The sequence below is a fragment of the Pseudomonas sp. P1_C12 genome (assembly GCF_056406435.1).
In genome coordinates this window covers 57,180-171,762 of sequence record NZ_JBFUAE010000003.1, presented here as the reverse complement: position 1 = coordinate 171,762, position 114,583 = coordinate 57,180, and the positions used below count along the sequence as shown (strand labels likewise).

Sequence of the window (114,583 nt, the reverse complement as noted above, 5' to 3'; positions counted from 1 at the left end):
TGACGGATCTCGATCAACCCGGAAAACGCCAACACACGCATGGCTTCGCGCACGGTGTTGCGGCTGATGCCCAGCTCGGCGGACAACTCAGGCTCGGTGGGCAAGCGCTGGCCCACTACCCAAACGCCTTGGTTGATACGCAGGCGCAGTTGGTCGAGGGCCTGATCGACCAGGGATCGTTTTACCAATGGAGAGATTTCAGACATGGAATTCGCCCTCTCATCCAATCATAGGATGAATTTTCTGACATGTTAGTCAGGTTAAGCTACCCACACAACCCCCCGTAGGAGCTGCCGCAGGCTGCGATCTCTTGATCTTCGCGTTTTAAAAACAAAATCAAAAGATCGCAGCCTTCGGCAGCTCCTACCTGGATGGACACAAAACCGCAGACAAAAATAAACCCGGAACTCAGTCCGGGTTTATTTCAGTGCCTGGGTTCGATCAATGCAGGATCTGGCTCAGGAACAGCTTGGTGCGTTCATTCTGCGGCTTGTCGAAGAAGTCGTTCGGTGCAGCCTGTTCGACGATTTCGCCCTTGTCCATGAAAATCACGCGGTTGGCCACGGTGCGGGCGAAGCCCATTTCGTGGGTCACGCAGAGCATGGTCATGCCGTCTTCGGCCAGGCCGATCATGGTGTCCAGTACCTCTTTCACCATCTCCGGGTCGAGTGCCGAGGTCGGTTCGTCGAACAGCATGATTTTCGGCTTCATGCACAGCGCGCGGGCGATCGCCACACGCTGCTGCTGACCGCCGGACAGTTGCCCCGGGAATTTATGCGCCTGCTCCGGAATGCGTACGCGTTCCAGGTAGTGCATGGCAATTTCCTCGGCCTTGCGCTTGGGCATCTTGCGCACCCACATCGGCGCCAGGGTGCAGTTCTGCAAAATGGTCAGGTGCGGGAACAGGTTGAAGTGCTGGAACACCATGCCGACTTCACGGCGAATCGCCTCGATCTGCTTGAGGTCGTTGGTCAGTTCCACGCCATCGACCACGATGCGGCCCTGCTGGTGTTCTTCCAGACGGTTGAGACAGCGGATGGTGGTGGACTTGCCGGAACCCGACGGGCCGCACAGCACGATACGCTCGCCCTGCTTGACGTTGAGGTTGATGTCTTTCAACACGTGGAACTGACCGTACCACTTGTTCACGCCCTGCATCTGAATAATGCCTTCAGGGCTCACAGGCTGCTTGATTGCTTCGCTCATAAAAGAACTTCCTAAATTAGGTACGGCGCTTCAGCGCTTGTGGCCAGTGTCGAGCTTGCGTTCCAGATGCATGGAATAGCGCGACATACCAAAACAGAAAATCCAGAACACCAGGGCGGCGAACACATAGCCTTCAGTGGCCATGCCCAGCCATTTCGGATCGGCGGCGGCTTGCTTGACGCTGTTGAGCAGGTCGAACAGGCCGATGATGATCACCAGGCTAGTGTCCTTGAACAGCGCAATGAAGGTGTTGACGATGCCGGGGATCACCAGCTTCAGGGCTTGCGGCAGAATCACCAGGCCCATGCTGCGCCAGTAGCCCAGCCCCATCGCCGCAGCCGCTTCGTACTGCCCCTTGGGAATCGCTTGCAGACCACCGCGCACCACCTCGGCCACGTAGGCCGACTGGAACAGGATCACGCCGATCAGCGCCCGCAGCAGTTTGTCGAAGTTCATGCCTTCAGGCAGGAACAACGGCAGCATCACCGAGGACATGAACAGCACCGTGATCAACGGCACGCCGCGCCAGAACTCGATGAAGGTCACGCAGACCACGCGAATCGCCGGCATGTTCGAACGACGACCGAGGGCCAGGACAATCCCCAGCGGCAGCGCACCGGCGATGCCGACGGTGGCGATCACCAGGGTCAGCATCAGGCCGCCCCATTGGCTGGTCGCCACGCTGGTCAGGCCAAAAATGCCGCCATTCAGCAGGAAGTAGGCAAAGATCGGGTACAGCACCAGGAAGCCCAGCCCGTACACCGCTTTATGGTGAAAGCGCGAGATGAACAACGGCGCCACGCCGACGATTGCCAGCCACACCGTCAGGTCCACGCGCCAGCGCAGTTCCGGTGGGTAGTAGCCGTACATGAACTGGCCGAAACGCTGCTGGATGAACACCCAGCAGGCGCCTTCCTTGGTGCAGTCGGCGCGGGTGGTGCCCACCCAGTTGGCATCGAGGATGGCCCAGTGCAGGATCGGCGGCACCACCAGGTAGATCAGGTAGAACGCAAACAGGGTCAGCAGGGTGTTGAGCCAGCTGGAGAACATGTTCGCGCGCATCCACGCCACCACACCGATGCTGCGGCCCGGTGGAGGCATGTCAGGTTTGAAAGTATGAGTGCTCATGCGCTTTTCCTTACCGCTCGATCAGCGCAATGCGCTTGTTGTACCAGTTCATCAGCAGGGAAATGCTGATACTGATCGCCAGGTACACGCTCATGGTGATGGCAATCACCTCGATCGCCTGCCCGGTCTGGTTCAGCACGGTCCCGGCGAACAGCGAGACCATTTCCGGATAACCGATACCGGCCGCCAGCGAGGAGTTCTTCGCCAGGTTCAGGTACTGGCTGGTCAGCGGTGGAATGATCACGCGCAGGGCTTGCGGGATGATCACCTTGCGCAGGGTCGGACCGTTGCGCAGGCCGAGCGAGTGCGCCGCTTCGGTTTGGCCGTGGCTGACCGACTTGATGCCCGAGCGCACGATCTCGGCGATAAACGCCGCGGTGTACACGGTCAGGGCCAGGGTCAGCGCCAGCAGTTCCGGGATCAGCACCCAGCCACCGATGAAGTTGAAGCCTTGCAGTTTCGGCATTTCCCAGTGCAGTGGCGCGCCGAAGATCAGCGCGCACAGCGCAGGGATCACCAGAAACATCGCCAGGCCCACCCAGAACTTGTGGAACGGCACACCGGTGGCTTCGAAGCGCTTGGTCGCCCAGCGGCTCATCAGCACGATGGCGACGATGGCCACCACAATGCTCGCCACAAACGGCCAGAACCCGTCCGCCATCATGGCGGCCGGCATGTTCAGGCCGCGGCTACTGACGAAAAAGGTGTCGCCGAAGTTATGGCTGTTGCGCGGCCCCGGCATAGTCAGGAACACCGCGAAGTACCAGAACAGGATTTGCAGCAGTGGCGGAATATTGCGGAAGACTTCCACATACACCGTCGCTACCTTGCTGATGATCCAGTTCTTCGACAGCCGTGACACGCCGACGATGAACCCGAGGATCGTCGCCAGGATCACGCCGATGAAGGTCACCAGCAGCGTGTTGAGCAGGCCGATAACAAACACTCGGGCATAGGTGTCCGATTCGCTGTAGTCGATCAGGTGTTGAGCGATGCCGAAACCGGCACTGCGCTCCAGAAAGTCGAAACCGGAGGTGATGCCCCGGTGCTGAAGGTTGGTCTGGGTGTTATCGAACAGATACCAGCCCATCGAGACCACCGCGACAATGGTGATGATCTGAAATAGCCACGCACGCACTTTCGGATCGCTGAGGCTGAGCCTCTGCTTTGGTGCGCCGATTGAATTTTGCATGAAGTGCCCCGCAAATAATGGAACAGAACATCACCCGGTGGTTGGCCCACCGGGTGATAGAACCATCAGCGCACTGGTGGTGCGTATTGAATGCCGCCAGCGTTCCACAGAGCGTTCAGCCCGCGGTCGATTTCCAGCGGAGTGCTCTTGCCGAGGTTTTTCTCGAACACTTCGCCGTAGTTACCCACTTGCTTGATGATCTGCACGACCCAGTCTTTCTTCACTTTCAGGTCTTTGCCGTATTCACCGTCGGTACCCAGCAGACGGGCAACGTCCGGGTTCTTGGTGCCCTTGGCTTCGGCTTCGACGTTCTTCGAAGTGATGCCGGCCTCTTCAGCGTTGAGCATGGCGTAGCCAGTCCAGCGTACGATGGCCAACCACTCGTCGTCGCCATTACGCACGACCGGGCCCAGAGGTTCCTTGGAAATGGTTTCCGGCAGAACCACGTAGTCCTTCGGCGAAGCCAGCTTGCTGCGTTGGGCGAACAGCTGGGATTTGTCGGAGGTCAGTACGTCGCAACGACCGGATTCCAGCGACTTGGCGCTTTCGTCGGAGGTGTCGAACGTGATCGGGGTGTATTTCAGGCCGTTGCCGCGGAAGTAGTCGGAAACGTTCAGTTCGGTGGTAGTACCGGCCTGGATGCAGATGGTTGCACCGTCCAGTTCCTTGGCGCTCTTGACGCCCAACTTGTTGTTTACCAGGAAGCCGATGCCGTCGTAGTAGGTGATGAAGCCCGGGAATTTCAGGCCCATGCCCGCGTCACGGGAGCTGGTCATGGTGGTGTTGCGCGACAGGATGTCGATTTCGCCGGATTGCAGCGCGGTGAAGCGCTCCTTGGCGTTCAACTGGCTGAACTTGACCTTGGTCGCGTCGCCGAAGACAGCCGCCGCTACTGCGCGGCAGTAGTCAGCATCGATACCCACGATCTTGCCGGTGGAATCCGGAACCGAGAAGCCTGGCAAGCCATCGCTGACGCCACACTGCACGAAACCTTTCTTCATCACTGCATCCAGGGTTGCGCCCGCCTGGGCAAACCCGCTGACACCGAGTACCGCGGCTGCAGTCACGATAGCCAGGGTGGATTTCAACATCTTCATTCAAACCTCCAGTTTTGCTCTTGTTGTGTCGGAGCGTGAGTCCAGTCGCACCCTTTTGAGGCGTAGTCGACCCGTGTTGGCTTTTTTTGGGGTCAACCGACGTAAGACGTTAGCTATGAGTCTATTAGGAGAAAATCCACGTCATGGAAAACTCACTCTCACCAGTCGGCCGAACGGGCTGTAGCCCTTTCACGTTCGCGAAGCCCCGTACCGGCCCTTGGCGAACATCCATCACCGGATTCATTGCTATCCCACAGTCGGCAGTACACTGATAGTGTTACCGCCGGGCGCGAGATGTGTTGCACCGTTTCTCCATAGCAAAGCCCGTACCACACCGCCTGCCAAAGCGCTTCAACTGCAGGTCAATAGCAAAACTTGTACCCTTGCGACATCTTCTTAACGGATCAACCTGACGCGCACTTGGATCACGCACTTGATGAGCGCGCACGCACAACATTGGAGCAGCCATGACCAACCCCTTGATTCTTGAACCCGTCAAGACCGCAGACGCCTGCGTCATCTGGCTGCATGGCCTGGGCGCCGACCGCTATGACTTCCTGCCGGTGGCCGAAGCGCTACAGGAAAGCCTGCTGAGCACCCGCTTCGTTTTGCCCCAGGCACCGAGCCGCGCCGTGACCATCAATGGCGGTTACGAGATGCCGAGCTGGTACGACATATTGGCCATGAGCCCGGCGCGCGCGATCAATCGCGAACAACTTGAAGAGTCTGCCAACTGGATCATCGAATTGATTGAGGTGCAGCGAGCCTGCGGAATAGACGCCTCGCGGATTTTCCTGGCAGGTTTTTCCCAGGGCGGTGCCGTGGTATTCCACACCGCGTTTCTGAAGTGGCAGGGACCACTGGGTGGCGTAGTTGCCCTTTCTACTTATGCACCGACCTTCAGCGATGAACTGGAGTTGTCCGCCAGCCAGCAGCGCATTCCGGTGCTGACGATGCACGGCCAGTATGACGACGTGGTGCAAAACTCGATGGGACGCAGCGCCTATGAGCATTTGAAGCTGCGTGGTGTCACCGTGACATGGCAGGAATACCCAATGGGTCACGAAGTGTTACCCGAAGAAATTCGCGACATCGGCACCTGGTTCGCCGAGCGCTTGCGCTGAGCGTTCAGGATTAAAAGCGCCCTTTGATCCATCCCCCTACGCCGCGCCCGTTTCTTGCATTACACTGGCCGGCGTACATTCCTTAATCAATTGATGAGATGACCGTGCTCAAAGCACTCAAGAAAATGTTCGGTAAAAGCGAGACTGAGCAACTCGCGCCAGTTCCCAGCCCTGCGTCTCACGCTCCCGGCCACCGCACCGACGGTAATCAGTCTGAACGGGCCGCCACCACCGCGGCACCCAAGCATGAGCCGAAGACCGCAATATCTGCCCAGCCTGCGGCGATAACAGCCCCGGAGCAGCCGCTCAGCGAAACGCCGAAACCCGCCAAACCGCGCCGCGAACCCAAGCCCAAGGCGCCGGTCATCCCATGGAAACTCGAAGACTTCGTTGTCGAGCCCCAGGAAGGCAAAACCCGCTTCCACGATTTCAAACTCGCCCCCGAGCTGATGCACGCCATCCAGGACCTGGGCTTCCCGTATTGCACGCCGATCCAGGCCCAAGTGCTGGGCTTCACCCTCGCGGGCAAAGACGCCATCGGCCGCGCCCAGACCGGTACCGGCAAAACCGCTGCGTTCCTGATCTCGATCATCACCCAGCTGCTGCAAACCCCGCCGCCGAAAGAGCGCTACATGGGTGAGCCGCGGGCGCTGATCATCGCACCGACCCGCGAACTGGTGGTGCAGATCGCCAAGGACGCCGCCGACCTGACCAAGTACACCGGCCTCAACGTCATGACGTTCGTCGGTGGCATGGACTTCGACAAGCAACTCAAGCACCTCGAAGCCCGCCACTGCGACATCCTCGTGGCCACACCGGGCCGTCTGCTGGACTTCAACCAGCGCGGCGACGTGCATCTGGACATGGTCGAAGTGATGGTGCTGGACGAAGCCGACCGCATGCTCGACATGGGCTTCATCCCGCAAGTGCGCCAGATCATTCGCCAGACGCCACCGAAGTCCGAGCGTCAGACGCTGCTGTTCTCCGCGACCTTCACCGAAGACGTGATGAACCTGGCCAAGCAATGGACCACCGACCCGTCGATCGTCGAGATCGAAGCGCAGAACGTGGCCAGCGAAAACGTCGAGCAGCACATCTACGCGGTGGCCGGTGCCGACAAATACAAACTGCTCTACAACCTGGTCAACGACAATGGTTGGGAGCGGGTGATCGTGTTCGCCAACCGCAAGGATGAAGTGCGACGCATCGAAGAACGCCTGGTGCGCGATGGCATCAACGCCGCGCAACTGTCCGGCGACGTGCCGCAGCACAAGCGCATAAAAACCCTGGAAGGCTTCCGCGAAGGCAAGATCCGCGTACTGGTCGCCACCGACGTGGCCGGCCGCGGCATCCACATCGACGGCATCAGCCACGTGATCAACTTCACCCTTCCGGAAGTGCCGGACGACTACGTGCACCGCATCGGTCGTACCGGGCGTGCCGGTGCCGACGGTGTATCCATCAGCTTTGCCGGTGAAGACGACTCCTACCAGCTACCGTCCATCGAAGAACTGCTGGGGCGCAAGATCAGCTGTGAAACGCCACCGACCCACCTGTTGCGGGCGGTTGAGCGTAAACGTCCGCACTGAGTGACGTTGCAGAAACAAGCGCAGCCGGAAACGGACTGCGCTTTTTTTTCGCCCGGCTTTTTTCAACAGGAGCTTGCTCGCTACAACTAAAAGTCCATAATGGATAAATTAGTTTACTTCCAGTCCCGGAGCCGACCATGTCCAGCACGCCCCAAGTGATTACCCAAGCCCAGGCCCGCGAGTATCTGGCGCGAGTCGATGTGCCGCAGATCCTGCGCAAACTGTTCCGCGACCTGGCCGCCGGGCAAGCCGTGCAACCGGCGCAGCAACTGGTGGAATTTCCCCAGGGCGCCGGCGACTTCATCAATTACCTGGGCGTGTTGGCCGAAGACGGCGTGTACGGGATCAAGACATCGCCGTACATCGTCCGTGAACAGGGGCCGCTGGTGACAGCGTGGACGCTGTTGATGTCGATGCAGACCGGCCAGCCGCTGTTGCTGTGCGATGCCGGAGAACTGACCACCGCGCGCACTGCGGCCACCACCGCCGTGGCGGTCGACGCCCTCGCGCCACTCACAGCCAATCGCCTGGCCATCATCGGCAGCGGCAAAGTGGCCCAGGCGCACCTGCATTACGTGAAAGGCCTGCGCGACTGGCAGAGCATCTGCCTGTACTCGCCGAGCGTGAGCGAAGATGCCGAAACCGTGAGCCTGCTGAAAAACATCGAGCCACGCCTGAACATCGTCGACAGTCGCGAAGCTGCCGTTCAGGACGCCGACGTGATCATGCTCTGCACCTCGTCCGCCGGTCCGGTGATCGATCCGTCAAGCCTGCGCAAACCGGCGCTGATCACCTCCATCAGCACCAACGCGCCGCGTGCCCACGAAGTGCCGCCGCAAAGCCTCAACAACATGCAGGTGTTCTGCGACTATCGTCTGACCACCCCGGGCTCGGCCGGCGAAATGCTGATCGCCGCCGAACAGCACGGCTGGGAAAAGGGCGCGATTGTCGGCGACCTGCCCGACCTGCTCAGCGAAAAAGTCCTGCGACCCGATTACGATCGCCATGTGTTTTTCCGCTCCATCGGTCTGGGCCTGGAAGACATAGCGCTGGCCAATGCGATCTATCGCCTGTCCCGCTGACACCTCGGCCCCTACAGGGGATCACCATAGTTCCGGCATTGTGCTTCACAGGAGACGTTCATGAGCCAGGCAGATTTCATCATCATCGGCGGCGGGATTGCCGGTGCTTCCACGGGTTTCTGGCTGTCGCAGCACGGCCGCGTGATCGTGCTCGAACGCGAACCCCATCCGGCCTATCACTCCACCGGTCGTTCGGCGGCGCTGTACACCGCGGCCTACGGCACCCCGCAAGTGCGGGCGTTGACCTTGGCCAGCCGGGACTTTTTCGACAACCCGCCCAGCGGTTTCTGCGAACACCCGCTGCTGACCCCGCGTGGCGAAATGACCGTGGACTTGACCGGTGACCCGGACGAACTGAACAGGCAATACCAGAGCGCAAAAACCACGGTGCCAGAGATGCAATTGCTCGGCGTCGACGAGGCCTGCGCGCTGGTGCCGATCCTGCGCCGGGAAAAGGTCCACGGCGCCATCTACGACCCGACCGCCAGCGACATCGACACCGACGCCCTGCACCAGGGCTATTTGCGCGGTATCCGCCGCAACCAGGGCGAAGTGCACACCGACAGCGAAGTCGTCAGCCTGAGCCGCGACGACCAAGGTACGTGGCAGGTCCATACCGGCAACCAGACGTTCAGCGCACCGATCATCATCAACGCCGCCGGCGCCTGGGCCGACAAAATCGGTGAACTGGCTGGCGCCAAGCCGCTGGGCCTGCAACCCAAACGCCGTGCCGCGTTCATCTTCGCCGGCCCCGAAGGCGTGGACATCCACCATTGGCCGATGCTGGTCAGCCTCGACGAATCCTTCTACATGAAACCCGACGCCGGGATGTTCCTCGGCTCGCCGGCCAACGCCGACCCGGTCGAACCCCACGACGTACAGCCCGAAGAGCTGGACATCGCCATGGGCATCTACCAGATCGAGGAGGCCACGACCCTGACCATTCGCCGCCCGACTCGCACCTGGGCCGGCCTGCGCAGCTTCGTCAGCGACGGCGACTTGCTGTCCGGCTTCGATCCACAGGTACCGGGGCTGTTCTGGGTCGCGGCACAGGGCGGTTATGGCATCCAGACATCGCCAGCCATGGGCCAGGCCAGCGCGGCACTGGTGCGCGGTGCAGCGCTGCCCGAGTCACTTGGCCGTTTCGGCCTGAATGCCGAAATGCTCTCCCCTGCCCGTCTCGGCTGATCCTGATCCTGATCCTGATCCTCAGGTGACGCGCCCACACGATTACGGCACACTTTCAGAGCCCCTTTGATGGGGCGCTGACGCTGCCTGGAGTTCCACCGTATGAACGCCCCCGAAAAAGACTCGGCCCCGAACACTGCGTCGCTGGATAACTTCCGGGCGATCGCCGATGCCATCGCCACACTGTTCTTTCCCCATGCTGAAGTGGTGCTGCACGACCTGCGTACGCAAAAGGTCGACTACATCGCCAACAACCTGTCCAAGCGGGAAATCGGCGACGACTCGGCGCTGGAAGACATGCTCAGCGACGATGTCAGCGAGCGAAACATCGGGCCTTACGAAAAGCTCAACTGGGATGGTCAGAAGATTCGCAGCCTCAGCACGGTGCTACGGGACAGCGAAGGTCGTCCGCTGGCGGTGCTGTGCATCAACCTGAACATTTCGTTGTTCGAAAATGCCAAGGCCGCCCTGGACCTGTTCCTGTCGCCGACCAAGCTGATCCCGCAACCGGACTCACTGTTCCGTGATGACTGGCAGGAACGGATCAACACCTTCCTCCACGCCTGGCTGCGCGAACGCCAGCTGAGCCTGAATCTGCTGACCCGCGACCACAAGCGTGAACTGGTGCTGGCGTTGCACGCCGAAGGCGCGTTCAAGGGCAAAAGCGCATCGAACTACGTGGCCAATGTACTGAACATGGGCCGGGCGACGGTGTACAAGCATTTGAAGGAATTGAAGGGCTAGGCCCTGAAATTTGAGTTGTTTGATCCGACGCCATCGCGAGCAGGCTCGCTCCTACAATGGATCGGTGTACACCGTACCCTGTAGGAGCGAGCCTGCTCGCGAAAGCGGACTATCAGTCGCCGTAGATGTCGGACTTGAAGTACTTCTCGGAAATCTTCTGGTACTCACCATTGACACGAATGCCATCAATGGCCGTGTTCAGCTCGCTGACCAACTCGGTGTTGCCCTTGCGCACGGCAATCCCGGCCCCCTCGCCCACATACTTCGGATCTTTCAACTCCGGCCCGACAAAGGCATAACCCTTGCCACGCGGCATCGACAGGAAGTCATTGAGCGGAATGGTGTCGGCAAAAATCGCGTCGAGGCGACCGGCGGCCAGGTCCATGTAGATTTCTTCGTTGTTGCTGTAGCGCTTGACGTTGATGCCCTTGGGCTCGAACACCTCGGTGGCATAACGGTCGGTGGTGGTGGCGCGCTGCACACCGACGGTCTTGCCCTTGAGGCTGGCGTACTGGTCATCCACCACCGCGCCATCCTTCATCACCAGGCGCGACGAAGTGAAATAGTACTTGTGGGTGAAATCCACCGACTTCTTGCGGTCTTCGTTGATGGTCATGGACGACAGCGCCATGTCGATTTTCTTCACCTTCAGGGAAGGAATCAGACCGTCGAACTCACCTTCGACCCACACACACTTGGCCTTCATCTGTGCGCACAGGGCATTGCCGATGTCATAGTCGAAACCGACGATTTCGCCTTTGTCGGTTTTCGAGGCGAACGGTGGATACGCCGCTTCAATACCGATGCGCAGGGTTTTCTCGGCGGCGAACACGGAGCTGCACGCCAACAGGCTAAGGGCCAGACCGGTGATGAGGGGGAACTTCTTCATGTTCGTTTTCTCGCGGTTGTTGTTGGTTTGGCAAGACAGAAGAAAAAGCTGAAACGGGTGGAAACCTTTTTTTGTACTTATAATTCCATACTGGACTTTTATGTATAAATCGTCAATGAGGCAAATGCAGCCCGTGCCGGCCGATGGTCGGGTGGTGCCTCAGGAGGTTATGGGGTGAAGCAGATGGCCTCTTCGCGGGCAAGCCCGCTCCCACAGTGGATCTGGCTGAACACAAATTTTGTGTACGACGCAGAACCCTGTGGGAGCGGGCTTGCCCGCGAAGACTGACTAAAAGACGCCGCAGGATTCACTGCTTCCAGCGATCCGCCGCCGCATGATCACTGTCACGCCCCTCGACCCAACGCGGTCCGTCACTGGTGTTTTCTTTCTTCCAGAACGGCGCACGGGTTTTCAGGTAATCCATGACAAAGGCGCAGGCGTCGAATGCTGCCTGACGATGGGCGCTGGCCGCGCCGACGAAGACGATCGGCTCACCCGGTTCCAGGGCGCCGATGCGGTGCAGCACTTCCAGCTTGAGCAGCGGCCAGCGCTGTTCGGCCTCGGTGGCTATCTTGCCGAGGGCTTTTTCGGTCATGCCCGGGTAGTGCTCAAGGAACATCCCGGCAACGTCGAGGCCGTCATTGAAGTCGCGCACATAGCCGACAAAACTCACCACCGCACCCACGCCGACATTGGCATCGTGCATGGCGTTGACTTCGGCACCCGGGTCGAACGGCGTGGACTGCACGCGAATCGCCATGGTTCAGCCTCCGGTCACAGTCGGGAAGAACGCCACTTCATCGCCCTCGCTGACCGGCTCGTCGAGCTGGCACAGGTCCTCGTTGCGGGCGCACATCAGGTTTTGCTCGCTCAACACCTCGGCACCGTCACGTTGGGCCAACAGTGCGCGGACGTCGTCAACGGTGGCGAAATCGCCTTGAACCTTCACCGAGTCCAACCCCAGCGCTTCACGATAACGAGCGAAAAACTTCACGGTAACGTTCATGACTGCTCCGCCTGGAAATGTCCGCTCTTGCCGCCGACCTTCTCCAGCAGACGCACGCTTTCGATGGTCATGCCGCGGTCCACGGCCTTGCACATGTCGTAGATGGTCAGCGCGGCGACACTGGCAGCGGTCAGCGCCTCCATCTCGACGCCGGTCTGTCCGGACAGCTTGCAGCGCGCCACGATGCGCACCGAATCGTCGCCTTCGGCACTGAGCTCGACCTTGACGCCGGTCAGCATCAGCGGATGGCACAGGGGAATCAGATCGCTGGTTTTTTTCGCTGCCTGAATGCCGGCAATGCGCGCCACGGCAAACACATCACCCTTGGGGTGGCCGCCGCTGACGATCATCTGCAGGGTTTCGGGCAGCATGCGCACCAGCGCTTGGGCCGTCGCTTCACGGAACGTCACGGCTTTTTCAGTGACGTCGACCATGTTGGCGCGACCTTGGGAATCGAGATGAGTCAGCACGGGATTACTCCTGATCAGGAGCGTCGATTGTAAACCTGCGGGTCAATTTTTCGCACGCCTGATTATCCGATCACCACAATCCCACCGTAGGAGCTGCCGAAGGCTGCGATCTTTTGATCTTCGCCTTGAAAATCAAAAGATCGCAGCCTTCGGCAGCTCCTACAGGGGAATTGCGTCAGGCACAAAAAACCGGGCGGTTTTGAGGCCGCCCGGTTTTGGTGAGGGGTGAGACAGTTACAAATGCGATTCGGCGTATTCGGCCAGGATCGAGCGTGGTACCCCTTGCAGGGTGATGTGCACCCCGTTCGGGAAGTCCTTGAAGCGTTCAGTGAGGTAGGTCAGCCCGGAGCTGGTCGCGGACAGGTAAGGGGTATCGATCTGCGCCAGGTTGCCCAGGCACACCACTTTGGAACCGGCGCCGGCACGGGTGATGATGGTTTTCATCTGGTGCGGCGTGAGGTTCTGGCATTCGTCGATCAGGATCAGGCTCTGCTGGAAGCTGCGGCCCCGGATGTAGTTGAGGGATTTGAACTGCAACGGCACTTTGCTGAGGATGTAATCGACGCTGCCATGGGTGCTTTCATCATCCATGTGCAAGGCTTCGAGGTTGTCGGTGATGGCGCCCAGCCACGGCTCCATTTTTTCCGCTTCGGTGCCGGGCAGGAAGCCGATTTCCTGGTCCAGGCCCTGCACGCTGCGGGTGGCGATGATGCGGCGATAACGTTTGCTGACCATGGTCTGCTCGATCGCAGCGGCCAGCGCCAGGATGGTTTTACCTGAACCCGCGGCACCCGACAGGTTGACCAGGTGGATGTCCGGATCGAGCAAGGCGTACAACGCCAGGCTCTGATAGATATCACGCGGCTTGAGGCCCCAGGCCTCCTGGTGCAGCAGCGGTTCCTGGTGCAGGTCGAGGATCAGCAAGCGGTCCTCTTCGATCTCCTTGATCCAGCCGACAAAGCCCTGCTCATCAATGATGAATTCGTTGATGTGCACCGCCGGCAGGTTGTCGATCAACTGCACCTGATGCCAGGTGCGGCCGTGGTCCTGACGGGTTTCGACCTTGCTCACGCGGTCCCAGAAAGAGCCGGTCATGTTGTGGTAGCCGTTGGGCAGCAAGGACACGTCATCGACCAGTTGGTCGGTGCTGTAGTCCTCGGCCGCGATCCCGCAAGCGCGCGCCTTGAGGCGCATGTTGATGTCTTTGGTGACCAGTACCACGGGCTTCTTCGGGTCGCGCGCGTGAAGGTCGATAAGTTGATTGATGATTTTGTTGTCGTTCAGGTGCTCGGGCAGAATCAGGTTCGGCTCGGCATGCTTGCTCATCAGAATTGACAGCAAACCCTTGGGTCCGCTTTTGCCACGCTGGATCGGCACACCCTGCTCGACGTCCTCGGGAGAGGCATCGCCCAGGGTCTTGTCGATCAGGCGGATGGCCTGGCGGCATTCGGCGGCTACGCTGTGATGCCCGCTCTTGAGCTTGTCGAGCTCTTCAAGCACGGTCATCGGGATCGCGACGTGGTGTTCTTCGAAGTTAAGCAGCGCGTTTGGATCGTGAATCAATACGTTGGTATCGAGTACATAAAGGATTGGCTGGTTGGAAGAAGAGCTACGTCCGTGATCATCCATACTCGGTCACCTTTGTGGGAGCCAGTCGACGCAATACCTTGACAGTGCTGCGCCTCGAAGTGACTGCCGAGTACACCTGCGGGGACTCAAGTGTTCTGCATACATGCGGGGTCTTGGAAGACGCCACCTGTGTTGCAGGTTTCGGCGGTCTGTCTTCGTAATACTCCAAAACGTGTGACAGAAAAAAGTACTTTGACGCTTTTTTGAAGTTTATTTTGCAGATTGACCAATAACACTTGGCGGACTGCCATCACCCGTTTACAGTCGGAAGTCAACCTGCAGCGAATCCCCTTCCAAAATCGCCATAAACCCAATGTTTACGGGGTTTTGTCGTTTTCAGCGAAACGCATCCTGGCAATCTTCCCAGCCGATTCCGACAGGCGCCGTTTGCGTGACCAGCCACGGCAACGCCGTTTTCACCCCATCCTGCTTCACATTGAAATTGATCACCCCGTGCCGCCAGAGCAGCATCAGGGTCAGCACCCGTTGCGCACTCGGGTTGCCCTTGAGTTTGCCGGCGCCGTCCAGGGCGTCGATGTCCCACAGCGCTACCTGCAGCCCCTGAGCCTTGAAGAAGCCTTCGGCATCGGAACGGCGCTGGCCATCGGGCGGGCGGAACAGTGGCACGTAGTTCTCCGGCAGCTTGCTTTTGACCAGTTCGGCACTGCGGCGCACCGAGTCCTGCCAGTCCTGCCAGTGGCTGTGGGAGCGGAACTCCCAGCCTTGAACGCCAATGCACTGGGTCGAGTAGGTTGACTGCAGGTTGCTCACCGAATGCTCGGCCAAACGGGCCTGGATGTCCTTGCCGAGGACGAAGAATGTCCCGCTCAGGTTCGACTTGCGCAGGTACTCGGTGACCCAGGCGGTGTTATCCGGCGCGGCATTGGCAGCGCTGTCGAAAGTCAGCAGAAACAGCCGGTCATGCATCTCGTCGCCGCTGCGCTCATAGTCGCCGAAACGATCGACTTCGCTGCTGGTTTGCGGGAACAGCGCGGCCTTGCGCAACTGCTCGTCCAGGTACTGGGTGTGGAACACACGGCTCGGCTCGGCCCACTTGATGTAGTAGCTGTCTGCGCCGACCTGGAATTTGGCAGCCTGCTCGCGCAAGGTCGGCATGTCTTCGACCAGGAAACAGAAGGAGGCATCCTGGTCGCAACTCTGTTGAGCGAAGTTGTAGTTGGCCAGCAGCCGTTGCCACAGACGCTGGCGAACCCGGTTGACCGACTCCAGATTGATCGTGCGCAAGCCCAGGCGCTGGGCCAGGGCGGGTTCATCCAGCGACTCGCTGGCCAACAGCACACTGGAAAACATGAGGATCTCGGCCCTCGACGCCACGTCGAACAGCGTCGGGTTACCCAGTTTTTCCGGCCAGGTGCTGCGATCGAGCGTTGCCACATCGCCCGGTGCCGCGAGGGCGCCGAAGCTCAGTAGCCAGATCGAGATGAGAAAAGCGATACGCAATGGGATGTCTCCATAACAAAACCCGCGCGGCACTATATCCCGGGAAGATCAAAAGATCGCAGCCTACGGCAGCTCCTACGCGATCCGATTCCATTTTTGAGCCAACCTGGTCCCGTAGGAGTTGTCGAGTGAAGCGAGGCTGCGATCTTGCCCCATGACACCTCCGATCACCTATCACGCTCATAGCTGGAGTCAACACGAACAACCCCCTAGAATCGCCGCCACGATTAAAGGAGACGACTTCATGCTGATGGTGATTTCACCCGCCAAGACCCTCGACTATGAAACACCGCCGGCGACCCAGCGCTTCACCCAGCCGCAGTACCTCGACCACTCCCAGGAGTTGATCCTGCAATTGCGTGAGCTGTCCCCGGCGCAGATCAGCGAGTTGATGCACGTCTCCGACAAGATCGGCGGGCTCAACGCCGCGCGCTTCGGCAGCTGGACCCCCGCGTTCACCCCGGAAAACGCCAAGCAAGCTCTATTGGCGTTCAAGGGCGACGTTTACACCGGCATGAATGCGCAAACCCTCAGCGAAGCCGATTTCGACTACGCCCAAAAACACTTGCGCATGCTCTCGGGTCTCTATGGCCTGCTGCGTCCGCTGGACCTGATGCAACCCTACCGCCTGGAAATGGGCACCAGGCTGGCCAACGCCCGGGGCAAGGATCTGTATGCCTTCTGGGGCACGCGCATCAGCGAATGGCTGAACGAAGCCCTGGTCGATCAAGGCGATGACGTGCTGCTCAACCTGGCGTCCAACGAGTACTTCTCGGCGGTCAAGCGCAACGCCTTGAACGCGCGCATCATCAATACCGAATTCAAGGACCTGAAGAACGGCCAGTACAAGATCATCAGCTTCTACGCGAAAAAGGCTCGCGGCTTGATGAGCCGCTTCGTCATCGAAGAACGCATCAACGACCCGGCCACCCTCAAGCAGTTCGACGTTCAAGGCTATCGCTACAGCACCGAACAATCCAAACCGGACAATCTGGTGTTTCTGCGCGATCACGCACCAGAGTGATGCACCCAGTCGGCGCATGACCTCCACAACTCTCGTGCGCCGACCCTTGACTCACTTCAACCTTCCCCGCCTTTTCGCCATATTTATGGCGCCAAAAATACATCGCCCAATTTTCTAACTTTAGTTTCACTCGACTTCGATCTTTTTTTTGCGTAGTGGCACTGACTTTTTTTAACAGTAGTGGCAAAAAAATATCCCGCCCAATGATCCGCCTATATATAAAGGGCGAAACGGCAAGTGCTATCAGTTTGAGAGCAGTGCCACCTTTCTCAATATTTCAAGAAATTTCAGATTTCACGATGAGCGGACTGGAACTATGTCCAAACGCGCCGCTCATACCACCGGTAACGATTCTCGCCGAGCGTGTACGAGATAACTTACGCAGATAAGCGATTCACGTAGCGAAGTTGAAACACTAACTTGCGCTGACTAATCACTGATTTGGACAACAGCAATCGGACAGGAGATAACGCGGTATGACTATCCCCTACAAGGCCACGGCAGCGCCCCTATAAACGTGCTCACCCGAGCACCCAACCGCTTGATCCACGGGCTTTCGGCCTGACATCAAGCGTGCAAGGCCGTTGCACCTGCATCCTTCCGACAGGAGGATCGGCTGCATAACAGGGCAAATCATAACAACAAGGCCTAGTTGCGCACACCTTGAGTGCATTTATTTAGACACTCGTAACTTATATGCCAGCACACGGCATTGCTGTGCCTGTAAGGCACACTTGCGAGTGCACTAAAACACGCTGAACACCATTAACTCCGGCCATCTAATGGCTTGATGTATACAGGCTTGATAACAGAGAGGTAATTGCGATGCGCATCAGCATTTTTGGTTTGGGTTACGTCGGCGCAGTATGTGCCGGTTGCCTGTCTGCACGGGGCCATGACGTCGTTGGCGTCGATGTGGCCAAAGACAAGATCGATATGATTAATGCCGGCAAATCGCCGATTGTTGAACCGGGCCTTGGTGAACTTCTGGCCCAGGGCATCCAGACCGGTCGCCTGCGTGGTACCACCAACTTCGCCGAGGCGATTCGCGACACCGACCTGTCGATGATCTGCGTGGGCACGCCGAGCAAAAAGAACGGTGATCTGGAACTGAACTACATCGAGGCAGTGTGCCGCGAAATCGGTTTTGTCCTGCGTGACAAGACCACCCGCCACACCATCGTCGTGCGCAGCACCGTGCTGCCGGGTACCGTGGCCAACGTGGTCATCCCGATTCTCGAAGACTGCTCCGGCAAGAAAGCCGGCGTTGATTTCGGCGTGGCCGTGAACCCTGAGTTCCTGCGCGAAAGCACCGCCATCGCCGACTACGACCAGCCGCCAATGACCGTCATCGGCGAATTCGACAAGGCTTCCGGCGACGTTCTGCAATCGCTGTACGAAGAGCTCGACGCACCGATCATCCGCAAGGACATCGCCGTCGCCGAGATGATCAAGTACACCTGCAACGTGTGGCACGCCACCAAGGTCACCTTCGCCAACGAAATCGGCAACATCGCCAAGGCGGTCGGCGTCGACGGTCGCGAAGTGATGGACGTGGTCTGCCAGGACAAGACCCTCAACCTGTCCCAGTACTACATGCGCCCAGGCTTCGCCTTCGGCGGCTCGTGCCTGCCAAAAGACGTGCGTGCCCTGACCTACCGCGCCGGCTCCCTGGACGTGGAAGCCCCGTTGCTCAACTCGCTGATGCGCAGCAACGAATCCCAGGTGCAGAACGCTTTCGACATCGTTTCCAGCCACGACAAACGCAAAGTCGCCCTGCTGGGCTTGAGCTTCAAGGCCGGTACCGACGACCTGCGCGAAAGCCCGCTGGTCGACCTGGCGGAAATGCTGATCGGCAAGGGCTATGACCTGAGTATCTACGACAGCAACGTCGAATACGCCCGTGTTCACGGTGCGAACAAGGACTACATCGAGTCGAAGATCCCTCACGTCTCGTCCTTGCTCAACTCCGATTTCGACGCGGTGATCAACAACTCCGACGTGATCATCCTCGGCAACCGCGACGAGAAGTTCCGCGCTCTGGTGCAGGACGTTCCACACGGCAAGCAAGTGATCGACCTGGTCGGTTTCATGTCCAAGGCCACCAGCGTGACTGGCCGGACTGAAGGTATCTGCTGGTAACGCGGTATCTGTAGGAGCTGCCGCAGGCTGCGATCTTTTGGCGCCGGCGTGATAGCTGAAGATCAAAAGATCGCAGGCTTCGCCAGCTCCTACAGGGATTCTGGCGTCATCCAGAGCGGGTGCCGCCAGTTTTCACAGGCCTGCCTTAACCCCATCGGGCCACCCCAAAGGCTCGCCCGAGATCGAGACGGATGCAGATTATGCACAGGCTAAAACACGGCCTACTCCAGGCCGCCGGTTGGCTGTTCTACCTGAGTTTACTGATGGGCCTCGCCATGGCGTTGCCCGTGTCCACGTTCGACTCCGAGTCGAAGGACTTCATTTTCCTGATTGGCGCCGTGGGTATCTGGCGCTACTCGATGGGTGCCACGCACTTTGTGCGCGGCATGATTTTTCTGTACATCGTCTACCCGTACCTGCGACGCAAAGTGCGCAAGCTGGGCAAAGCGGCTGACCCGTCCCATGTATTCCTGATGGTCACCAGTTTCCGTATCGATGCCCTGACCACTGCGCAGGTCTACAGCTCGGTGATCCGCGAAGCCATCGACTGCGGCCTGCCGACCACCGTGGTCTGCTCCATCGTGGAAATGTCCGATGAGCTACTGGTCAAAAGCCTGTGGAACCGGATGAACCCGCCGTCCCGGGTCAAGCTCGACTTCGTGCGCATTCCCGGCACCGGCAAGCGCGACGGCCTGGCCTATGGCTTCCGCGCCATCTCCCGGCACCTGCCGGATGATCGCGCCGTGGTCGCGGTGATCGATGGCGACACCGTGCTGGCTGAAGGCGTGGTGCTCAAGACCGTGCCGTGGTTCCAGCTGTTTGGCAACGTCGGCGGCCTGACCACCAACGAGTTCTGCGAAGTGCGCGGCGGCTACATCATGAGCGAATGGCACAAACTGCGTTTCGCCCAGCGCCACATCAACATGTGCTCGATGGCCTTGTCCAAGCGCGTGCTGACCATGACCGGCCGCATGTCGGTGTTCCGCGCCACCGTGGTCACCAACCCGGACTTCATCGCCGACGTGGAAAGCGACTCGCTGCAACACTGGCGCCTGGGTCGCTTCAAGTTCCTTACCGGCGATGACAAGTCGAGCTGGTTCAGCCTGATGCGCCTGGGCTACGACACGTTCTACGTGCCCGACGCGGCGATCAACACCGTTGAACACCCGCCGGAAAAGAGCTTCATCAAGGCCAGCCGCAAACTGATGTTCCGCTGGTACGGCAACAACCTGCGGCAGAACTCCCGTGCCCTGGGCCTGGGGATCAAACGCCTCGGCGTGTTCACTTCGGTGGTGCTGTTCGACCAGCGCGTGTCGATGTGGACCTCGCTGCTGGGCCTGACCGTGGCGTTGATCGCCAGCTTCAAGTACGGCACCGCGTTCATCCTGGTGTACCTGCTGTGGATCGGCATCACCCGGTTCATCCTGACCTTGTTGCTGTCGTGCTCCGGACACCGGATCGGCCCGGCCTACCCGGCGATTCTCTATTACAACCAGATCGTCGGCGCGCTGGTGAAGATCTACGTGTTCTTCCGCCTCGATCAACAGTCCTGGACTCGCCAGCCCACTTCTCTGACCCGTGATCTCGCCAGCTTTCAACGTTGGTTCAACACCTGGTCGTCTCGGACCATGACCTTCTCTGCCGGCAGCATTTTTGTCGCCGTGCTGCTGTTGATGGTCTGACCGAACTCGCCTGAATTAACTAGGAAAACGCCCCCTATGAATACCGCCGTCAACGCCAACGTAGTGCACGAATCCGAAGCCCAGCGCCAACACGCCCGAGTGAAAATCCCGGCCAAGTTGCGTTTCTTCGGCCCTGACCGGACGCCGGTCGAAGCCCGGGTGATCGACCTGTCCGCCGGTGGCCTGGCATTCAACGCCGGTCAATTGCCGCTGAAGATCGGTGACGTGTACAAGGCCCGCCTGCAATTCCTCATCGACAACCTCGGCCTGGCCATGGACGTCGAGTTGCAGGTCCGCTCCTTCGATCGCGAGACCGGACGCGCCGGCTGCCAGTTCCAGAACCTGGAACCACGGGACATCTCGACCCTGCGCCACCTGATCACTTCGCACCTGGCTGGCGACATCGTCAGCGTGGGTGAAATGCTGGCGACCCTGCAGCGCGACAATTTCACCAAGGCGCGTAAGGTCAAGGACGGCGGCCACGGCATGTCCGCGCTCGGCCGCATGAAAGCCGTGACCTTCAGCCTGGGGATCTTCGTTGTCGGCCTGGCTGCATTCGGCTTTGTTTTCAAATCGGTGTACGGCATGTACTTCGTCAGCCACGCCCAGGCCGGTCTGGTCAGCGTGCCGGGCGTGAACATCACCATGCCCCGCGACGGCACCGTGCAGAGCCTGGTGAAAGCCGACGGCGTGGCCGCCAAGGGCGCACCACTGGCGACCTTTAGCACCAGCATGCTCGACGTGCTCAAGGGCCATCTGGACGAAGACCAACTGCAACCGGCCAAGGTTGCAGAACTGTTCGGCAAGCAGATGACCGGCACCCTGACCTCGCCTTGCGACTGCACCGTGGCCCAGCAAATGGTCGCCAACGGTCAGTACGCCAGCAAGGGCGACGTGATCTTCCAACTGGTGCCGCGCAACAGCGAAGCCAATGTTGAAGCGCGCTTCTCCTATCGCCAGTTCGGCGACGTGCGCCCGGGTACTTCGGTGCGCTTCCAGATCGCCGGCGAGGACAAGAGCCGCACCGGCAAGATCGTCAGCAGCACCAGCCTGAAAAGCGCCGATCTGTCTTCGGACATCCGCGTGCTGATCCAGCCGGACGAAACCCTGGACAGCTCCCTCGCCGGCCGCCCGGTGGAAGTCAACAGCGACCGTGGCCCGAACCTGAACTGGCTGATCGACAAAGCCATGGCTGTCGGTCTTTAAGTCGAGGACATGCCTGTGACCATCACAAAAATCTCGAACACACCGCAATCCCTGTGGGAGCGAGCCTGCTCGCGATGGGATCCGCGCGGTCTGTCTGATGTACCGAGTTGCCTGCATCGCGAGCAGGCTCGCTCCTACATGGGGTCTCTGTGTGCAGTGGCATTGGCGGTGAGCCTGGCCGGTTGCGCCGGCCTGCCCGACCAGCGCCTGGCCAACGAAGCACTCAAACGTGGCGATACCGCCACCGCCGCGCAGAACTACCGGCAACTGGCAGACCTGGGCTACAGCGAAGCGCAGGTCGGCCTGGCCGATATCCAGGTCGACAGTCGCGACCCGGCGCAGATGAAACAGGCCGAGGCGACTTACCGCGCCGCGGCCAGCGTTTCGCCGCGCGCCCAGGCACGCCTCGGTCGTCTGCTGGTGGCCAAGCCAGGTTCCACCGAAGCGGAACAACACGAAGCCGAAACCCTGTTGAAAAAAGCCGCCGCCGCGGGCGAAGGCAACACGTTGATCCCGTTGGCGATGCTGTACCTGCAATACCCGCACAGCTTTCCCAACGTGAACGCCCAACAGCAGATCAGCCAATGGCGTGCCGAGAACAAACCGGAAGCCGGTCTGGCGCAGGTGCTGCTCTATCGCACCCAGGGCACCTACGACCAGCATCTGGATGACGTGGAAAAAATCTGCAAGGCCGCACTCAACACCAGCGACATCTGCTACGTCGAGCTGGCAACGGTCTATCAGAAACAGGCCAAGCCCGAGCAACAGGCCGAGCTGATCAAGCAGATGCAAGCGGCGCATGCCCGCGGCAGCGTTTCGGCGCAGCGCGTCGACAGCGTTGCCCGTGTGCTCGCCGATGCGTCCCTGGGCAAGACCGACGAGAAAACCGCACAGTCGCTGCTCGAACCGATCGCACCGGCCTACCCGGCGTCGTGGGTCAGCCTCGCGCAACTGCTCTACGACTTCCCCGAACTGGGCGACGTCGACCAGATGATGAAGTACCTGGACAACGGCCGCGCCGCCGACCAGCCCCGCGCCGAACTGTTGCTGGGCAAGCTCTACTTCGAAGGCAAACTGGTGCCGGCTGACGCCAAGGTCGCCGAAGAGCATTTCCAGAAAGCCGTCGGCCGCGAAGTCGCTGCCGATTACTACCTCGGTCAGATCTATCGCCGTGGCTACCTGGGCAAGGTCTATCCGCAGAAAGCCCTCGACCACCTGTTGACCGCTGCGCGCAACGGCCAGAACAGCGCCGACTTTGCCATCGCCCAACTGTTTTCCCAGGGCAAGGGCACCAAGCCTGATCCGCTGAACGCCTACGTCTTCAGCCAACTGGCCCTGGCCCAGAACACTCCGCAAGCCACCGAGCTTGCGCAAACAATCCAAACGCAATTGCCGCCCGACCGGTTGGCCGAAGCCCAACGCCTGTTGAAACAAGAACAGGCCGTGCGCGGTGCCCTGAGCCCGAACACGCCGGAACTGCACACCCTGCAAGAAGAAGTCAGCGAGGAATCCCAATGAAGTTGAATCCATTCATGAAGGCCGGCATCGGCCTGACATTCGCGCTGATCTGGTCTTGCCCGACGCTCGCTGCGATGACTGAGACCAAGAACTTTGGCCTCGAGGTGAAGGTTACCGGCCAATCCGAAGACGACAGTGACCTCGGTACCAAGAGCGGTGGCGACGTCAACGGCGTCGGCCTCGACTTGCGTCCATGGATCTATGGCGAAAGCGGCGCGTGGAGCGCCTATGCCATGGGGCAAGCCGTGACGGCCACCGACATCATCGAGACGGACACCTTGCAAGGGACCGCCAGCGATGGCACCACGCCCACCGACAACGGTGATCGCAAGACCAAGAAAAACTACCTGGCCATGCGCGAATTCTGGGTCGGCTACAGCGGACTCACTCCGTATCCGGGCGAGCAGTTGAAGCTCGGTCGCCAACGCCTGCACAACGCCGACGGCCAATGGCGCGACACCAACATCGAAGCCCTGAACTGGACGTTCGACACAACCCTGTTGCGCGCCAACGTCGGGATCGCCGAACGTTTCAGCGAGTACCGCACCGACCTCACGGAACTCGCCCCGAAAGACAAGGATCGCCTGCACGCCTACGCCGATGCGTCGTATCAGTGGACACCGGGCAACTGGGTCGGCATTCGCGGTCATCACACCCACGACAACGGCAAGCTCGACTTCCCGGAGCCAGGTGTGCCGGCGGATTCGCTGGACAAGAAACAGAACGGCGACATCAGCTGGCTCGGCCTCACCGCCGACAGCGACGCCTACAACTGGCGCAACACCAACACAGTCAATTACTGGGGCAGCATCACCGGCATGAGCGGCGACCGCGACATCGTCAACCCGCTGAACGCTGATGGCACCGCTCCGGCACAAGCCAAATCCAGCGGCAACGTTAATGGCTGGGCCACGGACCTGGGTGTCCGTCTGCGCCTCGATCCGCAATGGCAAGTCGGTGCCGCCTATGCCCGCGCCAGCGCCGAGTACGAACAGAACGGCTTGGAAAGCAACCGCTCGAACTACACCGGTACGCGCTCGCGGGTTCACCGTTTCGGCGAAGCCTTCCGTGGCGAAATGCAAAACATGCAGACCGCGACTTTGTTCGGTTCGTGGATGCTCAACGACGAATACGACGCCAGCCTGATCTACCACAAATTCTGGCGCGTCGACGGCAACAAACCGGTCGGCAGCAATGGCATCAACGCCGTCGAAAACAACACCGACGATGCCACCGGCGCAATTCTTTCCACCACGTCCCTGCCGCTGAACGATGGCGAGAAAGACCTCGGTCAGGAGATGGACCTGGTGGTCACCAAGTACTTCAAGCAAGGCCTGTTGCCGGCGGCGTTGAGCCAGTCGATCGACGAGCCTTCGGCCCTGGTGCGCTTCCGTGGTGGCGTGTTCAAGCCAGGCGATGCGTACGGCAAGGAAGTCGATTCGTACATGCACCGCGCGTTCATCGACGTGATCTGGCGCTTCTGATGCACATTGCGAAGGGAGTCTCCCAGATGAATCATCCAGCCCGAAAAGGCTCGATCAGCCTGTTGGCCGGCGCGATGCTGCTGGCCAGCGCGACTGCCTTCGCCAATGTGGAACCGGCGAAGCCGGTAACCACGGCCAAGGAACTGCAACAGGCCAAGACCTACACCGTCAGCAGCGCACCGACCGCGCCGCTGGAACTGGCCACGCCGAAACTGCCGGACGTTTCCGGCTACACAGCCGAAGCCATCGCCGCGAAGATCGTGCGCAGCAAACCGGGCAAGATCAGCCTGCGCCGGATGATGCAGGAAGACGCCCTGAAGGACTTCATCGGCGGCGACAACAAGATGGCCGAGTGGGTGGTGCGTCAGCACGGCATCCCACAGGCGATCTTCGTCGACGACGGCTACATGAACCTCAAGGACCTGGCGAAAAAAATCCCCAAGCAGTACTTCAGCGAAACCTCGCCGGGTGTGTTCCTCTCGCGGTTGCCGATCGTGGTCGGTCGTCACGGCATTCTGGAAATCGACAAGCAGACCCAGGAACTGCGCCTGTCCCAGGAGGCCGGTGCGTTCCTGGTCAACGACGGCCAGTTGTTTGTGCGTGACACAAAAATTACCGGTTGGCGCGAGAAGGACAACGGCCCGGCGACGTTCACTTCGCCGAAGGAATTCCGTCCGTTCCTGCTGTCCTGGGGCGGCACCGAGACCTACATCGCCAACAGCAAGATCGCCAGTTTCGGCTACGCCAACAGTAAGTCCTACGGCGTGAGTATTTCCCAATACACGCCGAACATGGCCAAGGTGCTCAAGCGTCCTGAGCCAACCGGCTGGATCGTCGGCTCCGAATTCTCGGACATGTGGTACGGCTTCTACTGCTATGAAACCCGCGACTTCGTGGTCAAGGGCAACACCTACAAAGACAACATCGTCTACGGCATTGACCCGCACGACCGTTCCCACGGCCTGATCATTGCCGACAACACGGTGTTTGGTACGAAGAAGAAGCACGGGATCATTATTTCCCGTGAGGTCAACGACAGCTTCATCTTCAACAACCGCAGCTACGACAACCACCTCTCGGGGCTGGTGATCGACCGTAACAGCGTGAACAACCTGATTGCCCACAACGAGATCTACCAGAACCACACCGACGGCATCACCCTCTACGAGAGTGCCGATAACCTGTTGTGGGGCAACCGCGTGCTGAGCAACAAGCGCCACGGCATCCGCATTCGTAACAGCGTGAACATTCGCCTGTACGAAAACGTCGCCATGGCCAACGGTCTGACCGGCGTCTACGGGCACATCAAGGACCTGAGCAACACCGACCGTGACATCAAGCTCGACCCGTTCGACGCCCAGGTATCGCTGATCGTGGTCGGCGGTGAACTGGCGGCCAACGGCAGCGGGCCGCTGTCCATCGACTCGCCGCTGAGTGTCGAGTTGTATCGCGTGTCCATGCTCGCCCCGACCAAATCCAGCGGCATCAGCTTTTCGGGGATTCTCGGCGAGCGCCAGGATGAAATTCTCGACCTGCTGGTGCGCCAGCAGAAAGCCGTGCTGATCGACCCTGTCGAACGCCAGACCGAAATGCGGGACTGAGGATAATTTTATGCACCCACACTTGATCAAATTACTCAGCCTGTCGGCCCTGACCGCCGGCATTCTCGCGGCCAGCGGTGGTGTTCGCGCCGATGAGGTCAAAGCACCCAGCTTCACTGCGGAACCGTGCTGCAGCCTGTGCCCGGCCGCCCACGATCCGAAGAACTACACCACCCGTTACCAGCAGAACTTCACCACGCTGGTGCAGGCCCAGGGTGACTGGTTGTTCCGTACGCAAGAAGACTTGCGCACCGAATTCGACACCACGCCCGCCGGCTACAAACGCATGAAACAACTGCACGATGCGTTCAAGAGCAAAGGCGTGGAACTGGTTGTCGTGTACCAGCCGACCCGTGGCCTGGTGAACCGCAACAAGCTCAACCCGGCGGAGAAGGCCAGCTTCGACTTCGACAAGGCGCTGCAGAACTACAAGTCCATGCTCGGTCGTTTCGCGCAGATGGGCTACGTGGTCCCGGACCTGTCGCCACTGACCAACGAGTCGTTGCCCGACACCCTGCCCGCCCACGATTTCTACTTCCGTGGCGACCAGCACTGGACCCCGTACGGCGCCCAGCGCACGGCGAAAATCGTCGCCGAGAAGGTCAAGCAGCTGCCTGAATTCGCCGACATTCCCAAGCGCGAATTCGAGACCAAAAAGTCGGGTCGCATGGGCAAGACCGGAACCTTGCACAACATGGCCGGTCAACTCTGTGGCACCAGCTACGCGATCCAGTACATGGATCAGTTCACCACCGAGCCGAAGGGCGAAGCGGGCGATGGCGATTTGTTCGGCGATTCCGGCAACCCGCAGATCACCCTCGTGGGTACCTCCCACAGCGGCAAGAACTACAACTTCTCCGGTTTCCTCGAAGAGGCCATCGGTGCCGACATCCTCAACGTAGCGTTCCCCGGCGGCGGCCTGGAAGGTTCGATGCTGCAGTACCTGGGCAGCGACGAGTTCCAGAAAAACCCGCCGAAGATTCTCATCTGGGAATTCTCGCCGCTGTACCGCCTCGACCAGGAAACCATCTACCGCCAGATGATGGCGCTGCTGGACAACGGTTGCGAAGGCAAGGATGCACAGATGTCCGGCAGCGCCACGCTCAAGCCGGGCAAAAACGAGTTGATGGTCAACAGCAAGAACATGGACCTGCGCAACGGTAGTCATCAGGTCGACATCCGTTTCGCCGACACCTCGGTGAAAACCCTGCAAGCCACCCTCTGGTACATGAACGGTCGCCACGAGGACATCAAGATCGACAAACCGGAAACCTCCGAGACTGACGGGCGTTTCGCTTTCGAGTTGCGCACGGACGAAGACTGGGCCTCGCAAAACCTGCTGGCCGTTGAAGTCCAGGGCCCGGAACAAGCGGGTGCCGCGCCACAGAAAGTCGAAGCGAAAATCTGCAAACGCAACGTATTCCCGGGCGCCGAACAGCGTACTGCTTCGGTCGGGCAATGAGGTCTGCTATGCGCTATCCGAAATTTTCAACTCTGTTGGCACCGACGCTCTTGAGCCTGGCGATGTTCGCCGGGGCCACGCAAGCGGCTGCGCCACTGCGTCCACCCCAGGGCTATTTTGCGCCTGTGGATAAATTCAAGACGGGCGACAAGAGCGAAGGCTGCGATGCAATGCCGACGCCGTACACCGGCTCGTTGCAATTTCGCAGCAAGTACGAAGGCTCGGACAAGTCCCGCGCGACCCTGAACGTGCAGTCGGAAAAAGCCTTCCGCGAAAGCACCGCCGACATCACCAAGATCGAGCGCGGCACCAGCAAGCGCGTGATGCAGTTCATGCGTGACGGCCGCCCGGAACAACTGGAATGCACGTTGAGCTGGCTGACGGCCTGGGCCCAGGCCGATGCATTGATGTCCAAGGACTTCAACCACACCGGCAAGTCGATGCGCAAATGGGCGCTGGGCAGCATGGCTTCGGCGTACATCCGCCTGAAGTTTTCCGACTCCCACCCGCTGGCCACCCATCAACAGCAAGCGCAGTTGATCGAAGCCTGGTTCAGCAAGATGGCCGACCAGGTGGTCAGCGACTGGGACAACCTGCCGCTCGACCAGACCAACAACCACTCGTACTGGGCCGCCTGGTCGGTGATGGCCACTTCCGTCGCCACCAACCGCCGCGACCTGTTCGACTGGGCGGTTAAGGAATACAAGGTCGGCGCCAGCCAGGTCGACGCCGACGGCTACCTGCCCAACGAACTCAAGCGCCAGCAACGGGCGCTGGCCTACCACAACTACGCCCTGCCGCCGCTGGCGATGATCGCCAGTTTCGCCCAGGTCAACGGTGTGGATCTGCGCCAGGAAAACAACGGCGCGCTCAAACGCCTGGGTGACCGGGTGTTGTCCGGGGTGAAAGACCCGGACCAGTTCGAGAAAAAGAACGGCAAGGAACAGGACATGACCGACCTGAAGGAGGACATGAAATTCGCCTGGCTCGAACCGTTCTGCTCGCTCTACACCTGCTCGCCGGAGGTGCTGGCGAAGAAGCACAAGATGCAACCGTTCAAGACCTTCCGCCTCGGCGGTGACCTGACCAAGGTCTACGACCCGGCCAATGAAAAGGGCAGCAAAGGTTCCTAGACCAGACACAACCCCCTGTAGGAGCTGCCGAAGGCTGCGATCTTTTGATCCTGCTTTTAAAGATCAAGATCAAAAGATCGCAGCCTTCGGCAGCTCCTACAGGGTCGGTGTCGAAAGTGAGTTTTGTGAGTTACCCCCCGGATTTCTGTGGGGGGTTTGGGGGGGCCGTTGGCCCTTGACTGTTGGTTCAAACAAGGAGAGATCGGGATGGTTTTTTCGTCCAACGTGTTCCTGTTTTTGTTCTTGCCGATCTTTCTCGGCTTGTACTACCTGAGCGGGCAACGCTATCGCAATTTGCTGCTGCTGATTGCCAGCTACGTGTTCTACGCCTGGTGGCGTGTGGACTTCCTCGCACTGTTCGCGGCGGTTACGCTGTGGAACTACTGGATCGGCCTGAAAGTCGGTGCCGCCGGGGTCAGGACCAAACCGGCGCAGCGCTGGCTGCTGCTCGGCGTGGCCGTCGACCTGTGCATCCTCGGCTACTTCAAGTACGCCAACTTCGGCGTCGACAGCATCAACGCGATGATGACGTCGGTGGGTCTTTCGCCATTCATCCTGACCCACGTGCTGTTGCCGATCGGGATCTCGTTCTACATCTTCGAGTCCATCAGCTACATCATCGACGTCTACCGTGGCGACACCCCGGCGACCCGCAACCTGATCGACTTCGCGGCGTTCGTGGCGATCTTCCCGCACCTGATCGCCGGCCCCGTGTTGCGTTTCCGCGACCTGGCCGACCAGTTCAACAACCGCACCCACACCCTCGACAAGTTCTCCGAGGGCTGCACGCGGTTCATGCAGGGTTTCATCAAGAAAGTCTTCATCGCCGATACCCTGGCGGTGGTGGCCGACCACTGCTTCGCCCTGCAAAATCCGACCACGGGCGATGCCTGGCTCGGCGCGCTGGCGTACACCGCGCAGCTGTATTTCGACTTCTCCGGTTACAGCGACATGGCCATCGGCCTGGGCTTGATGATGGGTTTTCGCTTCATGGAAAACTTCAAGCAGCCTTACGTCAGCCAGTCGATCACCGAGTTCTGGCGGCGCTGGCACATCAGCCTGTCGACCTGGCTGCGTGACTACCTGTACATCACCCTCGGCGGCAACCGCAAAGGTACGCTGATGACCTATCGCAACCTGTTCCTGACCATGCTGCTCGGTGGTCTGTGGCACGGCGCGAACATCACCTACATCGTCTGGGGTGCGTGGCACGGCATGTGGCTGGCGATTGAAAAAGCCATCGGCCTGAATACTTCTCCACGCAGCTTCAACCCGATCCGCTGGGTGACGACCTTCCTGCTGGTGGTGATGGGCTGGGTGATCTTCCGCGCGGAAAACCTGCACGTCGCCGGGCGCATGTACGGCGCGATGTTCAGCTTCGGTGACTGGTCGCTGTCGGAACTCAACCAGGCCAGCCTCACCGGCCTGCAAGTGGCAACGCTGATCGTGGCTTACGTGACCCTGGCGTTCTTCGGCCTGCGGGATTTCTACACCAATCAGCCTCCGGTGAAGACCAAGCCTGCAGTGAACATCGACGCCGACGGCCCGGCCGCTGCGACACCGGGAACGATCAAGGCCGTGCCTGGGGATAACCCGGCAAACATTCACCAGCCAGGCTACACCGTCGGCGTCGAAGCCCAGGTGCAACCGGCCTACTGGACCGCTGACTGGTCGCGCTACGTGATGCGTGCGCTGGTGCTGCTGCTGTTCATCGCCTCGATTCTCAAACTCTCGGCGCAAAGCTTCTCGCCGTTCCTTTACTTCCAGTTCTGAGGGATCTGACCATGACCCGCTCATTACGCATCTTCTACATCGCGCTGTTCCTGGTGACCCTGCTGGTGCTCGGTCTGTGGTCGGTGCGCAGCTTCTTCGGCTTCAGCACCAACGCCGATGCGACAGTGCTCAACGGTCGCTGGACCAAGGCCGTGGAAACGCATTACGACGACGAGTTCCCGATCAAGCGCCTGGGCACCAACCTCTGGGCCGCGCTGGATTTCAAACTGTTCAACGAAGGTCGTCCGGGCGTGGTGCTCGGTCGCGACCAGTGGTTGTACAGCGATGAAGAATTCCACCCGGTGGTCAACGAAGAGCTGAACCTGCAAGGCAACTACGCGCTGGTCGAAGGCGTGCGCCAGACCTTGAAGGAAAAAGGCGTGCAACTGGTGATGGCGGTGGTGCCGGCCAAGGTGCGCCTGTACCCGGAACACCTCGGTGAAGTGAAACCGGCGAGCATCCACGCCAACCTCTACAAGGACTTCCACCAGCGCCTGGCCGCCGACCGGATTCCGGCCCCTGACCTGCTCGGCCCGCTGCAACAGGCCAAGCAGGATGGCCAGCAAGTGTTCCTGCGCACCGACACCCACTGGACGCCGCAAGGCGCCGAGATCGCTGCCAACCGTCTGGCCAAAACCATCGCCGACAAGTATCCGCTGAGCGGCGAGCCGCAGCGCTTCGTCACCGAACCTGCGGAAACCGTCACCCACAAGGGCGACCTGCGTCTGTTCCTGCCACTGGACCCGCTGTTCGAAAACCTGATGCCCAAGCAAGAAACCTTGCAGAAGCGCAATACGGTCGCGGCAGAAGATCAGCCCGCCGGCGACGACGCGCTGTTCGCCAACACCGAAGTGCCGGTGGCCCTGATCGGCACCAGCTACAGCGCCAACCCCAACTGGAACTTCGTCGGCGCGCTCAAGCAGGCGCTGCACAGCGACGTGGTCAATTACGCCGAAGACGGCCACGGCCCGATTCTGCCGATGCTCAGCTACCTGAAAAGCGATGCCTTCAAGAACAGCCCGCCACAGGTGCTGATCTGGGAGTTCCCTGAACGATATCTGCCCGTGAACAACGAAATCGGCGACGCCGACCCGCAGTGGGTCGCAGAGCTTAAACAAGCCGGCGCCCGCCAACAAAACGTAGCCAACATCAACAAATCCGAGACGCCCGACCGGGCGCAAAACTGAAAGAGAGGTACACCATGACTTTCACTACAACTCCTCGTCGTCTCGCTAAAAGCTTTGCCCTGGTTGCCGGCCTCAGCGTGCTGTCGGTACAGGCTTTCGCCGGTGGCGACGCCGCCCTGTACGGCCCGACCGCACCGAAAGGCTCGACCTTCGTGCGCATCTACAACGCCAGCAACGCCGAAGTCAGCGCCACCGTCGGCAGCACCAACCTGAGCGACGTCGCGCCACTGTCCAGCAGTGACTTCAGCTTCATGCCGGGCGGCGACTACAGCGCCAAGGTCGGTAGCCAGAGCCTGCCGGTGAAATTGGCCGGCGACCACTATTACACCCTGGTCAACAACGCCAGCAGCGCACCGCAACTGATCGAAGAGCCGCCGTTCAAGAACAAGCAGAAGTCCCTGGTACGCATGCAAAACCTCAGCGACAAGGCGCTGACCCTGAAGACCGCCGATGGCAAGACCGACGTGGTCCCGAACGTGGCAGCCAAAGGCCGTGGCGAACGTGAAATCAACCCGGTGAAGGTCAGCCTGGCGCTGTATGACGGCGCAACCAAAGTCGGCGACGTAAAACCGGTCGCCCTGGAACGCGGTGAAGCCGCGGTGCTGTACGTCACCGGCAGCGGCAGCAGCCTGTCGCCGGTCTGGGTGAAACGCCCGGTGTCGACGCGCTAATGATTTTTCCGCAGAGGTAACGTCGATCTCTGTAGGAGCTGCCGCAGGCTGCGATCTTTTGATTCTCGGCGTCATTGAATACGCCAAAAGATCGCAGCCTTCGGCAGCTCCTGCACAGGCAGCGCAACCCCTGCGACACGGAACAAAAACAAGAGTGAAACGACAGAACGCAGTAGCTCTAACCAATCGATATTCAAGGAGTAACAACATGATTCCGGTGATCTTGTCAGGTGGTAGTGGCTCACGTCTTTGGCCGCTTTCCCGCAAACAATTCCCTAAACAGTTCCTGGCCCTGACCGGCGAACACACCCTGTTCCAGCAAACCCTGGAACGCCTGGTGTTCGAAGGGATGGACTCGCCAATCGTGGTCTGCAACAAGGACCACCGCTTCATCGTCAACGAGCAATTAGCGGCGCGCAAACTGGAAACCCAACGCATCCTGATGGAACCGTTCGGTCGCAACACCGCGCCGGCCGTGGCCCTGACTGCGATGATGCTGGTCAGTGAAGGTCGCGACGAGCTGATGCTGGTACTGCCGGCCGACCACGTGCTGGAAGACCAGAAGGCCCTGCAACGCGCCCTGGCCCTGGCCACCGTCGCCGCCGAAAACGGTGAAATGGTGCTGTTCGGCGTGCCGGCCACCAAGCCGGAAACCGGTTATGGCTACATCAAGTCGACCAACGACTCGCTGCTGCCTGAAGGTGTCAGCCGCGTCTCGCACTTCGTCGAAAAACCCGACGTGAAGCGCGCCACCGAGTTCGTCCAGTCCGGCGGTTACTTCTGGAACAGCGGCATGTTCCTGTTCCGCGCCAGCCGCTTCCTGGAAGAGCTGAAGAAGCACGATCCGGACATCTACGACACCTGCCTGCTGACCCTGGAACGCAGCCATCAGGATGCCGACACCATCACCTTCGACGAAGCCACCTTCGCCTGCTGCCCGGACAATTCCATCGACTACTCGGTGATGGAAAAAACCCAACGCGCCTGCGTCGTGCCGCTGACCGCTGGCTGGAGCGATGTCGGCTGCTGGTCGTCGTTGTGGGAAGTCAATAAAAAAGACGCCAACGGCAACGTCACCAAAGGCGACGTGGTGATCCAGGACAGCAAAAACTGCATGATCCACGGCAACGGCAAACTGGTGTCGGTGATCGGCCTGGAAAACATCGTCGTGGTCGAAACCAAGGACGCCATGATGATCGCCCACAAGGACAAGGTCCAAGGCGTGAAACAGATGGTCAACACCCTCAACGAACAAGGCCGCAGCGAAACCCAGAACCACTGCGAGGTCTACCGTCCGTGGGGCTCCTACGACTCGGTGGACATGGGCGGGCGCTTCCAGGTCAAGCACATCTCGGTCAAACCGGGCGCTTGCCTGTCGCTGCAGATGCACCACCACCGCGCCGAACACTGGATCGTGGTCAGCGGCACCGCCGAGGTGACCTGTGACGAGAACGTGTTCCTGCTGACCGAGAACCAGTCGACCTATATTCCGATTGCTTCGGTGCACCGTTTGCGCAATCCGGGGAAGATTCCGTTGGAGATCATCGAAGTTCAATCGGGTAGTTATCTGGGCGAGGACGATATCGAGCGGTTTGAGGATATCTATGGAAGGTCGACACCGGTTGAGCGTGGGGTTTCGGTGAAGACTATCGCGCAGTAACGTTCAGTAAGACAAGAAGCCCCCGTCCAGCCTGCTGCGTTCCCTATCCGCAGCAGGCTGGGCGGGGGCTTTTTTTGCACTGAGTTTTTTAGTGCCTTGGCTGGCCCCTTCGCGAGCAGGCTCGCTCCTACTGTTGACCGAGTTCTTCCTGGAGAAACGCAATCGAATGTGGGAGCGAGCCTGCTCGCGATGAGGCCATCACAGGCTCCACAAAAATCTCCCCCATCGCCAACCCCACCCGCGCTTAGGTAGGATGGTCTCTCCATTCCCGAGGTTGGCGCGTCATGTTCATCGGCATCCTGCTGGTCATCACCTGGCTGATCCTGTTGCTGCGCTACCCGGCCAAGGCCTTGCCCGTATCCGTAGCCGCCGCCCTGGGGTTGGGCATCGTCGCCACCTGGGTCATCTGGATGGATCACCGCGAACTCAAGCAGCTGCAACGCCTGGAGTTGCGCATCAGCTACGCGCCTCAGCAATGTCCCGCCGATCGGCCACTGCAATTGACCCTGAACAACGGCAATGACGTGCCGCTAACCGAGCTGCGCTGGCGAGTGGCGGCTTATGCACCGGGCGATACGGTGAACCTGGCCGACAACCAATACACCGCCCCACGCTATCGCGGCCCCGGCGAATTGCAGGCCGGTGGCAACTGGGAAGATTGCTTGCCGCTGCCGCCATTGCGTCCTGGCTACCGTCCGGAAACCCTGGAGTTTCGCGCCGAGCGGTTGCAGGGTAGTTTTTCCGACTGATCCCTCCCCCATTTTTTTGCACAAGGAATGCGCCATGCCCGTTGCGTTGATTACCGGTTGTTCCAGTGGCATCGGCCGTGCCCTTGCCGATGCGTTCAAGGGCGCTGGTTATGAAGTCTGGGCCAGTGCGCGCAAGGTCGAAGATGTCGCCATGCTGAGCGCTGCCGGATTTACCGCCGTGCAACTTGACGTAAACGACGGTGTTGCCCTTGAGCAGTTGAGCGACCGCATCAACCAGGAGCGCGGTGGTCTCGACGTGCTGATCAACAACGCGGGTTATGGCGCCATGGGACCACTGCTCGATGGCGGCGTACCGGCCATGCAACGCCAGTTCGAAACTAATGTGTTCGCTGTCGTTGGCGTCACTCGCGCGATGTTTCCTGTGCTGCGCCGGACCAAAGGATTGGTCGTGAATATCGGCAGCGTTTCGGGTGTGTTGGTCACGCCATTCGCCGGCGCCTACTGCGCCTCGAAAGCCGCCGTGCATGCCTTGAGCGATGCCTTGCGCATGGAACTGGCGCCGTTCGGCGTGCGAGTGATGGAAGTCCAGCCGGGGGCCATCGCTTCCAGCTTCGCCAGGAATGCCGGGCACGAAGCCGAGCAACTGATCAGTGAGCAATCGCCATGGTTTCCGCTGCGCGAAGGCATTCGCGCCCGGGCCAGGGCTTCCCAGGACAAACCGACCCCGGCCAGTGAATTCGCCGCCGGATTGCTCAAGGCTGTGCAGCAGAACAAACCTGCGCGACTGGTGCGCCTGGGCAATGGCAGTCGTGCATTGCCGCTGATGGCCAGTTTGTTACCCAAGGGTTTGCTCGAATCCGGGCTGATGAAGCGGTTCGGGTTGCGCGGGCAGCTCTGAAACCGAGTCGCCGCTATCGCGAGCAGGCTCACTCCTACATTGAAATGCGTTTCCCTGTAGGAGTGAGCCTGCTCGCGATGGCGTCAGAACAGACACTGCAAAATTTCAGGAATGACTTCCATGACCGACTACACCGAATACTTCGACGAAGTGATCCAGGCCCACGTAGCCATCGAACAATGGCTGGCCGAAGAGCGGGACGCGTCCGAACTCGAACAACTGTTGACCCGTTTTTCGCCGCAGTTCTCCATGGTCTCGCCGCTCGGTCGGGTGCTGGATTTTGACGCGCTGAAAGAATTGTTCACGCTGGCGGGCGGCAAGAAACTCGGGTTCCGCATCGAGCTCAGTGAGTTGCGTGGCATTGCGTTGTACGACGGCGGCGCGACCGTGAGTTACCGCGAACAACAGACCGATGCGACCGGACTGCACTCGGATCGTCGCTCCACGGTGGTGTTTGAAAAACACGCCGATGGCCGGGTGATCTGGCGGCATCTGCATGAGACGTTTTGCAAGGAGTGAACCTCTGTCTTATGCCTGCGAGACCGAACCGGTCTACCTGTCATGCACCATTGTCCTGCTTCACCACCACCGTGCACGTGATCCCCGCCGCCAACAGCACCCCTTCCGGCACTTCATCGATGTGGATGCGCACCGGCACCCGTTGCGCCAGGCGAACCCAGTTGAAGGTCGGGTTTACATCGGCGATCAACTCGCGGCTCTCCGGGTTGTCGCGGTCGTAGATGCCACGCGAGATGCTTTCCACGTGGCCCTTGAGTACTTCGCCGCTCATCAGTTGCATGTCGGCCTTATCACCCACGCGCACATGGGGCAGCTTGGTTTCTTCGAAGAAGCCGTAGACCCAGAACGAGTTCATGTCGACCACGGCCATTTTCGCCTCGCCGATGCGCGCGTAGTCGCCGCGATGCACGTTGAGGTTGGTGACATAGCCGTCTACCGCCGCACGCACTTCAGTGCGTTTGAGATTGAGTTCGGCGGCTTCCAGTTGCGCCTTGGCCTGTTGGTAATCGGCCAGGGCCGAGTCAGCAAGATTGCTGGCGTCGTCACGGTTTTCCCGGGAGATCACCAGGTTGTCCATATCGGCTCGACGATAGGCGTTGACCTTGCGCATCTCCCAGGTCGCCTTGCGCGATGCCACCAGACTTTGAGCCTGCTTGACTGCAAGACGGTAGTGCTCGGGGTCGATCTGCATCAGCAAATCGCCCTTCTTCACCAGTTGGTTGTCGCGCACCGGCACGTCCACCACTTCGCCGGTAACGTCGGCGGCGACGTTGATGATGTCGGCGCGCACGCGGCCGTCACGGGTCCACGGCGTGTTCATGTAGTGCTCCCACAAGGAGCGGCCGATCCACAGCGCGAGGGCCAGCACCAGCAAGGTCGCGAGCAGGCTGAAAAACTTTTTCATCGGGGCATTCTTCAGAGATAGAGAGTCAGTGATAGAGAGTCAACGGTAGACAGTCAGCGCCATGGCGCCGAACAGACAGGTAAACAGGCTCAGGCGCAGCAACGCCGGGTGCCAGAAAAAACGGTACAGGTCGAACCCGGACAGGAACCGGTCCAGCGCCCAGGCAAGCGCCGCCGCGATGAAAAACATCAGGGTCATGGTCGGCATGTACACGCCGTGGAAGGCGAATTCACGAGGCATGTGCAAGTCCTTGTGGCTGGTTGCTGGCGAAGGTGGCAAGCGGTGATTGCGGGTCGAGCAGCGAGGTGCGGATGAAGTGCAGGTAGCTCTTCACCCGGCGCAACGCCGAGGTATCGAAGTGTGGGGCGAAGGGTTCGTCGGTGGACTGCACACGGCTGATGGCGTGATCGACTGCGACCAGAGCGCGTTCGAGGTTGCTGCTGTTCGGTTGCAGGAACAGCCGCACCAGTGCACGCCCCATCACCCGGATCGACTGGCGCCATGGCTGGGATTCGGCATAGGCCGGATGCACCGGCAGAATCGCCTGTTCCTTGCGCAATTCGATGATCGCGTGACCGACTTCCAGCACCACGAACATCCAGCGCAGCAATTCGCGCTGCACTTGCGGTTGCCCCGCCGCGAAGCCGTAGGCCTGATGCACCAGATCGCGGGTGCGGCTTTCGAAGCTCGACGCCAGCCCCTTGAGCTTGCCGCTGATGGCGTACACCACCTGACCGCGCAGGTCCTGCTCCAGCCGACGCCACAACCAGCGGCTGTTGGGCGGCAGAATGATCGCCCCGGCCGCTGCGCACACCAGCATGCCCAGCACCATGGCGATGTAGTCGTTGATGAAGGTGTAGGGGTTGTAGACCGTGAGGTTGTCCGGCACCGAACCGGTGCTGAAGAAGATCAGCAAGCCCAGGCCGACGCCGACATATTGCGGCCGCGAGGTCAGGAACGAGCCGAATACGATCACCGGTGCGAGCATCACGCACAACAATGGAAATCCGTCGATCCACGGGAAAATGAAAAACATCTCGACGAAGCCGATCAGCGCCCCGAGCAATGTCCCGCACGCCATCTGAAAGGCCATGCGTTTCGGGTTCGGGGTGGCGGCGGACAAGCCCACGGTTGCAGCAGCGATCAGGGTCATGGTCGCGCCGCTCGGCCAGGCGGTTGCCACCCAGTAGCTGCCCAAAACCACCAGGATGAACGCTGCGCGAATCCCCGATGCCGCCGCGGCCATCCAGTTGGTTTGCGGGGTGAACGGCTCGTCCCAGCGCTCCCGCTCGTGACTGTGATCGGCCAGGGAGGCGTGGGTCTGCGCATAACCGTGCAGGTCGTCGACGAAGCGATAGAGCAGCTCGTACGCGGTGTGGAAATCCAGTTGTTCAGCATCGCTCGGATTGTGCTGCTGGAACGTCGCCCGCAGACAGCGTACCCGCGCCGGCAAACCTTCTTTGTATGCGGTCAGCACCGCGACCAGACGCGCCGCATCGGCGCTGGTCAGGGCACGACCGCTGAAGCCGTCGAGCAATTCGGCGAGGTCCTGCAAACCCGGTTTGATCGCCGCCGCCACCTGGTCCGCCGCGCTGTTGCGCAAGCGTTCGAGCAACTGGTGCAAGGCGTTGAAGCGCGTGGTGATGCCCATGAACTCGCTGTTCAGGCGACTGAGCCGGCCATTGCGTCGACGCATGTGCGGGTCTTCAAACACAGTGACGCTGCGCAAGCCTTCCAGGCCCACCGCTTCGGCGATGAAACGCACGTTGCCGGCCTCGAACGCATCGCGCTGACTGCGACCGCGCAAGCCGTCGGTGACGAACAGGGCGAACACGCCAAAGCGCTGATACAAGGCATTGCGCATCGCCGCGCTCGCCGATTGCGGCAGGATGGCGGCACTGATCAGGGTCGAACAGAGAATGCCCAACGAGATTTCCAGCACCCGCCAGACCGCCGCCATGAACGCACCCTCCGGATGGGCCAATGCGGGCAAGCCGACCATCGCGGCGGTGTATCCTGCGAGTACGAAACCGTAGGCGCGGAAGTTGCGGCAGCGGGCGGCGCCGGCCGTGCAGATGCCGACCCAGATCGCCAGCGAACCGAGGAACAATTCTGTGTTCTGCGCAAACAGGGCGATCAGCGCGACCATCACCGCCGACCCGGCCAAGGTGCCGAGGAAACGATAGAAACTCTTGGCGAACACCTGGCCGCTTTGCGGCTGCATGACGATGAACACGGTGATCATCGCCGTGCGCGGTTGCGGCAGCTCCAGGCGCATGGCCAGCCACAGCGTCAGGAACGCGGCGAACAGCACCTTGAAGATGTAGACCCAGGTCACGCCGTCGCTGCGTGCCCAGTCGAAGAAACCCCGGCGCCATTCCAGGGAGTACAGCCAGCGCAAGGGTGCGGGCAAGGGAGTCATGAAATCCTCTGTAGGAGCGAGCCTGCTCGTGATAGCGGAGTATCAGTCGACATCAATGTTGGATGTGCCGCCCTCATCGCGAGCAGGCTCGCTCCCACAGGTTTGGTGTTCAATTCGAGAAGCTCTTAAGTAGAGCCGGAGTTTTCGGCACATCGGTCTGGCTGTCTTTCGGCACATCGTTGCCCGCCCCCAGACCGCCGCCCAACGCCGTCACCAGCTCTGCATGAGCACTCAACCGCGCCGCCTGAACCTGCTGCTGCACTTGCTGCTGCTTGAACAGCAGGGTCTGGGCGTTGAGCACGTTGAGGTAGTCGGTCAGGCCACGCTGATAGGCGATCATCGCGATGTCGTAGGTCTTCTGCGCGGTGGCCACCGACTCGGCGGCGAAAGCCTGTTGCTTGTCCATGGACTCGCGGCGGATCAACTGGTCGGAGATGTTTTTCAGCGCGTTGACCAGGGTCTGGTTGTACTTGGCCACGGCGATGTCATACCCGGCCGAGGCTTCGCCCAGTTCCGAGCGCAAACGCCCGCCGTCGAAGATCGGCAGCGAAATCGCCGGCCCCACGCTGTAGTTGAGTTTCTTGCCGGTCAGGAACTCCAGCGCCCCGCCGCCGGTGGCCATGTAGCCGAGGCTGCCGACCAGGTCGACGTTCGGGTAGAAACCGGCATGGGCGACATCGATGCCCCGCGCCTGCGCCGCCACTTGCCAGCGGCTGGCGACCACGTCCGGGCGCTGCCCGAGCAATTGCGCCGGCAGCGAAGACGGCAGTTTCAGTGGCGCACCCAGCGACAGCGTTGGCCGCTGCAACTGCGCGCCTTCCCCGGGTCCCTTACCGGCCAGGGCCGCGAGTTGGTTGCGGCTCAAGGCGATTTCTTCGTCGAGGGCATCGAGCTGGCGATGGGTTTCCGGCAGCGGCGTCTCGGCCTGGCTGACTTCGAAATGAGTGCCGATGCCACCGTTCAGGCGTTTTTGCGCCAGCTCGAGAATCTGCTGTTGCTGCTTCAAGGTCGCTTCAACGATGTCCCGTTGCGCGTAATGCAGCGAGAGCTCGATGTAGACCCGGACGATGTTGTCCTGCAATTCGAGCTGGGCCTGGCGCGCTTCGGCGACGCTCATGTGCGCCATGTCCACGGCGCGCTCGGTGGCATTGCTTTCACGGCCCCAGAGGTCGAGGGCATAACTGAAACCCAGCGCCGCGTTGTTATCCCAGGTAGTGCTGTTGGCCAGTTCGCCGGGGCCATAGAACTGGTCGGTCGGCCAGTTGTGACGCTTGAGGGTGGACTCGCCATTGATCTGCAGGGACTCGGCTGCTTCGGCCACGCCGGCCATGGACCTAGCCTGACGCACCCGGGCGGCGGCCATGGCCAGGCTCGGGCTGCCTTGCAGGGCGAGGTCGATCCAGCGATTCAGTTGCGGGTCGCCATAGGCTTGCCACCATTGCGCGGTGGGCCAATGCGCATCTTGTGCGGCGCTCTGGATCGCTTCGTCGGTAGCCAGTGAATTGGCCTCCAGCGCCTTGCCCTGCGGGGCAATACCTCCGGTTCCGATGCAGCCGCTGATTGCCAGGGTTAAAGCCAAAACACTGAGCGGCTGAAGCGCTCTGCTGATGCGACGCGGCACTGCTGCGATTTCCTGAGGTGGGGAGATGTTCTGTGCGTAGGAGCTGCCGAAGGCTGCAATCTTTTGACGTTGCTTTTAGAAGCGAAGATCAAAAGATCGCAGCCTTCGGCAGCTCCTACAGAGGTGAGCGCAATTCTATGGGGCGGCCTGAAGGGCGATAAGCTGGGATTCCTGTGAATCTTTGTTACCGTTAACGAGATAATCCGTAGGTAGATCCTTAGTCGCCTGTAAATAAACAGAAGCTTCGTGTCACAATTTGTCATTCGACGAGAGAGCACCCCATGGACACTTTGCAAAACATGCGCGCCTTCAGTTACGTGGCCGAGGCCGGCAGCTTCACCGCCGCCGCCGTACAACTGGACACCACCACGGCCAACGTCTCGCGCGCGGTCTCCAACCTGGAAGCCCACCTGCAAACCCGTCTGCTCAACCGAACGACCCGACGTATCGCCCTGACCGAAGCCGGCAAGCGCTACCTGTTGCGCTGCGAACAGATCCTGGCCTACGTCGAAGAAGCCGAAGCCGAGGCCAGCGACGCCCACGCCCGCCCGGCCGGGCAACTGAAAGTGCACACCATGACCGGCATCGGCCAGCACTTCGTGATCGACGCCATCGCCCGCTACCGCAAGACCCACCCGGACGTGACCTTCGACCTGACCATGGCCAACCGCGTGCCGGACCTGCTCGACGAAGGCTACGACGTGTCCATCGTCCTCGCCAGCGAACTACCGGATTCGGGTTTCGTCTCCCAACGCCTGGGCATCACCTACAGCATCGTTTGCGCCTCGCCGGCCTACGTCAAAGCCAACGGCTGCGCACAAAAACCCAGCGACCTGCTCAACCACGCCTGCCTGCGCCTGGTCAGCCCGGTGATTCCGCTGGAAAAATGGGCCTTCGACGGTCCTGATGGCCAGGAAATGGTCACCATCAACAGCTCACCCTTCCTGGTGAACTCCGCCGACGCGATGAAATCCGCGATCATCAGCGGCATGGGCGTTGGCGTCCTGCCGCTGTACGCCGCGATAGAAGGCCTGCGCAACGGCACGCTGGTCCGCATGATGCCCAAATACCGCTCGCAGGAACTGAACCTGTACGCCATCTACCCGTCGCGCCAGTACCTGGATGCGAAGATCAAGACCTGGGTCGAGTATTTGCGCGGATCGTTGCCGGAATTGCTGGCGGCGCATCAGGCGGAACTGGCGGCGTATGAACTGAGCGGGAGTTTGGGTGGGGTTCGGGTGGCGAATTGATTCATCGGTTCAGAGATTGATCCCTTGTGGGAGCGAGCCTGCTCGCGATAGCGTTCTCACATTCAAATCTCTGCGAGCAGATACACCGCTTTCGCGAGCAGGCTCGCTCCCACAGTTTGAGTTGTGTACATCCTTGACGGACTGGTCGGCTGTCTGGCCGCCATCGCGAGCAAGTCGGATCGCCGCACCGTCGCTCCCACAAAAGAGCAAAAACAGATCAGCGTACACCCACGCTTCTCACCACTCATCAGGCCGAGCGTTAGCTCGCCTGCAGCTCTTGATCCACACGCCCCCTCGAGAGGCCGAGTGGAGGTTCTGCGTAGTGGGCAACCCGGCATGGATGCCGGGTTAGCCGCCCCCGGCCATGGATGGCCGATGGCGGCGGGCCCACGGAGCAGGACCGGAGCGAGGGCATGCCGAGCCTAGGCGAGGCACCGAACGTCAGGGGCAAGAGCCCTTGGTTACTTGGGGCTTTTCCAAGTGACCCGCCGTAAGGGCGGAACCGATAGCCGCCATTACCGAAGAAACGGATATGTACACGGTCACCCACAACATGGTCGGCCCAAAGGCCGCCAAGACCTAACCAAACCGCAAACTGACAGCGCCGTCAGTTAGCAGTCACCCTCCTGACCAGCAAACAGGTTTATAAAGGAAAATACCTTACCCACCTACCGACCACCCAGCCCCGGCGCCCCACTCGCATGCGAATCCAGAAAAAATCCGCCCTGCTCGTCGCCCTTCTGATCGTCCTGGCAGCGCTGGGCCTGTGGTATGCCACCAAACCGGCCAAAGCCAAACTCGCCATCTCCACCGCCATCCCCGTGCGAGTGGTCGCCGTCGCCGAAAAAGACGTACCGCGCTACGTCAGCGGCATCGGTTCGGTGCTGTCCCTGCACAGCGTCGTGGTCCGCCCGCAAATCGACGGCATTCTCACCAAAATCATGGTCAAGGAAGGCCAACTGGTGAAAAAAGACGACCTGCTGGCCACCATCGACGACCGCTCGATCCGCGCCAGCCTCGATCAGGCCCGGGCACAACTGGGCGAAAGCCAGGCGCAACTGCAAGTGGCGCAAGTCAACCTCAAGCGCTACAAGCTGCTGAGTGTCGACGACGGCGTGTCCAAGCAGACTTACGACCAGCAACAAGCCTTGGTCAACCAACTCAAGGCCACCGCCCAAGGCAACCAGGCCTCGATTGATTCCGCCGAGGTACAGCTTTCCTACACACAAATTCGCTCACCGGTCAGCGGCCGTGTCGGTATTCGCACGGTGGACGAAGGCAACTTCCTGCGCATGACCGACACCAAGGGCCTGTTCACTGTGACCCAGATCGACCCGATCGCCGTGGAGTTCTCCCTGCCGCAGCAAATGCTGCCGACCCTGCAAGGCCTGATCAACGACCCGCAACACACTCAGGTAAAGGCCTACATCGGTGCCGACACCGATGGCGAAACCGGCAACCTGCTCGGCGAAGGTCACCTGACCCTGATTGACAACCAGATCAACGCCAACACCGGCACCATCCGCGCCAAGGCCGAATTCGACAATCCGGGGCAGAAGCTCTGGCCGGGCCTGCTGGTGACGGTAAAAATTCAGACAGCCCTGGATAAAGATGCGCTGGTGGTGCCGCCGACAGTCGTACAACGCGGCCTCGACCAGCACTTCGTGTACCGGGTCAATGGGGACAAGGTCGAAGCCGTACAGGTGCAGATGGTCTATCAAGGCAGCGGCCAGGACATCATCAAGGGTGTGAAGCCGGGTGATGTACTGGTCAGCGATGGTCAGTCGCGGCTCAAGCCCGGCGCTACCGTGCAAGTGCTGACCGAGCCGCCGCAAGTGGTGCGATCGGAGGCGGCGCAATGAAGGGCCATGGTTCGGTTTCAGCCTGGTGCATCGACCACCCGGTGGCCACGGTCCTGCTGACGTTCGCCCTGGTGCTGCTGGGTGTCATAGCGTTTCCGCGCCTGCCGGTAGCGCCGTTGCCGGAGGCAGAATTCCCGACCATCCAGGTGGCCGCGCAACTGCCCGGCGCCAGCCCGGAAACCATGGCTTCCTCGGTGGCCACGCCTCTTGAAGTGCAATTCAGTGCCATTCCCGGCGTAACCCAGATGACCTCGAGCAGTGCACTGGGCTCGACCAACCTGACCCTGCAATTCACCCTCGACAAGAGCATCGACACCGCTGCCCAGGAAGTCCAGGCAGCGATCAACACCGCCGCGGGCAAACTGCCCAAGGACATGCCGAACCTGCCGACCTGGCGCAAGGTCAACCCCGCGGACAGCCCGGTGCTGATCCTCAGCGTCAACTCCTCGCTGATGCCCGGCCCGGAGCTCAGTGACCTGACGGAAACCCTGTTGTCCCGTCAGCTCAGTCAGGTCGACGGTGTAGGCCAGGTCGTCATCACCGGTCAGCAGCGTCCGGCGATCCGCGTCCAGGTTTCGGCGGACAAGCTCGCGGCCATCGGCCTGACCCTCGCCGACATCCGCCTGGCGATCCAGCAGACCAGCCTCAATCTGGCCAAGGGTGCGCTGTACGGGGAGTCGAGCATCTCGACCCTGTCCACCAACGACCAGTTGTTTCACCCGGAGGACTACAGCCAGCTGATTGTTTCCTACAAGGACGGTGCACCGGTTCATCTGCGCGATGTCGCCAAAGTCGTCAACGGTTCGGAAGATGCCTACATCCAGGCTTGGGCGGGCTCGCAACCGGGGGTCAACCTGGTGATCTTCCGCCAGCCTGGCGCCAACATCGTCGAGACCGTGGACCGCATCCAGGCCGCCTTGCCGGCACTGGAGGCGATGCTCCCCGCCTCGGTGCAGGTCAAGACGCTGATCGACCGCACCCAGACCATCCGTGCCTCGCTGCATGAAGTGGAAATCACCCTGCTGATTGCAATCATGTTGGTGGTGGCGGTAATGGCACTGTTCCTGCGCCAACTGTCGGCCACACTGATCGTGTCGGCAGTGCTCGGCGTGTCACTGATCGCCAGTTTTGCGCTGATGTATGTGATGGGCTTCAGCCTGAACAACCTCACGCTGGTAGCGATTGTGGTCGCCGTGGGGTTCGTGGTCGATGATGCGATCGTGGTGGTGGAGAACATTCACCGCCATCTCGAGGCCGGCGAAGGCATGCGCGAGGCCGCGATCAAAGGCGCTGGCGAGATCGGATTTACCGTGATTTCGATCAGCTTCTCGCTGGTGGCAGCGTTCATTCCGCTGCTGTTCATGGGCGGCGTGGTTGGGCGACTGTTCAAGGAGTTCGCCCTGACCGCCACTTCCACCATCATGATTTCAGTGGTGGTTTCGCTGACGTTGGCACCGACCCTCGCTGCACTGTTCATGCGCGCGCCAGTGCATCATGCCCACGACAAACCGGGTTTCGGTGAGCGCCTGTTGGCGTGGTACGAAAAAGGCTTGCGTCGTGCCCTCGCCCACCAGAAATTGATGATCGGCGTGTTCGGCCTGTCGCTGGGGTTGGCGGTCGCCGGTTACATATTTATCCCTAAAGGTTTCTTCCCGATTCAAGACACCGGCTTCGTCCTCGGTACCACTGAAGCGGCCGCCGATATTTCCTACGGCGACATGGTGAAAAAACACTTGGCGATGGCCGAAATCGTCGCCGCCGACCCCGCTGTCGAAACGTTCTCGCACTCAGTCGGCGTCTCGGGCAGTAACCAGACCATCGCCAACGGCCGCTTCTGGATCACCCTGAAAAAACGCAGCGACCGCGATGTCTCCGCCAGCCAGTTCATCGACCGGATTCGTCCGCAACTGATGAAAGTGCCGGGTATCGTCCTGTACCTGCGCGCCGGCCAGGACATCAACCTCAGCTCCGGCCCGAGCCGCGCCCAGTATCAATATGTGCTCAAGAGCAACGATGGCCCGACCCTGAGCACCTGGACCCAGCGCCTGACGGAAAAACTGCGCGCCAACCCGGCCTTCCGCGACATTTCCAACGACCTGCAACTGGGCGGCAGCATCACCCACATCAGCATCGACCGCAGCGCCGCCGCACGTTTCGGCCTCACCGCCAGCGACGTCGACGAAGCCCTGTACGATGCCTTCGGCCAGCGCCAGATCAATGAATTCCAGACCCAGGTCAACCAGTACAACGTGATCCTGGAGCTGGACACCAAGCAACGCGGCAAGGCCGAGAGCCTCAATTACTTCTACCTGCGCTCGCCCCTGAGCGGGGAAATGGTGCCGCTGTCGGCCCTGGCCAGGTTCGATGCGCCGACCATCGGCCCGCTGTCCATCGCTCATGACGGGATGTTCCCGGCGGCCAACCTGTCGTTCAACCTGGCCCCCGGCGTGGCGTTGGGCGATGCGGTGATCTTGCTCAACCAGGCCAAGGCCGACATCGGCATGCCGACCGCCATCAGCGGCAATTTCCAGGGCGCGGCCCAGGCGTTCCAGAGCTCGCTGGCCAGCCAGCCGTGGCTGATTCTGGCGGCGCTGGTGGCGGTGTACATCATTCTCGGTGTGCTCTACGAGAGTTTCGTGCATCCACTGACGATCATTTCGACCTTGCCTTCGGCGGGCCTCGGCGCGGTGATCATGCTGTGGATTTGCGGCCAGGACTTTTCGATCATGGCCTTGATCGGCCTGGTGCTGCTGATCGGTATCGTCAAGAAAAACGGCATCCTGATGATCGACTTCGCCCTCGAAGCACAGCGCAATGGCGGACTGTCGCCTGAAGAAGCGATCTTCAAGGCCTGCATCACACGGTTCCGGCCGATCATCATGACCACCCTCGCCGCCCTGCTCGGCGCCCTGCCGCTGATGCTCGGTTACGGCACCGGCGCCGAATTGCGCCAGCCCCTGGGGATCGCGGTGGTCGGCGGTTTGCTGGTGAGCCAGGCGCTGACGCTGTTCACCACGCCGGTCATATACTTGTGGCTGGAGCGGCTATTCCATCGGCCTAAAGCAGCACCGGATCCGGCGCTGGCGACCACAGACTGAGGCGGGGTCATGCGCGTTCTGATTATCGAAGACGAAGAAAAAACCGCGGACTATCTGCATCGCGGCCTGACGGAACAGGGTTTCACCGTGGATCTGGCACGCGATGGTGTGGAAGGCCTGCACCTGGCGCTGGAGAGCGACTACGCGGTGATCGTCCTCGACGTGATGCTGCCGGGCCTCGACGGCTTCGGTGTGTTGCGCGCCCTGCGTGCGCGCAAGCAAACCCCGGTGATCATGCTCACCGCCCGCGAGCGTGTGGAAGATCGCATCAAGGGCCTGCGTGAAGGCGCCGATGACTATCTGGGCAAACCGTTTTCCTTCCTTGAACTGGTGGCACGCCTGCAAGCGCTGACCCGGCGCAGCGGTGGCCATGAACCAATGCAAGTGAGCATCGCCGACCTGTGGATAGATTTGATCAGCCGCAAGGCGACCCGAGGTGGCGCACGGCTGGACCTGACTGCCAAGGAGTTCTCGCTGCTCAGTGTGCTGGCCCGGCGCCAAGGTGAAATCCTGTCGAAAACCGCCATTGCCGAAATGGTCTGGGACATCAATTTCGACAGCGACGCCAACGTCGTCGAAGTCGCGATCAAACGCCTGCGGGCCAAGCTCGACGGGCCGTTCGAAGAGAAACTGCTGCACACCATTCGTGGCATGGGTTATGTGCTGGAGAGCCGTGGTGTCCGGTAACTCGATCGCGCTGCGTTTAAGCGGGATGTTTACGCTGGTGGCGCTTCTGGTCTTTCTGTTGATCGGCTGGGCTTTGTACCAACAGGTCGACAAAGGCCTGGGCCTGTTGCCGGAAGCCGAACTGGATGCGCGCTACAGCGTGCTCGAATCCACGGTCGGCCGTTACGGCACGCCCGAGCATTGGGTGAAGATCAACAACAAGCTCAATCTGCTGAGCGAAGAAGACAAGCGCATCAGTTTCTGGATCATCAGCGGCGATCCACACTACGAATACGGCAACCTGACACCGCAAATCCGCGCCTTTGCCCAAGGGCCGCTGGGCACCCGCGACATGCATCTGCCGGATCACCCCTATCCGTTGAAAGTGCTGGTCAGCGAATTCCCGGCCAAGGATCAGCGCCCAGCGCTGCGCTTCATGATCGCCATCGATACCGAGACGTTTTTCCACACTCAGCATCAATTGCTGATCGCGCTGATCAGCCTGGCGATTGTCGGCGTGCTGCTGGCCTCGGCACTGGGTTACTGGGTGGCTCGGATCGGGCTCAAGCCGCTGATCAAACTGTCCCAGGAAGCCCAGCGCCTGGCCCCGCCGTTGCGCTCGGGGCGCTTGCGATTGTCACCGTTGCCGCCGGAACTCGATCAATTCGTCAGCTCGTTCAACTCGACCCTGGAACGGGTCGAGCAAGCCTACTCGCGCCTTGAATCGTTCAACGCCGACGTCGCCCACGAACTGCGCTCGCCACTGACCAACCTGATCGGCCAGACCCAGGTCGCGTTGACCCGCGGACGCTCCGCCGAGCATTACTTCGAAGTGCTGCAATCGAACCTCGAAGAGCTTGAGCGACTGCGTTCGATCATCAACGACATGCTGTTCCTCGCCAGCGCCGATCAGGGCAGCAAGGCGACCAAACTCACCTCAACCTCGCTGGCTGATGAGGTGGCCACGACCCTGGAGTATCTGGATTTCATTCTCGAGGACGCTCAGGTCCGGGTTGAGGTCAGTGGTGACGCACAAGTGCGGATCGAGATCGCTCATCTGCGCCGGGCGTTGATCAATCTGCTGAACAACGCGGTGCAGCACACCGCGCCCGGGCAGGTGATTCTAGTGCGGATCGAAGCCCAGGAGCATCAAGTCAGCATCGGCGTCGCCAACCCCGGTTCGCCGATTGCCCGTGAACACCTGCCACGGCTGTTCGAGCGCTTCTACCGGGTCGATGCCTCGCGCAGCAACAGCGGCCACAATCACGGATTGGGGCTGGCCATCGTCAAGGCGATAGCGTTGATGCACGGCGGCGATGTGTTCGTGCGCAGTGACCATGGGATGAATACCTTCGGTATCCATCTCCCGGTCTGACACACCTGGAAAGTCAAAAGATCGCAGCCTGCGGCAGCTCCTACAGTTGGACTGTTTTTCTGTAGGAGCTGCCGCAGGCTGCGATCTTTGCTTTTAGCGTAATAGTCCTTTCATGAATCCACTCTTTTTCCCCTCGCCCCATATCCTTATCTTTGCCCGCACCAAACAGCACTTGCCAAGCAAGAAGGTTTTAAAGATGTCCAACAGTATGGGTATTGCCAGCGCTTTCGTTTTGTCCTCTTTGTTCCTGTCGCCCTTGGCGATGGCGGAAGAATCGCAGACTTTCGTCGCGCATAACGCTGCACGCGCTGCGACGTTCGGAGAGCATCAGATCGAAATGACCGCCAAGGCTGCGCAAGACGCCCAGGCCCCGCAAGCATCCAGCACTCAGGCGCAGCCACAGGCCGAGAAAGACAGCTGATCTGCACCGATCACTCCCGTTTCCCTCGACACTTTTCTTCGGCTCTTCCCTTTGAAAAGTTGTCTTCAAGGCCGCTGCTGTCAGCGGCTTTTTTTATAGTGGCGACTCAACCTTCATTGCAATTTTTGCAACGAAACTCACTGACGCCCACGCCATCGATCAATCGTTCGAGCAACAGGAACGATTCACTCGGCTGCTACGTTTATGCAACTACGCTTACAACGTCCCTCTAGCAGACGTCAGCCCTATGACCGCAAGCCGCACCCCGCATTTTCAAGGCCCGCCCGGGCGACCCGAGATCATGGTGATCCTCGGCAGCACCCTGACTGTCATCTCGATCCTGTGCATCGTCACTTACCTGCTGATCCGCGAACACGCCTACGCCCAGCAGACCGCCACACGCAGCGCGACTACCATTGCGCAACTGATCGATGCCGATGTCCTGCGTACGGTCGAGCTCTATGATTTGACCTTGCAGGGTCTGATCGCCGCCGCCCAACGGGACGACCTGAAACAGGTTTCGCCGCAGATCCGTCATCTGGTGCTGTTCGAGCGCTCCACCACCGCGCGCTACAAGGGCGACATCCTGCTGCTGGACAAGCACGGCGACGTGCTGGCCGACTCATCATTGATCGAGCCGAAACCGGGCAACTTCGCTGACCGCGATTATTTCCTGGCCCATGTCTTCAATCCCGGCACCGGCATGTTTATCAGCCGACCGTTCAAACCGCGCTGCGACTGCGATGACAACGACGAATGGCGCATCAGTTTCAGCCGGCGCATTTCCTCTCCCACGGGAGAGTTTCTGGGGGTCGCGGTGGCGTCGATGCGCATGAGCTATTTCGACCAGCTGTTCAGCAGCCTCGACATCGGCACCGGCAGTACGCTGGGCATCATCAACGATGACGGGATTCTCCTGGCGCAGAAACCGTACCGGGAAAAAAACGCCATCGGCAAAAGCTTCTCCAGCCGCCCCAACGTCGTACGCATGCTGCAGGAGCGCAGTGGTACCTTCGAAAGCGTGTCGAGTGTCGACCATCAACAGCGCCTGTACACCTTTTCCCGGGTCGGCAACCTGCCGCTGACCGTCATCGTGGCCCTTTCCATCGATGAAGTGTTCGCCACCTGGAACCGCACTGCCTATGTGATCAGCGGTGCTACCGGGGTTTTGTGCATCGGTTTGTTATGGCTGACCTGGCTGCTCTGCCGCGAGCTGCGCCTGCGCCAACATGTCGAGCAGGAATTGGCGCAGTTGGCAGCCACCGATGCCTTGACCGGCGTGGCCAACCGTCGATCCCTCGATCAAACCCTGCGCCATGAATGGTTTCGTGCGCAGCGCAGCGGCAAGCCGTTGTCGTTGCTGATGATTGATGCCGATCACTTCAAGGCCTTCAATGATCGGCACGGGCATCAGGCCGGCGACGATGCCTTACGGGCATTGGCCGAGGTTATCCGCGCCAATGTCCATCGCCCGGCAGACCTGGTGGCTCGCTATGGTGGCGAAGAGTTTTCAGTGGTCCTGGCCGAAACTGGCAGTGAAGGCGCGCAGCAGATCGCCGAACATATCCGCGAGGCGGTGCAAAAACTGCCACTGGTGGACGCCGGCGAGCGACCGATGAGCGTGAGTATCGGTATTGCCACCTGGACGGCGGGCAGCGATATCAACCTGGAGCAATTGCTGTTCAGTGCGGACAAGGCGTTGTATCAGGCTAAGGAAGGGGGGCGTAATCGGGTTGTTTGTGCGGATTAAAGCAAAGATCAAAAGATCGCCCGAGCTCGGGCGATCTTTTGCTTCATAAAAAAAGGCCACCCGAAGGCAGCCTTTAAAAACTAGAGAGGTTTTTACTTACACGGCCGCAACCGGACGCATGTAAGAGATCGGTGCAGTGCTGGCGTCTTCGAACGTCACGACTTCCCAGGCATCTGTCTGCTCAATCAACTTGCGCAGCAGCTGGTTGTTCAGTGCGTGGCCGGACTTGAAGCCCTTGAACTCACCAATCAGGCTATTGCCCAGCAGGTAGAGGTCACCAATTGCATCGAGAATCTTGTGCTTCACGAATTCGTCTTCATAGCGAAGGCCGTCTTCGTTCAGTACGCCATCGGCGTCGACCACAATAGCGTTTTCAACACTGCCGCCGAGTGCGAGGTTGTGCTTGCGCAGGTACTCGATGTCACTCATGAAACCAAAGGTACGGGCGCGGCTGACTTCTTTTACAAACGAAGTGCTGGAAAAATCCACGCTTGCACTTTGGGTGCGGTCACGGAAAACCGGGTGATCGAAATCGATCTCAAAGCTCACCTTGAACCCTTCGAAAGGGACGAAAGTGGCGCGCTTGTCGCCGTCTTCCACTGTCACTTCACGCAGGATGCGGATGAACTTCTTGGCAGCGTCCTGTTCTTCCAGGCCAGCCGATTGAATCAGGAATACGAAAGGTCCAGCGCTACCATCCATGATCGGGACTTCGGACGCGGAGAGCTCGACGTAGGCGTTATCGATGCCCAGGCCTGCCATGGCCGAGAGCAAGTGCTCTACCGTGTCCACTTTGACGTCACCGTTAACGAGCGTGGTCGACATAGTGGTTTCACCAACGTTTTCCGCGCGGGCAGGAATCTGCACCACGGGGTCGAGGTCGGCGCGACAAAACACAATGCCGGTGTCGACGGGCGCTGGCTTGAGGGTCAGGTAGACCTTCTCCCCGGAGTGCAGGCCGACACCTGTGGCACGGATAATATTCTTCAGGGTGCGTTGTTTAATCATGGCATGGGCCGCTTCAGCGCAAATTGCGAACTGGTATCAACAAAGGCTGGCGATGATAGCAGACCAGACCTTTGCTGAACACCAATCACCCTAATACCCCTGATACATTTCATCAATCGGCCTGACGACGCAGGAATGCCGGGATGTCCAGGTAGTCCAGGTCATCTTGCGGATTCATCTTCGCGGCAGTCGCAGCACCGGCCTGAGCCTGGTTGCGCATGACGGTCGGACGGTCCAGGTCACGGTAGTTCACCGCTGGAGCTTCCTGACGAACAGAGGTCTGTTGTTGCGGCTGGGAAGCCATCGACGTGTGCACGGTATTGTCGATGATCTTCACCGGCTTCTCGATTTTAGCGCCTAAACCTGTGGCAACGACAGTCACGTGCAGCTCGTCGCGCATGTCCGGATCGATAACGGTACCGACCTTGACCATGGCGTGCTCGGAAGCGAACGCCTCGATGATGCTGCCCACGTCGGAGTATTCACCCAGGGACAGATCCGGACCGGCAGTAATGTTCACCAGGATGCCGCGAGCGCCTTGCAGGTTCACGTCTTCGAGCAACGGGTTGCGAATGGCCGCTTCGGTGGCCTCACGTGCACGGTTCGGACCGCTGGCGCAGCCAGTGCCCATCATCGCCATGCCCATTTCGCTCATCACGGTACGCACGTCGGCGAAGTCGACGTTGATCATGCCCGGACGCTTGATGATGTCGGAGATACCGCGAACAGCACCGGCCAGTACATCGTCGGCCTTGGCGAAAGCCGACAAGAGGCTTGCGTCTTTACCGAGGATGGTCAGCAGCTTCTCGTTGGGAATGGTGATCAACGAGTCGACGCTTTCAGACAGCAGACGGATGCCTTCGTCGGCGATCTGCATGCGCTTGCGACCTTCGAACGGGAACGGACGAGTCACCACCGCAACGGTGAGAATGCCCATTTCCTTGGCCACTTCAGCAATGATTGGCGCAGCACCGGTACCGGTACCACCGCCCATGCCCGTGGTGATGAACACCATATTGGTGCCCTGCAGGACTTCGGCAATGCGCTCACGATCTTCCAGAGCGGCCTGACGACCTACTTCAGGGTTGGCGCCAGCGCCGAGACCTTTGGTCACGCCGGTGCCCAGTTGCAGGATGGTCCGCGCGCCGATGCTTTTCAGCGCTTGTGCATCAGTGTTGGCGCAGATGAATTCAACGCCTTCAATGTTGCTCTTGACCATGTGGTTGACAGCGTTGCCGCCGCCACCGCCGACACCGATAACTTTGATTACCGGGCTTGCGGGGATGTTGTCTACGAGTTCGAACATTTTCCCTCTCCTTTACATTCTCTAGTTTTTTCGCCTACTGCGTGCTTCGGTGTAGCGGTAAATCTTTAGAAATTGCCCTGGACCCACTTCTTCAGGCGGTCCAGCAGCGGAGCCTGTGGCTCTTCGTTGCTGTAGCTGTCGCGGCTGCCGATGCCCGAGAACGAGATGCCGTCGGACTGCTTCTGCAGGCCGTACATCAACAGGCCGACGCCGGTGGAATAGATCGGGTTGCGCACCACGTCATCCAGACCTTTCACGCCGTGAGGCACGCCCAGGCGCACCGGCATGTGGAAGATTTCCTCGGCCAGTTCAGTAGCGCCTTCCATCTTCGACGTACCGCCGGTCAGCACGATGCCGGCCGGGATCAGGTCTTCGTAGCCGCTGCGGCGCAGTTCGGCCTGGATCAGCGTGAACAGTTCGTCGTAGCGCGGCTCGACCACTTCGGCCAGGGCCTGGCGGGACAGCTCGCGTGGTGGACGGTCGCCAACGCTTGGCACCTTGATGGTTTCACCGGCACCGGCCAGTTTGGCCAGGGCGCAGGCGTAGCGAATCTTGATTTCTTCGGCGTACTGGGTCGGAGTGCGCAACGCCATGGCGATGTCGTTGGTCACCTGGTCACCGGCAATCGGGATCACTGCGGTGTGACGGATCGCGCCTTCGGTGAAGATCGCGATGTCGGTGGTGCCGCCGCCGATGTCCACCAGGCACACGCCCAGCTCTTTCTCGTCATCGGTCAGTACCGAGTACGCGGAAGCCAGTTGCTCGAGAATGATGTCGTCGATTTCCAGGCCACAACGACGCACGCATTTTTCAATGTTCTGTGCGGCATTGACGGCGCAGGTGACCACGTGGACCTTGGCTTCCAGACGCACGCCGGACATGCCCAGTGGCTCGCGGACGCCTTCCTGGTTATCGATCACGTAATCCTGCGGCAGGGTGTGCAGCACGCGCTGGTCAGCCGGGATCGCCACGGCCTGGGCCGCGTCGAGTACACGCTCAAGGTCCGCCGAGCTGACTTCGCGATCACGAATCGCCACGATGCCGTGGGAGTTCAGGCTGCGGATGTGATTGCCGGCCACACCGACGAACGCCGAGTGAATGCGGCAACCCGCCATCAGCTGCGCTTCTTCGATGGCGCGCTGGATCGATTGCACGGTGGATTCGATGTTCACCACCACGCCTTTTTTCAGGCCACGGGATGGATGGGTACCGATCCCGACGATTTCCAGCGTGCCGTCGTCCGCGACCTCGCCCACCAGCGCCACCACCTTGGAGGTGCCGATATCGAGACCGACGATCATTTTGCCGCTTTGCACGTTTGCCATGGGTCCTGCCTCTTCTTAATTCTTCGCGACAGCGGGTTGGGCTGCCGTGGGCGCTACAGGTTCCCGCCAGCCAACAGCGAGGCCGTTGGCGTAGCGCAGATCGATGCGCGCAATGTTCGTAATCTGTTCTTTGAGCGTCTTGTCATAGATGGCGATGAAACGGCGCATCTTTTCCACCTGGTTGCCGCGTCCCAGCAGCAGTTCGATCCCGGGACCCGCGCTGCCGGGGCCGGTGGTCAGGAACCAGCTGCCACGATCACGCAGTTCCAGGCGTGCAATCGAGAAGCCCAGCGGCCTGAGCATCTGGCTCAGCACCTGGTATTGCTGCATCACTTGCTGTTGAGCCCGCTGCGGGCCAAACAGCTGAGGCAAGTGTTCGTAGTTCGCCAGCTCGCGCGGGGTGAAGGCCTGGCCCTGGTTGTTCAACAGCGACTCGTCACCCCATCGGGCCACCGGCAGTTGTTCTTCCAGGCGGATCACCACTTGATCCGGCCACACCCGGCGCACTTCGGCGTGGGCAATCCATGGCATCGTTTCCAGCTCGGTGCGCATGCTCGCCAGGTCGATGGTGAAGAAGCTCGACGCCACGTACGGGGCGATCCGCTGCTGCACCGCTTGCTGGCTGATGTAACTCAAGTCGCCCTGCACGTTGATCCTGGTGATCGGCCGGTCGGCATACGGCAACAGCCGTGTCGCGCCTTCGTAAGTACCGAACCCCAAAGCCACCAGCACTACCGGCCAGAACAACGCTTTGAGAAAACCGAAGTTGGCTTTCGGCAGGCGCGCGGACATCGGCTCTTTGGCCACCATTCGGCTGGCACCCCGCGGCACCGGCTTGCGGCCGGGCGATGCGGGGGGCTGATGTCTGAGCTGAGCGCCTTGCATGGCCTTAACCTCTCGTCGACTCTTGGTTACCGGCAGTGTTGCCGGCAACGCTCTCGGCCAGAATGGCCAGAACCAGTTGCTGGAAATTCAGACCGGCAGCACGGGCCGCCATCGGCACCAGGCTGTGATCGGTCATGCCCGGTGCGGTGTTGACTTCCAGGAACCAGAACTGCCCGTCGGCGTCCTGCATCACGTCTGCCCTGCCCCAACCGGCGATACCCAGCGCTTCACAGGCTTTCGCCGTGAGGTCCATGAGTTCCTGTTCCTTGGCGCTGTCCAGACCGCACGGAATGCGGTACTGGGTATCGTTGGCGATGTACTTGGCGTCGTAGTCGTAGAAGCTGTGCGTCGTGCCCAGGGCAATCGGTGGCAACACCTGGTCACGCAGGGTGGCGATGGTGAACTCCGGACCGTGAATCCATTGCTCGACCAGCACTTGCGAATCGTAGGTACTGGCCGCTTTCCATGCGTCGATCAATTCGGACGCGGAACTCACTTTGGCCATACCGATACTTGAACCTTCATGGGCCGGTTTGACGATCAAAGGGAAGCCCAGTTCCGTCGCCGCCGAAATACAATCGGCCTCGCTGCTGAGTACCGCGTGACGTGGGGTCGGAATGCCCAGGCTGTGCCAGACCTGCTTGGTGCGCAGCTTGTCCATGGCCAGGGCCGAAGCCAGGATGCCGCTGCCGGTGTACGGAATGCCCAGGCATTCGAGCAGGCCCTGCATGCTGCCGTCTTCACCGCCACGGCCGTGGAGGATGATGAAGGCGCGGTCGATCTTTTCGTTGAGCAGTCGCTGCAGCAGGTCATCGCCCACGTCGAGGCCGAACGCGTCCACACCGGCGCTTTGCAGTGCGTCCAGAACGGCGTTACCCGACTTCAGGGACACTTCACGCTCGGCACTCTTGCCGCCGAACAGCACGGCGACGCGGCCGAAGTCTTTCGGCGCGATCGTGGAGACCAGGTTGGCGTAGGCAGCAGTCATTTCAACTTCCCCTTCTCCGGCGCGGCAACGGCACCGGCGAACAACTCACTTTTCAACAGTTTTGGTGCGAGACCGCCGATATCGCCGGCGCCCTGGCACAGCAGGATATCGCCGGCGCGCAGCAGCGGCTTGACCACTGGCGCAAGGTCGACACCACGCTCGATGTAGATCGGGTCGAGCTGGCCACGCTGACGGATGCTGTTGCACAGCTTGCGGCTGTCAGCGCCCGGGATCGGCTCTTCGCCGGCCGGATAGACTTCCATCAGCAGCAGTACGTTGGCGTCGGCCAGTACATTGACGAAATCGTCGTACAGGTCACGGGTGCGGCTGTAGCGGTGCGGCTGGTAGACCATCACCAGGCGGCGCTCCGGCCAGCCACCGCGTACGGCCTTGATCACTGCCGCGACTTCCGTCGGGTGGTGACCGTAGTCATCGACCAGCATTACATTGCCGCCGTCTACCGGCAGTTCGCCGTAGACCTGGAAGCGTCGGCCGACACCCTGGAACCCGGACAGGCCCTGGACGATGGCTTCATCGCTGACGCCTTCGTCGGTGGCGATGCAGATAGTCGCAAGGGCGTTCAATACGTTGTGGTTGCCCGGCATGTTCACCGAAACATCCAGTGGCTCGCGGTCGGGACGCAGTACGGTGAAGAAGGTCTGCATGCCTTGCTGGCGCACGTTGATCGCACGTACGTCGCAGTCTTCGCCGAAGCCATAGGTGACCGTCGGACGTTTGACCTGCGGGAGGATTTCACGCACTACCGGATCGTCCAGGCACACCACCGCCAGACCGTAGAACGGCAGGTTGTGCAGGAATTCGACGAAGGTTTTCTTCAGTTTGTTGAAGTCACCGTCGTAGGTCGCCATGTGGTCGGCGTCGATGTTGGTGACCACGGCCACCAGCGGCTGCAAGTGCAGGAAGCTGGCGTCGCTTTCGTCGGCTTCGGCAATCAGGTAACGGCTGGTGCCGAGCTGGGCATTGGTACCCGCGGCATTCAGACGGCCACCGATTACGAACGTCGGGTCCAGGCCACCGGCGGCGAACACCGACGCGATCAGACTGGTGGTCGTGGTTTTGCCGTGGGTACCGGCAACGGCGATGCCGTGGCGATAGCGCATCAGCTCAGCCAGCATCTCTGCACGCGGCACCACCGGAATACGGCGTTCCAGCGCGGTAGCGACTTCCGGGTTGGACGTGTTCACGGCACTCGACACCACCAGCACGTCGGCGGCAGCGGCGTTCTCGGCGCGGTGGCCGATGAAGATCTGCGCGCCGAAGGACTCCAGGCGCTCGGTGACCGGCGAAGCCTTCAGGTCGGAACCGGACACTTCATAGCCCAGGTTCAACAACACTTCAGCAATCCCGCACATGCCCACACCGCCGATACCAACGAAGTGGATGCGACGGATGCGGCGCATTTCCGGTTGTGGCATGGCTTTCTGATTCTCAACCATGGGCCACCTCCAGGCAGCTATCGACCACGTTACGGGTGGCATCGGGTTTGGCCAGGCGGCGTGCCGCAGTAGCCATTTCGTTGAGTCGTTGTGGTTGCATCAGGACCTCTGTCAGGCGAGCGGCAAGATCCGCTGCACCAGTCGTTCTTTGCGGCATCAGGAAGGCTGCGCCTTCACGGGCCAAATATTCGGCGTTGCGGGTCTGGTGATCGTCGATGGCATGAGGCAAAGGCACCAGCATCGAGGGCAGACCGGCGGCGGCCAGTTCACTGATGGTCAGCGCGCCTGCGCGACAAACCACCAGGTCGGCCCAGCTGTAGGCTTGGGCCATGTCTTTGATGAAGGGCTGCACCTGCGCCTCGACGCCAGCCGCGCGATAGCGCTCTGCAGTCACTTCATCGTGGTTTTTGCCGGCCTGATGGAACACTTCCGGACGCAAATCGGCAGCGACTTGCGACAGGGCTTCAGGCAGCAACTTGTTCAACGGTTCTGCGCCCAGGCTTCCGCCCAGGATCAGCAAACGCGCCTTGCGACCAGCCAGGGCAGGTCGCGATGTCTCGAGGAACAGCTCGGTGCGCACCGGATTACCGGTGGTCCGGCGGCTGTCCGACAGGGTAAAGGTGTCGGGGAACGCTTCACAGACTCGGGCGGCCAACGGCACCAGCAACCGATTGGCGGTACCGGCCACGGCGTTCTGTTCGTGAACGATCACCGGCACGCCGGCCAGTTTGGCAGCAACGCCACCAGGACCGGTCACATAACCACCAAAGCCAACCACGCAGACCGGCCGCAGCCGACGAATGATCGCCCGCGCCTGCCAGACCGACTTGAGCAACATGAACGGCGCCTTGAACAGGGACAGCTTGCCCTTGCCGCGCAGACCGCTGGCATTGATCCGGTGCAACTCGATACCGGCCGCCGGCACCAGATCGTTCTCGATGCCACGCGGAGTGCCGAGCCAGTGCACGGTATAGCCGCGTGCCTGGAATTCGCGGGCACAGGCCAGTGCCGGGAACACGTGGCCACCGGTGCCGCCAGCCATGATCATGACGTTAGCGCCCATGGTTCGGCTCCTCGGCGAAGTCGCTCTCATGGAACTCCATCTCTTCACTGCCCAGGTGGGTTCGACTTTCCCACTCGATGCGCAGCAACAAGCCGAGACAGGCACAGCAGATCACCAACGAACTACCGCCATAACTGAGGAACGGCAAGGTCAGACCCTTGGTCGGCAGCAGACCGACGTTTACACCAATGTTGATCAGGAACTGACCAATCCACAGGAACGACAGACCGTAGGCCACGTAAGCCGCGAAAAACTGCTTGGCCTTTTCAGCCCACAAACCGATGTACATGCCACGAATGCACACGAAGACGAACAGTGCCACGGTGCACAACGAACCCACCGCCCCCAGCTCTTCGGCCAGGACCGAGAACACGAAGTCAGTGTGGGCTTCCGGCAGGTAGAACTGTTTCTGCACGCTGTTGCCCAGGCCGACGCCCAGCCATTCACCGCGACCGAAGGCGATCAACGCCTGGGACAACTGATAGCCGGCGCCGAACTGGTCGGCCCATGGGTCGGCAAAGTTGGTCAGGCGCGCCATTCGATACGGCTGCATTTGAATCAACAGCACCACCGCGCCGACAGCCAGCACCACCATCAGGGAAAAGCGGAACAGCCCGACGCCGCCAAGGAACAGCATCGCCGCCGCCGCCCCCATCATCACGACGGTGGCACCGAAGTCCGGTTCCATCAGCAGCAGGCCCGCCATTGGCAGCAGCACGATGAACGGCTTGAAGAAGCCCATCCAGCTTTCGCGCACTTCTTTCTGGCGGCGCACCAGATAACCGGCGAGGTAGATCACCACGAACACCTTGGCGATCTCGGAAGGCTGAACGTTGAAGAAACTGAAGCCGATCCAGCGCATCGAGCCGTTAACCTCACGGCCGATCCCCGGAATGATCACCATCACCAGCAAGCCGAACGCACCGAGCAGCATCAGCCAGCCCAGCCGTTGCCAAGTAGCGATCGGGATCATCATGGTGACGATGCAGGCACCCAGGCCCAGCACCACGTAAATAAGGTGGCGAATCATGTAATACAGGGCGCTGCCCGACTGCACGGCCGCCACTTCGGTCGATGCCGAGGCAATCATGATCAGCCCCAGGCCGAGCAACGTCAGGCAACCGGCGAGCATCGGGAAGTCGAGGTCGATACCGCGCCCGGTGATGATCGGCGAAGGGTATGGCTTGATGATGTCTCTCAGGCTCATGCCAGATCCTCCACGGCTTGGACGAACTGGTGACCACGGTCTTCGTAGTTCTTGAACATGTCGAAACTGGCGCAGGCTGGCGACAGCAGCACCACGTCGCCCGGCTGGGCGGCGGCGCGGCATTGCTCGACGGCCTCGGCCAGGGAGCCGGCGCGGATCAGCGGTACGGCGTCGCCGATAGCCTCGCCGATCTTGTCGGAGTCGCGCCCCATCAGCACCACGGCGCGGCAGTTGGCCGCCACCGGATCGTGCAGGTCCTTGAACTCGGCACCTTTGCCATCGCCACCGGCGATCAGCACGACTTTGCCGTCGATGTCTGCGCCCAAACCTTCGATGGCCGCCAGTGCGGCGCCGACGTTGGTGGCTTTGGAATCGTTGTAATAGCCCACGCCGTCAAGATCGCGGACCCATTGGCAGCGATGCTCGAGACCGGCGAAGGTGCGCAGGCTCGACAGCATGGCATCGAACGGCAGGCCGACCGCATGGCCCAGGGCCAGGGCTGCCAGGGCGTTGGACTGATTGTGGGCGCCGCGAATCTTCAATTCGCGCACCGGCATCAGGTTCTGGAATTCGAAGGCCAGGTATTTCTCGCCGTCTTCTTCACGGATACCAAACGCCTTGAAATCGGGTTTGCTCAGGCCGAAGGTCCAGCATGGCTGCCCTTCGCCTATCAACGGACGACTCAGGGCATCCTGACGGTTGACCACGAACTGTCTGGCACCGCGGAAGATCCGGTGCTTGGCCAGGTGATAGGCTGGCAGACCGCTGTAACGGTCCATGTGGTCTTCGCTGATGTTGAGCACGGTCGCCACTTCGGCGTTGAGTTGGTCGGTGGTTTCCAGCTGGAAACTCGACAACTCCATCACGTACAACTCGATGTCGTCGCTGAGCAAGTCCAACGCCGGGGTACCGAGGTTGCCACCAACGGCAACACGCTTGCCCGCCGCCGCCGCCATTTCGCCGACCAGCGTGGTGACGGTACTTTTCGCGTTGGAACCGCTGATGGCCACGATCGGCGCCTTCGCGTTACGCGCGAACAGTTCGATGTCGCCGGACAATTTCACGCCACGGGCGGCGGCGGCCTGCAGGGCCGGGGTCGCCAGCGCCAGGCCGGGGCTCACGTAGAGCTCGTCGGCACGGCACAGGAATTCGACGTCCAGCTCGCCACAACGCACTTCCACGTGCGGATAGTCACGCTTGAGCGTGGCCAGTTCCGGTGGATTTTCCCGCGTATCGGCCACGGCAAACGCCACGCCCCGGTTCGCCAGGAAGCGAACCAGAGACATGCCGCTCTTGCCGAGGCCGACAACGATGCGGAAGTGGTCAGAAGCGATCAGAGACACGAGTTTCTACCTCAGCTTCAGGGTGGCAAGGCCGACCAGCACGAGAATCACGGTGATGATCCAGAAACGGACGATCACACGCGGCTCGGGCCAGCCCTTGAGTTCAAAGTGGTGGTGGATCGGCGCCATGCGGAATACGCGGCGACCGGTCAGTTTGAAAGAGGCAACCTGAATAACCACGGACAGGGTTTCCATCACGAACACGCCGCCCATGATGAACAGAACGATTTCCTGACGGACGATCACTGCGATGGTGCCCAGGGCCGCGCCCAGCGCCAGTGCGCCGACGTCGCCCATGAAGACTTGTGCCGGATAGGTGTTGAACCACAGAAAGCCCAGGCCTGCTCCGATCAACGCGCCACAGAACACGATCAGTTCACCGGCGCCCGGCACATAAGGAATCAGCAGGTATTCGGCGAATTTCACGTTACCCGACAGGTAGCAGAAAATGCCCAGGCCGCCGCCCACCATCACCGTCGGCATGATCGCCAGGCCGTCTAGGCCGTCGGTCAGGTTGACCGCGTTGCTCGAACCGACAATCACGAAGTAGGTCAGGACGATGAAGCCGGCGCCCAATGGAATGCTGTAGTCCTTGAGCATCGGCAGGATCAGTGTGGTTTCCACCGGCGTGGCGGCGGTCACATACAGGAAGATCGCTGCGCCCAGACCAAATACCGACTGCCAGAAATACTTCCAGCGGCTTGGCAGCCCGCGGGAGTTCTTCTCGATGACCTTACGGTAGTCGTCGACCCAGCCGATGGCGCCGAACAGCAGGGTCACCAACAGTACGACCCAGACGTAACGGTTGCTCAGGTCAGCCCAAAGCAGGGTGCTGACACCGATGGACGACAGAATCAGTGCGCCGCCCATGGTCGGTGTACCCGATTTGGACAGGTGCGACTGCGGGCCGTCATTGCGAACGGACTGACCGATCTGACGGTTCTGCAGGGTGCGGATCATCCACGGGCCATAGCACAGCGACAAAACCAGCGCGGTCAGTACACCGAGAATCCCGCGCAGGGTCAGGTACTGGAAGACCGCGAAGCCTTTGTAGAACTGTTGCAGATACTCCGCTAGCAGCAGCAGCATTAATGTTTCTCCAGACTGGACCCGCACAAGGCGGCGACGACGTTTTCCATCGCAGCGCTGCGCGACCCCTTGATCAAAATGGTGGTGTTTGTGTCTTGTTCGGCGTCCAGGGCCTTGATCAGCTCAGCCTGCGTGCTGAAGTGAAAAGCCTGTGGACCGAATGCGTTCACGGCGTGAGCCATCATTGGCCCGACGGCGTACAGCGCAGAAACCTTGCCACGGGCGTACTCGCCCACGTCGCGGTGCCCCTGCTCCGCCCATTCGCCCAACTCGCCGATCTCCCCGAGCACCAGGACGGTGCGACCGGAAAAGCCGGCCAGTATATCAACGGCAGCGCACATGGAGGTGGGATTGGCGTTGTAAGTGTCATCGATCACGCGCATGCCATTGCTGGCCAATTGCGCAACGGTGCGACCCTTGACCGGTTGCACCGCGCCAAGGCCGGCGGCGATACCGAACAGCGACACACCCAGGGCATGGGCGGCAGCGGCGGCAGCCATGGCATTGGCGACGTTGTGGGTGCCGAGCAGGTTCAGTTGAACGCGCTCCGAGCCTTCAGGGCTGTGCAGGTTGAACGCCGGGCAGCCGCGAGCATCGGTGGCCAGGTCACTGGCATGGAAATCGGCGCTGGTGTTGCTCAACGCAAACGTCAGCACGTTGCGGTCACCGGCGCGCGCCTTCCAGATACCGAATGCCTTGTCGTCGAGATTGAGAACGGCGACGCCATCGGCATCCAGCCCTTCAATGATCTCGCCCTTGGCTTCGACGATTTTGTCCGGACCGCCGAACTCACCGACGTGGGCGGTCCCGGCGTTATTGAGAACGGCCACATGGGGTTTGGTCATGCTCACGGTGTAGGCAATTTCGCCCAGGCGCGAGGCACCCAGCTCGATCACCGCAGCGGTATGTTCCGGCGCCAGTTCGAGCAGGGTCAGCGGAACGCCGAGGTCATTATTCAGGTTGCCACGGGTCGCCAGCACCGGGCCACGGGTGCGCAGGATGCTCGCAAGCATTTCCTTGACCGTGGTCTTGCCGCTGGAACCGGTGATGGCCGCGACCGGATGGGTGTAGGCGGCGCGATTCAGCGCGCCCAACTGGCCCAGGGCCTGGCGAGTGTCGCTGACCAGCAATTGTGGCAGCGTGCTGTCGGCGACTTCACGCTCGACCAGCGCGGCCACGGCACCCTTGGCGGCGACTTCATTCAGATAATCATGACCATCGAAGCGCGGACCGGCCAGCGCGATAAACAGTTGACCGGGCTTGATTGCGCGGCTGTCGATGCTGACACCGTCGAAACTGGCATCGGCGGACACCAGGCGAGCATTCAGCGCACCGGTCAGTTCGCTCAGTTTCAAGGCCTTAAGCATGGGCCACCTCCCACGCGGTCAAGGCATGATCGGCCTCGACCAGATCGGAAAAGGCATGACGCTCGCCGTTGATTTCCTGATAGTCCTCGTGACCTTTACCGGCCAGGACAATCACGTCATCCACCGAAGCGCTGGCAATCAGTTGGGCAATCGCCTGGCCACGACCGGCAACGAACTCCACTTTATCCACAGCCGTGAAACCGGCGCGGATGTCATCGAAAATCACTGCCGGGTCTTCAGTACGCGGGTTGTCATCGGTCACCAGCACGCCATCAGCCAAGCGCTCGACCACTTCGGCCATCAACGGGCGCTTGCCGCGATCGCGGTCGCCGCCACAGCCGAACAGGCACAGCAACCGGCCCTTGGCGTGTGGACGCAGGGCCAGCAATACTTTTTCCAGGGCATCCGGGGTGTGGGCGTAATCGACCACCACCAGCGGCTGCGAACCACCGCCCAGACGCTGCATGCGACCGGCAGGGCCTTCAAGCTGCGGCAGCACCTTGAGGATTTCGTCCAGGGCGTAATCAAGACCGAGCAACGCGCCGACCGCCGCCAGGACATTGCTCAGGTTGAAGCGACCGAGCAAGGTGCTGCGCAAGAGGTGCTCGCCCTGCGGCGTGACCAGTGTGGCGCGCACGCCTTCGTCGTCGAATTGCGCCTGGCGGCAATACAGGTAAGCGCTGGAATTTTCCAGGCTATAGGTGATCAGCCGCGATTCGCACTTGTCGGCAGCCAGTTGCCGGCCGAACTCGTCGTCGAGGTTGACCACGCGGCATTTCAAGTCATTCCAGGCAAACAGCCTGGACTTGGCTTCGCCGTAAGCCTGCATGGTGCCGTGGTAATCCAGGTGATCGCGGGACAGGTTGGTCATCACCGCCACATCGAAGGCCAATGCCGTCACGCGCCCCTGGTCCAGGCCATGGGAAGACACTTCCATCGCCACGGCTTTGGCCCCGGCCTTCTTCAGGTCCGCCAGGGTCGCTTGCACGGCAATCGGATTCGGCGTGGTGTGCAGGCCGCTTTCCAGCGCGCCGTAGAAACCGCAACCGAGTGTGCCGACCAGGCCGCAGTGCTGGCCGAGCAGGTCCAGTGCCTGGGCGACCAATTGCGTCACGCTGGTCTTGCCGTTGGTGCCGGTTACGCCCACCAGGTTCAGGTGATGACTCGGCTCGCCATAAAAACGCCCGGCGATGTCCGACAGTTGAGCCGCCAGGCCTTTGACCGGAATCAGCGGCACTTCAGTGATCGGCAGGATCGTGGCGCCTTCTACTTCATAGGCCACCGCAGCAGCACCGCGCTGCAAGGCGTCGCCAATATGCGCGCGCCCATCGAATTTCCCGCCCGGCACGGCGAGGAACAGATCACCCGCGCGCACATTGCGGCTGTCCAGGGCGAGTTCGCGAATCAGCAGATCGTGGCCGGCGTGAGGGAAAATCTTGTTCAGGCTCAGAGACATCAGCCGCGCCCTCCATTGGCTTTCAGCGGAACGACCGGTGTTGCGTTCGCTTGTTGAGTAGGTGGCAAGTTGTCCGGCGTAATGTTCATCAGGCGCAGAGTGCCCGACATCACACGGCTGAACACCGGCGCGGAAACCAGGCCACCGAAGTAACCGGCCTTGGTCGGCTCGTCGATCACCACCACGATGGCGTAACGCGGATCGCTCATCGGGCCGAAGCCGGCGAACAGCGAACGGTAGGAGTTCTCGGCGTAGCCCTTGGTGCCAACCGAGGTTTTACGCGCAGTACCCGACTTGCCGCCCACGTGATACGCCGGCACCTGCGCACGGAACACACCGCGCGGGGCCTCGATCACTTGTTGCAGCATGCCTTGCATGGTTTTCGCGACGGCCTCCGGCAACACCTGGGTGGTTTGCGGTGCCTTGTCGGTCTTGATCAGGGTCAGCGGTGCGAGGCGACCGTTGTTGGCCAGGGCCGAGAAAGCGTGGACAAGCTGGATTGCGGTAACGGAGATACCGTAGCCGTAGGACAGCGTGGCGGTTTCTGCCTTGCGCCATTCGCGGTAGTTCGGCAGGTTGCCGACGCGCTCGCCCGGGAAGCCCAGGCCGGTGTCCTGGCCGAGGCCGACTTTCTGCGCGAGACGGAAAATGGTTTCGCCGCCAATGTCGAAGGCAACCTTGCTCATGCCGACGTTACTGGAGTTGATCAGGATGCCGGTCAGGTCGAGTACCGGGCCTTCGGTCTTGGATACGTCCTTGATGGTGTACTTACCAATCTGCAAGGATCCCGGATACACCTCGACGGTGTCGCTCGGTTTCCAGCGGCCGGTTTCGATCGCAGCGCTCATCGAAATCGCTTTCATGGTCGAACCCGGCTCGAACACGTCGATCATCGCGCGGTTACGCATCATCGCCGGTTGCAGGTTACGACGGTTGTTCGGGTTGTAGGTCGGCTGGTTGACCATCGCGAGAATCTCGCCGGTCTTCACGTCCATGATCACCAGGCTGCCGGCCTTGGCGCCGTTCTCAATGATCGCGTTGCGCAATTCGCGGTTGGCCAGGTATTGCAGGCGCAGGTCAATGGACAACGCCAAGGGCTTGCCGGCCTTGGCGTTTTTGGTGACCTGGACATCCTTGATCAGCCGGCCGCGCCGGTCCTTGATCACCTGACGCTTGCCAGGGACCCCGGCCAGCCATTCGTCGTAGGCCAGTTCGACGCCTTCACGACCGTGATCGTCGATGTCGGTAAACCCGACCATATGAGCAGTGACTTCGCCGGCAGGATAAAACCGCCGAAACTCTTCGATGCCATAGACACCCGGCACCTTCAGGTCGAGCACGGCCTGACCCTGCTCAGGCGTCAGCCCGCGCACCAGGTAAATGAATTCTTTGTTGGCCTGGGCTTCAAGACGCTCAGTCAGGGCTTTGGGATCTTGTCCCAGCGCTGCGGCCAGTGCTGGCCACTTGTCTTTTTCCAGCTGCATTTCCTTGGCGTTGGCCCACAGTGTGGTCACCGGGGTACTGACGGCCAAAGGCTCGCCGTTACGGTCGGTTATCAGACCACGGTGAGCCGGAATCGGAATATGACGAACGCTGCGCGCATCGCCCTGACCTTTAAGGAAGGCACGATCGACCACTTGCAGGTCAATGATGCGCCAGGCAATCGCGGCCACCATGACGCCAAGCAAACCCAGCACCACGCGGAACCGCCAAGGAAAGAGTGCACCTTCGAGTTTCATCATGGCGCCACCATCTTCACGTCAGCGGCACCGGGGATGTGCATTTTCAATTGTTCGGTGGCCAGCACTTCGATACGGCTGTGGGCGGTCCAGGTGCTCTGCTCCAGAATCAACCGGCCCCACTCGGCTTGCGCCTTGTCGCGCACGCTCAATTCGTTGTACAGCGTGTTCAGCAACTGGCGATTCCAGTGGGCGCTGTAAGACACGCCGATGGCCGACACGAGCACGCCGACAAACAACAGCAGCATGAAGAAGCTTCCGCCGGGCAATGGCTTGGCGAAAAGCTTGCTCACCGCAGCTTCTCCGCCACACGCATGACAGCACTACGGGAACGTGGATTGGCTTTGAGTTCGGCGTCGGAGGCCGTCTGCGCTTTGCCATGGACTTTGATTTTCGGTTCGAAGGCGACATGCCGAACCGGCAGGTTGCGCGGCAGGTTGTCGGCTTCGCCTTTCACCAGCTTGCGCATGAACAGTTTGACGATACGGTCTTCCAGCGAATGGAAGCTGATCACCACCAGGCGACCGCCCACTTCCAGGCACTCCAGCGCGGCTTCGAGGCCGGTCTGCAGATCACCCAGCTCGTTGTTTACGTGAATGCGCAAGCCCTGGAACGCACGGGTTGCAGGGTTTTTGCCCTTTTCCCATGCCGGGTTGGCAACCTTCAGGACTTCTGCCAAGTCACCGGTGCGCTCGAATGGCTTGATGTCTCGGCGCTCGGCCACGGCACGGGCCATGCGGCCGGAGAAACGCTCTTCGCCGTATTCCTTGAACACCCGTGCGATTTCTTCCACGGGCGCGGTGTTGACGAATTCGGCGGCGCTGATGCCACGGGACGGATCCATGCGCATGTCCAGCGGGCCGTCGTTGAGGAAGCTGAAGCCGCGCTCAGGGTCGTCGAGCTGTGGCGAAGACACGCCTAGATCCAGCAATACGCCGCTGACCTTGCCGTTCATCCCGCGTTCGGCGACTTCCGAACCGAGCTCGGCAAAGCTGCGCTGCACAACGACAAAGCGGCCGTCTTCGGCCGCTAGCGTCTGCCCGGTGGCAATCGCTTGTGGATCTTTATCGAATCCGAGCAACTGACCATCGGGACCGAGCTGGCTGAGGATCAACCGGCTGTGTCCGCCGCGCCCGAACGTGCCGTCCAGATAGCAGCCATCAGGACGTACGGCGAGAGCCTCGACGGCTTCGTCAAGCAGTACGGTGATGTGGTTAAAGCCGCTATCAATAGTCACAGGATCAAATCACGCAGTTCATCAGGCATCGCGCCCGGTTGTTGAATGGCAGCCAGGTCAGCGGCAGAAACCGCGTTCCAGGCATCCTCGTCCCACAATTGGAACTTGTTCAGTTGGCCTACCAACATCGCGCGCTTATCCAACTTGGCATATTCACGAAGACGCGGCGGAACCAGAAAACGACCACTGCCATCGAGCTCGAGGTCGACGGCATTACCAATCAATAAACGTTGCAGGCGGCGGTTCTCTTCGCGAAGCGAAGGCAGTGCGCGCAGTTTGGTTTCAATAATTTCCCACTCATCGAGGGGGTAAACACACAAACAAGGATCAACGGCATCAATTGTCACGATCAATTGACCGGAACTGCGCGATTCGAGCTCGTCACGGTACCGGCTCGGCATTGCGAGACGGCCCTTTGCATCGAGACTGATAGCGTTGGCTCCGCGAAACACGTCAGCGTTTCTCCAAATTCTAGCGTTTTGAGTTCAAAAAACCCACTTCATGCCACTTTCCGCCACTTGCGCACACTATAGGAATGCGCCCACCACACCGTCAAGGCGCGGAGCAAAGGAAAACCCTTACAGAACTGAGATTTAGGAGCATTAACGGAGAGGCAACGAGAATCCGGCAGATGAAACTGATCGATAACTTGAATCAGCACAGAAGGCTGCGTTCGAAAGTTAAAGTGATTTATTAAGAGTAAGATTTTTTTGGTATTACAAAAGAGGTTCTGCTGATGATTGTGTAAGGAGGGAAATTGCTATCACTTGCCCCCCCCTGCTCAATGATTCAAGCAGAGGAAAGAAAAAGGTGGAGAGTCGATCTGTAAGCCGGGTTCTGTCTTGAACAGTCATTCGTCTACGATGGCCATCACTGGACATCTTTAGCAACCTACCCGGTCCCAGCGCGGGCCACGCCTTGGGACCCTATTTGGTCTTGCTCCAAGTGGGGTTTACCTAGCCACGAACTGTTGCCAGACGTGCGGTGCGCTCTTACCGCACCTTTTCACCCTTACCGGCGCCGAAGCGCTTAGGCGGTTATTTTCTGTGGCACTTTCCGTAGGCTCACGCCTCCCAGGCATTACCTGGCACTTCGCCCTATGGAGCCCGGACTTTCCTCCCCCCCCTAATTTTCATAGAGGGCAGCGACTGTCCGATCGACTCTCCGCCGCGAAGGTTACCGGCACAGCGCCCGAAGAACAAGCGCCAAGCGCCATTGAGCACGCCTGTGCGTCGGGTTTTACTCGCCCTTCTGCTGATCCAGCGCGATCTGGTACAGCACATTCTTTCGTTCGCCGGTGATTTGCGCCGCCAAAGCCGCCGCTCGCTTGAGCGGCATTTCTTCGAGCAACAGGTTGAGGATGCGCATCGCCTCACTGCTGACGGCGCCCTCCTCCTCGGGCGCAGACCAGCCCGCCACCAGCACCACGCACTCGCCGCGCTGCTGATTGCTGTCCGACTCGACAAACTCGCGCAGCTCAGCCAGCGGCAGCCCCTTGAGAGTCTCAAACGTCTTGGTCAGCTCACGGGCAAGCAGCGCCGGGCGCTCGGGACCGAACACCAGTTCCATGTCTTGCAGGCACTCCAGGATGCGATGTGGGGCCTCATAGAAGATCAAGGTGCGAGGTTCTTCCTTTACCTGTTCGAGACGCGCACGCCGCCCCACCGCCTTGGCCGGCAGAAAACCTTCGAAAATGAATCGATCGGAAGGCAGCCCTGCTGCCGACAGCGCGGCAATCAACGCGCAGGCACCCGGAACCGGTACCACATTGATGCCCGCCGCCCGGGCCTGCCGCACCAGGTGATAACCCGGATCGGAAATCAGCGGCGTCCCGGCATCCGAGATCAACGCCACGTTGTCACCGGCAAGCAGGCGAGTGATAAAGCGGCTACCTTCATCCCGCTCGTTGTGCTCATGGCAGGCCGCCAATGGCGTCGAGATGCCGAAGTGCTGCATCAAACGCTGGGAATGACGGGTGTCTTCCGCGGCGATCAAGGCCACTTCACGGAGAATCTTCAGCGCCCGCGCACTGATGTCATCCAGGTTGCCGATGGGCGTCGCCACCACATAAAGCGAGCCAGCAGCGGAATTCAAAGCACCTGGAGCAGTCAAAGCGCACACCTCATGATCGGTAAAAGTCGCCATTGTAGCGCGTAGCGAGGTTCACGATACGCGCAACCAATGGAGGTCTCGGCGACTGTTTGTGCGCTGGCGCAACATTTACACCAGCTAAATTGATCGATTCACACCAGTAACATCGCGCCCCGGCCAGTGCTTGGGTACAATTCCACGCTAATTTGATCGAGTATCAGGAACGCTTACATGATCGCTTGCCTGCGGCTGTTATCTGCCCTCTGCCTCGCTGCCTTGCTGGCGGCTTGCGCCAGCTCGCCCTCCTCCAGCCTTGGCGAACTTCCACGGACACCGGATGCCAGTATCGAGCAACTGCTTGAGAAGGCCTCCCAAAGCAAATCACCGGAAGATGCCGCCCTGCTGCGCTTGAGCGCTGCCGACCTGGCCTATCGCCAGGGCAATGCCGGCCAGTCCGCGCAAATCCTGCAACAGGTTCCGATCGAACAGCTCAAGCCGGGCCCACAGGTTTTCGCCAGCACCCTGGCGGCTGAACTGGCCATGACCCGCAACCAGCCCAAGGCCGCGCTGACGGCCTTGAGCCATCCGAGCATGCAACGCTTGAGCGAACTGCCCATCGAACAACAGGTCCGCACCGGCACCGTTCACGCCCGTGCACTTGAAGCCGATGGCCAGACCCTCGCCGCTGCTCGGGAGCGCATTTTCATCGCCCCGATGCTAAAAGGTGAGGCCGCGAGCAAAAACCACGAAGCCATCTGGGTCCTGATCGCTTCGCTGCCGACCGAGCAATTGCAACCGAACACCACCGACGATCTCGGCGGCTGGATGGCCCTCGCGCTGGCCGTGAAATCCGCCGGCACCCTGGAGCAGCAACAAGCCGCCATCGACAAATGGCGCGCGCAGAACCCGAAACACCCGGCAGCCATTCAATTGCCGCAGCCACTGACCCAACTCAAGGAACTGGCCAGCCAGCCCCTGAGCAAGATCGCCCTGCTGCTGCCTCAGGACGGCCCGCTGGCCTCGGTCGGCAAGGCACTGCGCGACGGCTTTATGGCTGCTCACTACCAGGCCCAACAGGCCGGGCAGAAACCACCCGCCATCGAGTTCTATGACAGCTCGCGCCTGACCTCCATGGACGAGTTCTACCGCAAGGCCCAGGCCGATGGCGTGCAACTGGTCGTCGGCCCGTTGGAGAAGCCGCTGGTCAAACAGCTGAGTGCTCGCCCGCAATTGCCGATCACCACACTCGCGCTGAACTATAGCGAAGGCGATCAGGGTCCGGCGCAGTTGTTCCAGTTCGGTCTTGCCGCTGAAGACGAAGCTCGCGAAGTGTCGCGCCGCGCTCGCGCCGACGGCCTGCATCGCGCAGCCATCATGGTGCCGAAAGGTGAATGGGGCGACCGCGTGCTCAAGGCATTCAGCCAGGATTGGCAAGCCAATGGCGGCACCATCGTCGCCACCGAACGCGTCGATCAGCCGGTCCAGTTGGCCCAGCAGATTGCCGACATGTTCCAGCTGCGTCAGAGCGAAGGTCGCGCCAAGAGCCTGCAAAGCACCGTTGGCTCGCAAGTAGCTGCCCAGCCATCGCGCCGCCAGGATATCGAGTTCATTTTCCTCGCCGCAACACCGCAACAGGCCCAGCAGATCAAACCGACCCTGAACTTCCAGTACGCAGGCGATGTTCCGGTCTACGCCACCTCCCACGTGTTCAGCGCCAGCGGTGACGTCAACCAGTACAACGACATGAATGGCATTCGCTTCTGCGAGACGCCATGGTTGCTGGACGCCAATGATCCACTGCGCCGCCAGGTCACCGCCCAGTGGCCACAAGCCGCCGGCAGCCTGGGGCGCCTGTATGCCATGGGTGTGGACGCCTATCGCCTGGCGCCACGCCTGGGCCAGCTCAAGTCACTGCCAGACAGCCGCATCGACGGTGAATCGGGCAGCCTTGGCATGTCTCAGAGCCAGCGAGTCGTGCGCCAGTTGCCATGGGCCGAGTTCGCCAATGGCCAGGTTCAGCGCCTGCCGGACACCGCTCGCTGATGCCCGACAGGTCACGCCAGCAAAGCGGCAAGGATGCCGAGCGCCATGCGCTCGAGCATCTTCAACAACAGGGTCTGCGCCTGCTGGCGCAGAACTGGTTGTGTAAACGCGGCGAGCTTGATCTGGTCATGCTAGATGGCGATACAGTAGTATTCGTTGAAGTCCGCTACAGAAAAAACACTCAATGGGGTGGCGCGCTCGACAGCATCGATGAGCGCAAACGGCAAAAACTGATTTTCGCCGCGCAATATTTTCTTCAGCGCGAGTCGCGCTGGGCCAATTTCCCTTGCCGCTTCGACGTGATTGCCATCGACAGCAACCTCGATCAGTTGAACTGGCTACAGAATGCCTTCGACGGCTGATCGCCGGCAGTGCGAACCGGACACTATCACCGAACACTTTTGCTCTTTGCTTTGCGGGCTGCACATTCATGTGCCGAACAGCCGCGCCACTTAAGGTCACACAGATGGACATGCAATCCCGAATTCGCCAGCTTTTTCAGGCCAGTATCGACACCAAGCAACAGGCGATGGAAGTACTTGCACCGCACATCGAGCAAGCCAGCCAGGTCATGGTCAACGCCCTGCTCAACGAAGGAAAAATGCTTTCCTGTGGTAACGGCGGCTCTGCCGGCGACGCCCAGCACTTCTCGTCCGAGCTGCTCAATCGCTTTGAGCGCGAGCGCCCGAGCCTGCCAGCCATCGCCTTGACGACCGACAGCTCGACGATCACCTCGATCGCCAATGACTACAGCTACAACGAAATCTTCTCCAAGCAGATCCGCGCACTCGGCCAACCGGGCGATGTGTTGCTGGCTATCTCCACCAGCGGTAACTCGGCCAACATAATTCAAGCGATCCAGGCCGCACATGATCGCGAAATGATTGTCGTAGCATTGACCGGTCGTGATGGCGGCGGCATGGCGTCACTGCTATTGCCCGAGGACGTCGAGATTCGCGTACCGGCCAACGTCACTGCACGCATTCAGGAAGTCCACCTGCTGGCGATCCATTGCCTTTGCGATTTGATCGACAGCCAAATATTCGGGAGTGAAGAATGACCCCTAATCGCCTGGGCCTTCTGGCCTTGACCCTGTGCCTCGGCATCAGTGGCTGCACCTCGGTGGTGACTGCCAGCCGTGAAGCACCGATTGAAGATGACCGTGGCACCCGCACACTGGGCAGCAAGATCGACGACTCCCTGATCGACACCAAGGTTGGCGTGAACGTCGCCAAGGCCGACCCAGCCCTGGATAAGGACTCGCACATCGTCGTCACCAGCTTCAACGGCGTCGTGCTGCTCGCCGGGCAAACGCCACGCGCAGACCTCAAGGCCAAGGCCGAACAGGCCGCCGCCGCGGTCCAGCGCGTGAAGCAGGTGCACAACGAGCTGCAGGTCCTGCCACCCTCCAGCTTCCTGGCCCGTCAGAACGACACCTGGCTGACCTCCAAGATCAAAGCCCAGATGCTCGCCGACGCCAACATCCCCGGTTCGCGCATCAAGATCGTCACTGAAAACGGCATTGTCTACATGCTAGGCCTGCTGACCAAACAGGAAGCTGCGCAGGCGACCAACCTGGTGCAAGGCGTTTCCGGCGTACAGAAGATTGTGAAGCTGTTTGAGTACATCGACTGATCTGCACACCGCTTACCTATCTGCACGCGGTGTAGGAGCCGCCGAAGGCTGCGATCTTTTGATCTTAAAAAGCCAAATCAAAAGATCGCAGCCTTCGGCAGCTCCTACCCGTTTGAAGGTGGTGAAGTAATAAAAAAGGCGATCCGTTCGGATCGCCTTTTTTATTACTTCACCACCTTCAAACTGGGTCGACCGCTTGGACGCGGCGGCTCGCTGTCGGGTGGTGGAAGATCGTCATCGGGCTCGATCTCGTCATCCTCGCCCATCGGCGATTCCAGATCGAACACCATGCCTTGGCCATTCTCCCGGGCGTAGATACCCAGGATCGAAGCAATTGGCACGTACAAGGTGTGCGGCACGCCACCAAAGCGCCCTTCGAAACTGACCGCCTCGTTGTCCATGTGCAGATGACGCACAGCCTGTGGCGACACATTCAGGACAATTTGTCCGTCACTGGCAAAACCCTGAGGCACCTGGACCGACGGATACTCGGAATTGACCAGCATGTGCGGGGTGCAATCGTTGTCCACAATCCACTCGTAGAGCGCGCGGACCAGATAAGGTCGACTGGAGTTCATAGCGGCTCCTTAAGCCTTAGCGCATATCGCGTTCGACACCAGACAGACTCGCCTGGAAAGCCTCACGCGCAAACGAGCGCTCCATGTAATCAAGCAGCGGCTTGGCAGGCCGCGGCAGTTCTATACCCAAAATCGGCAATCGCCAGAGTATTGGCAGTAGGCAGCAGTCCACCAGACTTTGTTCCTCACTGAGGAAAAACGGCTTGTCGGCAAACAGTGGCGACACACCCGTCAGGCTTTCGCGCAACTCTTTCCGAGCCACGGCACGGGCCGCCTCCTTGGTCCGCGAATCCAGAATCAGATCCACCAGGCCACACCAGTCACGCTGAATACGATGAATCAGCAGACGACTGTTGGCACGCGCCACAGGATAAACCGGCAGCAAGGGCGGGTGCGGGTAACGCTCATCCAGATATTCCATCACCACAGTCGACTCCCACAACGCCAGGTCGCGATCGACCAGGGTGGGCAAGCTGCCGTAAGGGTTCACCTCAATCAGTTTAGGTGGCTGACGCCCAGCTTCCACGTAAATGATCTCGGCGCTGACACCCTTCTCTGCCAGTACGATGCGCACTCGGTGGGAATAGTGGTCGGCGGGGTCGGAGTAACAGGCCAACCGATTGGTCACGCCCATGGCGATCCTCCTCGCTTGTAGAAATTATCGAACGCGGAAAAACGAGCGCGCCCAGAGGACGCCTCCCGTAACGACTGGATAACCAGGCTCGCTACATCTTCAGAGGCGCCCTTGGGCGCGCGCGATTAACAGCAATAGCTTGAAGCTTTATCAGTGCACGTCTTTCCAGTATTCGCGCTTGAGCAGGTAAGCGAAGACGAAGAAGAACGCCAGGTACAACAATACGTACGTACCGATGCGCTGATGTTGCAGCTTAACCGGGTTAGCCGAGTAAGCCAGGAAGGTTACCAGATTCTTGACCTTCTCATCGAACTGCTCTTCAGTCAGAGCACCGCTTTTCGGCACGATGGTCAGTTGATCGCACGCTTCATGAGTCAATGGCGTACCGGTCAGCGGATCAAATTGCTTTTTGCCGCCTTCGACGATCTGAACCTGTTTGCAACCAACCACCTGGCGACCTTGCAGGCCGGCCAGGACGTTTGGCATGCCCACGTTCGGGAAGACCTTGTTGTTCACACCCCATGGACGCGACGGATCTTCGTAGAACGACTTCAGGTAACCGTAGAGCCAGTCGGTACCGCGAACACGAGCAACCAGGGTCAGGTCCGGCGGAGCGGCGCCAAACCAGGCCTTGGCGTCCGCTGGCTGCATGCCGATGCTCATGTGGTCGCCGATCTTGGCGCCAGTGAACATCAGCTTCTCCAGCATCAACTCATGGGGAATGCCCAGGTCGTCGGCAACTCGCTCATAGCGTTGGAACTTGGCACTGTGGCAACCCATGCAGTAGTTGGCGAACGTACGTGCACCATCCTGCATGGCTGCTTTATCGGAAACGTCAACGTCGACTTTTTCCAGCTCGGGGCCACCGTGCTCAGCTGCGAAAGCGAACACTGGCAACGCAGCAAGCATCAATACAGCAAATAGTTTTTTCATCAGCCAGTCACCCTTTCCGGAACCGGTTTGGTCTTCTCAAGCCGGGTGTAGAACGGCATCAGAATGAAGTAGGCGAAGTACAGGAAGGTACATACCTGCGACAGCAACGTACGCTCAGGGGTTGGAGCCAATACGCCCAGCACACCCAGGATCACGAACGCGATGCAGAACACCCAGAGCCAGATCTTGCTCAGCCAGCCTTTGTAGCGCATCGACTTGACCGGACTGCGGTCGAGCCATGGCAGGACGAACAGCACAGCAATGGCCGCGCCCATGGCGATCACACCGAAGAGCTTGTCCGGAATCGCGCGCAAGATGGCGTAGAACGGGGTGAAGTACCAGACCGGAGCAATGTGCTCTGGGGTCTTGAAGGCGTTCGCCACTTCAAAGTTCGGCTTTTCGAGGAAGTAACCGCCCATTTCCGGGAAGAAGAACACGATCGAGCAGAAGATGAACAGGAACACCACCACACCGACGATATCTTTCACGGTGTAGTACGGGTGGAAGGCAATGCCATCCAGCGGTATGCCGTTTTCGTCCTTGTGTTTCTTGATGTCCACGCCGTCCGGGTTGTTCGAACCGACTTCGTGCAACGCCAGGATGTGCAGCACCACCAGACCCAGGATAACGATCGGCAGGGCAACCACGTGCAAGGCGAAGAAGCGGTTCAGGGTAATACCGGAAATCAGGTAGTCACCACGAATCCACTGGGTCAGGTCGTTACCGATGACCGGGATCGCACCGAACAGCGAGATGATCACCTGGGCACCCCAGTAGGACATCTGCCCCCACGGCAGCAGGTAACCCATGAAGGCTTCGGCCATCAGCGCCAGGTAGATCAGCATGCCGAAGACCCACACCAGCTCACGCGGTTTCTGGTACGAACCGTAGAGCAGGCCACGGAACATGTGCAGATAGACCACGATAAAGAACGCAGAGGCGCCGGTGGAGTGCAGCAGACGCAGGATCGAGCCGTACTCGACGTCGCGCATGATGTATTCGACGGAGGCAAACGCCTCTTCCGCCGACGGGTTATAGCTCATGGTCAGCCAAACGCCGGTAACGATCTGATTGACCAGAACGAGCAGCGCCAGGGAGCCAAAGAAATAGAAGAAGTTGAAGTTCTTCGGAGCGTAATACTTGCTGAGATGGTCTTCCCACATCTTGGTTGCGGGAAAGCGTGCATCAACCCAATCCATGAATTTGCTCATCACGCCTTCTCCGTATCGACGCCAATGACAATGATGTCGTCGGTCTCATAGGAATGCGGGGGAACTGGCAGGTTCAAAGGCGCAGGTTGCGACTTGTAGACGCGACCAGCCAGATCGTAGTGGGAACCGTGGCAAGGGCAGAAATAACCGCCTACCCAGTCTTTCCCCAGATCCGCAGGTGCCACTTCGGGACGGAAGGTCGGCGAGCAACCCAAGTGCGTGCAGATACCGATCAGCAGCAGAACCTCAGGTTTGATCGAACGGGTTTCCGGATCAACGTAAGTCGGTTGTGTCGAGTTCTTGGAGGTCGGGTCAACAAGCTGGCCCTCGATCTTCTTCAGATTCCCCAGGATTTCCGGCGTACGGCGGACGATGAACACCGGCTGGCCGCGCCACTCAGCAATCATCTGCTGGCCTGGCTCGACTTTGCTGACATTCACTTTCACCGGTGCACCTGCGGCTTTCGCCTTGGCACTGGGAAACCATGACCCCACGAACGGGACCGCAGCCCCCACCGCTCCTGCAGCACCCACCACGGATGTGGCTGCTACCAAGAAGCGACGCCGGCCTGCATTCACGCCGTCATTGCTCATTCAGTCCTCTCCATCAGCTTTGTGGCCTGTTAAATCAGGCGTCTACTAAGTAAATCTATGTACTTATAAAAATTTTGCCGAATGGTAATGAAAAGCCCCAATTCTGACAAGGTAATTACCGGAGCCCATCATCCCCAAGCCTTGTAGTATAGGGCGCCTGCGGATGTGGCAAGTTGTCACAGCGCAATTCTTTGATAAATCGCAGACACAAAAAAACGCCCAGCTCCGTGAGGAAACTGGGCGTTCTTTTTTGAACGTGAAAGCGAATTAACGCTTCGAGTACTGCGGACGCTTACGCGCCTTACGCAGACCGACTTTCTTACGTTCAACTTCACGAGCATCGCGGGTTACGAAGCCGGCTTTACGCAGGGCGCTGCGCAGAGTCTCGTCGTAGTCCATCAGAGCGCGAGTGATACCGTGGCGGATTGCGCCAGCTTGACCACTTACACCACCGCCGATCACGGTGACGTAGATGTCGAACTTCTCGACAGTCTCAGTCAATTCCAGCGGCTGACGAACTACCATGCGGGCAGTTTCGCGGCCGAAGAAATTATCCAGCGAACGGTTGTTGATGGAGATGTTACCAGTACCCGGACGCAGGAAAACGCGTGCGGTTGCGGTCTTGCGACGGCCAGTGCCGTAATTTTGAGTCGCCGACATAATGTACTATTCCGTTAAAACTTCAGTTCTTGGGGCTGCTGAGCAGTATGTGGGTGTGCAGCGCCCGCATAGACTTTCAGCTTACGGTACATGTCGCGACCCAGCGGATTCTTAGGCAGCATGCCTTTGACCGCGGTCTCGATCACGCGCTCAGGGGCCTTGGCGATCAGCTTTTCAAAGTTGATCGACTTGATGCCGCCCGGGAAACCGGAGTGGGAGTAGTACATTTTGTCAGTGGTTTTAGCACCGGTAACACGGATCTGCTCAGCGTTGATTACGACGATGTAGTCGCCGGTGTCAACGTGAGGAGTGTACTCAGGCTTGTGCTTGCCACGCAGACGGCTCGCGATTTCGGTGGCCAGACGACCCAGGGTCTGACCAGCAGCGTCGACGACAAACCAGTCGCGCTTTACTGTTTCCGGTTTAGCAGTAAAAGTTTTCATTCTTTATAGCCTCAGGGGCCGCCCTGTAAATTAGACGGCGGATCTTACTGAATAGTGCGTACTTTGACAAGTCAAAGGCAGCCGGATACAGACGCTTTCGGGGGCTCGGGTCGGCGCGTCCGTTCAACGGCAAGATTCTTCGGCGGCGGCGCATCACTTCCACTGCAGAAAGAGGTGCGCAATTATGCAGATTGCGAAAAATAATTCAACCTGCTTTTATGATTGTTTTGCCCAAGGAGCACCCGATGGACTATCGCCAGCTAGGCCGAACCAATCTGAACGTGAGTGCCCTCTGCCTCGGAACCATGACCTGGGGCGAGCAAAACAGCGAGGCAGACGCCTTCGCCCAGATCGAGCGGGCCAAGAGCGCCGGAATCAACTTCATCGACACCGCCGAGATGTACCCGGTGCCACCCAAGGCTGAAACCTACGCCACCACCGAACGCTACATCGGCAATTACTTCAAGAGCCGCGGCGACCGCGTCGACTGGATCCTGGCCAGCAAGATCGCCGGCCCCGGCAACACTATCGACTACATCCGCGATAAAAACCTGCGCCACAATCGCCAACACATTACTGAGGCGGTTGATGCCAGCCTCAAGCGCCTGCAAACCGACTACATCGACCTGTACCAGTTGCACTGGCCGGAGCGCAGCACCAACTTCTTCGGTCAACTCGGCTACAAGCACAAGATCGAGGCCAACCTGACCCCGCTGGAGGACACCCTCGAAGCGCTGGACGAACAGGTCCGCGCCGGCAAGATCCGCCACATCGGCCTGTCCAACGAGACGCCATGGGGCACCATGCGCTTTCTGGCCCTGGCCGAAGCCCGAGGCTGGCCGCGTGCCGTGTCGATCCAGAACCCGTACAACCTGCTCAACCGCTGCTTTGAGGTCGGCCTGGCGGAAATCGCCATCCGCGAGCAGTGCGGCCTGCTCGCCTATTCGCCGCTGGCGTTCGGCTTCCTTTCAGGCAAGTACGAAGGTGGCGCCCGCCCGCCAAAAGGTCGCCTGAGCCTCTACAGCCGCTTCAGCCGCTATTTCAACCCGCAGTCGCAAGCTGCCTGCAGTCGTTACGTGGCCCTGGCTCGCGAGCACGGCCTGGACCCGGCGCAAATGGCCCTGGCGTTCGTAACGCAGCAGCCGTTCGTGACCAGCAACATCATCGGCGCGACCACGATGGAGCAACTGGAGAGCAACATTGCCAGTTTTGATCTGAAATTGTCGGAAGAGGTACTGGAGGGGATCGAGGCGATTCACAAGGAACATCCGAATCCGGCGCCTTGATTGATTCATAGCCCCATTCGCGAGCAGGCTCGCTCCCACAAGGATTACGCCGCACCTGTGGGAGCGAGCCTGCTCGCGATGACGGACGATCAGTCACCGCCAATCAAAGCGACCGCGCAATAATCTCCTTCATGATTTCATTGGTCCCGGCATAGATCCGCTGCACCCGCGCATCCGCCCATGCCCGCGCGATCGGGTACTCCCACATGAACCCGTAGCCACCGTGCAACTGCACACACTCGTCGAGCACCTTGCATTGCAGGTCGGTGCCCCAGTACTTGGCCATCGCTGCCGTTGGCACGTCGAGCTTGCCTTGCAGGTGCAGCTCCAGGCAGCGGTCGACGAAGACCCGGCCGATCTGGATTTCCGTGGCCATTTCCGCCAGTTTGAACCGGGTATTCTGGAAATCCGCGATCGACTTGCCGAACGCCTTGCGCTCGCGGGTGTAGTCCAGCGTCCATTGCAGCGCCGCTTCAGCTGAAGCCAGCCCGCCAATGGCCACCGTCAGGCGCTCTTGGGGCAATTCCTGCATCAGGTAGGCAAAGCCCATCCCGGCCTGGCCCAGCAGGTTTTCCTTGGGTACACGTACATCCTGGAAGAACAGCTCCGAGGTGTCCTGGGCTTTCATCCCGACCTTTTCCAGGCGCTTGCCCTTGTCGAAGCCTGGCGTATTGGCTTCCACCAGAAACAAACTGGTGCCCTTCGCGCCGGCCTTCGGATCGGTCTTGGCGACGACGATCACCAGATCGGCCAGGTAGCCGTTGGTGATAAAAGTCTTGGAGCCGTTGATCACATACTCATCGCCATCGAGCACGGCCGTGGTTTTCACCCCTTGCAGATCGGAACCGGCGCCCGGTTCAGTCATGGCGATCGCGGTAACCATCTCGCCGGACACCAGCTTCGGCAGGTATTTGTGCTTCAGCGCTTCACTGCCGTAATGCAGGATGTACGGCGCCACGATGTCCGAATGCAGGGAAAAACCGATGCCGGTCAGGCCAAGTCGCCCCACTTCTTCGATCACCACCGCACTGTAGAGAAAGTCCGCCCCCAGACCGCCGTACTCCTCCGGCAAGTGTGAGCACAGCATCCCCGCCTCCCCTGCCTTGTTCCACAGTTTGCGGTCGATATAGCCCTGTTTTTCCCATTGCCCATGGAACGGCACCGCCTCTTTTTCGAGGAACGTTCGCACACTGTCGCGGAAAAGCTCGTGCTCGGAACTGAACAGGGTTCTGGGGATCATGCGACACCTTTTCTTTGTTATTAGAAGGAATTGACCGTCAGAGCCTAAGCCTCGCTTCCGATACAGGACACTGGACACATCCGACAAAAAATAAGACGATCCAGCCGTCTGGTGACCACTTCCCCCTATAAAAATAAAGTTGAATTATGTCTAACCAAGCCTCCACGCCCCTGCGGCGCGTCAGCATCCTGGCCATTGACCGGGTTTTCGCTTCCACCCTCATGCAAGCCAAGGATTTCTTCCACCTCGCCAGCCTGCGCTACGGCAAACAGCTGGGCCATGGCCTGACACCGGCGTTCGAAACCCGCCTGGTCAGCCCCGATGGCAAACCGGTCAACACCTTCAGCGATGTGCTGATTCCAGTGGATGGCGGGCTGGAAAACGCCGACATCATCGTTCTTCCCGCGTTCTGGGACGATTTCGACAGTCTCTGCAAACGTTACCCGCAAGTCCTGCCCTGGTTGCGCCAGCAACATGCGCGCGGTGCCGTACTGTGCGGCGAGGCCACCGGTGTTTTCTGGCTGGCCGAAGCCGGGCTGCTCAATGGCAAGGAAGCGACCACCTACTGGCGCTTCTTCAATGCCTTCGCCGAACGCTTCCCCCAGGTCCAGCTCAATCAGGACAAGCACCTGACCGACGCCGATAACCTGTACTGCGCCGGCGGCACCACCTCGGCGTGCGATTTGTACATCTACCTGATCGAGCGCTTCTGCGGCGCCAATGTGTCCCAGGCCGTAGCGCGGGACATTCTGTATGAGGTGCAACGCAGCTACGCGCCTGGACGCATCGGGTTTGGCGGCCAGAAGCTGCACCAGGATGTGATCATCCTGCAGATCCAGCACTGGCTCGAAGAACACTTCGCCGACAAGTTCCGCTTCGAAGACGTCGCCCGCGAACACGGCATGAGCATCCGCAACTTCATGCGCCGCTTCCAGACCGCCACCGGCGACAAGCCACTGCATTACCTGCAACGCCTGCGCATCGAAACCGCCAAGGGCTTGCTGTCCGGCAGCCGCAAGAGCATCAAGACCATCAGTTACGAAGTCGGCTACGACGATGCGAGCTTCTTTGCCCGGCTGTTCCGCCAACACACGGAGTTGTCGCCGAACCAGTATCGGCAGCAGTTTCAGCAAGCGGCGTAATCACAGGCATACAAATGAACCCTGTGGGAGCGAGCCTGCTCGCGATGACTTCGGCACATCCAGCATTAATGTGACTGACTCACCGCCTTCGCGAGCAGGCTCACTCCTACAGGGATTGGCATAAAAAAGGGCCTGCATTTGCATGCCCTTTTTTATTTTCCGAATCGTCCTACGGCTTGTGCGCCCGGGCCAGGAATTCGTGGGATTGCATTTCCAGCAGTCGGCTGAGGGTACGCTGGAACTCGAAGTTCAGCCGGCCACCCGTGTACAGGTCTTTAAGCTCGACTTCGGCAGAAATGATCAGCTTCACGTTGCGGTCGTAGAACTCGTCGACCATGTTGATGAAGCGTCGGGCGATGTCGTCGGTGGTGACGCTCATCTGCTCGACATCGCTGAGCAACACGGCGTGGAAGATCTTGCCCAGCTCGATGTAGTCGTTCTGGCTGCGTGGGCCGTCGCATAGTTCGCGGAAGTTGAACCAGGCCACGTCATCGCAGGTGCGCAGGGCACGGATTTCACGGTTCTCGATCATCAGCACGTCATTTTCGACCGCCGCCGTGCATTCCGGTGTCAGCGCACGGAAGCTCTTGCGCAGGCTTTCGTTGGCGGCTTCGTCGAGTGGATAGTGGAACAGCTCGGCTTGTTCGAGGTGACGCAGACGATAGTCGACGCCGCTGTCGACGTTGACGATCTCGGTGTTCTGCTTGATCAGCGCAATGGCCGGCAGGAAGCGCGCGCGCTGCAGGCCGTCCTTGTACAGGCCGTCCGGCACGATGTTCGAGGTGGCGACCAGGGTCACACCGTTCTTGAACAGTTCTTCCATCAGCGTGCCGAGGATCATGGCGTCGGTGATGTCGGAGACGAAGAATTCATCGAAGCAGATGACCCGGGCTTCGGTGGCGAAGCGCTTGGCAATGATGGTCAGCGGGTTTTTCTCGCCGCCCAGGGTCTTCATCTCTTCGTGCACGCGCTTCATGAAGCGGTGGAAGTGCGTACGGGTCTTTTCCTTGAAGGGCAACGCTTCGAAGAAGGTGTCCACCAGGTAAGTCTTGCCGCGACCTACGCCGCCCCAGAAATACAGGCCCTTGACCGGGGTCTGATCCTTCTTGCCAAACAACTTGCCCAGCAGGCCCGGCTTGTTTTGCTCGGCCGCGACCAGATCGTCGTACAGGCGCTGCAAATGACGCACGGCGGTTTCCTGCGCGGCGTCATGGAAGAATTCCGGGCGTTTCAGATCAGCTTGATATCGTTCTAGGGGCGTCATAATTCGTTAGCAAGGCAACAAAAACGGGCCGACACTGTAGCGACGGCCCGCAGGAATGGCAATCGGCCCTTGGTCGGGCCGAGCCGTTGATTATTCCTGAATCGGCGTCAGGGCAATGCGCAAGGCCTCGATAGCCGCGTCGCGTGCGGCGCTGTCGGCGAAGGTCGGGCTGTCGGCAACGCATTGACCTTCGAGCCAGACGCTGAAGCCCAGATCTTCACTGCGCACGTCCAGATCCTGGCCCGCTTGCAGTTGCTTGGTCACCTGCCCCGCGGTTTTACCGTCGGCGAAGTTGCGCGACAGCAGCAGTTGTTCGCCATCGGCCGCCAGCAGACGGAAGCGGAAACTGCCGTCGTCTTCACGGAAGCTGACAAACCGCGCAGCCTTGACGACTTTCTTCTTGGTGGTCGCAGCCACTTGAGTCTGGGCAACGAAGGAGCGCAGGCCTACCGCTTCACGCAGTTCGTTGAGGAAGGGTGTCGCCACCGCGCGGGCCTTTTTCGCGCCGTGTTGCAGGATGTCTTCCAGATCCGCCGGGCGCTCGATCAACAGGTTATAACGCTCGCGGGACTCGCCCAATTCGTTGTCCAGTAGCTGGAACAGACGACTCTTCGCCTCGCCCCAACCCAGACCCTGCAACAGTTCGCTGCGGAACTCGTCGGACTGCGCCGGGGTGGCGAACGCCTGGAACAAGGTGAACAGGTGTGAATTGTCCGGATCCTTGGCTTCGCCCGGCGCGCGGGAGTCGGTGACGATCCGTGAAATCGCATCCTTCATTTCTTTGGCGCTGCTGAACAGCGGAATGGTGTTGTCGTAGCTCTTCGACATCTTGCGGCCATCCAGGCCCGGCAAGGTGGCGACGCTCTCTTCGATCAACGCCTCGGGCATGGTGAAGAACTCTTTGCCCTGGCCAAAAAGATGGTTGAAGCGCTGACCGATGTCCCGCGCCATTTCCACGTGCTGGATCTGGTCACGACCGACCGGCACCTTGTGCGCATTGAACATCAGGATGTCCGCGGCCATCAGCACCGGGTAGCTGTACAGGCCCATGGTGATGCCGGCGTCCGGGTCTTCACCGGTCTCGACGTTCTTGTCCACCGAAGCCTTGTAGGCGTGGGCGCGATTGAGCAGGCCCTTGGCGGCAACGCAGGTCAGCAGCCAGGTCAGTTCGGGGATTTCCGGGATGTCGGACTGGCGGTAGAAGGTCACGCGATCGACATCCAGGCCACCGGCCAGCCAGGTCGCGGCGATTTCCAGACGCGAGCGCTGGATGCGCAGCGGGTCATCGCACTTGATCAGGGCGTGGTAGTCGGCCAGGAAGTAGAACGAATCGGCATTGCTGTCACGGCTGGCGAGGATCGCCGGGCGGATGGCGCCAGCGTAGTTGCCCAGGTGCGGTGTGCCGGTGGTGGTGATGCCGGTGAGGATACGGGTACGAGTCGTCATGGGTAATCGCTTGTCAGACTGCAATCAATTCGAGAGACGCGGCAGGATCAGATCCTTGAGATCGGTCAGCTTGCCATGAAAAAAGTGTCCGCATTCTGCCACTTTCAGCAGCTCATGGGGGCGTTCGAGCTTGTCGGACCATTCGTAAACCAGCTGCGGATCGATCACTTCATCGGTTTCCGGCTGGATCAGGGTCAGTTCGCCCTGCTGTGGCAGTGGGTCCCGAGCGCCGAGGCGCATGACTGCCGGCGCGACCATGAACAGGTGCTCGACCTGCTCACCCTTGGCCTCAAGGCGTCCGCCGAGACTTGCGGCAACAAAACCGCCGAAGGAGAAACCGAACAGGGTCAGCGGCAATTGCGGGTGTCTGGCGCGAAACCATTCGGCGACAGCCTGGGCATCATCGACTTCACCGGTGCCCATGTCGTGAGAGCCTTCGCTGGCGCCGACGCCACGGTAGTTGAAGCGCAGGGTGATCAAGCCTGCATCGCGCGCAGTGCGCTGCAGGGTCGAGACCACTTTGTTGAGCATGGTGCCGCCCTGCACCGGATTCGGATGGCAGATCAGTGCCAGGCCGCGAGGCTGCTCATTATCCAGATAAAGAGCTTCCAGTTGGCCAACAGGGCCATCAATCACTACAGGGGTTTCACGCATAAGCAAGGAAGGAACTCCGTGACCTCGAATCGGGTCGACTCGTCTAGCAAATTGTCTGTGGCTGTCTATTGCGAGTGAATCGCGGTATACAGCGCAGGTTCGAGCCGTTAACGTAAAGCAAAGCCGTTTATAGAGGAAGGACTCGTGGAACACTCGCTCTTAGTTTGGTTGTTACCGACTCTTGCCCTGGTTGTGGGTGTCGCCATTGGGTTCCTGATCGCCCGCGTTGCACCGAACGCCGCGCCGAGCCGCACGCAGCGTCAGCTGGACGATATTCAGGAACGTTTCGACAGTTATCAGAACGAGGTGGTGACCCACTTCAACAGCACCGCGACACTGGTCAAGAAACTGACTCAGAGCTATCAGGAAGTGCAGGACCATCTCGCCGAGGGCGCCAACCGCCTGGCCCTGGACGAACAGACTCGCCAACGCCTGCTGGCCTCCCTGCACGCCGATGCAGCTCAGGCTCCACGGGAGCGCCTGACGCCGCCACGCAATCAGGAACCGCCTCGCGACTACGCACCGAAAGCCCCGAACGCGCCGGGCATGCTCGATGAGCATTACGGCCTGAAGAAGTAAGCAGGCCCGCACGCAAAAGCCCCCGGACAGGTAATTGTCCGGGGGCTTTTTTGTTTCTGATCCTGTATCTCTGCTGCCCACACTGGCCTCTTCGCGGGCAAGCCCGCTCCCACAGTTTCCGAGGTCGACCCAGAACCCTGTGGGAGCGAACTTGCTCCGGGCGGCGTTCCGACGATGGGGCCGGAACTGACGACAAAAAAAACCGCCCGATCTGTAGAGGATCGGGCGGGCCTTTTTACGCCTGGGGTTCAATCAGACGATCAAGGGTACTGCTGAACCTGACCTTGTTGCTGGGCACCATACTGCTGGCCCGGAATCGCCTTGAGGTTAACCTCGACACGGCGGTTCTGCGCACGGCCATTGACGTCAGCGTTGCTGGCAACCGGGCCATCCGGGCCGGCACCGCGAGCGCTCAGGTTGGCACCGCTGACACCTTGCGAGGTCAGGTAGGTTGCCACGCTCTGGGCACGACGCTGGGACAGGTCCATGTTGTGCTGGCGGCTGCCGGTGCTGTCGGTATAGCCGACGATTTCGATCTGGTTCTGGTTGAACTCTTTCAGCGAGCCCGCCAGGTTGTTCAGCGGCTGATAGAAACCTGGGGCAATATTCGCCGAATCGGTAGCGAACGTGATGTTGCCCGGCATGATCAGCTTGATCTGGTCGCCCTGGCGCTGCACTTCAACACCGGTGTTTGCCATGCTGGCGCGCAGCTTTTTCTCTTGTTGATCGGCGTAGTAGCCGTAGCCGGCGGCAGAAGCACCAACCACCGCAGCACCGATCAGTGCGCCCTTGCCACGGTTATCGTGGTTGATCGCAGCACCGGCCAGCGCACCGGCCAGAGCGCCGAGGCCACCGTATTTCGCGGTCTTGCTCATGCCTTCGGAGCCGCTATCCGCCTGGCCCTGAGCCTGGCCTTGACCACCGTAAGGGTTAGGCGAGGCGCAACCGGACAAAACGGCCACAGCCGTAGCGACAATAATCAAACGACGCGTGGTGAACATGTAAAGCTCCTACTTTTTTGCATTCTGTGGTGCAACGGGCCAAGGCATCAGCCTTTGCGGGCGTTGGATCATGTTAATGGGTAAAAATTCCGAATGTTACAAATCAGCCCCGAACAAAGGGGTTCTCGCGCATTTCGTCGCCCAGACGGGTATCCGGACCATGCCCGGTCACCACCGTCGCCTCTTCGTCGAGGGTGTACAAACGCTGCTTTATCGAACGCACGATGGTGGCCTGGTCGCCCCCCCACAAATCCGTGCGCCCGACGCCGCGACGAAACAGCGTATCACCGGCAATCAGCAGCTTGGCCTCGGAAAACCAGAAGCTCATGGAGCCCGGCGTATGACCTGGCGTGTGCAGCGCCACGCCACATCCGCAGGCCAGTTCTTCATCATCGGCCAGCCAGCGATCCGGGGACGGCACCGGGGTATAAGGAACGCCGAACATCTGGCACTGCATTTCCAGGTTGTCCCACAGAAACTGGTCTTCCTTGTGCAGATGCAGGGTCGCGCCGGTTTTCTCCTTGAGTTGACCGGAAGCCAGGAAATGATCGAGGTGCGCATGGGTGTGAATGATGCTGACCACTTTCAGCCCCAGGGCATCGAGACGCGCCAGGATCAGCTCATGATTGCCACCCGGATCAACAACGATGGCCTTTTTCGTCACCGGATCGCCGATGATCGTGCAGTTGCACTGCAACGGGCCGACGGGGAAGGTTTCGCGGATGAGGGTGGGTTGCTGGGACATCGGGGCCTGCTCGATAAACGGGGACGAACGATTTTCGCACAATTGAGCATCGAGCCAATGGCCGCGATGGGTAACGTGAAAAATCCTTAACCCAACACCCCCAACTCCTTCGCCCGCGCTACCGCCTGCGTCCGCCGCTCGACCCCGAGTTTGCTGTTGATGTGGCTGGCGTGGGTCTTCACCGTGTGCAGGGAAATAAACAGCTGATCGCTGATTTCCTGGTTCGAACAGCCCTGAGCGATCAATCGCAGGACCGCCATTTCCCGCGTGCTGAGCTGCTCCGCGGCCGCGCAGGACTCCAGTCCGGGACGGGCAGCCAATGCCGGCAGTTTTTCACTGAGACTCAGGGAAACAGGGGTTGGCGGGCAAAGTTGAAGTTGCCCACGCAGCCAGTCCGGATGCTCGGCCAGCAGGCCCTCAAAGGGTTGCAGCACCCCTCCGCCAGCAGCATCCAGCGCCTGAGCCAGTGCCTTGCGGGCTTCCGGCTCCCTTCCGCTGCCCAGCAATAATGCCACTTTCTGGGTCAACGCCATGGCACTGAGCATCTGCCGGCCGCTTTGCTGGCCATGTTCGAGCAGCGCATTCAAACGCCCTTCGGCCAGCATCGGTTGGCCCTGGATGACGTCGAGCAAGGCTTGTTGCAATTCGATATGCAGCGGCAATTGCGGGTGGAACTCCGGTGGTGCCGCCCCGTTTTCGCCGTTATAGGTCTGCCCCAGGCGCGACAGCCAGGCTTCGGCCAGATCGGTGCGCCCCTGGGCCAGCCAGAGTTCACATTTGACCAGGGTGATCATGGCCAGGTAGTAGATGGGTGGCACGTCCCAGATGTGCATGAGCCGTTCAGCTTCAGCAAGTTCGGCAAAGGCTTTGGCGAACTCGCCGCTGCTGCCTTCCAGCCTGGCAATCACACAATGGCCGATCAGCACGCTGATGTCACGACAGGCGCGCGCCTCGCTCAAACCGGCCTGCAATCGCAGCCGCGCCGCCTGCGGCTGCATGCGCAGGGCCAGCAGAAAGCCTTCATACAAGGTCAGCCGGGCTCGAACTGCATACAGCCGCTGCGCAGACAAGCTCTGCAGGCGTTGCATCCCCTGACGGACCTCCTCCAGCGCCCGACAGATTTCTCCGCGCGCTTGCAGAACCCGGGCGCGGTCGTAGTGCGCCAGCGCTTCGAACAACGGGTTGCCGACCCGTTGCGCCAGCTCCAGCGATTCGCGGTTCAGCCCCCGCGCCCGCCACAAATCACCGTCGGCAATGGCCAGGTTGGACAGGGTCGAGAGGCACATCAGGCGCTGGCCGTAACGCTTGGACGGAAGACTGTCCAACGCTTCGCGGCAGTACTGCAGCGTCAGTTCGCGGTTGCCGCGCCCACGGGCAATGATGCCGCTCAACGCCAGCCATTGAGCGAGCATGGACTTCTGGGCGGTGGCCGACGGCGCAGGCAGGAAACGGCTCAAATGGCTGGCCAGTTCCTCGGCGGCATCCAGCTGGCAAGCCATCCCCAGCGCCCAGCTATAGAGCACAATCAGTCGCGGCGTGCTGATCAGCAAGCTGTCAGGCAAGTCCATTTTCCAGCGCAGCAACATGCCGACGTTCTGCTCGGCCAGCAGTTGCTCTTCGGAGAGGTTCTGCACCAGGTTCGCCGCGACGTCCAGGTGACCGGCACGCAAGGCCTGCTCCACGGCCTCATCGAGCAATCCCTGGGCATTGAACCAGCGGCAGGCACGCAAGTGCAGGCTGGCGGCCGGCACCATCGACTGGGAAGCAGGCCGTGTGCGCAACAGATCGGAAAACAGGTGGTGGTAACGATACCAATGGCCATGCTCGTCCAGTGGCACCAGGAACACCTGGTGGGCAAGCAGGAAGCGCAGGATCTCCCCGCTGTCATGGGCGTCGCGAACGGCGTCGCACAGTTTGCTGCAAAATCGTTCCTGGGGTGCCGTGTCGTAGAGGAACGACTGGACGTCGGCAGGCAGGCAATCGATGACTTCTTCGAGCAGATAATCGCGGATCAGCCCTTCCCCACCGTGCAACGATTGCGGCAGCGCGCCATCGGTGCCTGCCTCGGAGGCGGCCAGCAGCCAGAAGCGCAACCCCGCGACCCAGCCTTCGCTGCGCTGGATCAGGTTTTCCAGCGCTTCGCCACGCAAGGAACTGCTGTGGCGATCAAGCAGGCTCAAGGCTTCGTCGTGGGTCAGGCGCAGATCCTGTTCATGCAACTCAAGTAGTTGCCGTGACAGCCGCAGCCGCGCCAGATGCCAGTCGGGACGTTGGCGACTGGTGACCATCACCAGCAAGCCATCGGGAAGATGATTGAGGAAAAACTGCAGGCAGCGGTCCAGCACCGGCCCTTGGGCCAGATGGTAATCATCCAGCACCAGCAGTAATGGCGTCGCTGTAGACAGGTGCACGGCCAGTTCGTCAAGCAGGCCGTCCAGCCACTCTTCGAACGCGAACGGCTGATGGCGCTGGCGCATTTTCAACAGCCCGAGGGATTGCCTGCCCAGATGCGGGAAATAGTCCTGAAGACCTTCCAGCAGGCGCTCGAGAAAACGCCCCGGGTCACTGTCGCGCGGGCTCAACCCCAGCCAGAGACTTTGCCAATGCGCCGGCAACCCCTGACAAAACTCCACCGCCAACGAACTCTTGCCGAACCCTGCCGGTGCGCTGACCAGCAATAACCTGCCGCCGAGCCCGGCACTCAGTCGTTCGCACAAACGTGGACGCAGCACATGGCCGTCGGGCAACGGCGGGCGGAAGAAGCGCCCGTCGAGTGTCGCGACGGCGATGTTTGCAGAACCTGGGGATGTAGACAAATCAGTCATAGCCGGCTCTTGTTTGAATTGCGGGTGGCGGCGTTGCAGATGTCCGCAGACTAGCCGTAAACGGATAGGGAATGAAGGTAGTTGCTACAAATGGCTACAAAAAGTCTACAAACAAAAAAAAACGCCCCGAACCAGTCGGGGCGTTTTCAGAGGGTGCGGCCTCTACTCAGTTCACCTTAGCGAACACCATCCTGACGCAAGGCGGCCGGGGTGAAGTCGCTGGTGGTGGCAGTGAAGCCGAAGTCATAAGCCGACTTCTCTTCGTTCTTCATGCCCAGCGCCAGGTAACGTCCCGATTGCAGGTCATACAAGGCTTCGAGGGCATACCACGGCACTTGCTTGTCGTAGTAGTTCTCGGCGTGGGCCTCGGCGACGCGCCACAGTTGACCGCGACCGTCGTAATGGTCGATGACCGCTGCTTGCCAGGTGTCTTCGTCAATGTAGAAGTCACGCTTGGCGTAGATATGACGCTGGCCTTCCTTCAGGGTTGCAACCACATGCCACACACGGCGCAACTCGTAACGAGCCAGGTCTTGGTTGATGTGACCGGCCTTGATGATGTCGGCGTACTTGAGCTTCGGATCGTCGAGCTTGTAGGCATCGGAGCCGATGTACATCTCTTTCTTGCCTTCGAGCTTCCAGTCGTAACGATCCGGTGCACCATTGAACATGTCCAGGTTGTCGGAAGTACGCAGGCCGTCGGCTGCAGTACCCGGGCCGTCATAGGACACTTGCGGTGCACGGCGCACACGACGCTGACCGGCGTTGTAAACCCACGCCGAGCGCGGCTCCTTGACCTGATCGAGGGTTTCGTGAACCAGCAGCACACCACCGGCCAGACGTGCCGGCGCGGTCACTTTCTGCTTGAAGTAGAACAGGATGTTGCCCGGATTTTTCGGGTCGTAATCCTTCATCTTGTCGCGGAACACGAACTGGTCCTGGAAGTACACCAGGCTGAACGAACCGTTCGGCTGTGGTGTGGCCTGTGTCACCAGGCGGGTCACGCTACCGCCGCGATAACGGGTGATGTGGTTCCAGATGACTTCCACGCCGCTTTTCGGAATCGGGAACGGAATGGCGGTTTCAAAGTTCTCCAGACCGTTACCGCCAGACACCAGATTGGTGTTGGTGGCGTTGCGCTTGATGGCGGCGAACACGTCATCCGGCACAGTGGCACCGCGGTGGGACGGATACACCGGCATCTTGAAGGTTTCCGGGTAGCGCTTGAACATCGCGTACTGGCCCGGGGCGAGCTTTTCCTTGTATTGGTCGACGTTCTGCGCCGTGATGGTGAACAGCGGTTTTTCACCCGGGTACGGATCGGACAGGAAGCCTTTGCTGTCGACGCTGCCGGCGTTCTTCGGCAGCGGTTTCCAGGCCGGGATCGAACCGTCGGCGTTACCCGCCATTTCGGCGCCCATCGGGGTCAGGCTCTTGCCCAGTTTGTCGGCCTCGGCCTGAGGAACCGCTGCGATGACGCTGGTCGCCAGCAGCGAAAGACCCAGAACACCGGCGTGGAACAGACTCTTTGTTATTTTCATTTATGCGTTCGTCCTGAAAATACTGTGCTTAGAAGTTCACGCCGAGGCTGAGCGCAACGAAGTCGCGGTCATCCACGGTGGTGTACTTGCCGTCGAAGAAGTTGGTGTAAGCCAGGCTCGCGGTGTAGGTGTTCTGGTACTCGGCGTCGACACCCAGGCTCACCGCCTTGCGGCCTTCCTCGAAGTTGCCGCCAGGGCCAGGGGAGTAACCGCTCACGTCATGGGACCAGGCAACGTTCGGCTTGAGGTTCACACCGGCAAACACGTCGTTGTATTCCCAGATGGCGCGACCGCGGTAGCCCCACGAAGTCGGGGTGGTGAAGCCTTCGTTGGTGCAGTTGCGGCTGCGGTTATTGGTCGGCGTACCCGGGCCGGCACCGTTGATGGTGCTGGTGTTGAGCGCCACGCAGGTATCGAGCGCGCCAGAGGCTGGCAACTCACCCGGGCCGTAGACCGGATCGCGGCCATAACGAACGTCGGAAGTGCTTTCCAGGCCGCCAACGTGGGTCACGCCCACCTCACCCACCAGGGTCAGACGGCTGGCGCCCATGACCTGATCGAAGAAGTGCGTCAGGGTAGTCTGGAACTGGGTGACTTCCTTGCGACGATACCCGTGCAGGTCTTGACCCGGCACGCCGGTAAGCAGCGATGCATTGGTCAACGGATTGTTCGGGTTGTTATTGCCCAAAGGACGTACACCGGAGAACAGGATGTCGGTGGAGTTGAGCTGCACCGGAGCGTTCGGACGGTAGCTGATCTCACCGCTCCACGCCGTACCGGTAGGCAGGGTGGTGGAGAAGCTCAAGCCATACAGGCGAATGTCTTCGGGGTATTCGATGAAGTATTGCGAATTACCTGCCACCAGCAGTGGCCCGAGTGCCGCGAACGGGCCAGGAAGTCCCGCTGCAGTGTTGTAGACCGACTGAGGCGCACCGGTGGCGCTGAAGATCGGCGCACGGCTGTGGTAATTCATGAAGTAGGCGCCGAACTCGGTGTCCAGCGGATCGAACATGTACTTGAAGGACGCACCCCACTGACCGCTGTCGCGGGCATCACGATCGGGGCCACGACGCACCAGGACACCCTCTTCGTTGACGTCGACGCCGTTGGCGGCCAAAGGCCCCAGGGCAACGGCCGGAATTTGCGAGCGCTTGTTCAGCACGCGCAGGTTGTTGTCGCAGCCGTCGGCAACGATGTCTGGCTGGGAGAAAAACGTGCCGCAGTTGTCGACGACGGTCTGGTCCCATTCAATTTGATAGAACGCTTCGGCCGAGAGGTTTTCGGTCAGGCTCTGGGACACATAGAACATGTTGACCGGGATCAGGCCTTCCTTGATCTCGGCACCCGGACGGCGGAATGCCGACACGTCGATCGGGTTGATCGAGTTGATGCCACCACCGATGAATGTACTTTCACCCCAGCTCACGACCTGCTTGCCCAGACGCACGGAGCCTGGCTGATCGGCAATGGAGTAGTTGTGGTAGACGAAGGCGTCGAGGAGTTGAGTGCCAGCGGACTTGGCGCCTTCCTTGCGACCGTCGTCGCTGATGTCCTTGAACGGACGACTTTCGTCTTTCAGTTCAAAGTCGTACCAGTATTTGCCACGGACGAAAACACCGGTATCGCCGTATTTCAGTTCAAGGTCATGGATGCCCTTGAAGATCTTCGAGAAGGTTTCCCCGCTCTTGAAGTTCAGGTGACCGTCATCAGAGGTCTGGGACAAACCCTTGCCGCCGTTGTTGACGCCGATGAGGTTCTTGTTCGGCTGCTGAGTAGACCAGCTGGCACCAATCGACAGGGATGAGTCGAACTGACCTTCGATTTCACCTACGTTGAAACTGACGCCGAATGCTGGCCCGGCGAGCGTAGAGGCAAGACTGACAGCCAGGGGCAGTTTCGCCCGGCGCCAGAACTGGTTTACTGATGTCATCGACGCTACTCCATGTGCATTTTATTTTTATGGCAATGAGCACTTCTAAAAACGCTGTGGATAACCGGGAGCCATGGCATCCCAAAGTCATTCCAAAGTTGCATCGCCCCGGTTCGTGCGGTTGCTCCGTTCTTAAAAATCCTTGAACGGACTATAGCCAGCAGGTAGTAGTGCTTGATCCCTCTAAAGTGTGATTTGCAGTTGCCAGCCACTCTGGAACAGTCCTTTCGCCAGTCCGACACCCGTCGGCACGGCAAGGATGGCTGAAAAATTCGATTTGACAAGCCAAGCGCTTGCTTGGTGGGGCTGGCGCGCCCTTTCGGGCACGCCAGGAGGCGCTTAAAGCGTCGAGAGGAAGGTGCTGTTGGTGGCTTGCCATTCGGTGATGTCGACACGTATGCGCTTCTTGTCGAGTTTGCCGACGCTGGTCTTGGGAATTTCAGTAACAAGGGCGATCTGGCTCGGAATCGCCCACTTGCTCAAGTGCCCCAGCTCCACAAACGGCTTGAGGTGCTCCTTGAGTTCCCGGGCTCCGATTGCGTACCCCTCACGGAGCACCAGCAGGGCAAACGGCCGCTCGCCCCACTGCGGATCGGGGATCCCCACTACTGCTACTTCACGTACCGCCGCATGACGGCTGATCAGGTCTTCGAGGTCCAGGGAGGAAATCCACTCGCCACCGGTCTTGATCACGTCCTTGATCCGGTCACGAATGTCGATCACGCCCATGCTGTCCAGGGTCGCCACGTCGCCAGTGTGCAGCCAGCCGCCGGCCCAGAGCTCGGCGCCCTTCTGGGGTTCATTGAAATAACCCTCGGTGAGCCACGGTGCACGCAGCACCAGTTCACCCTGAGTCTCGCCATCGGCGGGCAGGAAGTTGCCCTCGGTGTCGACGATCGCCGCCTCCACCAGCGGCCCAGGCACGCCGGCCTTGATCCGGTAAGTGGTGCGTTCGTCTTCAGTGCCGGCCATCAATTCGTCGTTGAGGTGCGCACACGACACCAGCGGCCCGGTTTCCGACATGCCGTACGCAGCGGTCAACTGAATGCCCTTGGCCTTGGCTGCCTCGTACAACGTACGGTTCAGGGCGCTGCCGCCGATGACGATTTTCCAGCCGCCGAAGTCGACATTCTGTGCGGCCTTGGCATTGAGGACCATCTGCAGGATGGTCGGCACGCAATGGGAGAACGTGACCTTCTCCTTGCGCCACAATTCCACCAGGTACTCCGGGTCATAGCGGCCGGGATACACCTGCTTGAGCCCGAGCATGGTCGCCACATACGGCAAGCCCCAGGCGTGGACGTGGAACATCGGGGTGATCGGCATGTACACGTCGTTGGTGCCCAACAGGCGCACGCTATCGATCGCGCCCATGATGGTCGACACGCCCATGGTGTGCAGCACCAGTTGCCGATGGGTGAAGTACACACCCTTGGGGTTGCCGGTGGTGCCGGTGGTATAGAACGTGGTCGCGACCGAGTTTTCGTCGAAATCCTCGAAGTCGTACTGCGGGCTCGCCGCGGCCAGCAGTTGTTCGTATTCGCCGACGAGGTTCGGCAGGTCCGCGGTTTTTTCCGGCAGGTCAGTCAGCAACAGGGTTTTGTCGACCGTCGTCAGATGCCCTTCGATGGCCTTGTAGAGACCGACGAACTCGCTGTTGACCAGTACGAAGCGGTCCTCGGCGTGGTTCATGGTGTAGAGGATCTGTTCCGGCGACAGGCGCACGTTGATGGTATGGATCACCGCACCGATCATCGGGATGGCGAACATGCATTCCAGGTAACGATGGCTGTCCCAGTCCATCACACCCACGGCATCCCCGGGCTTGACCCCGGCCGCTGTCAGCACGTTGGCCAGTCGGGCCACCCGTTCGATCAGGGTCGGGTAGCTGTAGCGCAACTTGTCGCGGTAGATGATCTCGCGGGTTTTCTCATAACGGGCACCAGACATCAGCAGCCGCTTGATCAACAGCGGGTACTGGTAAGCGCCTTCGGCCGGGGGGATAACGCGAGTCTGCAACATAAGAATCCCTTTTTCTGACTGCACGGTCGTGACTGAAAGTACGCACTGTAGTGCCCTTGATCGTCAGCCAAATCAGCCAAAGGAATGATTTGCAGAGCCGCATGAATACTGGCGTTGCGCCAGCCTTCACAGAAGTTTGGTGATTGCGGCTGGACCCAGTGTAGGAGCTGCCGCAGGCTGCGATCTTTTGGCGATTCCAATAATGTTGAAGATCAAAAGATCGCAGCCTGCGGCAGCTCCTACGAAATCAATGCATCTCGGTAAAAGCCAGCTTCACGCCAATCGCAATCAGCACCGCGCCCATGGTCCGGTCGAACCAGTGACCCATGCGCGCAAAACCGGCGCGCACGCGCTGCTGGCTGAACAGCATCGCCACCAGGCAGAACCAGGTTGCCGTCGCCACCGCCAGGTAAACCCCGTAACCGGCCTGCACGGCCAGTGGCGTTTGCGGATTGATGACCACGGTGAACAGCGAGAGGAAGAACAGCGTGGCTTTCGGGTTGAGACCGTTGGTGACGAAACCTGAGGTGAAGGCACCCCGGGCCGTGCGCTCGCCGGCTTCCTTGTGCAGATCGTCCGCCACAGGCTTGGCCGGTTGCGCGCGCAGTGCCTTGTAACCGATGTACAGCAGGTAAGCGGCGGCGGCCCATTTCAAGGCATTGAACAGCACGATCGACTGGGACACGATCAGGCCGATACCCAACAGCGAATAACCCACGTGCAGGAAAATCGCCGTCCCCACACCCAGCGCGGTCCAGGTGCCCGCGCGGCGACCGTGGGTAACACTCTCACGCACCACCACGGCAAAGTCCGGGCCGGGGCTGGCCACGGCCAGCAGGTGAATCAGGGCAACGGTCAAGAACTCTGTCCAGTACATGGGGGCTCCTTTAGGCCAAGCGTATCTATTTATTTCATCTGGTAGGCTCGGCAGATTACGCCTTCAGTTCAATGCACAAAAGGTACAGTTGATGACGAACACTCGCCGCGCCGTTTTCCTTGACCACCCGTCCCTGGACCTCGGCGACCTTGACCTCAACCCGCTGCGCAGTTGTTTCAGCGAACTGCAGCTATTCGCCCAGACCTTGCCCGATCAAGTCATTGAACACCTCAAGGGCGCCACAGTTGCCATCAGCAACAAAATTGTCATCGATGCCGCGACCATGGCCGCCAGCCCTGATCTCAAGTTGATCCTGATCACCGCCACCGGCACCAACAACGTCGACCTCGCCGCCGCCCGCGCCCACGGGATTACCGTGTGCAACTGCCAGGGCTACGGTACGCCGTCGGTGGCGCAGCACACGATCATGCTGCTGCTCAACCTCGCCACGCGTCTGGCCGATTATCAAAAAGCCGTAGGCGAAGGTCGCTGGCAGCAGGCCAAACAGTTCTGTTTGCTGGATTACCCGATTGTCGAACTCGAAGGCAAAACCCTTGGCCTGCTGGGCCACGGCGAATTGGGCGGCGCAGTCGCACGGCTGGCTGAAGCCTTCGGCATGCGCGTGCTGCTGGGACAAATTCCCGGACGCCCTGCCCGGCCGGACCGTCTGCCGCTGGATGAACTGTTACCGCAAATCGACGCCCTCACCCTGCACTGCCCGCTCAACGAACACACCCGCCACTTCATCGGTGCCCGTGAACTGGCCGCAATGAAACCCGGCGCGTTCGTGGTCAACACCGCACGCGGTGGATTGATTGATGAACAGGCTCTGGCCGACGCCTTGCGCAACGGGCATCTGGGCGGCGCCGCCACTGACGTGCTGAGCGTCGAGCCCCCCGTCAATGGCAATCCGCTGCTGGCCCACGACATCCCGCGCCTGATCGTCACCCCGCACAATGCCTGGGGCAGCCGCGAAGCGCGCCAGCGAATCGTTGGCCAAGTGACCGAAAACGCACAGGGATACTTCAGCGGTAAGGCGCTGCGGGTCGTCAGTTGATAAACTGCGGCACTTTTTTCCACGGGAGCAGTTATGGATCCGCGCAGTGAAGTACTGCTTCGTCAGGCCGAGTTATTCCAGGGTTCGGTGTTGTTGGCCGGTTTGCCCGCCGACGACTTACTGGGTCGTCTGCCCGATGCTCATGGCTGGTGCTGGCACGCCGGCGATCAGGCCGCGCTGGACGCCCGCTTCGCCGAGCGCAGCCATTTTGGCGTGAATGCGCCGGAGCGCGAGTTCGATAGCGCCGTGGTGTTTCTGCCCAAGGCCAAGGACCTGACCGACTACATCCTCAACGCCCTCGCCTCGCGGCTGGCCGGCCGCGAGCTGTATTTGGTCGGGGAGAAAAAAAGCGGCATCGAAGGTGCCGCCAAACAACTCAACCCGTTCGGCAAGCCACGCAAACTCGACAGCGCGCGACACTGCCAGCTCTGGCTGGTCACTGTGGCCAACGCGCCTGAAGCCAAACCGCTGGAAAGCCTGGCGCAGACCTACGAACTGCCGCTGGCCGAAGGCCCGTTGAAGGTCATCAGCCTGCCAGGGGTGTTCAGCCATGGCCGACTGGACCGCGGCAGCGCGCTGTTGCTGGAACATCTGGACAAACTGCCCAGCGGTCACTTGCTCGATTTCGGTTGCGGCGCAGGGGTTCTGGGGGCGGCGGTGAAACGTCGTTACCCGCACAACCAGGTCACTTTGCTGGATGTGGATGCCTTTGCCGCTGCCAGCAGCCGTCTGACCCTGGCGGCCAATGGTCTGGAAGCCGAGGTGATTACCGGTGACGGAATCGATGCCGCGCCGATGGGTTTGAGTGCGATCCTGAGCAATCCGCCGTTCCATGTCGGCGTGCACACCGACTATTTCGCCACTGAAAACTTGCTGCGAAAAGCAGCCAAACATCTGAAAAACGGTGGCGAACTGCGCCTGGTAGCGAACAGTTTCCTGAAGTATCAACCGTTGATCGAAGAGCATCTTGGCGTGTGTGCGATCAAGGCTGAAGGGCAGGGCTTCCGGATCTATCGAGCCAAGCGCGGATAGAAATTTGTACTTGCCGAATGGATTTTGCCTAGGCAGAATCCGCTCCGTCCTAGGGGAGTAGTCTCCCACGAGCGCCATGCTCGTCCGGCATGCGTCAACATACTTGGTCCTCAGACCATGGCGCATGCGACCCAAGCATCCACATCAGATGGATCGCAGGGTTTGACAAGACCTATGACACGAACACCTTACCCGGGGCGGGAAGGCTGTACGTGTCATAGCCGTGTCGACCCGCCCCTTAGGAAACCCCCTGATGCTGGATTCACTACTCGTACCTACCGCAATCGTTGCCTTGGCCGAAATCGGCGACAAGACGCAACTGCTCGCGCTCATTCTCGCTGCCCGTTTCCGCAAGCCCTGGCCAATCATCGCCGGTATCGTCGCCGCGACCCTGGCCAACCACGCGGCCGCCGGTGCAGTCGGTGCCTGGGTCGGCAGTTTCTTCTCGGATACGATGCTGCACTGGATCCTCGCCGCAAGCTTCGCCGCCACGGCGCTGTGGACCTTGGTCCCGGACAAGATGGATGACGACGAAGCCAGCACCGCCCGCAAGTTCGGGCCGTTCCTGACCACGCTGATTGCGTTCTTCCTGGCGGAAATTGGCGACAAGACTCAGATCGCAACCGTGATGCTGGCTGCGCAATATCCGGAGCTGTGGCTGGTGATCATCGGTACCACCCTCGGCATGTTGATTGCCAACGTGCCCGTGGTATTGGCCGGTAACTTTGCCGCGGACAAATTGCCATTGACCCTGATCCGTCGACTGGCGGCGTCGGCGTTCTTCATCCTGGCGATTGTCGCGGTGTACAAGGCGATGCAGAGCAGCGGGTGGGTTTGACGGTTTAGGTCGATAGACCGCGTTATCGTTCTTCGCGAGCAAGCCCGCTCCCACATTGGGTCTCCAGTGCACACAAAATCTGCAGTCAATGGAAATCAGTGTGGGAGCGGGCTTGCTCGCGAAGAGGCCAGCAGCCTCACCGCATGACTATCAGGACTTCTTGGCCTGCTCATACAAAGGCATGACCTTCGGAATCGCCGCCTGCAACGCTGCAATACGACTCGACGACGCCGGGTGAGTGCTCATGAACTCCGGTGGCGCACCTTCCGAGACCTTGCTCATCTTGTTCCACAGGGTGATCGCGGCATTCGGGTTGTAACCGGCGCGGGCGGCCAGTTCCAGGCCGATCAGGTCCGCCTCGTTTTCATTGGCGCGGCTGTTGGGCAAGGTCATGCCGTAGTTGGCCACGGTATCGGCCAGGGCCATGGTGTCCTGCCCCAATCCCAACAAGGCACCGGCGCCCTGCTTGGCCATTTCGATGCCGTAAGCCTTGGACATCGCTTCACGACCGTGCTCGCGCAGAGCGTGGGCGATTTCATGGCCCATGATCGCGGCGATTTCATCGTCGGTCAGGTGCAGGCTGTCGATCAGCCCGGTGTAAAAGATGATCTTGCCGCCAGGACCGCAGTTGGCGTTGAGTTCATCGCTCTTGATCAGGTTGACTTCCCACTTCCATTGGGCCGCGTCCGGACGGAAGTTCGGTGCCTGGGCAATCAGCCGGTCGGCAATCGCCTGAACCCGCCGGGCTTCATTGCTGGTCTTGTCCAGCACACCTTTGCTGGACGCTTCGCCCACTGTCTTCTGATAGGACTGGGCGTACATCTGGTCGACCTCTTGCGAGGACAACATGCTGAACATGTACTGCTTGCGCTCAATGCCCACGGCACCGCCGCTGGTGGTATTGACCGACTGACAACCGGTGAGCAGCAGCGCTGCGCTCAGTGCACTGACAACCAAAATCTTGTTCATCAAAAAATTCCCTGAAAACATGCCGCGTATCCTAGGCGTGGAAATGTGTCGACGCCAGATACAATGGACGTAAGACGCACAATTCGGACAAAGCTCTCATCGCCGTAGAAAACATTTCACATACGCCGACAACCCCCAGTCCATCCCGCCGTGCATTGATTCAATTACGACATCCAACACCCGAAAACAGTCATTTCAACTGCCCGCGCTCATGCCCGCCCGACACCCTGCCGATACACCTGGGCAGACGTCCTTTCGCGTGCGGAGCCACCATGAAATTCAAATCGATCCAGTTTTCCGTGGCGGCCCTTGCCGGCGCCATTGTCCTTAGTGTCGTGGTAGCGCTGGTGGTGTACGCGCTGTTTTCCGGCGCCCGGACGCAAGACATGGTCCAGGAACGGACCCAGGCACAATTCGAGCAAGTCATCGAACAACGCCTGACGTCCCTGGCGCAAACCCAGGTCAGCCAGATCCAGCGTGAACTCGAAGCACCGCTGCTGATTGCCGGCGCACTGGTGCGGGTCAACGCCCTGATTGGCACACCGGGTGCCAATGGCCAGCCTGCGCTGAGCCTCAGCCGCGAGCAATTGATCGGCCTGATCAAGGAAAACGTAGTCAAGAACCCGAAAATCCTCGGCACCTATATCGGTTGGGAGAAAGACGCACTGGATCACAACGATGCGGCCTACGTCGGCACCCAGGTAGTCGGCATCGACGCCGCCAACGGGCGCTTCCTGCCCTGGTGGTTCCGCAACGACGACGGCACCCTGGGCCTGGACAAACTGGTGGACGTCGACGACCAGAAGACACTGTCCACTGGCGTTCGCGCCAGCGAGTACTATCTTTGCTCGAAAGAAACCAGGAAATCCTGCGTGATCGATCCGGCGCCTTATAAGGTCGGCGACAAGATCGTCATGCTCGCCTCCTTTATTGAGCCAATCATGCTCAACGGTGCCTTCCAGGGCATCGTCGGCGCTGACCTGTCGGTGAACTTCATCCAGGAAATGCTTCTGGGCGCCAACCAGAAACTCTACAGCGGTGCCGGTGAAATGGCCCTGATCGGCGGCAATGGGCGGATCGTTGCCTACACCAAGGACCCGAGCAAATTCGGCGAGAAGGTCAGCGACATCCTCGACAGCAAACAGATCGCCAACATGGCCAATCTCAAGCGCGGCGAAGTCACCTACACCGTCGACAAGGCCCAGGGCCGGATCGAGTTGTACTTGCCGTTCGGCATCGGCCAGACCGACGCCCGCTGGACCCTGATGCTGCAGTTGCCGCTGAATGCGGTCATGGCCGACCTGCAAAAACTCCAGGCCGACCTGGACGCACAGCGCAAATCCGACACCTTCGGCATGGCGATGGTCGGCCTGGTGATTGCCGGTATCGGTTTGCTGGTGATCTGGCTGGTGGGCCACGGCATCGCCCGTCCGCTCAAGCAAATGGTGGCCATGCTCGACGATATCGCCCAGGGCGAAGGTGACCTGACCCGACGCCTGATCAGCGACCGTGCCGATGAGCTGGGTTCGATCGCCAAAGGCTTCAACACCTTCCTGGCCAAGTTGCAGGCGATGATCACCCAAGTGGTGACGTCGGTGCAGAGCGTCAGCGATTCGTCGGAACACACCGCCGACATCGCCATCCGCACCAACACTGGCGTACACAAACAAATGGCCGAGATCGATCAAGTGGCCACCGCCGTGCAGGAAATGACCGCCACCGCCCAGGACGTGGCACGCAACGCGACCCAGGCCGCACAAGCCGCCAGCCATGCCGACCAGGCCGCCAGCCAGGGCATGCAGATCGTGCGCGACACCTCGAACTCGATTGGCGCCCTCGCCGTGGAAATCGGCCGCGCCGTGGGCGTGGTGCAAACCCTGGCCAAGGACAGCGAAAACATCAATGCCATCCTCACTGCCATTCGCGGGATCGCCGAGCAGACCAACCTGCTGGCTCTGAACGCGGCCATCGAAGCCGCCCGCGCCGGTGAGCAGGGACGTGGATTTGCCGTAGTGGCCGACGAAGTGCGTAACCTGGCGCAGAAGACGCAAAAGGCCACCGAAGAAATCCAGGCCATGATCCAGCAACTGCAGCAAGGCACTCGGGATGTGGTGCGGGTCATGGAGGACAGCCAGAACCGCACGGACGAAAGCGTGCAGCACGCGGCCAAGGCTGCCGAAGCGCTGGAAACCATCACTCAGGCGGTGTCGGTGATCAACGACATGAACACCCAGATTGCCAGCGCGGCCGAAGAGCAAAGTGCGGTGGCGGACGACATCAACCGCAACGTGATCAACATCGGCCAGGTGGCCAATGAAGTGGCCGGTGGCGCGGATGAGTCGAGTGCGGCCAGTGCGGACTTGACCAAGCTGGCCGAGCAGCAGCGGCGGTTGATCAATCAGTTCAGGGTTTGATTCAAGGACCCCTTCGCTGGCAAGCCAGCTCCTACAATGGATTTGCTTGCGCCGCAGCACCCTGTAGGAGCTGGCTTGCCAGCGAAGGCGTCAGCGCAGCCAACACATCAACCCGGCGTCAGACACTCCGGCCCATTGAGCTTCGGATCATTCACCATATTGGCCAGCACCCGCTCGCGCAATGCGGCAGGCTCACTGGCCAGCAAGGCTTGCAAAGCATGCAACGGCGTCTCGGGATCCAGCCACGCGGCCTGCCCCGCCTCATCAAGAATCAACGGTCGCCGCTGGCTCGCCGCCGGCTGGGTAATCACCGCGGTACTGAGCCAAACCTGTTCCTGTACCGGATACGCCTCCCAGATCGCCGCAAAAAACAGCGACGAGCCCTCCCCCGGTGTCAGCCAATACGGGCGCTTGCGCGTTGTGCCGCGCCATTCGTAGAAACCATTGGCCGGCAACAGGCAGCGGCGCTCGCGCAAGGCCTGGCGAAACATTGGCTGTTCGGCAACGGTTTCGGCGCGGGCGTGGGCCGGGGTGCGGGACAGATCGGTCAGCCAGGGCGGCGTCAGGCCCCAGCGGGCGCGGGCCAGCGTGCGCTGGCCGTCAGGTTCGGCCCGCAGCATCAACACCGAATCATTGGGGGAGATGTTCCACTGCGCCTGCTGGTCGGCGGGAAAACCGGGCAGCGCCGCGAAGGCGGGGTTCCAGCGAAACAGGGCATAACGTCCACACATGGGGCAACACGGCTCTTGATCAAACGAACGCCAGCCTAACAGACCAGCGTGCCGGGAAAGCTGTCCGGTTCATCGCCGGACAGCGGCAGCGCGGCATTGTACGCGGTGATCAGCTCGCGGGCGTATTCGGCCTGATCGTTCTCGACCGACAACCCGAGCAGGCCATAGATCGGCAACTCCCCGGAGCCGCCGAGCAAATCACGGCCCACCAGATGCGCCTCGATGCCCTCGCTGGCGAGCATGCCTTGCAGCAATTCGCCTTCCATCAGGTTCTCCGGATCGTAGATGCGTTGCATACATGCCCCTCAGTCGTTTTCACTGAACACTTCGAGATGCCATTCCTCTTCATGAACCTGCAACACGAAGGTTATCGGCCGGCAGCACACCTGACAGTCTTCAATATACGTCTGATCCCCGCCGGACAGATCCAGGGTGGTCTCGACTTCCTCACCACAATACGGACATTCATATTGCGCAGTTTCCAGCATCGCGGTCTCCCAGGTGACTTGTGCGTATAATCGCCGGTCTATTTGCAGGGCTATTTTTGTCTGGCTACTTTTTCAGACCGTGCCCCGCCGGTTTTCGATCAGAACCTTTACTTACCCTAGCCGTTTCTAACAAGAGAGCATGATGGGCGAATTCGATGCCATCCGACCTTACGACGACAGTGAAGTCCCGGCAGTGCTGGCACGACTGCTCGGCGACAAGGCGTTTCTAGATATCCTCACCCACTTCCGCTTCCCGCGTTTCGCCGGCGCTTTAGGCTGGGCACTCAAACCTCTTATAGCCCATCGGTTGCGCCGTGAGTTTGCCGGCATTACCTCCGTGGCCACGTTACAGGACAAAGTCGAGGTTTACGTCGACCACACCATCGAGCGCGCCACCGACGGTGTCACTTATACCGGGGTGGAGCAATTCAAGTCCGGCAATGCCTACCTGTTTATCGCCAACCACCGCGATATCGTGATGGACCCGGCCTTCGTCAACTATGCCGTGTACCACGCCGGCCTGCCGACCCCGCGCATCGCCATTGGCGACAACCTGCTGCAAAAGCCTTTCGTCAGCGACCTGATGCGCCTGAACAAGAGCTTCATCGTGCACCGCTCGATCAGCGGTCGCCGGGAGAAAATGGCGGCCTATCAATTGCTGTCGGCGTACATCAACCATTCGATCCGCAACGATTGCGCCTCGATCTGGATTGCCCAGGCCGAGGGCCGCGCCAAGGACGGTGACGACCGTACCGAATCGGCGATCCTCAAGATGTTCCACATGAGCCGCAAGGACGAGCCGTTCGGCGAGGTCATCCAGTCGCTGAACCTGACCCCGGTGTCGATCAGCTACGAATACGACCCCTGCGATCAGGCCAAGGCCCGCGAGCTTTACATCCGCGCCACCACCGGCAGCTACACCAAGGTGCCCGGCGAGGATGACGTAAGCATTGCCAAGGGCATCACCGGCTACAAGGGTCGGGTGCATGTGAACTTTGCCGCGCCGATCAGCGAACTGTTCGAAGACACCAAGCAGTTGGCGGTCGAGATGGACAAGCAAATCCTCAGCGGCTATCGCTTGTTCCCGGTGCACTACCTGGCGTACGCACAGTGGAAAGACGCCGATACGCAGTTGCAGGTGCCAAAAGCCGCCGAAGTGTTCCCGGCCGAGGAACTCGCCAAGGCCCAGGAAGAATGGCAACGCCGCCTGGACGCCTGCCCTGAAGAGCATCGTCCGTTCCTGGTGCTGCAATATGCGACGCCGGTGCGCAATCAGTACCGGGTGAAGGCAGGGTTGCCGCTGTAAGCGGTTTCGGCCAGATACAAAAAACGGCGCTTGCGAGCGCCGTTTTTTTGCAAGATCTTTGGCTTCAATAAAGCTCTAGACCTGAGTACTGACCCAGGAAACCAGCAGCGCCATCCCCATGCAGGCAAAACCGAAGATGTAGAAAAACCGGTTCTTGCGCAAGGTCGCCCAGTCCAGCGCGGGCTCTACATTGGAGCTGCTCTGCCGCTGCACCTGCAAACTGGCCATCGCGCGCAGTTCGCGGCGACGGGTGGCGTGCAGCAGCCAGCCGCCCGGGAAGGCAAAGAGCAAGGCCAGCAGATTGATCAATTTGGCGGGATGGGCGGTAAACAGCGTCATCAAGTGCAGCGACATCACAAACCTCAAGTCAAACAGGTGGCAGGTGCCGGACCGGCGACCGCGGCGCGGATTCTACCGAAAGCCTGCGCGCCTGCCCTCTGTTTCCGACAAATAACGAAGTAATTGATCAATGGCTGTCCTGCGTCACGGCTTCGTCATCTGTATCGGCGACCATGCGCGCCTCGAAACCGACAGGGACTACGTCATGCTCCACGCCGAAAACCAGGATCGTCTTTACCTCATCAGCCCCAGCGACGAACAGCAAGCCCTCGTCGGCAGCCTCGCTTTCAACGTTCAGGATCGCCATTGGCTGGTGTATTGCGCCCTGGGCGGGCATCAACATGCGGATTTGCCGGAAACGGATTTGCTGACGGGTGTGAGTGTGCTGGATTTTTACTCACAGGCCGCCTGACACCACGCCCTGTAGGAGCTGCCGCAGGCTGCGATCTTTTGATTTTGTTTTTTAAGGCCTGGAGCCGCCGAAGATCAAGATCAAAAGATCGCAGCCTTCGGCAGCTCCTACATGGCTCGCATTACTCGCCGAGAATCTGACCCACGGTCGGGTCCTTGAACAGGCGGGTCAACGCATCACTGAGCACATCGCTGACCAGCTTGGTGTTGGTTTCCTGGTTCGGCGCCATACCGAAGCGCTGGTCCAGGGACGAACCATAACGGCCGCTGTAGCGACGGTTGGCGTTCTGTACATCGGAGCGGAACGTCGCGCCGATGGTGGCTTCGGTCACGTACATGCCTTCCTTGGGCGACTGGTACTTCAACTCCGCCAGGGTCACGGTCAGTTGCGGTGCATTCATGGCGTTGTTCGTCGGGGTAAAGCCCAACAGCCGCACGGCGGCTTCAGCCTGGGCCTGAAGCTTCGGCAGGATCTGCGCGCCCTGCACGGTGATCGCGCTGGTCTCCGGATACAGGCCGCCACGGGTACCCAGCGTCGGCGACGGACGACCGTCCACTACGCGCACCACGACAGGCTGGCCATGGCCGACCGGGGCCAACTGGGCGGTCAGCTTGGGTTCCGGGCTCAGTTGTTGCGGGCTGTGGGCGCAGCCAACCAGGGTCAAACTGGTCACAGTGATCAAACCGAACAACAGGCGTTGCAACATGCTCTTCTCTCCAGAATCAGGCACAAACAGGCCAGCAGTATAGCGGTGCGCCACTGCAGGGAACCAGCACCTCACAGCGTTTGATGAAATCTCTGACAACCCCTGGGGGATGCGGTTCCTGTCACACAGGTGTCACCACTCATACACTTGAATGTAATCGCCTACAGGCTATCTTCTCAGTAGTCACCCACACGGTACTTCACCATGCGCCATCTGATCTCTCTGTTCGCGCCACGTCCACTGCATCGCTGCTTCGCCCTGCTCGACCGCAACGGCCACTGCCAAGCCTTCAAGCAGTGTAGCCTCCAGCCTATGGGCGATGGCTGGGTTGAAATCGAAGAGATCCGCCTGAACTGGCTGAATCAACCGCTGCCTGCCGGCGCCCGCGTCGTTTCCCGGCAGCAACAGCCACGCTCGCGAGCACAGCAACTGATGACGACCTGACCAAACACCTAATAAAAGTCATTAAACACGACCATTTCCCTGCGTTTCTTAGATACAATCTCCCCCCGATTATAAGGACGTCTCCTGATCGGGCCTCGCAGCATCGTCAATGCGCTTGTATTGACACCCCGCACCGCCCACAGAGAGCCGCCCACACAGATCGAGTGAAGCTGGCGCGCTTGCTGTTTTGTTGAGCAAAACCTCCACTTTTCGCGAATCTGCAGAGCTGTCATTACGCTCGGTCACTGAGTTGTCTGCCCGTTTTGCCTGCCTTGCATCCCATGGCGGCAATTTCATCCGGGCACGGTGCCAGGCTGGGACAGCCCTTTTTGAGGTTCACGTCTTCAAAAGAGCGTGAAAAAAACGGGTTTTCACAACTTCACAAGAGTGTGGCGAGCAAATGAATAGTTTTGCGTCTGAACATGCACCATTAGCGTCTACAACAGCCCAACGACACAGGACCGAGTATTCCTCGAACACCGGAGCCTGAAGCCTGTCCGCTACGGATTTGGTTGCACAAACGGATGTATCGACCATAAGTCGAATTGCCTCCCGCGCGCTGAAATGAGTTCATATGGCTCATAGGCACGGCAGGTAGCGTCCGTCGAAGTTGCGATAAATTGCGAAGATTCGGACATGGCGATCCTGCCATGGGTACCTGGGGCAACACTGACACGCCCCGTCACTCCTGGCAGCCATGCCGACAATTTGGTGCTGCAGATTTTGGAGACGCGTTAAATGGCGCATAACGAAGCAGTCGACGTAGTACTGGTTGGGGCCGGCATCATGAGTGCCACCCTTGCAGTACTGCTCAAAGAGCTCGACCCCGCGATCAAGCTGGAAGTCGTCGAGCTGATGGATTCCGGTGCCGCGGAGAGTTCCAACCCGTGGAACAACGCCGGTACCGGTCACGCCGGGCTGTGTGAGCTCAACTACACGCCGCAGGCAGCCGATGGCGCCGTCGACATAAAGAAAGCCGTGCACATCAACACCCAGTTCGAGGTGTCGAAGCAGTTCTGGTCGTACCTGACCAAAAAAGGCACGTTCGGCTCGTGCAAATCGTTTATCAGCCCGGTGCCACACCTGAGTTTCGTGCAGGGCGACAGCGGCGTGTCCTTCCTCAAGGAACGCTTCAAGGTGCTGAGCAAGCACCACGCCTTCGCCGACATGGAATACACCGAAGACAAGGCCAAAATGGCCGAGTGGATGCCTCTGATGATGCCTGGCCGCGATCCTGGCGAAACCCTCGCCGCGACCCGCGTGATCAATGGCACCGACGTCAACTTCGGCGCCCTGACCAACCAGTTGCTCAAGCACCTGACCAGCGCCCCCGATGCCCAGGTCAAGTACTGCAAGCGCGTGACCGGCCTCAAACGCAGCAACGGCGGCTGGACTGTCAGCATCAAGGACGTCAACAGCGGTAACAGCCGTGAAGTCGATGCCAAGTTCGTCTTCCTCGGTGCTGGCGGCGCGGCATTGCCATTGCTGCAGGCTTCGGGCATCGAAGAGAGCAAAGGCTTCGGCGGTTTCCCGATCAGTGGCCAATGGCTGCGCTGCGACAACCCGGAAGTGGTCAAGCACCACCAGGCCAAGGTCTACAGCCAGGCTGCCGTAGGCTCGCCACCGATGTCCGTGCCGCACCTGGACACCCGTGTGGTCGACGGCAAGAAATCCCTGCTGTTCGGACCGTACGCCGGTTTCACCACCAAGTTCCTCAAGCACGGTTCCTTCATGGACCTGCCGATGTCGGTTCGCGCCGGCAACATCGGTCCGATGCTGTCCGTGGCGAAAAACAACATGGACCTGACCAAGTACCTGGTCAGCGAAGTGATGCAATCGATGGAGCAGCGCCTGGAATCCCTGCGTCGCTTCTACCCGCAAGCGAAAGCCGAAGACTGGCGCCTGGAAGTGGCCGGCCAACGGGTGCAGATCATCAAGAAAGACCCGAAAAAAGGCGGCATCCTGCAATTCGGTACCGAACTGGTCGCGGCCAAGGACGGTTCCCTGGCGGCACTGCTCGGCGCTTCGCCTGGTGCCTCGGTGACCGTTTCGATCATGCTTGAGCTGATCGAAAAATGCTTCCCGAGCAAAGCCAAGGGCGAATGGGCCACCAAACTGGCCGAAATCTTCCCGGCTCGGGAAAAGGTTCTGGAAACCGACGCTGCGCTGTATCGCAAGATCAACTCGCAGAACAACGTTGCTCTGGAACTGGTTGAAGCCAGCAGCGAGACCGAAAGCTACGCTTGATTCGGCTGCATAAAAAACGCCCCGTCCTCATTGAGAGCGGGGCGTTTTTTTGTGCCTTTAAAAGATCTTAACCGCGAGCCTTGTTGATCAGCTCGATGTACTCGGCGGCATTGCGCTGATCCTTGATCAGGGCAACGAAGTCATTGCCGTGCTCATCCTTGCCATTCACGTCGTAACCCGCTTCGACGAAGAACGTCAGGAAACGCTCGAAATCGTCGATGCGCAGGCCACGGTAGGCCTTGACCAGTTTGTGCAGGGACGGGGAAGTCGCGTCGACCGGCTCGAAATCGAGGAACAATTTGATCTGCTCATCGCCGATCTCGTCACCAATCACTTGTTTTTTATCTTTACGCATTGCCGACTCCAGCTCGCAGACATTACACGGGGCGGGCAGTTTACCCCCGCGCAGGCACAGGGCTCAACGCGGACGAGTGCTGCCGGTGTGCAGATCGGCCCAAACATGCCCATTGGCGTAGCTGAGAAACTGGCAATACACCGTGTCATTGCGCAGCAAATCGATCACCACGCGGTATTGAGCGAGCGGGTAATAGAGGGTCAGGGTTTTGCTCTTATCGTCGTAGACCGGCTTCTTCAGGCTTTTGCTTTCACCATCGAAGTTGACCAGCACCTGACTGATGGTGGCGCCCTTGTTCAGGGATTTGCCCTTGAGACGAATCATTAAAGGCGACGTGACCGGAATCGGCTGTTGATTGGATTGACGCTGGGCACCGACCACCACCGAATAATCGGTGACTTGCATCAGTTGCTGCTGTTCGGGGTCGGCATCGCGCAGAGCGAGATCGTCCGGCGGCAGGAATTGACTGTGCATGGGCGCCGGCGCGGCAGCCAAGGGCAAGCTGAGGGTCAGCAACAGGGCGGCGCAGCTGCGGATAAAAGGGCTCATGGCAGGCTCCGAAATGGGGCCGGGCACTCTACCATGGGTTTCAAAGCAAAAGATCGCAGCCTGCGGCAGCTCCTACAGGGTGTACATCAAACCCCTATAGGAGCTGCCGCAGGCTGCGATCTTTTGATCCTAATCGAAATGCGCGCGCATCCAGGCCTGATACTCGGCAACACCGGGCTCGCCTTCGCGCGGCGCCCAATGTGCCAGCTCACCTTCACCGACCGGACGGTAAGGACCAGCCTTGCATTCGAACATCAGGCTGTCGGCCTCCAGCACCACCAAACCGTGAAACACACCGGTTGGCAGGTCCACACCAACACAGTCGCCACCGGCCTGCAGCACGGTCTTGCTCAGCACCGCACCGGTCTCATCGAAGATCAACACGCCCAGCCGGCCCTTGAGGACCAACAGGGTTTCGGCCTTGTTGTCGCCCAAATGCCGGTGAGGCGGGATATACGTGGACGGCTGCAACCCCACCGCCATGCGATGGCATGCGTCTTCCATCTGATGGAAGTTGTGATGCTGGCGCCCACGAGGATTGGCCGCGGCTTTCCCGGCCAGCTCGGCGAACAAGGTCTGATCCAGAAAGCGAGGCGTATCCATGTCTTACATTCCTTTAACGGCGAAAATCCCGTTGGCGTTACGCCAGTAGCCTTTGTAGTCCATGCCGTAACCGAAGATGTAGCGATCGATGCACGGCAGACCGACGAAATCGGCCTTGAGGTCCGGACGGGCCTTGCGGTCGTGGTCTTTGTCGATCAGCACAGCGGTGTGCACTTTACGTGCGCCAGCGTGTTTGCAGAAGTCGATGATCGCGCCCAGGGTGTGACCTTCGTCGAGGATGTCGTCGATGATCAGCACATCACGGTCGATGAAGGACACTTCCGGCTTGGCTTTCCAGAACAGGTCACCGCCGCTGGTTTCGTTGCGATAGCGGGTGGCGTGCAGGTAGGACGCTTCCAACGGGAAGTGCAAATAGGTCAGCAGCTTGCCGGAGAAAATCAGCCCGCCGTTCATCACGCAGAACACCACCGGATTGCTGTCCGCCAGTTGATCGTTGATTTGTGCACCGACGCGGGCGATGGCCGCCTCGACTTCAGCTTCGGTGTACAGGCAGTCAGCCTCTCGCATGATTTGACGGATATGCTCGAGATCAGCGGACATGGCGCTCTCCAGGGGGTTTGAGGGGAGGGACGGATTCGGAAAAGCGGGCAAAGGTACGCATCAAGCGAGGCCAGATCAAGCCTTTGTGGACTAACGTGCTGTATGTCTATAGGACAACACCCTCGGATAGATTAATCTAGGCCGGTTTTTTTGCCCGCCGCCGGAGCCTTTCCCCATGCCCATTCATGAGATCCGCCACCCGCTGATCCGTCATAAACTTGGCCTTATGCGCCGCGCAGACATCAGCACGAAGAATTTCCGTGAGCTCGCTCAGGAAGTCGGCGCCCTGCTGACCTATGAAGCTACCAAAGACCTGCCGCTGGAATCCTACGATATCGAAGGCTGGTGCGGCACCGTATCGGTCGAGAAAATCGCTGGCAAGAAAATCACCGTGGTGCCAATCCTGCGTGCCGGCATCGGCATGCTCGAAGGCGTACTCAGTCTGATCCCGGGCGCCAAAGTCAGTGCCGTCGGCGTGGCCCGTAACGAGGAAACCCTCGAAGCCCACACCTACCTGGAAAAACTGGTGCCGGAAATCGACGAACGCCTGGCAATGATCATCGACCCGATGCTCGCCACCGGCGGCTCGATGGTCGCCACCATCGACCTGCTGAAAAAAGCCGGCTGCAAGGACATCCGCGCCATGGTGCTGGTCGCCGCGCCAGAAGGCATCGCCGCCGTAGAGAAAGCTCACCCGGACGTGATCATCTACACCGCTTCCATTGATCAAAAACTGAACGAACACGGCTACATCATCCCAGGGCTTGGCGACGCCGGTGACAAGATCTTCGGCACCAAGCAGAAGGACGCGTGAGCATGCAGCAAGAGTTCAACGATCCGCTCTG

Annotated in this window: 105 protein-coding genes, 1 other RNA gene, 1 pseudogene and 1 riboswitch (2 of these 108 only partly in view); of the genes and pseudogenes, 46 read left to right on the top strand and 61 right to left on the bottom strand. The window is 60.1% G+C overall.

What is annotated here, in order from left to right; all coding sequences use genetic code 11:
• From AC1D19_RS06175 to AC1D19_RS06155, 5 genes are all read right to left on the bottom strand, one after another.
• On the bottom strand, positions 1-206 hold the 5' end (the start) of the coding sequence (locus AC1D19_RS06175; RefSeq protein WP_477762684.1) for a FadR/GntR family transcriptional regulator. 454 nt of this gene lie to the left of the window's left edge; only the first 206 of its 660 coding nucleotides appear in the window; it begins with the start codon at positions 204-206; its stop codon lies off the left edge, out of view.
• A gap of 235 nt (positions 207-441) precedes the next feature.
• Positions 442-1,206, bottom strand: a complete 765-nt coding sequence (locus AC1D19_RS06170) for an amino acid ABC transporter ATP-binding protein (protein ID WP_223459741.1) — start codon at positions 1,204-1,206, stop codon at positions 442-444.
• Positions 1,207-1,236: 30 nt separating this feature from the next.
• Positions 1,237-2,334, bottom strand: coding sequence for an amino acid ABC transporter permease (locus tag AC1D19_RS06165; protein ID WP_477762683.1), 1,098 nt, complete (start codon positions 2,332-2,334; stop codon positions 1,237-1,239).
• Between the two features lie 10 nt (positions 2,335-2,344).
• Positions 2,345-3,526, bottom strand: a complete 1,182-nt coding sequence (locus AC1D19_RS06160) for an amino acid ABC transporter permease (protein WP_477762682.1) — start codon at positions 3,524-3,526, stop codon at positions 2,345-2,347.
• Between the two features lie 65 nt (positions 3,527-3,591).
• Complete coding sequence (locus AC1D19_RS06155) at positions 3,592-4,623, bottom strand: amino acid ABC transporter substrate-binding protein (protein ID WP_008018591.1); 1,032 nt, start codon at positions 4,621-4,623, stop codon at positions 3,592-3,594.
• Positions 4,624-5,090: 467 nt separating this feature from the next.
• Here AC1D19_RS06155 and AC1D19_RS06150 point away from each other — a divergent pair, with 467 nt between their 5' ends.
• The 5 genes from AC1D19_RS06150 (at position 5,091) to AC1D19_RS06130 (ending at position 10,350) form a co-directional block, all read left to right on the top strand.
• Positions 5,091-5,747, top strand: coding sequence for an alpha/beta hydrolase (locus AC1D19_RS06150; RefSeq protein ID WP_477762681.1), 657 nt, complete (start codon positions 5,091-5,093; stop codon positions 5,745-5,747).
• Positions 5,748-5,845: 98 nt separating this feature from the next.
• Positions 5,846-7,336, top strand: coding sequence for an ATP-dependent RNA helicase RhlB (gene rhlB / locus AC1D19_RS06145; RefSeq protein WP_477762680.1), 1,491 nt, complete (start codon positions 5,846-5,848; stop codon positions 7,334-7,336).
• 137 nt (positions 7,337-7,473) lie between these two features.
• Positions 7,474-8,418, top strand: a complete 945-nt coding sequence (locus tag AC1D19_RS06140; RefSeq protein WP_477762679.1) for an ornithine cyclodeaminase family protein — start codon at positions 7,474-7,476, stop codon at positions 8,416-8,418.
• A 60-nt stretch (positions 8,419-8,478) separates the two neighbouring features.
• The gene (locus tag AC1D19_RS06135; protein WP_477762678.1) at positions 8,479-9,606 is read left to right on the top strand and encodes an NAD(P)/FAD-dependent oxidoreductase; all 1,128 of its coding nucleotides are present in this window, start codon (positions 8,479-8,481) and stop codon (positions 9,604-9,606) included.
• A 102-nt stretch (positions 9,607-9,708) separates the two neighbouring features.
• Positions 9,709-10,350 carry a helix-turn-helix transcriptional regulator gene (locus AC1D19_RS06130; protein WP_477756321.1) on the top strand — a complete coding sequence of 214 codons (642 nt, stop codon included), beginning with the start codon at positions 9,709-9,711 and terminating at the stop codon, positions 10,348-10,350.
• A 112-nt stretch (positions 10,351-10,462) separates the two neighbouring features.
• Here the strand turns inward: AC1D19_RS06130 and AC1D19_RS06125 are convergent, their stop codons facing one another.
• The 6 genes from AC1D19_RS06125 to AC1D19_RS06100 all read right to left on the bottom strand — a co-directional run bounded on the left by AC1D19_RS06125 (position 10,463) and on the right by AC1D19_RS06100 (position 15,805).
• On the bottom strand, positions 10,463-11,239 hold the full coding sequence (locus AC1D19_RS06125; protein WP_477762677.1) for an ABC transporter substrate-binding protein: 777 nt from the start codon (positions 11,237-11,239) through the stop codon (positions 10,463-10,465).
• A gap of 307 nt (positions 11,240-11,546) precedes the next feature.
• Positions 11,547-11,999, bottom strand: a complete 453-nt coding sequence (moaE, locus tag AC1D19_RS06120) for a molybdopterin synthase catalytic subunit MoaE (RefSeq protein ID WP_477756323.1) — start codon at positions 11,997-11,999, stop codon at positions 11,547-11,549.
• A gap of 3 nt (positions 12,000-12,002) precedes the next feature.
• A complete protein-coding gene (moaD, locus tag AC1D19_RS06115; RefSeq protein WP_007989957.1) occupies positions 12,003-12,245 on the bottom strand; it encodes a molybdopterin converting factor subunit 1 in 243 nt (80 codons plus the stop codon).
• A complete protein-coding gene (gene moaC, locus AC1D19_RS06110; protein WP_056726185.1) occupies positions 12,242-12,715 on the bottom strand; it encodes a cyclic pyranopterin monophosphate synthase MoaC in 474 nt (157 codons plus the stop codon). Before moaC ends, moaD begins: the two co-directional genes overlap by 4 nt.
• A gap of 234 nt (positions 12,716-12,949) precedes the next feature.
• Positions 12,950-14,344, bottom strand: a complete 1,395-nt coding sequence (locus AC1D19_RS06105) for a PhoH family protein (RefSeq protein ID WP_008050144.1) — start codon at positions 14,342-14,344, stop codon at positions 12,950-12,952.
• A 336-nt stretch (positions 14,345-14,680) separates the two neighbouring features.
• Positions 14,681-15,805 carry a polysaccharide deacetylase family protein gene (locus AC1D19_RS06100; RefSeq protein WP_477762676.1) on the bottom strand — a complete coding sequence of 375 codons (1,125 nt, stop codon included), beginning with the start codon at positions 15,803-15,805 and terminating at the stop codon, positions 14,681-14,683.
• A 244-nt stretch (positions 15,806-16,049) separates the two neighbouring features.
• On the opposite strand from AC1D19_RS06100, the gene yaaA reads away from it, so the two are divergent.
• The 16 genes from yaaA (at position 16,050) to AC1D19_RS06020 (ending at position 36,475) form a co-directional block, all read left to right on the top strand.
• Entirely contained in the window at positions 16,050-16,829 is a 780-nt protein-coding gene (gene yaaA, locus AC1D19_RS06095) for a peroxide stress protein YaaA (protein ID WP_477753211.1), read from the top strand.
• 825 nt (positions 16,830-17,654) lie between these two features.
• Positions 17,655-18,971 carry a nucleotide sugar dehydrogenase gene (locus AC1D19_RS06090; RefSeq protein ID WP_223459840.1) on the top strand — a complete coding sequence of 439 codons (1,317 nt, stop codon included), beginning with the start codon at positions 17,655-17,657 and terminating at the stop codon, positions 18,969-18,971.
• Positions 18,972-19,171: 200 nt separating this feature from the next.
• On the top strand, positions 19,172-20,653 hold the full coding sequence (gene alg8, locus AC1D19_RS06085; protein ID WP_437128365.1) for a mannuronan synthase: 1,482 nt from the start codon (positions 19,172-19,174) through the stop codon (positions 20,651-20,653).
• Positions 20,654-20,689: 36 nt separating this feature from the next.
• A complete protein-coding gene (locus AC1D19_RS06080; RefSeq protein ID WP_477762675.1) occupies positions 20,690-21,859 on the top strand; it encodes a PilZ domain-containing protein in 1,170 nt (389 codons plus the stop codon).
• Positions 21,860-21,997: 138 nt separating this feature from the next.
• Positions 21,998-23,377 carry an alginate biosynthesis TPR repeat lipoprotein AlgK gene (gene algK / locus AC1D19_RS06075; RefSeq protein WP_477762823.1) on the top strand — a complete coding sequence of 460 codons (1,380 nt, stop codon included), beginning with the start codon at positions 21,998-22,000 and terminating at the stop codon, positions 23,375-23,377.
• Positions 23,374-24,861 carry an alginate export family protein gene (locus AC1D19_RS06070; RefSeq protein ID WP_477753208.1) on the top strand — a complete coding sequence of 496 codons (1,488 nt, stop codon included), beginning with the start codon at positions 23,374-23,376 and terminating at the stop codon, positions 24,859-24,861. The genes algK and AC1D19_RS06070 overlap by 4 nt, the downstream gene beginning before the upstream one ends.
• A 26-nt stretch (positions 24,862-24,887) precedes the next feature.
• Positions 24,888-26,462: a mannuronan 5-epimerase AlgG gene (gene algG, locus AC1D19_RS06065; protein ID WP_477762674.1), complete on the top strand. Its 1,575-nt coding sequence runs from the start codon at positions 24,888-24,890 to the stop codon at positions 26,460-26,462.
• A 10-nt stretch (positions 26,463-26,472) separates the two neighbouring features.
• Complete coding sequence (locus AC1D19_RS06060; RefSeq protein ID WP_477762673.1) at positions 26,473-27,924, top strand: alginate O-acetyltransferase; 1,452 nt, start codon at positions 26,473-26,475, stop codon at positions 27,922-27,924.
• Positions 27,925-27,932: 8 nt separating this feature from the next.
• The gene (locus AC1D19_RS06055; RefSeq protein WP_477753205.1) at positions 27,933-29,057 is read left to right on the top strand and encodes a mannuronate-specific alginate lyase; all 1,125 of its coding nucleotides are present in this window, start codon (positions 27,933-27,935) and stop codon (positions 29,055-29,057) included.
• A gap of 207 nt (positions 29,058-29,264) precedes the next feature.
• Positions 29,265-30,830 carry an MBOAT family O-acyltransferase gene (locus AC1D19_RS06050; RefSeq protein WP_477762672.1) on the top strand — a complete coding sequence of 522 codons (1,566 nt, stop codon included), beginning with the start codon at positions 29,265-29,267 and terminating at the stop codon, positions 30,828-30,830.
• A gap of 11 nt (positions 30,831-30,841) precedes the next feature.
• Entirely contained in the window at positions 30,842-32,017 is a 1,176-nt protein-coding gene (locus AC1D19_RS06045; RefSeq protein WP_477762671.1) for an alginate O-acetyltransferase, read from the top strand.
• 14 nt (positions 32,018-32,031) lie between these two features.
• A complete protein-coding gene (locus tag AC1D19_RS06040; RefSeq protein ID WP_477762670.1) occupies positions 32,032-32,688 on the top strand; it encodes an alginate O-acetyltransferase AlgF in 657 nt (218 codons plus the stop codon).
• 208 nt (positions 32,689-32,896) lie between these two features.
• Positions 32,897-34,348 carry a mannose-1-phosphate guanylyltransferase/mannose-6-phosphate isomerase gene (locus tag AC1D19_RS06035; protein WP_477762669.1) on the top strand — a complete coding sequence of 484 codons (1,452 nt, stop codon included), beginning with the start codon at positions 32,897-32,899 and terminating at the stop codon, positions 34,346-34,348.
• A gap of 284 nt (positions 34,349-34,632) precedes the next feature.
• Positions 34,633-35,097 carry a multidrug transporter gene (locus AC1D19_RS06030; RefSeq protein ID WP_477762668.1) on the top strand — a complete coding sequence of 155 codons (465 nt, stop codon included), beginning with the start codon at positions 34,633-34,635 and terminating at the stop codon, positions 35,095-35,097.
• A 34-nt stretch (positions 35,098-35,131) separates the two neighbouring features.
• Positions 35,132-35,956: an SDR family oxidoreductase gene (locus AC1D19_RS06025; RefSeq protein WP_477762667.1), complete on the top strand. Its 825-nt coding sequence runs from the start codon at positions 35,132-35,134 to the stop codon at positions 35,954-35,956.
• Positions 35,957-36,076: 120 nt separating this feature from the next.
• The gene (locus tag AC1D19_RS06020) at positions 36,077-36,475 is read left to right on the top strand and encodes a DUF4440 domain-containing protein (RefSeq protein ID WP_477762666.1); all 399 of its coding nucleotides are present in this window, start codon (positions 36,077-36,079) and stop codon (positions 36,473-36,475) included.
• A 40-nt stretch (positions 36,476-36,515) separates the two neighbouring features.
• Here AC1D19_RS06020 and AC1D19_RS06015 read toward each other — a convergent pair whose 3' ends face one another.
• The 4 genes from AC1D19_RS06015 to AC1D19_RS06000 form a co-directional block, all read right to left on the bottom strand.
• Complete coding sequence (locus tag AC1D19_RS06015) at positions 36,516-37,379, bottom strand: efflux RND transporter periplasmic adaptor subunit (RefSeq protein ID WP_477762665.1); 864 nt, start codon at positions 37,377-37,379, stop codon at positions 36,516-36,518.
• A gap of 39 nt (positions 37,380-37,418) precedes the next feature.
• Complete coding sequence (locus tag AC1D19_RS06010; protein ID WP_477762664.1) at positions 37,419-37,619, bottom strand: DUF1656 domain-containing protein; 201 nt, start codon at positions 37,617-37,619, stop codon at positions 37,419-37,421.
• Positions 37,609-39,801, bottom strand: coding sequence for an FUSC family protein (locus AC1D19_RS06005; protein WP_477762663.1), 2,193 nt, complete (start codon positions 39,799-39,801; stop codon positions 37,609-37,611). Before AC1D19_RS06005 ends, AC1D19_RS06010 begins: the two co-directional genes overlap by 11 nt.
• Before the next feature lie 109 nt (positions 39,802-39,910).
• Complete coding sequence (locus tag AC1D19_RS06000; protein WP_477762662.1) at positions 39,911-41,422, bottom strand: efflux transporter outer membrane subunit; 1,512 nt, start codon at positions 41,420-41,422, stop codon at positions 39,911-39,913.
• A 281-nt stretch (positions 41,423-41,703) separates the two neighbouring features.
• Here AC1D19_RS06000 and AC1D19_RS05995 point away from each other — a divergent pair, with 281 nt between their 5' ends.
• The 7 genes from AC1D19_RS05995 (at position 41,704) to AC1D19_RS05965 (ending at position 51,844) form a co-directional block, all read left to right on the top strand.
• Complete coding sequence (locus tag AC1D19_RS05995; protein ID WP_477753193.1) at positions 41,704-42,672, top strand: LysR family transcriptional regulator; 969 nt, start codon at positions 41,704-41,706, stop codon at positions 42,670-42,672.
• A gap of 701 nt (positions 42,673-43,373) precedes the next feature.
• Positions 43,374-44,534: an efflux RND transporter periplasmic adaptor subunit gene (locus tag AC1D19_RS05990; RefSeq protein WP_477762661.1), complete on the top strand. Its 1,161-nt coding sequence runs from the start codon at positions 43,374-43,376 to the stop codon at positions 44,532-44,534.
• Entirely contained in the window at positions 44,531-47,632 is a 3,102-nt protein-coding gene (locus AC1D19_RS05985; RefSeq protein WP_477762660.1) for a multidrug efflux RND transporter permease subunit, read from the top strand. Before AC1D19_RS05990 ends, AC1D19_RS05985 begins: the two co-directional genes overlap by 4 nt.
• A gap of 9 nt (positions 47,633-47,641) precedes the next feature.
• The gene (locus AC1D19_RS05980; protein WP_477762659.1) at positions 47,642-48,319 is read left to right on the top strand and encodes a heavy metal response regulator transcription factor; all 678 of its coding nucleotides are present in this window, start codon (positions 47,642-47,644) and stop codon (positions 48,317-48,319) included.
• Positions 48,309-49,673 carry a heavy metal sensor histidine kinase gene (locus AC1D19_RS05975; protein ID WP_477762658.1) on the top strand — a complete coding sequence of 455 codons (1,365 nt, stop codon included), beginning with the start codon at positions 48,309-48,311 and terminating at the stop codon, positions 49,671-49,673. Before AC1D19_RS05980 ends, AC1D19_RS05975 begins: the two co-directional genes overlap by 11 nt.
• Before the next feature lie 196 nt (positions 49,674-49,869).
• Positions 49,870-50,094: a hypothetical protein gene (locus AC1D19_RS05970; RefSeq protein WP_477760640.1), complete on the top strand. Its 225-nt coding sequence runs from the start codon at positions 49,870-49,872 to the stop codon at positions 50,092-50,094.
• 247 nt (positions 50,095-50,341) lie between these two features.
• Positions 50,342-51,844: a sensor domain-containing diguanylate cyclase gene (locus AC1D19_RS05965; protein ID WP_477762657.1), complete on the top strand. Its 1,503-nt coding sequence runs from the start codon at positions 50,342-50,344 to the stop codon at positions 51,842-51,844.
• Positions 51,845-51,940: 96 nt separating this feature from the next.
• On the opposite strand, the gene lpxC is transcribed toward AC1D19_RS05965, so the two are convergent.
• From lpxC to rsmI, 18 genes are all read right to left on the bottom strand, one after another.
• A complete protein-coding gene (lpxC, locus tag AC1D19_RS05960; protein ID WP_007939852.1) occupies positions 51,941-52,852 on the bottom strand; it encodes a UDP-3-O-acyl-N-acetylglucosamine deacetylase in 912 nt (303 codons plus the stop codon).
• 112 nt (positions 52,853-52,964) lie between these two features.
• Positions 52,965-54,158 (bottom strand): cell division protein FtsZ, encoded by a 1,194-nt coding sequence (gene ftsZ, locus AC1D19_RS05955; protein WP_477762656.1) that lies wholly within the window; start codon positions 54,156-54,158, stop codon positions 52,965-52,967.
• 65 nt (positions 54,159-54,223) lie between these two features.
• A complete protein-coding gene (gene ftsA, locus AC1D19_RS05950; RefSeq protein ID WP_007989901.1) occupies positions 54,224-55,483 on the bottom strand; it encodes a cell division protein FtsA in 1,260 nt (419 codons plus the stop codon).
• A 15-nt stretch (positions 55,484-55,498) separates the two neighbouring features.
• A complete protein-coding gene (locus AC1D19_RS05945) occupies positions 55,499-56,368 on the bottom strand; it encodes a cell division protein FtsQ/DivIB (protein ID WP_477753058.1) in 870 nt (289 codons plus the stop codon).
• 4 nt (positions 56,369-56,372) lie between these two features.
• Positions 56,373-57,356: a D-alanine--D-alanine ligase gene (locus AC1D19_RS05940; RefSeq protein ID WP_477762655.1), complete on the bottom strand. Its 984-nt coding sequence runs from the start codon at positions 57,354-57,356 to the stop codon at positions 56,373-56,375.
• Complete coding sequence (gene murC, locus AC1D19_RS05935; RefSeq protein WP_150727953.1) at positions 57,353-58,813, bottom strand: UDP-N-acetylmuramate--L-alanine ligase; 1,461 nt, start codon at positions 58,811-58,813, stop codon at positions 57,353-57,355. Before murC ends, AC1D19_RS05940 begins: the two co-directional genes overlap by 4 nt.
• Positions 58,806-59,876, bottom strand: coding sequence for an undecaprenyldiphospho-muramoylpentapeptide beta-N-acetylglucosaminyltransferase (gene murG / locus AC1D19_RS05930; protein WP_477753056.1), 1,071 nt, complete (start codon positions 59,874-59,876; stop codon positions 58,806-58,808). The genes murC and murG overlap by 8 nt, the downstream gene beginning before the upstream one ends.
• Positions 59,866-61,083, bottom strand: a complete 1,218-nt coding sequence (gene ftsW / locus AC1D19_RS05925; protein ID WP_477753055.1) for a putative lipid II flippase FtsW — start codon at positions 61,081-61,083, stop codon at positions 59,866-59,868. The genes murG and ftsW overlap by 11 nt, the downstream gene beginning before the upstream one ends.
• Positions 61,080-62,426 carry a UDP-N-acetylmuramoyl-L-alanine--D-glutamate ligase gene (murD, locus tag AC1D19_RS05920; protein ID WP_477762654.1) on the bottom strand — a complete coding sequence of 449 codons (1,347 nt, stop codon included), beginning with the start codon at positions 62,424-62,426 and terminating at the stop codon, positions 61,080-61,082. The genes ftsW and murD overlap by 4 nt, the downstream gene beginning before the upstream one ends.
• 6 nt (positions 62,427-62,432) lie before the next feature.
• On the bottom strand, positions 62,433-63,515 hold the full coding sequence (mraY, locus tag AC1D19_RS05915; protein ID WP_108214916.1) for a phospho-N-acetylmuramoyl-pentapeptide-transferase: 1,083 nt from the start codon (positions 63,513-63,515) through the stop codon (positions 62,433-62,435).
• The gene (locus tag AC1D19_RS05910; RefSeq protein ID WP_477762653.1) at positions 63,515-64,882 is read right to left on the bottom strand and encodes a UDP-N-acetylmuramoyl-tripeptide--D-alanyl-D-alanine ligase; all 1,368 of its coding nucleotides are present in this window, start codon (positions 64,880-64,882) and stop codon (positions 63,515-63,517) included. The genes mraY and AC1D19_RS05910 overlap by 1 nt, the downstream gene beginning before the upstream one ends.
• A complete protein-coding gene (locus AC1D19_RS05905; protein WP_477762652.1) occupies positions 64,875-66,338 on the bottom strand; it encodes a UDP-N-acetylmuramoyl-L-alanyl-D-glutamate--2,6-diaminopimelate ligase in 1,464 nt (487 codons plus the stop codon). Before AC1D19_RS05905 ends, AC1D19_RS05910 begins: the two co-directional genes overlap by 8 nt.
• Entirely contained in the window at positions 66,338-68,077 is a 1,740-nt protein-coding gene (locus AC1D19_RS05900) for a peptidoglycan D,D-transpeptidase FtsI family protein (protein WP_223459011.1), read from the bottom strand. Before AC1D19_RS05900 ends, AC1D19_RS05905 begins: the two co-directional genes overlap by 1 nt.
• Complete coding sequence (gene ftsL / locus AC1D19_RS05895; RefSeq protein WP_223458993.1) at positions 68,077-68,370, bottom strand: cell division protein FtsL; 294 nt, start codon at positions 68,368-68,370, stop codon at positions 68,077-68,079. The genes AC1D19_RS05900 and ftsL overlap by 1 nt, the downstream gene beginning before the upstream one ends.
• Positions 68,367-69,314: a 16S rRNA (cytosine(1402)-N(4))-methyltransferase RsmH gene (rsmH, locus tag AC1D19_RS05890; protein ID WP_477753051.1), complete on the bottom strand. Its 948-nt coding sequence runs from the start codon at positions 69,312-69,314 to the stop codon at positions 68,367-68,369. Before rsmH ends, ftsL begins: the two co-directional genes overlap by 4 nt.
• Complete coding sequence (gene mraZ, locus AC1D19_RS05885) at positions 69,311-69,766, bottom strand: division/cell wall cluster transcriptional repressor MraZ (protein WP_221731512.1); 456 nt, start codon at positions 69,764-69,766, stop codon at positions 69,311-69,313. The genes rsmH and mraZ overlap by 4 nt, the downstream gene beginning before the upstream one ends.
• 358 nt (positions 69,767-70,124) lie before the next feature.
• Positions 70,125-70,478: RNase P RNA component class A (gene rnpB / locus AC1D19_RS05880), an RNA gene on the bottom strand.
• 75 nt (positions 70,479-70,553) lie between these two features.
• Complete coding sequence (gene rsmI / locus AC1D19_RS05875; RefSeq protein WP_162130270.1) at positions 70,554-71,459, bottom strand: 16S rRNA (cytidine(1402)-2'-O)-methyltransferase; 906 nt, start codon at positions 71,457-71,459, stop codon at positions 70,554-70,556.
• 177 nt (positions 71,460-71,636) lie between these two features.
• Here rsmI and AC1D19_RS05870 point away from each other — a divergent pair, with 177 nt between their 5' ends.
• The 4 genes from AC1D19_RS05870 to AC1D19_RS05855 all read left to right on the top strand — a co-directional run bounded on the left by AC1D19_RS05870 (position 71,637) and on the right by AC1D19_RS05855 (position 75,083).
• Positions 71,637-73,448: a penicillin-binding protein activator gene (locus tag AC1D19_RS05870; RefSeq protein WP_477762651.1), complete on the top strand. Its 1,812-nt coding sequence runs from the start codon at positions 71,637-71,639 to the stop codon at positions 73,446-73,448.
• A complete protein-coding gene (locus AC1D19_RS05865; protein ID WP_477753049.1) occupies positions 73,448-73,810 on the top strand; it encodes a YraN family protein in 363 nt (120 codons plus the stop codon). The genes AC1D19_RS05870 and AC1D19_RS05865 overlap by 1 nt, the downstream gene beginning before the upstream one ends.
• Before the next feature lie 104 nt (positions 73,811-73,914).
• Entirely contained in the window at positions 73,915-74,508 is a 594-nt protein-coding gene (locus tag AC1D19_RS05860; RefSeq protein WP_477753048.1) for a phosphoheptose isomerase, read from the top strand.
• The gene (locus AC1D19_RS05855; RefSeq protein ID WP_477753047.1) at positions 74,505-75,083 is read left to right on the top strand and encodes a BON domain-containing protein; all 579 of its coding nucleotides are present in this window, start codon (positions 74,505-74,507) and stop codon (positions 75,081-75,083) included. Before AC1D19_RS05860 ends, AC1D19_RS05855 begins: the two co-directional genes overlap by 4 nt.
• Before the next feature lie 164 nt (positions 75,084-75,247).
• Here AC1D19_RS05855 and AC1D19_RS05850 read toward each other — a convergent pair whose 3' ends face one another.
• From AC1D19_RS05850 to rplM, 7 genes are all read right to left on the bottom strand, one after another.
• Entirely contained in the window at positions 75,248-75,661 is a 414-nt protein-coding gene (locus AC1D19_RS05850; protein WP_007998247.1) for a ClpXP protease specificity-enhancing factor, read from the bottom strand.
• Between the two features lie 16 nt (positions 75,662-75,677).
• Positions 75,678-76,295, bottom strand: coding sequence for a glutathione S-transferase N-terminal domain-containing protein (locus tag AC1D19_RS05845; protein ID WP_060539471.1), 618 nt, complete (start codon positions 76,293-76,295; stop codon positions 75,678-75,680).
• 150 nt (positions 76,296-76,445) lie between these two features.
• Positions 76,446-77,228 (bottom strand): cytochrome c1, encoded by a 783-nt coding sequence (locus tag AC1D19_RS05840; protein ID WP_477753046.1) that lies wholly within the window; start codon positions 77,226-77,228, stop codon positions 76,446-76,448.
• The gene (locus AC1D19_RS05835; protein ID WP_310053977.1) at positions 77,228-78,439 is read right to left on the bottom strand and encodes a cytochrome b; all 1,212 of its coding nucleotides are present in this window, start codon (positions 78,437-78,439) and stop codon (positions 77,228-77,230) included. Before AC1D19_RS05835 ends, AC1D19_RS05840 begins: the two co-directional genes overlap by 1 nt.
• Positions 78,439-79,032, bottom strand: a complete 594-nt coding sequence (gene petA, locus AC1D19_RS05830) for a ubiquinol-cytochrome c reductase iron-sulfur subunit (RefSeq protein ID WP_477760572.1) — start codon at positions 79,030-79,032, stop codon at positions 78,439-78,441. Before petA ends, AC1D19_RS05835 begins: the two co-directional genes overlap by 1 nt.
• 267 nt (positions 79,033-79,299) lie before the next feature.
• Entirely contained in the window at positions 79,300-79,692 is a 393-nt protein-coding gene (gene rpsI / locus AC1D19_RS05825; RefSeq protein WP_003228056.1) for a 30S ribosomal protein S9, read from the bottom strand.
• Positions 79,693-79,706: 14 nt separating this feature from the next.
• Entirely contained in the window at positions 79,707-80,135 is a 429-nt protein-coding gene (gene rplM / locus AC1D19_RS05820) for a 50S ribosomal protein L13 (protein WP_007917032.1), read from the bottom strand.
• 245 nt (positions 80,136-80,380) lie between these two features.
• Here rplM and AC1D19_RS05815 point away from each other — a divergent pair, with 245 nt between their 5' ends.
• Positions 80,381-81,421 carry an NADP(H)-dependent aldo-keto reductase gene (locus tag AC1D19_RS05815; protein WP_477762650.1) on the top strand — a complete coding sequence of 347 codons (1,041 nt, stop codon included), beginning with the start codon at positions 80,381-80,383 and terminating at the stop codon, positions 81,419-81,421.
• Positions 81,422-81,524: 103 nt separating this feature from the next.
• Here AC1D19_RS05815 and AC1D19_RS05810 read toward each other — a convergent pair whose 3' ends face one another.
• Positions 81,525-82,661: an acyl-CoA dehydrogenase family protein gene (locus AC1D19_RS05810; RefSeq protein ID WP_046041911.1), complete on the bottom strand. Its 1,137-nt coding sequence runs from the start codon at positions 82,659-82,661 to the stop codon at positions 81,525-81,527.
• 221 nt (positions 82,662-82,882) lie between these two features.
• On the opposite strand from AC1D19_RS05810, the gene AC1D19_RS05805 reads away from it, so the two are divergent.
• The gene (locus tag AC1D19_RS05805) at positions 82,883-83,803 is read left to right on the top strand and encodes a GlxA family transcriptional regulator (RefSeq protein ID WP_477753065.1); all 921 of its coding nucleotides are present in this window, start codon (positions 82,883-82,885) and stop codon (positions 83,801-83,803) included.
• 169 nt (positions 83,804-83,972) lie between these two features.
• Here the strand turns inward: AC1D19_RS05805 and zapE are convergent, their stop codons facing one another.
• From zapE to AC1D19_RS05790, 3 genes are all read right to left on the bottom strand, one after another.
• A complete protein-coding gene (gene zapE, locus AC1D19_RS05800; RefSeq protein WP_095943473.1) occupies positions 83,973-85,067 on the bottom strand; it encodes a cell division protein ZapE in 1,095 nt (364 codons plus the stop codon).
• Between the two features lie 90 nt (positions 85,068-85,157).
• Positions 85,158-86,513: a tryptophan--tRNA ligase gene (locus AC1D19_RS05795; protein ID WP_477762649.1), complete on the bottom strand. Its 1,356-nt coding sequence runs from the start codon at positions 86,511-86,513 to the stop codon at positions 85,158-85,160.
• A 24-nt stretch (positions 86,514-86,537) separates the two neighbouring features.
• Positions 86,538-87,167 carry an alpha/beta hydrolase gene (locus tag AC1D19_RS05790; RefSeq protein ID WP_477762648.1) on the bottom strand — a complete coding sequence of 210 codons (630 nt, stop codon included), beginning with the start codon at positions 87,165-87,167 and terminating at the stop codon, positions 86,538-86,540.
• A gap of 144 nt (positions 87,168-87,311) precedes the next feature.
• Between AC1D19_RS05790 and AC1D19_RS05785 the strand changes: the two genes are divergently transcribed.
• On the top strand, positions 87,312-87,746 hold the full coding sequence (locus AC1D19_RS05785) for a Z-ring associated ZapG family protein (RefSeq protein WP_007989833.1): 435 nt from the start codon (positions 87,312-87,314) through the stop codon (positions 87,744-87,746).
• A gap of 260 nt (positions 87,747-88,006) precedes the next feature.
• Here AC1D19_RS05785 and AC1D19_RS05780 read toward each other — a convergent pair whose 3' ends face one another.
• From AC1D19_RS05780 to AC1D19_RS05750, 7 genes are all read right to left on the bottom strand, one after another.
• Positions 88,007-88,747, bottom strand: coding sequence for a YiaD family glycine zipper/OmpA-like lipoprotein (locus AC1D19_RS05780; protein ID WP_477755992.1), 741 nt, complete (start codon positions 88,745-88,747; stop codon positions 88,007-88,009).
• 103 nt (positions 88,748-88,850) lie between these two features.
• Positions 88,851-89,492 (bottom strand): MBL fold metallo-hydrolase, encoded by a 642-nt coding sequence (locus AC1D19_RS05775; RefSeq protein WP_108215462.1) that lies wholly within the window; start codon positions 89,490-89,492, stop codon positions 88,851-88,853.
• A gap of 86 nt (positions 89,493-89,578) precedes the next feature.
• Positions 89,579-92,317 carry a winged helix-turn-helix domain-containing protein gene (locus AC1D19_RS05770; protein ID WP_477762647.1) on the bottom strand — a complete coding sequence of 913 codons (2,739 nt, stop codon included), beginning with the start codon at positions 92,315-92,317 and terminating at the stop codon, positions 89,579-89,581.
• A 176-nt stretch (positions 92,318-92,493) separates the two neighbouring features.
• Positions 92,494-93,858, bottom strand: a complete 1,365-nt coding sequence (locus AC1D19_RS05765; protein ID WP_477760568.1) for a DUF1329 domain-containing protein — start codon at positions 93,856-93,858, stop codon at positions 92,494-92,496.
• Between the two features lie 28 nt (positions 93,859-93,886).
• Entirely contained in the window at positions 93,887-95,788 is a 1,902-nt protein-coding gene (locus tag AC1D19_RS05760) for a DUF1302 domain-containing protein (RefSeq protein WP_477756219.1), read from the bottom strand.
• A 339-nt stretch (positions 95,789-96,127) separates the two neighbouring features.
• Entirely contained in the window at positions 96,128-97,810 is a 1,683-nt protein-coding gene (locus tag AC1D19_RS05755) for a fatty acid--CoA ligase (RefSeq protein ID WP_477756220.1), read from the bottom strand.
• A 247-nt stretch (positions 97,811-98,057) separates the two neighbouring features.
• Positions 98,058-98,687, bottom strand: coding sequence for a LysE family translocator (locus AC1D19_RS05750; protein WP_218426697.1), 630 nt, complete (start codon positions 98,685-98,687; stop codon positions 98,058-98,060).
• A 91-nt stretch (positions 98,688-98,778) separates the two neighbouring features.
• Between AC1D19_RS05750 and AC1D19_RS05745 the strand changes: the two genes are divergently transcribed.
• From AC1D19_RS05745 to AC1D19_RS05735, 3 genes are all read left to right on the top strand, one after another.
• Positions 98,779-99,744 (top strand): 2-hydroxyacid dehydrogenase, encoded by a 966-nt coding sequence (locus tag AC1D19_RS05745; RefSeq protein WP_477762646.1) that lies wholly within the window; start codon positions 98,779-98,781, stop codon positions 99,742-99,744.
• 33 nt (positions 99,745-99,777) lie between these two features.
• Positions 99,778-100,776 (top strand): class I SAM-dependent methyltransferase, encoded by a 999-nt coding sequence (locus tag AC1D19_RS05740; protein ID WP_347908947.1) that lies wholly within the window; start codon positions 99,778-99,780, stop codon positions 100,774-100,776.
• A 39-nt stretch (positions 100,777-100,815) separates the two neighbouring features.
• A riboswitch (yybP-ykoY riboswitch) is annotated at positions 100,816-100,940 on the top strand.
• A gap of 89 nt (positions 100,941-101,029) precedes the next feature.
• Entirely contained in the window at positions 101,030-101,614 is a 585-nt protein-coding gene (locus AC1D19_RS05735) for a TMEM165/GDT1 family protein (protein ID WP_008016665.1), read from the top strand.
• A gap of 150 nt (positions 101,615-101,764) precedes the next feature.
• Here AC1D19_RS05735 and AC1D19_RS05730 read toward each other — a convergent pair whose 3' ends face one another.
• Positions 101,765-102,583, bottom strand: a complete 819-nt coding sequence (locus AC1D19_RS05730) for a M48 family metallopeptidase (RefSeq protein WP_477755329.1) — start codon at positions 102,581-102,583, stop codon at positions 101,765-101,767.
• 272 nt (positions 102,584-102,855) lie between these two features.
• On the opposite strand from AC1D19_RS05730, the pseudogene AC1D19_RS05725 reads away from it, so the two are divergent.
• Positions 102,856-104,142: pseudogene (locus AC1D19_RS05725) on the top strand (methyl-accepting chemotaxis protein); the annotation flags it as partial.
• 12 nt (positions 104,143-104,154) lie between these two features.
• Positions 104,155-104,997, top strand: a complete 843-nt coding sequence (locus AC1D19_RS05720; RefSeq protein ID WP_404942363.1) for a methyl-accepting chemotaxis protein — start codon at positions 104,155-104,157, stop codon at positions 104,995-104,997.
• A gap of 107 nt (positions 104,998-105,104) precedes the next feature.
• Here the strand turns inward: AC1D19_RS05720 and AC1D19_RS05715 are convergent, their stop codons facing one another.
• From AC1D19_RS05715 to AC1D19_RS05705, 3 genes are read right to left on the bottom strand one after another with little or no spacing between them, the layout of a single operon-like run.
• Complete coding sequence (locus tag AC1D19_RS05715) at positions 105,105-105,728, bottom strand: SOS response-associated peptidase (RefSeq protein WP_046041890.1); 624 nt, start codon at positions 105,726-105,728, stop codon at positions 105,105-105,107.
• A 35-nt stretch (positions 105,729-105,763) separates the two neighbouring features.
• Complete coding sequence (locus AC1D19_RS05710) at positions 105,764-106,024, bottom strand: putative signal transducing protein (RefSeq protein ID WP_007979315.1); 261 nt, start codon at positions 106,022-106,024, stop codon at positions 105,764-105,766.
• A gap of 9 nt (positions 106,025-106,033) precedes the next feature.
• On the bottom strand, positions 106,034-106,216 hold the full coding sequence (locus AC1D19_RS05705; protein ID WP_218426687.1) for a CPXCG motif-containing cysteine-rich protein: 183 nt from the start codon (positions 106,214-106,216) through the stop codon (positions 106,034-106,036).
• Positions 106,217-106,355: 139 nt separating this feature from the next.
• Between AC1D19_RS05705 and AC1D19_RS05700 the strand changes: the two genes are divergently transcribed.
• Positions 106,356-107,522 carry a 1-acyl-sn-glycerol-3-phosphate acyltransferase gene (locus AC1D19_RS05700; RefSeq protein ID WP_477755327.1) on the top strand — a complete coding sequence of 389 codons (1,167 nt, stop codon included), beginning with the start codon at positions 106,356-106,358 and terminating at the stop codon, positions 107,520-107,522.
• Between the two features lie 75 nt (positions 107,523-107,597).
• On the opposite strand, the gene AC1D19_RS05695 is transcribed toward AC1D19_RS05700, so the two are convergent.
• Complete coding sequence (locus AC1D19_RS05695) at positions 107,598-107,876, bottom strand: hypothetical protein (protein WP_477755326.1); 279 nt, start codon at positions 107,874-107,876, stop codon at positions 107,598-107,600.
• 190 nt (positions 107,877-108,066) lie between these two features.
• Between AC1D19_RS05695 and AC1D19_RS05690 the strand changes: the two genes are divergently transcribed.
• A complete protein-coding gene (locus tag AC1D19_RS05690) occupies positions 108,067-108,273 on the top strand; it encodes a hypothetical protein (protein ID WP_085613384.1) in 207 nt (68 codons plus the stop codon).
• Positions 108,274-108,394: 121 nt separating this feature from the next.
• On the opposite strand, the gene AC1D19_RS05685 is transcribed toward AC1D19_RS05690, so the two are convergent.
• Complete coding sequence (locus AC1D19_RS05685; protein ID WP_007973847.1) at positions 108,395-108,979, bottom strand: YajG family lipoprotein; 585 nt, start codon at positions 108,977-108,979, stop codon at positions 108,395-108,397.
• Positions 108,980-109,183: 204 nt separating this feature from the next.
• On the opposite strand from AC1D19_RS05685, the gene AC1D19_RS05680 reads away from it, so the two are divergent.
• Positions 109,184-109,423, top strand: a complete 240-nt coding sequence (locus AC1D19_RS05680) for a hypothetical protein (protein WP_477762645.1) — start codon at positions 109,184-109,186, stop codon at positions 109,421-109,423.
• 738 nt (positions 109,424-110,161) lie between these two features.
• Entirely contained in the window at positions 110,162-111,670 is a 1,509-nt protein-coding gene (gene mqo, locus AC1D19_RS05675) for a malate dehydrogenase (quinone) (RefSeq protein ID WP_477762644.1), read from the top strand.
• Positions 111,671-111,737: 67 nt separating this feature from the next.
• On the opposite strand, the gene AC1D19_RS05670 is transcribed toward mqo, so the two are convergent.
• The 4 genes from AC1D19_RS05670 to AC1D19_RS05655 form a co-directional block, all read right to left on the bottom strand.
• Complete coding sequence (locus tag AC1D19_RS05670) at positions 111,738-112,025, bottom strand: PA4642 family protein (protein WP_218426680.1); 288 nt, start codon at positions 112,023-112,025, stop codon at positions 111,738-111,740.
• A gap of 63 nt (positions 112,026-112,088) precedes the next feature.
• Positions 112,089-112,574 (bottom strand): hypothetical protein, encoded by a 486-nt coding sequence (locus AC1D19_RS05665; protein ID WP_477760567.1) that lies wholly within the window; start codon positions 112,572-112,574, stop codon positions 112,089-112,091.
• Positions 112,575-112,703: 129 nt separating this feature from the next.
• Complete coding sequence (locus AC1D19_RS05660; RefSeq protein ID WP_477756264.1) at positions 112,704-113,177, bottom strand: WbuC family cupin fold metalloprotein; 474 nt, start codon at positions 113,175-113,177, stop codon at positions 112,704-112,706.
• A gap of 3 nt (positions 113,178-113,180) precedes the next feature.
• Positions 113,181-113,738: a hypoxanthine-guanine phosphoribosyltransferase gene (locus tag AC1D19_RS05655; RefSeq protein ID WP_008045996.1), complete on the bottom strand. Its 558-nt coding sequence runs from the start codon at positions 113,736-113,738 to the stop codon at positions 113,181-113,183.
• 175 nt (positions 113,739-113,913) lie between these two features.
• Here AC1D19_RS05655 and upp point away from each other — a divergent pair, with 175 nt between their 5' ends.
• Together upp and AC1D19_RS05645 are read left to right on the top strand one after the other, a co-directional pair.
• Positions 113,914-114,552, top strand: coding sequence for a uracil phosphoribosyltransferase (gene upp, locus AC1D19_RS05650; RefSeq protein WP_108214877.1), 639 nt, complete (start codon positions 113,914-113,916; stop codon positions 114,550-114,552).
• 2 nt (positions 114,553-114,554) lie between these two features.
• On the top strand, positions 114,555-114,583 hold the 5' end (the start) of the coding sequence (locus tag AC1D19_RS05645) for a uracil-xanthine permease family protein (protein WP_477756262.1). It continues 1,246 nt past the right edge of the window; the window shows 29 of its 1,275 coding nt (coding positions 1-29); its start codon is at positions 114,555-114,557; its stop codon lies off the right edge, out of view.

Excerpts from the sequence above, each read along its gene's own strand:
- AC1D19_RS06170 (WP_223459741.1), bottom strand. The coding sequence starts at position 1,206 with ATGAGCGAAGCAATCAAGCAGCCTGTGAGCCCTGAAGGCATTATTCAG.
- AC1D19_RS06165 (WP_477762683.1), bottom strand. The coding sequence starts at position 2,334 with ATGAGCACTCATACTTTCAAACCTGACATGCCTCCACCGGGCCGCAGC.
- AC1D19_RS06160 (WP_477762682.1), bottom strand. The coding sequence starts at position 3,526 with ATGCAAAATTCAATCGGCGCACCAAAGCAGAGGCTCAGCCTCAGCGAT.
- AC1D19_RS06155 (WP_008018591.1), bottom strand. The coding sequence starts at position 4,623 with ATGAAGATGTTGAAATCCACCCTGGCTATCGTGACTGCAGCCGCGGTA.
- AC1D19_RS06150 (WP_477762681.1), top strand. The coding sequence starts at position 5,091 with ATGACCAACCCCTTGATTCTTGAACCCGTCAAGACCGCAGACGCCTGC.
- rhlB (WP_477762680.1), top strand. The coding sequence starts at position 5,846 with ATGACCGTGCTCAAAGCACTCAAGAAAATGTTCGGTAAAAGCGAGACT.
- AC1D19_RS06140 (WP_477762679.1), top strand. The coding sequence starts at position 7,474 with ATGTCCAGCACGCCCCAAGTGATTACCCAAGCCCAGGCCCGCGAGTAT.
- AC1D19_RS06135 (WP_477762678.1), top strand. The coding sequence starts at position 8,479 with ATGAGCCAGGCAGATTTCATCATCATCGGCGGCGGGATTGCCGGTGCT.
- AC1D19_RS06130 (WP_477756321.1), top strand. The coding sequence starts at position 9,709 with ATGAACGCCCCCGAAAAAGACTCGGCCCCGAACACTGCGTCGCTGGAT.
- AC1D19_RS06125 (WP_477762677.1), bottom strand. The coding sequence starts at position 11,239 with ATGAAGAAGTTCCCCCTCATCACCGGTCTGGCCCTTAGCCTGTTGGCG.
- moaE (WP_477756323.1), bottom strand. The coding sequence starts at position 11,999 with ATGGCGATTCGCGTGCAGTCCACGCCGTTCGACCCGGGTGCCGAAGTC.
- moaD (WP_007989957.1), bottom strand. The coding sequence starts at position 12,245 with ATGAACGTTACCGTGAAGTTTTTCGCTCGTTATCGTGAAGCGCTGGGG.
- AC1D19_RS06105 (WP_008050144.1), bottom strand. The coding sequence starts at position 14,344 with ATGGATGATCACGGACGTAGCTCTTCTTCCAACCAGCCAATCCTTTAT.
- yaaA (WP_477753211.1), top strand. The coding sequence starts at position 16,050 with ATGCTGATGGTGATTTCACCCGCCAAGACCCTCGACTATGAAACACCG.
- AC1D19_RS06090 (WP_223459840.1), top strand. The coding sequence starts at position 17,655 with ATGCGCATCAGCATTTTTGGTTTGGGTTACGTCGGCGCAGTATGTGCC.
- alg8 (WP_437128365.1), top strand. The coding sequence starts at position 19,172 with ATGCACAGGCTAAAACACGGCCTACTCCAGGCCGCCGGTTGGCTGTTC.
- AC1D19_RS06080 (WP_477762675.1), top strand. The coding sequence starts at position 20,690 with ATGAATACCGCCGTCAACGCCAACGTAGTGCACGAATCCGAAGCCCAG.
- algK (WP_477762823.1), top strand. The coding sequence starts at position 21,998 with ATGGGGTCTCTGTGTGCAGTGGCATTGGCGGTGAGCCTGGCCGGTTGC.
- AC1D19_RS06070 (WP_477753208.1), top strand. The coding sequence starts at position 23,374 with ATGAAGTTGAATCCATTCATGAAGGCCGGCATCGGCCTGACATTCGCG.
- algG (WP_477762674.1), top strand. The coding sequence starts at position 24,888 with ATGAATCATCCAGCCCGAAAAGGCTCGATCAGCCTGTTGGCCGGCGCG.
- AC1D19_RS06060 (WP_477762673.1), top strand. The coding sequence starts at position 26,473 with ATGCACCCACACTTGATCAAATTACTCAGCCTGTCGGCCCTGACCGCC.
- AC1D19_RS06055 (WP_477753205.1), top strand. The coding sequence starts at position 27,933 with ATGCGCTATCCGAAATTTTCAACTCTGTTGGCACCGACGCTCTTGAGC.
- AC1D19_RS06050 (WP_477762672.1), top strand. The coding sequence starts at position 29,265 with ATGGTTTTTTCGTCCAACGTGTTCCTGTTTTTGTTCTTGCCGATCTTT.
- AC1D19_RS06045 (WP_477762671.1), top strand. The coding sequence starts at position 30,842 with ATGACCCGCTCATTACGCATCTTCTACATCGCGCTGTTCCTGGTGACC.
- AC1D19_RS06040 (WP_477762670.1), top strand. The coding sequence starts at position 32,032 with ATGACTTTCACTACAACTCCTCGTCGTCTCGCTAAAAGCTTTGCCCTG.
- AC1D19_RS06035 (WP_477762669.1), top strand. The coding sequence starts at position 32,897 with ATGATTCCGGTGATCTTGTCAGGTGGTAGTGGCTCACGTCTTTGGCCG.
- AC1D19_RS06030 (WP_477762668.1), top strand. The coding sequence starts at position 34,633 with ATGTTCATCGGCATCCTGCTGGTCATCACCTGGCTGATCCTGTTGCTG.
- AC1D19_RS06025 (WP_477762667.1), top strand. The coding sequence starts at position 35,132 with ATGCCCGTTGCGTTGATTACCGGTTGTTCCAGTGGCATCGGCCGTGCC.
- AC1D19_RS06020 (WP_477762666.1), top strand. The coding sequence starts at position 36,077 with ATGACCGACTACACCGAATACTTCGACGAAGTGATCCAGGCCCACGTA.
- AC1D19_RS06015 (WP_477762665.1), bottom strand. The coding sequence starts at position 37,379 with ATGAAAAAGTTTTTCAGCCTGCTCGCGACCTTGCTGGTGCTGGCCCTC.
- AC1D19_RS06010 (WP_477762664.1), bottom strand. The coding sequence starts at position 37,619 with ATGCCTCGTGAATTCGCCTTCCACGGCGTGTACATGCCGACCATGACC.
- AC1D19_RS06005 (WP_477762663.1), bottom strand. The coding sequence starts at position 39,801 with ATGACTCCCTTGCCCGCACCCTTGCGCTGGCTGTACTCCCTGGAATGG.
- AC1D19_RS05995 (WP_477753193.1), top strand. The coding sequence starts at position 41,704 with ATGGACACTTTGCAAAACATGCGCGCCTTCAGTTACGTGGCCGAGGCC.
- AC1D19_RS05990 (WP_477762661.1), top strand. The coding sequence starts at position 43,374 with ATGCGAATCCAGAAAAAATCCGCCCTGCTCGTCGCCCTTCTGATCGTC.
- AC1D19_RS05985 (WP_477762660.1), top strand. The coding sequence starts at position 44,531 with ATGAAGGGCCATGGTTCGGTTTCAGCCTGGTGCATCGACCACCCGGTG.
- AC1D19_RS05980 (WP_477762659.1), top strand. The coding sequence starts at position 47,642 with ATGCGCGTTCTGATTATCGAAGACGAAGAAAAAACCGCGGACTATCTG.
- AC1D19_RS05970 (WP_477760640.1), top strand. The coding sequence starts at position 49,870 with ATGTCCAACAGTATGGGTATTGCCAGCGCTTTCGTTTTGTCCTCTTTG.
- AC1D19_RS05965 (WP_477762657.1), top strand. The coding sequence starts at position 50,342 with ATGACCGCAAGCCGCACCCCGCATTTTCAAGGCCCGCCCGGGCGACCC.
- lpxC (WP_007939852.1), bottom strand. The coding sequence starts at position 52,852 with ATGATTAAACAACGCACCCTGAAGAATATTATCCGTGCCACAGGTGTC.
- ftsZ (WP_477762656.1), bottom strand. The coding sequence starts at position 54,158 with ATGTTCGAACTCGTAGACAACATCCCCGCAAGCCCGGTAATCAAAGTT.
- ftsA (WP_007989901.1), bottom strand. The coding sequence starts at position 55,483 with ATGGCAAACGTGCAAAGCGGCAAAATGATCGTCGGTCTCGATATCGGC.
- AC1D19_RS05945 (WP_477753058.1), bottom strand. The coding sequence starts at position 56,368 with ATGCAAGGCGCTCAGCTCAGACATCAGCCCCCCGCATCGCCCGGCCGC.
- AC1D19_RS05940 (WP_477762655.1), bottom strand. The coding sequence starts at position 57,356 with ATGACTGCTGCCTACGCCAACCTGGTCTCCACGATCGCGCCGAAAGAC.
- murC (WP_150727953.1), bottom strand. The coding sequence starts at position 58,813 with ATGGTTGAGAATCAGAAAGCCATGCCACAACCGGAAATGCGCCGCATC.
- murG (WP_477753056.1), bottom strand. The coding sequence starts at position 59,876 with ATGGGCGCTAACGTCATGATCATGGCTGGCGGCACCGGTGGCCACGTG.
- ftsW (WP_477753055.1), bottom strand. The coding sequence starts at position 61,083 with ATGAGCCTGAGAGACATCATCAAGCCATACCCTTCGCCGATCATCACC.
- mraY (WP_108214916.1), bottom strand. The coding sequence starts at position 63,515 with ATGCTGCTGCTGCTAGCGGAGTATCTGCAACAGTTCTACAAAGGCTTC.
- AC1D19_RS05910 (WP_477762653.1), bottom strand. The coding sequence starts at position 64,882 with ATGCTTAAGGCCTTGAAACTGAGCGAACTGACCGGTGCGCTGAATGCT.
- AC1D19_RS05905 (WP_477762652.1), bottom strand. The coding sequence starts at position 66,338 with ATGTCTCTGAGCCTGAACAAGATTTTCCCTCACGCCGGCCACGATCTG.
- AC1D19_RS05900 (WP_223459011.1), bottom strand. The coding sequence starts at position 68,077 with ATGAAACTCGAAGGTGCACTCTTTCCTTGGCGGTTCCGCGTGGTGCTG.
- rsmI (WP_162130270.1), bottom strand. The coding sequence starts at position 71,459 with ATGGCGACTTTTACCGATCATGAGGTGTGCGCTTTGACTGCTCCAGGT.
- AC1D19_RS05870 (WP_477762651.1), top strand. The coding sequence starts at position 71,637 with ATGATCGCTTGCCTGCGGCTGTTATCTGCCCTCTGCCTCGCTGCCTTG.
- AC1D19_RS05865 (WP_477753049.1), top strand. The coding sequence starts at position 73,448 with ATGCCCGACAGGTCACGCCAGCAAAGCGGCAAGGATGCCGAGCGCCAT.
- AC1D19_RS05860 (WP_477753048.1), top strand. The coding sequence starts at position 73,915 with ATGGACATGCAATCCCGAATTCGCCAGCTTTTTCAGGCCAGTATCGAC.
- AC1D19_RS05855 (WP_477753047.1), top strand. The coding sequence starts at position 74,505 with ATGACCCCTAATCGCCTGGGCCTTCTGGCCTTGACCCTGTGCCTCGGC.
- AC1D19_RS05850 (WP_007998247.1), bottom strand. The coding sequence starts at position 75,661 with ATGAACTCCAGTCGACCTTATCTGGTCCGCGCGCTCTACGAGTGGATT.
- AC1D19_RS05845 (WP_060539471.1), bottom strand. The coding sequence starts at position 76,295 with ATGGGCGTGACCAATCGGTTGGCCTGTTACTCCGACCCCGCCGACCAC.
- AC1D19_RS05840 (WP_477753046.1), bottom strand. The coding sequence starts at position 77,228 with ATGAAAAAACTATTTGCTGTATTGATGCTTGCTGCGTTGCCAGTGTTC.
- AC1D19_RS05835 (WP_310053977.1), bottom strand. The coding sequence starts at position 78,439 with ATGAGCAAATTCATGGATTGGGTTGATGCACGCTTTCCCGCAACCAAG.
- petA (WP_477760572.1), bottom strand. The coding sequence starts at position 79,032 with ATGAGCAATGACGGCGTGAATGCAGGCCGGCGTCGCTTCTTGGTAGCA.
- rpsI (WP_003228056.1), bottom strand. The coding sequence starts at position 79,692 with ATGTCGGCGACTCAAAATTACGGCACTGGCCGTCGCAAGACCGCAACC.
- rplM (WP_007917032.1), bottom strand. The coding sequence starts at position 80,135 with ATGAAAACTTTTACTGCTAAACCGGAAACAGTAAAGCGCGACTGGTTT.
- AC1D19_RS05815 (WP_477762650.1), top strand. The coding sequence starts at position 80,381 with ATGGACTATCGCCAGCTAGGCCGAACCAATCTGAACGTGAGTGCCCTC.
- AC1D19_RS05810 (WP_046041911.1), bottom strand. The coding sequence starts at position 82,661 with ATGATCCCCAGAACCCTGTTCAGTTCCGAGCACGAGCTTTTCCGCGAC.
- AC1D19_RS05805 (WP_477753065.1), top strand. The coding sequence starts at position 82,883 with ATGCAAGCCAAGGATTTCTTCCACCTCGCCAGCCTGCGCTACGGCAAA.
- zapE (WP_095943473.1), bottom strand. The coding sequence starts at position 85,067 with ATGACGCCCCTAGAACGATATCAAGCTGATCTGAAACGCCCGGAATTC.
- AC1D19_RS05795 (WP_477762649.1), bottom strand. The coding sequence starts at position 86,513 with ATGACGACTCGTACCCGTATCCTCACCGGCATCACCACCACCGGCACA.
- AC1D19_RS05790 (WP_477762648.1), bottom strand. The coding sequence starts at position 87,167 with ATGCGTGAAACCCCTGTAGTGATTGATGGCCCTGTTGGCCAACTGGAA.
- AC1D19_RS05780 (WP_477755992.1), bottom strand. The coding sequence starts at position 88,747 with ATGTTCACCACGCGTCGTTTGATTATTGTCGCTACGGCTGTGGCCGTT.
- AC1D19_RS05775 (WP_108215462.1), bottom strand. The coding sequence starts at position 89,492 with ATGTCCCAGCAACCCACCCTCATCCGCGAAACCTTCCCCGTCGGCCCG.
- AC1D19_RS05770 (WP_477762647.1), bottom strand. The coding sequence starts at position 92,317 with ATGACTGATTTGTCTACATCCCCAGGTTCTGCAAACATCGCCGTCGCG.
- AC1D19_RS05765 (WP_477760568.1), bottom strand. The coding sequence starts at position 93,858 with ATGAAAATAACAAAGAGTCTGTTCCACGCCGGTGTTCTGGGTCTTTCG.
- AC1D19_RS05760 (WP_477756219.1), bottom strand. The coding sequence starts at position 95,788 with ATGACATCAGTAAACCAGTTCTGGCGCCGGGCGAAACTGCCCCTGGCT.
- AC1D19_RS05755 (WP_477756220.1), bottom strand. The coding sequence starts at position 97,810 with ATGTTGCAGACTCGCGTTATCCCCCCGGCCGAAGGCGCTTACCAGTAC.
- AC1D19_RS05750 (WP_218426697.1), bottom strand. The coding sequence starts at position 98,687 with ATGTACTGGACAGAGTTCTTGACCGTTGCCCTGATTCACCTGCTGGCC.
- AC1D19_RS05745 (WP_477762646.1), top strand. The coding sequence starts at position 98,779 with ATGACGAACACTCGCCGCGCCGTTTTCCTTGACCACCCGTCCCTGGAC.
- AC1D19_RS05740 (WP_347908947.1), top strand. The coding sequence starts at position 99,778 with ATGGATCCGCGCAGTGAAGTACTGCTTCGTCAGGCCGAGTTATTCCAG.
- AC1D19_RS05735 (WP_008016665.1), top strand. The coding sequence starts at position 101,030 with ATGCTGGATTCACTACTCGTACCTACCGCAATCGTTGCCTTGGCCGAA.
- AC1D19_RS05730 (WP_477755329.1), bottom strand. The coding sequence starts at position 102,583 with ATGAACAAGATTTTGGTTGTCAGTGCACTGAGCGCAGCGCTGCTGCTC.
- AC1D19_RS05720 (WP_404942363.1), top strand. The coding sequence starts at position 104,155 with ATGATCACCCAAGTGGTGACGTCGGTGCAGAGCGTCAGCGATTCGTCG.
- AC1D19_RS05715 (WP_046041890.1), bottom strand. The coding sequence starts at position 105,728 with ATGTGTGGACGTTATGCCCTGTTTCGCTGGAACCCCGCCTTCGCGGCG.
- AC1D19_RS05710 (WP_007979315.1), bottom strand. The coding sequence starts at position 106,024 with ATGCAACGCATCTACGATCCGGAGAACCTGATGGAAGGCGAATTGCTG.
- AC1D19_RS05705 (WP_218426687.1), bottom strand. The coding sequence starts at position 106,216 with ATGCTGGAAACTGCGCAATATGAATGTCCGTATTGTGGTGAGGAAGTC.
- AC1D19_RS05700 (WP_477755327.1), top strand. The coding sequence starts at position 106,356 with ATGATGGGCGAATTCGATGCCATCCGACCTTACGACGACAGTGAAGTC.
- AC1D19_RS05695 (WP_477755326.1), bottom strand. The coding sequence starts at position 107,876 with ATGTCGCTGCACTTGATGACGCTGTTTACCGCCCATCCCGCCAAATTG.
- AC1D19_RS05690 (WP_085613384.1), top strand. The coding sequence starts at position 108,067 with ATGCTCCACGCCGAAAACCAGGATCGTCTTTACCTCATCAGCCCCAGC.
- AC1D19_RS05685 (WP_007973847.1), bottom strand. The coding sequence starts at position 108,979 with ATGTTGCAACGCCTGTTGTTCGGTTTGATCACTGTGACCAGTTTGACC.
- AC1D19_RS05680 (WP_477762645.1), top strand. The coding sequence starts at position 109,184 with ATGCGCCATCTGATCTCTCTGTTCGCGCCACGTCCACTGCATCGCTGC.
- mqo (WP_477762644.1), top strand. The coding sequence starts at position 110,162 with ATGGCGCATAACGAAGCAGTCGACGTAGTACTGGTTGGGGCCGGCATC.
- AC1D19_RS05670 (WP_218426680.1), bottom strand. The coding sequence starts at position 112,025 with ATGCGTAAAGATAAAAAACAAGTGATTGGTGACGAGATCGGCGATGAG.
- AC1D19_RS05665 (WP_477760567.1), bottom strand. The coding sequence starts at position 112,574 with ATGAGCCCTTTTATCCGCAGCTGCGCCGCCCTGTTGCTGACCCTCAGC.
- AC1D19_RS05660 (WP_477756264.1), bottom strand. The coding sequence starts at position 113,177 with ATGGATACGCCTCGCTTTCTGGATCAGACCTTGTTCGCCGAGCTGGCC.
- AC1D19_RS05655 (WP_008045996.1), bottom strand. The coding sequence starts at position 113,738 with ATGTCCGCTGATCTCGAGCATATCCGTCAAATCATGCGAGAGGCTGAC.
- upp (WP_108214877.1), top strand. The coding sequence starts at position 113,914 with ATGCCCATTCATGAGATCCGCCACCCGCTGATCCGTCATAAACTTGGC.